We start from the raw sequence: 115,343 nt of genomic DNA, 5'->3' as shown, positions 1-115,343 counted from the left end.
AGCCTCAACGGCTCGTGCCGCCACAACCCAGAGGTCGGGCGCGGCACCGCGCACGAGCAAGGCACTTGCCAGTGCTTCCAGACGGTGAAAAGGCTCACCGCCATTCTGCTCCTGGTGGTCGGCATCCTGCTGCTTTTAGGGACACTGGCCCTCTACAGCTCGACGACCTGGCAACCACGGCTCACTCGCTTGTACCTGCACTTGTGCTGGCTGGCCGTCGGTGCTGTCTGTTGCACGGTCGCTGCGCTGGTCCCTTACCCGCTGCTCCGGCGATTTCATGCGCCGAAATGGCTGCTGGGTCTGGCCTGCATTCTACTGGCCGCCACGCTCGTGCCAGGCATCGGCGTGGCCAGGAACGGCGCCTTCCGCTGGTTGCCTTTTGGCCAGCCATCCGAGTTTGCCAAGCTCGCTCTGATTATCTTCCTGGCCGATCACTGCGCCACCCACCAGGCTCGGATGCACGAGCGAACCGCCGGCTTCCTCTTTCCCGGGCTTATGGCGAGCATTGTTGGGCTGTTGGTCTTTTTCGAGCCGGACTGGGGCACAACGGCTTTGCTGGCAGCGGTGGCTCTTGCCATGCTTGCCGTTGGCGGCAGCCATTGGGGCTATCTCTTGTCCACGGCGATCATCGGAGGCGAGCTGTCTGTCTGGCTCCTGCTGCGGAACCAACTCCGGATGGATCGGCTCCTGGCCTTCCTCGACCCGGAGAAATACAGGGACGGCGTTGGCTGGCAAGGCTGGCACTCCCTGCTGGCGCTCGGCAGCGGCGGCTGGTGCGGCACCTTCCTTGGCGCGGGGAGCCACAAGAACGGCTTCGTGCCCGAGCAGCAGACAGACTTTGTGCTGTCATTGATCGGCGAGGAGTTGGGGTTTCTTGGCACGGCCCTGGTACTGCTGCTGTTTGTGATTCTGTTGCTCTACGGCACCCGCATCGCCTGGAAGGTCGCGGACCCGTTTGGTCAACTGCTGGCCTTCGGCATCACCATTCTCATTGGCCTCCAGGCCTTTATCAACTTCGGGGTCGTGACCAGCAGCCTCCCCAACAAAGGCATCGCCCTGCCCTTCGTCAGCTATGGGGGTTCGAACCTGGTCTGCATGCTGACCGCGCTAGGTCTGCTGATCAGTGTTGCCAGACACGGACCGATGCGTGCGAATGAGAAGGTCGCGGGCTTGGTTGCCGCTTGCACCAGGGCAAAGGTGGGGGGCCCAGTCGGCAGCCTCCTGGACCGCTCTGCCGGGCAATGCCGCGGTGGCCTCCGCCAGAGGATTGCACGCTGGATAAGGTCTCACCGCAGGTCCGATTTTCCCGCGCTTCCGTTGCACGCCTATCAAAAAGCTCCTCGTCGTTCCTATAGTTGATAATACTGTCGAATGCTCTATTTCTTCGCCCCATTGCTTACCGAGTGCTGGGGGCCCATTCGGCTGCTGGGCTCGCACCTGGTCTTGATCGGGATTGGCGCGATTCTGGCCGCGTGGCTTTCGTGGCTGGCGCTTTGGCGATGGCGCGGCAGCTTGCCGTTGGATCGCGGTCGCGCGTTCACGCCAAACAGCACTGTGGCCGTCGGCAAACCTACCGGCGCCGGCTTTATCATGGTGCTCTCACTTATCCCGGTGCTGTTCCTGGTGGTGCCTCTTTCGGGGAAAATGCTACAGGTGAACGACTGCCTGGCGCTCGCGATGCTAACAGGATTCCTCGATGACCGCAGCGCATTGCCGTGGGGTGAAGTCCGCAAAGGCCTGCTGGATCTGGGTGTCGCGGCCCTGGCCTCCTTTGTTCTTTGCCAGGGACAACCTATGACCATCTGGCTGCCGTTTGTTAAGGGCAGCTACATCCTGACACCCGTTGGCTTTGTGCTTCTTGGCACTGCGCTGCTTTGGATCACAATGAACGCCACCAATTGCTCTGACGGCGTGGATGGATTGGCCGGCTCTCTGACCTTGTTGTCGCTCTTTTCTTTGGGCGCTCTATTGTACGGCGTCATTGGCCACAAGAAGATATCCGCCTACCTGCTTCTGCCGCATAACCCCGAAGGCGCCGCCTGGGCGGTGCTAATCTTCTCGGCCGCCGGCGCGTTGGCAGGGTATCTCTGGCACAACGCTGAGCCCAGCCGAATGCTCATGGGCGATGCCGGTTCGCGATACCTCGGATTGCTGCTGGGCATCGCTGTGCTCGCTTCGGGCAATCCCTTTCTGGTTCTGGTCGTAGCGCCAGTCGTCCTGTTGAATGGCGGCACGGGCCTCGCCAAACTGGCCCTGTTGCGGACTTTTCGGCGCCTCGGGTTCGATACCTCACCTGGCCCGGCAGACAGCGCGGCTGGCGCAAAGGGCAAACGACTGGTCGGGGTGGCACCTTTGCTCCACAAAGTCCGCTTCCCCCTTCACGACCATTGCCGCAAGAACCTTGGCTGGTCCAATGCCCAGGTGCTCATGCGTTTCCTCCTGTTGCAGGCATTTCTCACTCCGTTGCTCATCGTCCTCCTGTTCAAAGTCCGATAGACGCATCCGCCGCGCTGGCTTCAGACGCAAGTGCGATAGATGCAACCATGCCTCCAGTGTCCACACCGGCATGCACACGCGACTGCCCGTAGCGCCCCTTTGCCGCTTGTCCCTCCGCCTACCCCGCCAACTCTCGCCGCACCGGATCTAACTCCTTCCGTATTGGCCCTTTCAATAACTTCTTCCGACGCATCGGCACCATCACGCTATGAAACTTGGATTCCCGCGTCGTGTGTTTCAGTGCTTCTTAACCTGTATTGGCTGTTCCTTGCGTCCCAACGCCTATCGATCCATAGACCTTGAGCATAGAATCACCCTGAATTCGAAGGAGGAAGCGGTAGGAAGAGCATCAGGCTTAGTAGGAATGGGGCTGGAGCAAACCCGGACAGCCCCGTCAATTCTCCCGAATCAATTGCCGAAAAAGCCTTACGGCTTGGCGTAATTGCGCCCGCCTTCCGGAACCTCTCCCGAAGTGCCCGACGTCACATTGGTCGGCGCCACGGTCAGGGGCATATAGGGCGGACCAACCCCCGGCCCGCGGCCCAGCAGCGGACTACGAGCCAAAGTCGTCGTCTCGGGCTGGATCACTCCCACAGACCCGCTCTGGGACTGGGCAATTAGCGCCGCCTGCGAGAGCGTATCTCCCACTGACACCACTTTCCCTCCATATCCAGCCACCGCCCGCTCAAGTGATGGCTTCAAATCCGGCCGCACTGTCTGAACCGCCTCCACAATTTCCTTGCCCGCTCCAGGCACCATTTGCGACACCGCCACCGCGATGCCCTGAAAATCCTTCGGCACCGCCCGGCATACCGCTACCACGATCTCGCCTGCCTGCGATGGCGCAGCGGCTGCCGCAGCCTTCGCGATGGCGCGCGCCTGCTTCGGCTGCTCCGCCGCCGCCGCTCCCGCGGCCACAGGCGCCATTGGCGGCACCGCCCGGGCCACCGCGCCCACGATGGCCGGCGCCGCCGCCGGGTTCATGCCCACGGCGCTCTTCACTACCGTGATGGTCGTGGCTTCGCGGTTGGCCGACTTGGCTTGCCGGACCAGGTCTGCCGCCTTCGCGGGTAACTCCGCAGCCGGCGTTACGGAGAGAACTTTGGCATAGGGATTGGCATTGGGCGCATCCTTCCCGATGACATAGCCCGCAGCCAAAAAGACTACACTGAGCGTAATGCTGGCGATACGTTTCATAAAAATGTCCCGACCGGCACACGCTGAACCGGTCCTCACAGGTTTAATCTGGCCGTTTTTACCACAGCCGCACTAATCCCGTCAACCCTATTGTTTCAGGTTCTTCGCTCGATTTCCGAGGACCCCCGCTGGCGAATCGTTAGTTACTCGGCCGTACCGAGCGCGCCTTCCAAACTGTGTGCTCCAACAAACCCTCGCTCACTACGCTCAGGGTGTAGATCGGGCTGGTGCTGAGCTTGGTAGTTGGCGGCAGCGCCTGCTTTCTCGGGCTTGCGTCAGGGACAACGCACCCGCGCCGCAAACAAGTGTCACGCCCCCATCGGCCTAACCTCTACTTCGCCTTCTTCGCGCTCGGCCGCTTATCAAGGCTGTCCTTGATCCGCTTGATGTGTCCGCGGCCCATGCCCTTGACCTCACAGCCCAATTCCAGATAGCGGCGTATCTTCTCGTCGTCGAGCACACAGAAGCAGTCCACAACGGCGAAGGGCCGGCCCGCGCTTTTCACCACTCGATCGGGGTCGAGTCTCAGATATGGATCATGCCGCACGCATAGGACCAGAGCGTCAATCCCCTTCATCGCTGCCCACAGGTCCTTTTCAATGCGCAGATGCTTCAACTGGGCCTGCCGATGGAAAAAGCGCGCCCAGCTATAGTTGGGAAGCGGGTAGGTGTCCTGCGCTTCCAATTCCCACCAATGGTCCAGGTACGGATCATGCACTTTGACGTCGGCTCCCATCTCGGTGAGTTTGCGCACAATGATCTCCGAGCCGCTGTAACGTGTATCGCCCACATCCTCGCGGTAGGCCGCGCCCAATAGCAGCACTTCGGCCGAAGCGATTGGCTTGCCCATGTTGCGCAGGGCATCCCGGACCAACTGTGGGGCGTGCAGCGAGCGGGTGTCGTTGATGTCAATAGCCAGGGGCGTGATTTTGAAGATGTCGTCCTCAAACCCAAAGATATGCCGGTAGGCCCAGACTCCGAGCCCGCCGTCTTTGGGCAGGCAGTAGCCGCCTATGCCCGGTCCCGGGAAGATGATGTTGGAGTGGGTAGGCCGGACCTTGATTGCTTCAATCACCTTCTTCAAATCCACGCCGTTGCGCTCGGCGAAGATTGACCATTCATCGAGGAACGCCAGGATGGTGGCGCGGTAGCTGTTCTCCACAATCTTGGCCGTTTCCGATTCGATCGGACGGTCCAGCACGGTCAGCGGGTACTTGTCGGTGTGCAGCACTTCGTTGAGGAACCGGGTGACGCGTTGGCGCGCGGTCTGGTTGACTCCGCTGCAAACGCGCCAGAAATCGCGGATGGACGCGACGTAGTTCTTGCCCGGCATGACGCGCTCGTAGCTGTGGGCCAGCAATGGTTCGGAACGAATCCCCCGCTTCTTGAAGATCTTCTTCATGATCGGGTAGGCAATCTGCTCGGTAGTCCCCGGGGCGACAGTGGTTTCGATCAGGACCAGCGCAGTGGGCGGAATGTTCTCCGCGATTGTCGCAATCGAGGCTTCCAATGCGGCCATTTCAGCCGATCCGGTACGGACATTGCCAAGGGATTCCTTAAGGTAATCGCATTGGACATCCACCACGACCACGTCGGCCAGCTTAAGCGCCTCTTCGGTGTACGTGGCCACCAGCGTTTGCTTCTCGTTGACGCAGCGGGCGATGAGTTGTTCGACTTCCGGGTCCTCAGCCTTGACAGGTGAAACGCCGCGGTTGAGCAGCCGGATTTTCCAGAAACTGCGCGTACTGGGGCGCTGCATTCCAATGACGAACTTGGTTGGGCGGCCCTTCTTGTCCGTGGCGTCGGCCACCACTGCCGCCATAACGGCCCCGACGAATCCCAGGCCGACGACCACGACGATTTCCTTGCCGGCTTTGCGTTGCCTGGCAGCCAACTCCTTCAGGCGGGCAAACTCGGCCGCGTAATCACCCGGCGTCGGCAGCGGAAACTCTTCCCCTGAAGGACTGATTGATATTGCGTTCATTTCCATATGCGATGATTTCCTGTGACAACTTCTCTGAGTGAATTTCTGTCAGGAACCGCGGCGGATTACAAGCCCTTAGTCGCCGAGGCTGATCCCCAAGGCGCGGGCGGTCTCGACCATCTCGCCGTTGGGCGGGACGGCGCGGAGGCGGCCAATGGCCTCGGTGAGCGGCACCGCCACGGTATCGGGCGGGCGCAAAGCAACCATGTGGCCGTAAGTCTCCGCGGCGATGAGTTGCACCGCCCGCGCCCCGAAGCGCGTGCACAGGAGCCGGTCGAAGGAGGTCGGCGCTCCACCGCGTTGCAGGTGGCCCAGCACACACACCCGCGTCTCCTTGCCGGTGCGCTTCTGAATCTCGGCAGCCACGACCGCGCCCGCGCCGCCCAGCCGCGCTTCCCGGTTGGATTCGGCCTGGCCCGATGTCACATAGTCCTGGCCCCGGGCGCGCGCCCCTTCGGCGACGACCACCAGGGTGAATTGCTTGCCCTCGCGCTCGCGCTCGGCAACCTTCGCGCAGACGCTTTCGTAATTAAAGGGAATCTCGGGAATAAGGATCACATCGCCACCGCCCGAAATGCCAGCGGCCATGGCAATCCAGCCTGCGTAACGGCCCATCACTTCCAGCACCATGACCCGGTCGTGGCTCTGTGCAGTCGTGCGCAGGCGGTCCAGGGCGTCGGTGGCGCAAGCCACGGCTGAGTCAAAGCCGAACGTCAGGGCGGTGGCTTCGAGGTCATTGTCAATGGTCTTGGGCACGCCGACAACCGGGACACCATGTTCAAAGAGCTGCTGGGCGCTTGTAAGCGAGCCGTCGCCGCCCACGACCACCAGGGCACGCAGGCCGAGCTTCTGGAAGTTGGCCTTCGCCTGATCGAGGATCTCGCGCGGAATGCGGTTGGTTTCCCCGTGGCCGGTCTTGCCCGCAAAGCGGCCTTTGTTGGAGGTGCCCAGAATCGTGCCGCCGACAAACAGCAACGCATCCATTTCCTTGTAATCGAGCCGCCGGTAGCGCAGCGGCTCCAGCAGGCCCTCGAAGCCGTCCAGGAAGCCAACGGCTTCCCAGCCGCGTTTGCTGGCGCACTTCACGACGGCCCGAATAACAGTGTTTAGCCCCGGACAATCGCCGCCGCCAGTTAGGATGCCGATTCGTTCATGCATGGGTTCACTCTACGAGGCACCGTCCAAGGGCTAAAGCCTAAACTCCATGGGGCACCCCCTCACGCAACAGCGCGATCCGAGTCAACTCTGAAAATCCAGCCCTTCCGCTACGGAGATTGGGCCATGAACGGAAAGCACCTCCACTTCTTGTTCAAACATATCTCTGTTTCAGGCACGTTCATCGGCATGACGCTGCTCGCTTTCGCCGGCATGAGGCGGCCCTCGGCACATTCGCAATCGTTACGGCAGGCGCAACGACGGCCCGGAATCGCACAATGTTCTTGCCGCCGTCGTCCCAGTGGGGTAGGACCGTCATTGTATTCCATGAAAAATGCAGTGTGAAGCTCCCCACTTTATGCAAACACCCCATCAATGCTCCGGCTGCCTTTCCCGGCGGCGCTGTCTCCAAGTCGTCACCACGGCCGCAGCCGGCCTGGTCTTCAGCGGCGAGTTCTTTCCGGCCATAGCCAAGGCGCGCAAAGCGGACCCGGATTTTGTTGACCCCGCCAAGCTGCGGCCCCGGCCCAGTATCCGAGTGGACGCGGCGGTCCTGCAGCAGCCCCGGCCCTACTGGCTTGGCTGGCCCGGCACAACTTACGACCTCGACAAACGCCAGAAGGAGTATCGCAGCCAGCTCGCCGGTTCGTGTGCGCGACTCGCCATCAAGTTGCACGAGGAAGAAAAGCCCATTGAGGACGAAGCGGGGATGACGGTTTTGCTAAAGGGGGTCCGCGAGCGCAAGCCCGACGGCCTGCTGGTCATTCTCCAGCACATGCAATGCTGGAACTGGGTCCATCGTCTGGCCAATGAGGCCGGCGTACCGCTCATCGTTTTCTCCCCCATCGGCACCTCCTTTACCGGCCATGTCAACGGCATCTCGCGACAGCAAGGCGTTTACGTGGTCTCCTCGCTTGGATGGTCTGCAGTCGAGGACGGCCTGCGCATGATCCGCGCCAAGCGCATGTTCGAGGAAACCCGCATGCTCTGGATTCATGGCAACCGGCGCAACGAAACAGTCCTGGATCACCTCGGCACCAAGGTGCGCGCCATTCCGCGCGACGCCTTTAACCAGTTATTTGACAAGATGCCGGCGAACGAGGAGGTGAAGGACGTAGCCTCGAGTTTCCGCAAGCGCGCCAAGCGCGTGGTCGAACCCACCTGGCAGGACAGCGTCAATTCCGCCCGCGTTTACACGGCCGCCAAGCGCATGCTGGCCGACGAGCAGGCCAACGCCCTCTCCATGGACTGCCTTGGCATGGTCGGCGCCAAACTTGTCCCCACCCCGCCGTGTGGCGCCTGGACCCTGCTGGAGGACCTGGGCATTACCTGCGGCTGCGAGGCTGACCTCCACGGCGCGACCTCGCTGATGCTGACCAGTTACCTGCTCGACCGCCCCGGCTACATGAATGATCCGGTCGCGGAGACCGCCAAGAACCTCCTCATTGCTTCCCATTGTGTTGCCGGCACCCGCCTGAACGGCTTTGATCAGAAGCCCGCCCCCTACATCCTCCGCAGCCACTCCGAATCAGCGCTGGGGGTCTCGGTGCAGGTCTTGTGGCCGGTAGGCGAGCCCGTGTCCCTGATCCGCTTCAAGGACACCGACCAGCTCATTATTGATACGGGCACGGTCGTCAGCAACGTGGACACCCCGCCCGCCGGCGGCTGCCGCACTTCGGTGGAGATCAAGATGGACAATGTCGAAGACTGCCGCGATGTGCTCGGTTTCCATCAGGTCGTCACGCTCGGCAACCATCGGCGTGTGGTGGAGGCATTCTGCCAGCTATATGGAATCAAGGTGATCCACTCCCCAAGAAATGCCACGCACGGGAAGGCAGGATAAAACGTGAAACGTGAGGAACCGAAGGTTGATATGAAGAACTCGGGCTCGCAATCCGGGACCAAAGTCTCACGATCAAGGCAGGTTGAGGCTGGCTGGCGCTTGCGTTGGGCTTGCTTGACGGTGCTCTGCTTCGCCGGGCACTTGTGTGCGGATGTTACGTTCACCTCCCCGGGGCTCGCTCCCACGCACATGGACGGACAAGGCCGATTGGTTGAGGACTGGGGAACGATCGCGGTGAATGTGGCCGGTGCCGGGCTCCCTGCAACCGCGCCTGTTACTCTCCAAAGCCTCAAACTGGACGGCCTTATCCCCGCCGCCCAGGCGCAATCGCATCACGGCACAGTCACGCTGACGCTGACCGCATTTCGCGCACCTGTGTGGCCGGCAGGGCTTGATGTCCTGACCGTGCGCCTGGCAGAAACTGGCGGCCAGGAGACCCCGGTGCAACTCTCGCTGGCGCTGCCGGAAACCGTCCGCCTTGGCCTGAAGACCGTCACGCTCGGCGGCCGGGCCGTGCTCAGCCTGCCCGCGGGCAACAAGGTGTCCCAGGCAATGCGCGACTGGGGTTGGGCTGACGATGCAGTAACGTTGCCCGGATGGGCCCGACCTGCGGTGGATTGCGACCCCGCCTTCAAGAACATTCGCGCCGGCATGGGCGGCGTGCCGATCCGCTATCAGTTCAAGGTGGACCCCGGGGCCAAAGTCAGAGTCGTGCTCGGCTTCTGCGAGAGCCATTGGGCCCAGGCCGGCCAGCGCCCGCTCATCTGCCAGGTCGAGGGCGCCCCTACGCAGGAAGTGGATCCGTTGGCCCGTTGGGGACAGCACCGCCCTGGGGCTCTGCCATTTGCGGCGTCCGACGCGAATGGCGACGGCACTTTGGACGTCTCCGTTCTGCCCAAACCCGGCGCCCCTGATCAGAATCCCATTCTTAACGCCATCTGGCTTTTCCCGGCCGACGCCAGCGTGAACCTGGAGCAGGTCATCGCCGGAAATCTGAACGGCGCAGCCTCGCGTTATGTCGCGGTGGGTGGCCGGGGCGATCAATCCCTCTTCGCCGGGGGCAACGTGGAATACGCCCTAAAGCTGCCTGCCAATGGAACTCAGGAGCTGACCTTCCTCGTGGCTTGCCCCGGCGGCTCTGTACCTCCGCCCGACCAGATGGCCTGGACCCCCGAAAGGCTGCGCCAATCGGCCGCCACGGTCTGGCGGGATTGGCGGTAAAGCTCCATATCCCCCACCGCGGCATGGCCAGGCGGGTTCTTCTGCCTTGCCAACGATTGGTGGCTCTTTCAATGTTGCCGCCATGCAGTCACACGAACTCTTGCGAGAAGTCTTCCAAAAGTGCAGTCCCAAGCAGGCAGCCTCCGAGCTGGGGCTTTCGCTCTCGATGATCTACAAGTGGGCCGAGCCGGGCGACTCGAGCGCCGGTAGCGGCAGCACCAACCCGCTGGACCGCATTGACGGCCTGATCAAGTGCACCAACGACACTCGCCTCGTTCAGTGGATCTGTCAGCGTGCCGGGGGATTCTTCATCCGGAATCCCAAGACTACCAACCCGCACCCGTCTTACCTGATCCCCGCCACCAATGAGATTGTGCAGGAATTTGCGGACCTGCTTGCCGTAGTGGCGGCCGCCGCCGCCGACAACCAGGTTACCCAGAAGGAGTCGCATCAGATCCGCGCGCGGTGGGAGGAACTCAAGTCGGTGACGGAGACCTTCGTCGCCTGTTGCGAGGAGGGGAACTTCAGGGCGTTGAGAGAGAAGCAGATGGCCAGTTTAAAGCCCGAGGCCCGAGGCAACGATGCAAAGAGCGAATACGGGAAAGGGTTGCCCAATGATTAGTCGTTCCGTTCTCTTGGGCTTGGCCTCGCTGCTCTTTCTGTCCCCGCAATTGGCGATCCAGGCGGGCGAAGTCATTAAGGCCGACGTATGCATCTACGGGGGCACGGCCAGCGGGGTGGCCGCAGCGGTGCAGGCGGCGCGCATGGGCAGGACCGCTGTCATCGCCGAATTCGGCAATCATATCGGCGGGTTGACTTCGGGTGGATTGGGCGCGACTGACATCGGCAACAAGGCGGCCATCGGAGGCATTGCGCGCGAGTTCTACCACCGCATCGCGCGACATTATGCGCAAAGCAACTCGTGGCGCTTCGAGACGTGCGAGGGTTACTTTGCCAGCCGGGGCGGGCGCTCGACTCTCGACGAGCTGAAGGCCGCGGACGCCACCATGTGGACCTTTGAGCCGCACGTGGCGGAGGACATTTTCCGCCAGATGCTCAGCGAGGACAGGGTGCCAGTCCATTTTCGGCAGCGGCTGGCTTCGGTGGTGAAACGGCGCGGGCGGATTGCGGAGATCGCGATGGAGAATGGCAGGGTTTATCGCGCTCGCATGTTCATTGACGCCACTTACGAGGGAGATTTGATGGCTAAAGCGGGGGTGAGTTACACGGTGGGGCGGGAGGCGAACGCCAAGTACCAGGAGACGATCAACGGCGTTCGCGCCGAAACGCCCCAGCACCAGTTTACGGTCCCGGTTGATCCCTATGTGAAGGCCGGCGATCCTTCCAGTGGGTTGCTGCCGTTCATCCAGCCGGGCGATGGTGGGAAGCCGGGTGAAGGCGACCGTTGCGTCCAGGCCTATAATTTCCGTCTGTGCTACACGCAGAATCCTGCCAATCGCCTGCCGCACCGTCCACCGCCGAAGTATGATCCGGCTCAATACGAACTCCTGGCGCGCTACCTCGAAGCCCTCGTTGCGGCGGGGAAGCAGCCCCAGCTCAAGGCGTTCTGGAACCCGGTCTGGATGCCCAACAGCAAGACGGACATCAATAACAACGGCGGCTTTTCCACGGACTTCATCGGTGCCAACTACGCCTACCCGGACGCGGACCACGCCACGCGCGCCGCGATTTGGCAGGCTCACGAGGACTATGTGCGCGGCTTTGTCTACTTCCTGGCCACCAGCCCGCGCGTGCCCGAGGACATGCGAAACGAGATGCAATCCTGGGGGCCGGCAAAAGACGAGTTCCTAGACACCGGGCATTGGCCGCATCAGCTCTACGTGCGCGAAGCGCGCCGAATGGTGTCGGATTATGTCATGACCGAGCACAATTGCCGGGGGCACCAGAAGGCGGCAGACGCCGTAGGGATGGGAGCCTACGGGATGGACTCGCACAACTGCCAGCGCATCGTCAAGAATGGCCGCGCTGAGAACGAAGGCGATGTGCAGGTCCACGGCTTTCTTCCTTATCCAATTTCCTATCGTTCGATTGTGCCGAGAGCATCCGAGTGCGAAAACCTCCTGGTGCCGGTCTGCCTGTCCGCAACGCACATTGCCTACGGATCCATTCGGATGGAGCCGGTATTCATGATTCTTGGCCAATCCGCGGCCACCGCGGCGGTGCTGGCCCTCAACAGCAAGTCACCCGTGCAGAAGCTTCGCTATGAGCAGCTCCGCGCCCGTTTGCTCGCCGATAAACAGGTGCTCGAATGGAAGAAGCGGTAAGCGGCACGTCCCAACCCGCCGTATGCCTATTGACGCGGCTTCGCCACAGTCAAACAATGCGTTCCGTTAATATTATGCGCTCAGTGGTTATTCTTCTGCTTGGGCTCGGGGCCTGCCCCCTTGGCGTGGGGCAGGTCTCCGGGCAAGAACCCCACCACGCCCTGGCGCTTCAATTCACGCCGGCCAAAGCGCCTCAACCGCTGGGCCCGGTTTTGCGTTACGGGGATCGCCTGGCAATTTGCGGCGACTCCATCACCGAACAAAAGATGTACTCTCGGCTGATCGAGGATTACCTGACCGTCTGTGAGCCAGAGCTGAACATCACGGTGCGGCAGTACGGATGGGGGGGCGAGCGGGCCCCGGGATTCCTGGCGCGGATGACCAACGATTGTCTCCGCTTCAAACCCACCATCGCCACAACCTGCTACGGCATGAACGACCATGAATACCGCGCTTATGAAGACCTCATCGGGGAGACATATCGCCAGAGCTCCCTTGCCATCGTCAAGGCTTTCAAGACGAATGGCGTGCGGGTGGTTCAGGGTTCGCCCGGTTGCATTGGCAAAGTGCCCGGCTGGACGAAGCGCACAAATGACACGCTGGTGGACTTGAACCAGAACCTCTGCCGACTGCGCAATATCGGCATCGAGATTTCCGAGCGCGAGAGTGTCGGATTTGCCGACGTCTTCTGGCCTATGCTGACCGCGGGGGCAACCGCGCAGAAGCGTTACGGCGCCGGTTATGCGATTGCCGGCGCCGACGGGGTGCATCCCGGCTGGGCGGGCCATACGGTGATGGCTTACGCCTTCTTGAAAGCCTTGGGCATGAAGGGAGACATCGGTCTTCTGATCGCTGACGTGAAGAAGAGCAAGATGATGACTTCGCCCGGGCACAAGCTGATTTCCGCCCGGGATGGCCGGTTCGTGATCAACAGTGCGCGATATCCGTTCTGCGCCTGCGTGCTCGCCGGGAAAGGCGGACCGTCCTATCCGGTTTGCGGACAAGATAATCCCGAGCATGACAACAACATCCGTTCGGCCTTGACGCTCATTCCGTTTAACCAGGAGCTGAATCGGCTGATGCTCAAAGCCCGCAATGTCAAGGCTGGGCGGAGCTACAAAGTCACTTGGGGCAGCGAGAGCCGGACGTTCACCGCAGATCAACTGGAGCGCGGGATTAACCTGGCAGAGGTGTTTCCCTGCAATCCCTTCTGCGAGGCCTTTGCCAAAGTAGATGCCGCCGTTGCCGCCAAACAGGCTTACGAGACCAGGCAGATCAAGCAGATCTTCCGCAGCGCCGAGGCGAAGACCAACATGGAAGGAATCGCCGCCCAGACCGAGAAGGAACGCGCGACATTGGCCGCCGCCATTAAAGCTGCCTTTGTGCCCGTCACGCACACGATTCTGATCGAATCCACGGAGTAGGGCTGGCATCTCCCCCAACGCCTCCAGGATCTGGCGAGGCTGAAGTCGGAGGTGCCCGCACATCGGCAGGATCCTCCAATACCCAAGGGGGTGGCTACTCAATCGGCAACCTATCCACGCAAACAAATCCAGCCAATCGGTCACCCATTGGCCAGGTGCAGGCTGTCCTGATAAACAGGAGACCCTCCGGCTATTCCGGGGAGGCTCCCATTCGATGAGGTCTGTGTTGACACGCCGCCGTCACGGCAAGGCCAGCCGGAAGAACACGTTTCCGTTGGCCGGGTCAAGGGGAACGACGACGTGATTGGTCATCGTTGAGCCGGGGTAGGTAACCCAGTTCGTGCTTATGCCCGCCCCGGGGCTGTTGGTCTGCGTTTGCAGACGCCCGCCCGCGACCGGCCAGGAGATGTCCAGCAGTTGGCCCAATAATTGGAACGTCAGACGCTGGGAGACGAATTTGTAAACGATGCCGCCCGTCCCGTTCGCGGGGGTGTTTGTCACCAGCGCGTACAGTTCGCCGTCAGCGTCCTCGCCGAAGCCGTGCACCGTAAGGCCGTTGGGCAGAATGCCCTCGGCAAACTGGGGCAGCAGGAACTCGTTGATCACGCCAGCCTGAAGATCGGCATAAAACAAACGGCCGTCCACTCGCGAAGGCGAGCTCCTGATCGCCAGGTCGCCAAAGACATATTTCCCGATCAGCTCAGGGATCGCGGCGCCGCGATAGACGAAGCCACCAGTGACAGAGATGCCATCGCCGTGGTCGTATTCCAACGTACCCATGGGGCCGGAAATCGGGTCAATCATGCCGGCCGGAATTCCCGGGCTGCGATTTCCCGGGGGCGCCCCAATGCTGCCGTCCGCTCGATTGAACAGGAAATCACCCTCCTTGACAGCCCAACCATAGTTGCCGCCCAGCACGATGCGGTCAATCTCCTCGATGTTGCGCTGCCCGACGTCGGCCAGAATCAAGTCACCATTGACGCGGTCAAAAGAAAAGCGGTAGGGATTGCGCAGCCCGTAGGCGTATATCTCGGGCACCTGGCCCGGCCCCTGGAACGGGTTGGAGGTCGGGATGCGGTACTGGCCGTTGGCGCTGGCCGGGTCCGGACTGCCGGGAGTCAGGGAGGGGTGAAGGGGGTCGAACCGCAACATCTTGCCCAGCGGTGTGCTTAGGTTCTGGGCATTGCCGCCCGGCTCGATGTGGCTCGCTCCGACATCATTGGCGTTGCCGCCGTCGCCCGGAGCGAGATACGCATAGCCATCAGGCCCGAAAGTAATCGTGCCGCCGTTATGGTTGTTGGCGTTCTTGCCAAACGAGACGACCTCGCGGCGAGAGGCGGGATCAACAACGTTGGTGTCCGTGTTGGACATCTTCCACTCGTTGACCGCGTTCTTGAAGCCTTGCACGGCACCGTTGGGAGCAGGATAGGTCGGTCCAGTTCCCAGCAGCTGGCTGTTATAAGTGTAGAGCGTACGAAAGCCAGGGCTGGCCGGATTGTTGAAACCGGGATGGAATGCCAGGCCGAGGAAGCCGCGCTCGTCAAAGGCGTTGGCCGGGTTGAAGGAGGTCGACATGAGACCCGAAATATCGAGAGCCGCCCCGGGCAGCAAGGTCCCGTTCTGGACGATTCGCAGCAACCCATTCTGCTCCACCACAAACAGCCGCGTGGTATCGCCCGGCGGGCTGATGGCGTAGGCGGGAGCGGCCATCCCGGTGGCGATGGGTTTCAGCAGGACGGCGATGTTCCCTTTGGCAACCGTCGGCAGATAAGGCTCCCCGCGGGCGCTGCCGCCGACAATGAAAACCAACACAATCCCCAGGGTGCGTAATGCGAAATTCATAATGCCTTCTCCATGCTAATTTCCACTATTAGGTACTTGCCTCTGTTACGCTAGTCCCGGATACCGACAATTTCAACTGCCACCCCCAAATGCGGGAGGAATGGAGGGATGAACTTGTCCCCGACGGTTTCCAGCAATTGGCGCAACTTATGGGAGGTATGGAGCCCTACATGATGCCACGAGCATATAGTCTGAAGCGCGGTAACCGGGTTGATCTCGTCAAGCCCACCAATTGCCGCACCAACTGGTGGCTCCCCGTCTCTCCCTCAAGCCTGAGGCACTCCCCGCCCAAGCCCGCTACGGCGATTGGACGGGGATAATCCTGCGGGGTCCCTGTGTGTATCCCATGGGGAGCGCTCCCCATGGGATACACACAGGGATATCACGGGGGTCACATCGTTGTCACACCGGCATTTCCGGCGTTCCGGGGCTATAACGAGGGATGTGCTCGGAATCTACCACTGTCTCAAAAATGGACACGACGCCGATTTCCACTGGGATGGGTATTCAGTCCAGGAATGCGGGACCGAGTTGATGGATCGAGGTACTAAGCACGCGGATGTGCCGCGTCGTAAGCCCGCTTGAGCCGTTCGGTCGTCAGGTGGGTGTAGAGCTGCGTCGTGACGAGGTGCTCGTGACCGAGGAGTTCCTGGACACTGCGCAAGTCTGCCCCTGCGTCAAGGAGGTGGGTGGCGTAGCTGTGGCGCAGCTTGTGCGGTGTCAGGTGGGGATCCAGACCGACGATGATGAGGTATTTCTTGAGGCGCAGTTGGAGGGACCGCGGAGTTACCGGAACGCGCTTCTTTGGTCCCGCGAGAAAGACCGGGGATTCGCCAGCCGGCCCCTGGGGCAGCAGCGTCCAGTAACTCCGAATCGCGTCAAGCGCCGGCTCGCCGATGGGAATGAGGCGCTCCTTCTTCCCTTTGCCGCGCACGCGCACCACGCTCTCATTCCAGTCGATGTCCTGCGCCAACAATCCGCACAGCTCGCTGATGCGCAGTCCGCACGAGTAGATGGTCTCCAGCACAGCCACGTCGCGCCGGCAGGCAAGCGCCGCGGCGAGGCGCTCGGCCTCGGTTTTGCCCTGCGCCGGCAGAAGCTTGAACGGCGCACCCAACAAGTCCGCCATCTGTTCCGGCGTCAGGAACTTGGGCAGCCGCTTGCCGACCTTGGGCAACGCGATGTTTTTGATCGGCGAGGCTGCCACGGCTCCATGGCGCACGAGAAAGCGGTAAAACGTTCGCAAGGCGCTGAAGCGGAGCTGGATGGCCGCACGGCTGAGATTCTGCCGCCCGAGAAAGCGCAGGAAGGCGCGGAAGTCATCCCGCTGCATCGTCCCCCACACGGGAGGTCGCTGTCGCTCGGCCTGGTGCCAGCGGTGAAGTTCCCACACCGCCTGGCGGTAGTTACGTTGGGTGTAAGCCGAAGCGCCGCGGTCCGACGCCAAATGCTGCAGGAACTTCCTGATCCACTTGTCGTTGGCCGCTGACTCGTTATCCGCCAGGCTCACTTTGCCAGGGGCTTCTGGGGCTCCGCTTCGCGCGGTGGGAATTCAAAGCTGACTTTGCCCGCCTCGCCCAGCACCAGGTAGGCCGGAAACGGACGGCCGGTCTTGGAGGAGATGAACTCCTGGAATAAATCCGTCTTGCCTTTCGACAGCAGCCGGGCCGCTTGGTCCCGGTCAATGGCCTGCTGCAGGATCGTTTTGTTGATCTTGAACTTGCACGGCCGCTTATCCGCCTGCAAACGTTCGCACACGTAAGCCGAGCCGCCTTCGAACACCCGCTTGCCGCACACGGGGCATTTGCCAAGCGGCTCCTGGCCTGTGAAGTCCAGTTTCGGCTCAGGCTCCGCGCGCGACGCAGCCTTAGCGCCCGGATTCCGCGACTTCGGCTCGCGCGGCTCGAACTCAAACGCCACGTTTCCATCCTTGACCACGAGAAACGCTTTGAACGGCCTGCCTTTCCTCGAGATGAACTTGTCCAGCAGGTCAGTCTTGCCGGTTTCCAGCAGCTTCTGCATCTGTGCCCGCTCGATGGCTCGTTGCAGGATGACCTTGCCCGACCGGAAGTCACACGTGCGCATGGTTCCAATCGCTTTCTCGCACAAGTAGCTCATCGGCGTGTCAAACACCCGGTGCCCGCACTTCGGACACTTGCCCAGCGGCTCCTGACCCGCCAGGTCGGCTTCCGTCACGCCGCCGTTGCCTTCCGCCCGGTCCTGGCCAAAGTCGAACTCCGGCTTCAGCTCCGGGGTCAGCCGGATCATCGCCGCGAACGGCTTGCCCTGCCGACTGCGAAATCCCTGCAAGGGCCCGAGCTGACGCTTGGTCAGGAGTTCCTCAATCTCCGGGATTTCAAACTGGCGCCCAGCCACGATCTTCCAAAGGCTGAACTCGCACTTCTGGCACTGGAATTTCTTGTAGTTCTCGTGGATCTCTCCGCCGCACTTGGGACACGGCACCTTCAGCGTTCCGAAGTCACCGGGCACCGTGTCGCTCTCATGCCGCTTGGCCTTGGCCACGATCTCGCGCGTCATGTCCGCGATCTCCTTCATGAACTCGGCCCGCTGCATTTGGCCGCGCGCCATGCGGAGCAGCTTGAATTCCCAGTCGCCGGTCAACTCCGGGGACGACAGCTCCGGTATTCCCAGCCCATGCAGCAACTCCATCAGCGAAAACGCCTTCGCCGTCGGTTGCAGCTCGCGCCCCTGCCTCAGAATGTACTTCTCGTAGATCAACCCTTCGATGATCTGGGCGCGTGTGGCAGGCGTGCCCAGTCCCTTTTCACTCATTGCCTCGCGCAACTCCTCGTCCTCGACCAACTTGCCCGCTCCTTCCATGGCAGTGAGCAGGGTCGCCTCGTTAAAGCGCGCCGGCGGCTTGGTCTGCGCGGCCACGACCTCCACATTGGCGGTCTGCACTGTCTCGTTCGGCTGCACGGGCGCCAGCGTGGGCGCCTCGTCGGTTTGCGCTTCCTTGCCATAGACCGCCATCCAGCCCGGATTGGTCATCACCTTGCCCTCGCTCTTAAAGGGCTCGCCCTCCACCCGGGTGATGCGCGTGGTGACCAGGAATTCCGCTGCCGGGTAAAACACCGCCAGGAAGCGCTTGGTCACCATGTCGTACAGCTTCGCCTCCATCTCGTTAAGATGCTTGGGCGCCAGCGAGGTCGGGATGATGGCAAAGTGGTCGGACACCTTGGCGTTGTTGAAGATCCGCTTGTTCGGCCTCACCCACTCGCTCTTGAGAATCTGGTCTGCGAACGCGCCGTAACTTGTCTGCTCCAGCATGCCCAGCGTCTTCTTGACCGTTCCGATGTAATCCTCCGGCAAGGCGCGCGAGTCGGTCCGCGGGTAAGTTAGCACCTTGTGCCGTTCATACAGCGCCTGCGCCAGCCCCAAGGTCGTCTTGGCCGAGAATCCGAACCGCCCGTTCGCCTCGCGCTGCAGGCTCGTCAGATCATACAACAACGGCGACAATTGCGTCGTCGGCTTGCATTCCTCGGTCACCACTCCCGGCTTGCCCAGGCACTTGGCGCGGATGGCCTCCGCCTGTTTGGCATCCCAGAGCCGCTCCGGCTTCAGATCGCTGTCGCCCTCTTTCTTGGCGAATTTCTCATCGAACCACCGCCCGGGATATTCCCCCGCCTTGGCCGCGAACGTGCCGTGGACCTCCCAATAGTCCCTGGGCACGAACTTCTTGATGCGCTCCTCGCGCTCGACCAGGATGGCCAGCGTGGGTGTCTGCACCCGCCCCACTGTGGTCAAGTGGAACCCGCCGGTCTTGGAGTTGAACGCCGTCATGGCGCGGGTGCCATTGATGCCCACCAGCCAATCCGATTCCGAGCGGCACACCGCGGCGTCCGCCAGGGGGCGCATCGTCGCGTCGTCGCGCAATTGCGCGAACCCCTCGCGGATGGCTGCCGGCGTCATGGATTGCAGCCAGAGCCGCTTGATGGTCTTCTTGACCTTCGCGAATTGGACGATATAGCGGAAGATCAGCTCTCCCTCACGCCCGGCGTCGCAAGCGTTGATCAACGCATCCACCTCTGGCCGCTTGATCAGCCTCACCAGCAACTTGAGCCGTCCCTCGTTTTTGTCAATGGGCCGCAGATCGAAATGGGGTGGTATCACCGGCAGATGGGCAAAGCTCCACTTCCCGCGCTTGACCTCGAACTGGTCTGGCACGCACAACTCCAGCAGATGGCCCACCGCCGACGAGAGCACGTACTGGTCGCTCTCGTAGTAGTCGCCCTGCTTCTGGAAGCCGCCCAGCGCCTTGGCGATGTCGTTGGCAACCGACGGCTTCTCTGCGATGATTAACGCCTTGCCCATATATTACGTTGACACTTACACCCGGTCCGCAATTGTGGCAAATCCGTGCAAGTTGCCGGAAAGTGGCTTAATCCCTCCTCCCTGTCAAAGCTTTCGTGCCTGCGCGCCCTCGGCCGATTGCATCCTGGCACCGCCAGCCGCTGCGTGGTAACGATCAACTGTCCCTCCGGCAAATCCCTTTCCGCGCAAGCTTGATCGTCCCTGACCTATGCGCCATAATCCGGCTCACACGATGCGCTCAGCCCAGCCAACTCCGGTGCAATTGCACCGATCCGTTCAAACGCCAGGAATAGGCGGCGAGGCCAAGCCCGGGAATTGATTCTATCCCCTTGCCTATGATAACTCTCCGTGCATCCGTAGTTCTCGGCCTGTCACTGGTGATTGGCTTGGCCATCTTCGGCTCACAGATCGGCCGCGCCGTGAAGAAAGGCCGCGAGTTCGACCGTTACCTGGCCGTCAAAGGCCTGTCCGAACGCGAGGTTAAGGCCACGCTCGTCATCTGGCCGATCCGCTTCTCCGTCGCCGCCGAGACCTTGGGCGCGCTCAAGAACGCCATGGAAACGAACCGCGCCCTGGTCCTCTCCTACCTGGAATCCAACGGCATAGACCCAACGGAGATCACGCTGGGCCTGCCCGTGGTTACCGACCGGGAGGATGAACGTATCCACGCCAATCGGCCCAATCTTGCCCGCTACCGCGCGCTGGTCACGATGTCCGTGCGAAGCGCGAACGTGGACGTCGTCAAAAAGGCAATTCAGGACTCGGACAAGCTCCTTGCTGCCGGCGTAACTCTTGCCGGCCACGAATCCGGAGACCGGATTGAGTTCATCTTCAACGCGGTGAACGACATCAAGCCCGACATGATCCGGGAGGCCACCGCCAATGCCCGGGCCGCGGCGGAGAAATTCGCCCAGGACTCCAGGAGCAAGGTCGGGCGCATCCGCCGCGCTACCCAGGGCGCCCTGCAGATCGAAGACCGGGACGCGGCCACTCCCGAGAAGAAGATCCTCCGCGTGGTCACTACCGTGGACTTCTTCCTGGAATAAGGCGGCAAGGCAAACTTCGCGTTCAACTTCCCACCCGCCACAGGCGCGAACCGCATGGTCGTGAGCAACACGGCACTGAGCGCTCCTCCCTGGTAACCGGATTCAACCGGGCCGTGACGAGTTCCTGCTGTTGCGGGTGTCGGCTTCCGGCCCAAGGCGGGGACTTTCCGCCTCCAATTGGACCGGTGCCATTTAGGCGATTTCTAGGCGCCAATGCGCCTTCAACGGGGCATGACTTTAGCCGAGAACCGAGCGATTCATTCTGATGCATCCTGGAACCACGCCCCGGCCCCAAGGGAGCCTCACCGTATCCTCGCAGTATCCTCACCGTCTCCACACCGTGGATACACACTTGACACTTTCCGCAGATTCCAGCGCAACGCGCTGCCATTACTCGATTTATACTCATTTGCACCCACAATTGGCATTTTCCCCGCTCCGATGGATGCAACTCACTGTAACGATTGTACTTACACTGATTTTCGGGCGAATCAACCTCTTCCATAAACGGAAGCCTTGACGAACAAAAACAGACACCCACAACAACCGGGATGAACGCTACTGCAGCACTTGATGGTGGTGGTGCCAAGCTGCGCCAACGCACTGCTGAAGGGCCGCAAGTAGCTTGACGCGTCTTGGTATTGGCGGTCATAGTCCGGTGAATGTGCAAAAGCGCGATGTCGTTGTGCCGGGATGCGCAGCCAAGGGGACAAGTATGACACGCATGCGGCCCCTCTTCCCGTATGGCATGGCGATACTGCTGGTATCGCTGGCGGTGGCACTGCCTCGCCACGTTTGCGCCCAGTCGGCCCCCGTCATTTCGGCCCAACCGCAGGGCCAATCCGTTGTGCAAGGGTCGATCGCCCTCTTCAGCGTGCTTGCCGCAGGACAGGCGCCGCTCGCGTATGCCTGGTATCACAATGGCTTCCCCGTGGCCGATGATGGCATTCACACCCAAGGGGCAGCCGCTCCACAGCTAATCATCTCAAACACCCTGGCCGCCGACGCCGGCTCTTACTGGGTCACAGTCTCCAACCGGCACGGCATGGTCACCAGCGAGGTGGCCACGCTGACCGTCGTGCTGCCGCCTGTCATTTTGCAGCAGCCTCAGACTCAGGACGGGGTCGCGGCACTATCTGCGTCCTTTGAGGTAACCGCCATGGGCACGCCGCCATTGGGCTACCAGTGGAAGAAGGATGGCGTGGATATTCCGGCGGCCACCAGCACGACGCTGGTGCTGTCGGGCCTGCAAACTAGCGATGCCGGTTTGTATTCCGTGTTGGTGTCCAACGCCTATGGCGCGACCCTTAGCTCCAATGCCCTGCTCAACGTGTTGCTGCCGGTGTGCGTCGAAGCCCCGGAGGGCATCGTAAGTTGGTGGAAAGGGGCGAACACCACCGATTACGTGGATGGAAACTACGTCGGGGCACCCACCCGCTTTGGCCCCGGCCCGGGAATGGTGGGGGAGGCTTCCAACTTCCAGGGCGGAGTTGACATGATCAGTCTCAGCGACGCCGACAATCTCAAGTTCACCAACTCGTTCAGCATCGAGGGCTGGATCAATATCACCGCCTATCCGGCGGCAAACGCCGGCGCGCCGGGCGCAGTGATCCTGATTCGTTCGGACGACCGTTCCTGTTACGACCCCTACTACCTTGCTGTCACACCGGCTGGCAGTCTCCAGTTCCACATTGAAGACGCCGCGCAGACCCCGCCGTGCGGCCAGAGCCTTGACTCCGTGCCGCTGGCCATGGGGAAGTGGTATCATGTCGGCGCGGTGTTCGAGGCGGACGCCGGCAGCCTGATGATATTTACCAACGGCGCGCTGGCGGCCCAGGCCGCGACCAGCCTCCGCCCGTTCCGGGATTTGGATGCCCAGCTCCACCCGGGCGTGGGCATTGGCAACTACGCCAACTGGTCGGGCTCGGCGCCATTTAACGGATTGATTGACGAGCTGGCCGTTTACAGCCGCGCGCTCTCGGAAAGCGATATGCGGTCCATCTATCGCGCCAGCTACGCCGGCAAGTGCGCTGTGCGTCCGGAAATCACCCAGCAGCCGAGCGGCGGCGAAGTGCTCGTCGGGCAGCCGGTTTCATTCCAAGTGACTGCCGTCGGCAAGTTGCCGCTGATCTACCAGTGGCAGAAGGACGGAACGAACCTGGTGAACACTACCCGCGTAACCGGGGCGGACACCGCCCAGCTCACCATTTCCGGCCTTCAGACGAATGACTCCGGCGACTACCGGGTGGTGGTGACCAACAGTTACGGAACCGTGACCAGCGTCGCAGCCACGCTGAGCGTAATCACCGACCCTCGCATCACGACCCAGCCCACGGACCAGCGCGTCTTGTTGACCCATGCCGCCACCTTCGCGGCGGCCGGCGCGGGAACCGGGCCCCTGTATTACCAATGGCATCTCGGCGGCGTCCCGCTGTCCGATGACGGGCGGATCACCGGCGCGACCACGCCAACGTTAGTGATCCAGAACGTGCAGTCCAACGACGTGGGCGGCTACACGCTCGTGGTCAGCAACACGCTCGGCACCGCCAGCAGCGCGGTCGCAAACCTGACGCTTGCGACGGTGCGCTATGTGAATGCCGCCAATCCCACGCCCGCGCCGCCTTACACCACCTGGGCGACCGCCGCGACCGCCATTCAGGATGCGATCGATGCCGGCATTCCTCATGACTGGGTGGTCGTCACCAATGGCGTTTACCAGACCGGCGGACGCGTCGTCGGCGGCACGAAGTGGAATCGCGTGGTGATGACCAACCAGGTGACGGTCGTGGCGCTCAACGGCCCGCGCGTGACCACGATCCTCGGGGATGTCCCGCCCAACCACCACTACTATGGCACCCGCTGCGCGTGGCTGGGGAGCGGCTCGACGCTGTCGGGCTTTACCCTTTCCGGTGGTGGTAACTATCTCGGCCATTACCAAAGCAGCTTGTATGACAGTAGCGGCGGAGGCATCCGCTGCGAATCGTCCAGTGCGCTGGTGTCCGGCTGCATTGTCAGTGGAAATACCGGCTGCGCCTATGGGGGCGGCGTTTACAACGGCGCGCTCGTCAACTGCGTCCTGAGCGGCAACTCCGCCTGGGAGGCCTCTTCGGGCGGCCAGGGCGGCGGGGCTTATGTCAGCACCCTGCTCAACTGCACCATTGTTCGCAATTCGGCCTTGATCGGCGGCGGCACCGCCCACTGCAATGCGACCAACTGCGTTATCTATTACAACACGAACGATTTCGGCGCCATCCACAACAACTATCTCTCCGGGTATGGAACCTTCACCAGTTGCTGCACAGAACCGCTCCCTGCGGGCAGCGGGAATATTACCAACGGGCCGGCTTTCATAAGCCTGGGCGGTGGAGATTACCATCTGGAGACGAATTCTCCGTGCATTGACACCGGGGACAATGCGTTTGTAACGGGCAGCCGGGATGTGGAAGGTGCGCCGCGCGTGGTGGGCGGGGCTGTGGACCTGGGCGCTTACGAACGGCAGCACGCGCCCTGGATTGTCGTGCCGCCGTTTAGCCAAAGCGCCATAGTGTTCAGCAACGCCGTGTTCACGGCGGCTGCGGTGGGAGACGAGCCGTTGGCCTACCGGTGGCAGAAGAACGGAGTGGATCTGGCCGACGAGGGGCGAATCGCCGGCGTCTCCACTCCTACAGTGGCGATCTCAGGAATCGGTGTTCAGGATGTCGGCGACTATCGCGTCGTGGTCACGAACCTGCTCGGCGCGGCGACCAGCTCGGTCGCTACCCTCACTGTCATCGGCCCGCCGATCATCTCCGTCCAGCCAGGGAGCCGGACTCTGCAGGCGGGGACCAACGTCAGCTTCAGTGTAAGTGCATCCGGTCTGGCGGCGCTCTCCTATCAGTGGCGCTTCAACCAGGGCGAACTGCTCGGGAAAACAGGCTCCTCCATCTCTCTGACCAATGTCCAATCTACCAGTGCCGGCGATTACGACGTGGTCATCACCAACATCTACGGCGCAATCACCAGTTCCGTCGCCACGCTCACTGTTTTGCCCGCTGTCCCGACGATCACAACGCAGGCCGTCTCGCAAGTCGCGTCCGTCGGGCAAACCGTTTCTTTCACGGTGGCTGCCAAGGGCTCGGAACCAATGTCGTGCCAGTGGCAACGGAACGGCACCAACCTGGCTGGGGCGACCGCCTTCTCGCTCACTTTGACCAACGTAAACGCCGGTTTGAGCGGGAGCTACTGCGCCGCCGTCAGCAACGCGGTCGGGGGTGTCTTCAGCACTAACGTCACGCTGGTGGTTTCTCCCGTCCTCCTCTGGGGCGTGAACAACCGGGGCCCGGGCCAGGGGATTTCGGTGGCGATTCCACCATCGGCGACCAACGTGATTGCCATCGCGGCGGGACTTTGCACCGTCCCTTATCCTTGCCTGGCCTTGCGGGCGGACGGCGCCCTGGTGGGCTGGGGCGGCGTCGGCGCGGTCCCCTCCAATGCCGTGGACATCGTCGCCATTTCGAGCGGCGGGCCGGGGCCACTAAAGGCGGATAACAATCTGGCGTTGCGATTGGACGGCAATGTTGTGCATTGGTATGGCACCACCACGCCGTCGTTGCCGCCGGCTCTCACCAATAGCAACATCGTGGCAATCGCCGCCGGAGGAACCCATCAGCTTGCCCTGCGCGACGACGGCACGGTCATTGCCTGGGGCGGCAACTCTTACGGCCAAACGAACGTGCCGCCCGCCGCCACTAATGTCATCGCCATCGCCGCAGGTGATAGCCACAGCCTCGCGCTGCGTGCCGATGGCATAGTGGTAGGGTGGGGACGGAACAACAACGGCCAGGCTGCTGCCCTGAGCAACGCGGCAAACGTTGTGGCCATTGCCGCCGGCGGGAGCCAGTCGCTCGCCCTGCGGGCCGATGGCTCCGCCGCTGGCATCATCATCACCAACGACCAAGCCCGCGCGCCGTACTACGGCCCGCCGCCCGCCGACGCCACCAATCTGCTGGCCATCTCCGCTGGCTCCACGCACAGCCTGGCCATTCGGGCAGATCGAACCCTCGTGGGTTGGGGGTTGACCAACTATGCCCAACTGCCGGTTCCACCGTATGCAACCAACGTGCTGGCGCTGGACGCGGGCGGCACCCTCAGCCTTGGCCTGGTGCCCGACCCCACCGCGCCGCCGATCCCGCCGCGTATTGCCCGGCCGCCGCTGGGCCGCACAATCGTGGCCGGACAAAGCGCCGTATTCAACGCACTGGCCGTTGGTGGGCTGCCTTTGCGCTATCAGTGGTATCGCACCAGCGCGCCTTTGGCGGGGCAAACCAACGCCTGGCTCGCACTGACCAACGTGCTGCCTGCGGACGCCGGCAACTACCAGTTCGTGGCGCTGAATGACTTCGGCGCCGCCACCAGCGCCGTAGCCGTGGTGACGGTGGCAGTTCCGCAGCCGCAGTTGGAGTCGCTCGATGTGGCGGGCGGCGGATTCCACTTCAGCTTCCAGAGCATCGCTGGGGTCCTTTACATCGTCGAATACAGGGACAGCGTGATCACTGGCGCGTGGATTGATTTGGAGCGGCGCTTCGGCGCCGGCGGATTGGAGGTCGTTACGGACAGCAGCGCAGCTGGCATGCGAAGGTTCTACCGGGTGCGAGCCCTGTACGCGCCACCGCCCAGACTGACTGCCACGGCCGGAACGACCAGCGCGGTGGGCTTCAGCTTTCCGACGGTGGACGGCGCTATCTACGTCGTGGAATACAAAACCAATCTCACTGACTCGGCCTGGCTCGAGTTATCCCGGCAGGCAGGGGTGGGCGCACCCATCCTGATAGAGGACACCAGCCCGCCCGGCCGAAGCCGGTTCTATCGCATCAGGGTTGAATGAGGGCTTATTCCTTAAGAAGTGCCTCGATGTGTTGGCTCATCCTGCCGGCGCCGCCGGCACCCTTGTATTCGAGTTCACCCTCCCAACCGTAACGGGCGCGGCCCTGCTTATCCACGAGGCAGATGGCAGGCCAGACGCGCTGGCCCCAGCGGTTCCAGTTCTGACGCTCTGAATCCACCAGCACCGGGTAGGTGATGCCGAACTCCTTCACCTTCCTGGTCACGTTTTCCAGCTTGGCTTCACCAGTAGTCTCGGGGCTGTGGATGCCGATCACCAGCACGCCCCTGGCAGCATAACGCTTCTGCCAGGTGGCATAGAACGGAAGGTTGCGGCGGCAGTTGATGCAGCCGTAGGTCCAGAAGTGGACGATGGTCACTTTGCCCCTGCGGGCAGCCAGCGTGAGCTTGGTGCCTGGAGGAAGGTTAAGCCACGAGCCGCCGACCAGCTCGGGCGCCAGCACGGCCGGCGGTTCCTTGGGCTGCTGCCCGGCTGGGGGCGGTGCCGCGGTCAGGGCGACGGTTCCCAGCGCGACCAGAAACGCCAGAATCAATGCGTGCCTGTTGCATGCCGAAGAAACGTTCATGCGACGCAAGATAAACCACAACGAGCTGCCGTCAAACGGGGGCACGGAAACGCGGCGCGCGCTTCCGCTCCACTACGGACCGTCCGGCGAGAGGTCCTTACCTGACTGGAAGTGACTCGGGGAACTGGCGCGAGGCGAAGTGGCTGGTTTGGCTGTCCTCCTTGACCACAATCAACGCCGAAGTGCGCGGCCAGGATTCTATCAGCTTGAGGCCGCGCTCCACGCCCAGGAGGCTCACGGCGGTGTCGAGGCAATCGGTCGTGGTGGCGTCGGGGCCGATCACGGTTGCTTGAATGCGATGCGTCAGGCCCAGGCCCGTCGCCGGGTCCACGATGTGCGAGTAGCGCGTGCCATTGATCACGATGAACTGCTCGGTGTCGCCCGAGGTCGAGATACCGGCATTGCGCAGCAGCAGGGTGCGCGGGAGGCTATTGGTGGCTCCCTCAAATGGAGCAATGGCGATCCTCCAGCCGCGCTGACCCGGGGGCGGTTTGCCGATGGCGATGTCACCGCTGGCCGCGACCAGAGCCCGGTCTATGCCCCCGTCCTTCAGCAGTCGCAGCGCCTGGTCGGCGGCGTAGCCCTTGCCGATGCTGCCCAGGTCCAACCGCATGTTTGGCGCGAGCAGCGTGACCGTCCGCGCGCGCGGGTCCAACCGCAACTTCTGCCACCCCACCGCCGCGCGGGCCACGGTGATTTCCTCCGGCGCAGGCAGCACGTGCCGCTTGCGGGCGAACCGCCACAATCGGACGTAAGGGCCGATGGTGGGGTCAACCGCGCCGCCCGAAAGCCTGGCGATCTTCAGGCCGCGCTGGAGCACATCGAACAACTCCGCGCTGACCGGCACCGGCCTGCCATACGGCTGGTCCCGGAGGCGGTTCAGTTCGCTGTCGGCCTGGTAATCGCTCATGATGTCTTCGAGCACATCAACGCGCTTGAAAGCCGCGTGCGCACCGGCTTCGGCGCTGGCCGCGTCCGGGGCATAGAGCGTGATGGTGAAGAGCGTGCCCATCGCCGGGTGGCGGAATTCAAATCGGTGCAGAGCTGCCTCTGGTGGCGCGGTGCGGCAGCCTCCCAGAAGCAACAAGGCGACGAGAAGGGACAAGACCCTTAACCCAAAGGCCAAGATAACTGAATTTGGAGGCTTCATTCCCGCTCGGAAAAAGGAAGGGCCGGCCCATTCGGCCGGCCCTGAAACCAATTCATCCCGTGGGGCCAATCACGCCTTGGCCACCGGGACCACTGGTGGATTTTTGAAGACATTGTGGCTGTTGGGCATGGGTGGTTGGAGCACGCGGAAGCCTCCCCATTGCATGCCCGCGCAATCGCTGTAGAGAAGTTCGGGACCATAGGAGAACGTCGAGTTGAGCACGGTGTCCCAATCCGCGCCAGCGCCGCTATAAGCCGCCTCGCGGCCCATGATGGCGGTAAGCGTGCTGTCGGTAACCTGCTTGGCCTCGTTCAGCTCGGTGTCCTTGACGATGGCATTGATGAGGTCAATGTGCTCCTGCACGTAGGGGCTGACCTCGCCGTCCTGCTTGCGGTAGCGCCACATCGGGCCGTCCTTGGGCTGGATGTGGCCGCCGGGATTGGCAGTGCCCTTGGTGCCCTGCACGCCTTCGCTGACGGAGGACCACTCGCGCTTGATCTGGCCGCAGTAGCTGTACATGCGGGCGCCGTTGGGGTATTCGTACTCGACGGCGAAGTTGTCCCAGATTTCGCCGGACTGACCAATCAACTGCTGCCGGGCGCCCATGCCCCAGCACTTCACCGGGTGGTCGCCTACGATCCAGTTGCAGACGTCAATGTTGTGCACGTGCTGCTCGCAGATATGGTCTCCGCATAGCCAGATATAGTGGTACCAGTTGCGAATCTGGCGCTCGAGTTCCGTCGCGCCGTGCTCGCCACGGTGCCAGATGGGACCGCCGTTGACCCAGTAGGCGCGCAGCGTGACCACGTCCCCAATCGCGCCGTCCTTGATGCGCTTGACGGTTTCAAGATAGGGAGCCTGGTGGCGGCGCTGCGTTCCGGCGACGACCTTGAGTCCCTTCTGCTTCGAAAGTTCGGCCGCGGCGTACATCATCCGGCAGCTGGGCCCGTCCACCGCCACGGGCTTCTCCATAAAGACATGCTTGCCGGCCTCGATGGCCGCCTTGAAGTGCGCCGCGCGGAAGCCCGGCGGCGTGGCGAGGATGGCGTAGTTGACGCCGGGCAAGGCCAGCGCCTTCTGAAAGGCGTCAAAGCCGCTGAAGCACTTGGCCTCAGGCAGGCCGAAATTATCCATGCCCTTCTTGGCCGACTCGGGGAAGATGTCGGCCACGCCGACAATCTTGCCGTCCACCCCGGCGGCTTTGGCCGCTTCCATAAAGTCGCGGCCGGCACCACTGCCGCGCCCGCCCAAGCCAATGATCACCGCATTGATGGACTGTTTGTTCTGAGCGCGCAGCACCGTGGGGAAACTCACCGCCGCCGCGGAGGCGGCAATAATTGTTGAGTGCATGAGGAACTGGCGGCGCGAAACCGCACTGGATGGATTGGTGGTATGATCTTGCATAGGACGTTTTAGGTTATGGTTATCAACTGTAAGCTTGCGAGCGAAAGCCATTGTTCATAATGACGCAGCGTCGGCACGGGTAATTCAGTCCCGTTCCACACCACTTGTCCAGTACTTCTGCATCACCTCGGGCGGCGGCACTTTGAGCGGGCGCACAATGCGGAAGCCCACCCACTGCGCGTCCGAGAAATACCAGACACTCTTGGGCAACTGCGGGTCCTGCATCTTCCAGGAACGGTCCGAACCGCGCCGCGCCGCGCTGCGGCACATGGTCGCCTCATCGTCCCACGAACCGCCGCGCACCGAGTGCGGATAGGGCTTGGTGGCCTTATTCCACGGCTCGACCGCATTGCCGTTGGCGCCGCCTTGTTTGTAATACTCCGGATCATACTGATCGAGCACCCACTCGACGACATTCCCGCACATGTCATACAGGCCCCAGGGATTGGGCTTCTTCTTGCCGACCTTCTGGTACTTGAAGTCACTGTTCATCTCATACCAGCCGTATTCGGGAAGCTTGGCAACATCGTCCCCGAAGAAATAGGCGCTCGTCGTGCCGGCGCGGCACGCGTATTCCCACTCGGCCTCGGTCGGCAGGCGATAGAACTGGCCCGTTTTGGCGCTGAGCCACTGGCAATACTTGTTCGCGGCGTGCTGCGTCATGGCGATGGCCGGAAAGCCGTCCTTCCCCATGCCGAAACTCATCTCGACGTAAGGCTTGGAAGGATGGGTGACCGCGTCGGCCAGCTTGTCTCCGGCCGCATCCGTCGGGATGGTGGCGCGGGTGCGTCTCTCCTCATCCGGATACATGAATAGCTCATATTCGTTCCAGGTCACTTCACACTGGCCCATCCAGAACGGAGCGAGCTTCACCTTGTGCTGAGGGCTTTCATCCGGCTTGCGGCCCTTCTCAGTTTCGGGGCTGCCCATGACAAACTCTCCACCGCGAATCGGCACCATGGCAAAACTCACCTGCGTGCCTGGAATTGTGTTGGTGTAAGGCTTCATCTCGCTCTCACTCACCACCGTCTGCTTGGCGACAATCCGCGAGTGGATGTCAGGGATTGTAATGTTGTCGTTGTCAGCCAGGGAGGCCAACGCGCCAAAGGGGCCAGGCGTGTAGGTTTCGCCGCTGGCCTTGAAAGCCTGGTAGCGCGTGGAGAACTTGCCCGCCGCCGGACGGGTGAAAACCATGAAGCCCTCCGCCGTGCCCAGAGCGCAGGTGAACGCCTCGTTCGTGGCCGCGAGGCTCTGCACCAGCACCGGAGCTTTGCTCCCATCAAAGTTGAATACGCCAGCCTTCTCGCCCTCCCCAAAGATGACAAAGAGACGCTTTGCTCCGCCTTCATTCAGCGCAATGACCCGCCGCACCGGCTGACCAAGATCGAAGCTCTGACCGGCACCGAACTGAAACTTCCTGGGGGTGGGTTCTTCCAGGGGCCGGACCGCCACGCTCTTGTCGCCCGGCTTATAGACAATGAACACCGGCAAGGGGGAGCTGCCAAATCTGCCTGCGGCGTAATCGGAGCCTCCGGGCAGGTCGGCGGCGGTAGCCAGCGCTTCCGGTTTGCCGCCGCTGAAATCCGCTACCCGCAGCGTGTCACCTTTATCACCCTGCACGAGCCCGCAGACAACTTCCGGTTGGCCCGCTTTGAGCGAAAGCCGGTTGCCCCGGACGGCTGGTCCAGGCAATGGCATCTCGGTCAGCTTGGGAAACTCGGCGCGATCATTGCGCAGGAGGACGCCCAGGCTGGGATCGGGGGAATTGTAAATGGACCCAACGGCCAGGTCGTCGAGGCTCGTGTTGCCCTCGCCGCCGATGTCCACCGCCACGACCGTATTCGGCCCGAGCGCGGCAGTGAATGGCACAGCTACCGGTTTGCCTGGGGCAGTGGGGCTGGAGATGTCCACCAAAGTAATCTCGTTGGCGTCGGGCGACGTGAAAGTTGCGGCGTCCTGGTCTTTGACCAGTACGCGGCCGATGCTAAAGCCGGCGATACCTTTGATGCCGCTCGGCCGGCAATCCACCCAGGAAAAGAGCCCCGGCGTCAACTGGTAGGCAAGCCGGTACTTGCCGCTGTCCTTGTCAACGATCACCAAGTCGGACCGCCCGTCGCGGTCGAAGTCGCCGCTCGCAAAGAACTCCTGCGTGGTTTCGTAAATCAATGAGGGGTTGGGCTGGTCAGCCCGAACCGGCACCGGCGCAGCCGTCAAAACTGCCGCCGCCACTGCCGCCAGAGATAAGTAGTATTTCATGCTTCTAAAACTTGGGGCACAGTGTTGTGAGTGCCGGTTGGATTGTCAAACCCGGAACACTAACCGCCCTGTTGGCGCAGCGCGTATGCATGAAGACGCGCGGGATTGGATTGGGTTGCCGGCGTGTTGTCCCGGTGTTGCTAGCATCATTGGAGCATGATTGGAGCATGATTACTCCATGATTGGGCCTTGATTGCCCTGTCCCGGACCTCCTCAGCCCAGGGGCGCTTCCCGACCGCGCCTGGCTGATATTTATAGTCCAACTCCGTCCAATTGTCGAATGAAATGTCCTATGGAAGCGTCACGTCCGGCGCGTCTGCCTGAAGGCGCGCGGGCATCTGGCCCGCTGGTCTGGCCCGCCATCCGCAAAGCGGGCTAGACGTCCGCGCTCCTCCGGCAGCTTCATGCATACGCGCTGCTGTTGGCGGGCGCATTCAAGTCAGTGCCACCAGTCGGATGCCTCTACGACGGCAGGGTACTCAGGGGACTGCGCGCCCTATCAATCCCCCGCTGGCAGGTCTGGTGGTGCTAACCAGATGCGCCTCCTGGTGGTTTGATTTATGCCTTGTGCGACGTAGTTTACATCTAGGCGAGCGTACGGCTCGCCAGAATTACTGTTCGGGCCGGGGCCATGCCCAAGCTATACTATATAATCGAGTCCGCGCTGATGTGGGGAACGGTGGTCTTTATCATAGGCCTTGTCATCTATCTGGCCTATCTCCAATACCGCAAGGCGAAGCATCGGCGCGCGCGCCGCCGACACAGGGCGCACCGGGCATCGAGAAGGCCAGGCTCCCCCGCGACGCAAAGCCAGCCACGGCATGAGACACACCCCCCGGTTCACCAGCCCACCCGGTCGTAACCTTCGAACGGCAGCCCGAAACGCGACTCGCTAATGCCGCAGCTTCAGTGCGCGCTGGAGCGTTGGCTCGAGTGCGTCGGCCATTCGCATAAAGCCAAGATCCGTCGGATGCGTCCCATCCACAGTCCCTTCAGTATCCGTGCCGAGCAACCCAGCCGCTGGAACGTAAAGCAGCCTTTGGTCACCCGCCCGCACCAAGCGCCGATGCAGTTCGCGCAGCCGTCCGTTGGCCTTCATGTACCGCTCGCCCCGCGGCCCCACATAATCGCCGTCGGGATAAGCGATATTCTCCACCAGCACGATCGGCGTCTTTGGATGGGCGCCGCGCAGGATCGCCACGAACCGCTCCAACCGCGGCACCACCCACTCTTCTTTCATGTTCGGGAGCGGGTCGAGAACATACACCGCAGGGTCCAGTTCCGCCAGGAGTTGCGCCATTTCCGGCTCACTCCACGCATTGCCTGAGAATCCCAGATTGATGTGCGCCCGGTCCAAGCGCCGGCCCAGTATCGCCGGGTGTGCCATGCCCGGGCGCGAGGCGCAACCACCCTGCACGATGGACGTGCCATAGAACAGTATGGGCCCTTGCCCTTCGGGCCGGCGCGCCGCCGGCTCAAGTTTCGCGTCGAGTGGCACGCCAACCATCACTGATTCGACTCCGTTGTAAAGCGGCAAATTAAGCAGGTATTCCCGCCGCGCCGGCTTCATGCTCTTCACCAGTTCCTTTTCCTCCGTGGGAAACCTCTCCGCCCGACCGCCGCCCAGCCAACGCCACTTACCCCTCTCTTTGACATAGAGGTCCACGCCGCTTACGCCGCTGGCGGGCATGTGCGCCATGGCCAATCGCTCCCGGCGCAACGTCCATCGAGCCGAAATCGCAGCGGCGTCCGTGACGAAGCGGACAGCGATGCCCGCCGAATCCTGGCTCAACCCCCAAACCGCCCCGCGCACTATACCTTCCGCGCGGGCCGGCAGGCGGTCGTAAAATTGCTTTGTATCGCTCCAGCCTTTGCCCTCTACGGTCAACGTGCGCGCGTCATGCCACCGCAAACCGCCGGCCTGATCCGCCGCCTGTCCCTGCGCGTTTGCCTGCACCAACAGGCATCCCAAGGCCATCACCGCGGCGTTCTTCTGGCATCTAATCCTCATGTTGCTTCTCATACTGGATAAACTCCGACTTATCTTTCAACTTGTACCACTTTGCATCGAATCGCCTAAGGCGCTTTTCCGTGGCCGGGTGGCTGCTCAACGCCTGCGGCGCCAGGTGTATGAGCCTCATTCGCTTCTCCTCCGCCTCGAGTTTTCTCAACATGTCAGGCAGGCCGCGCGGGTCTATACGTGCCGCCAACAGGTACTGCCAACCCACGTCATCGGCTTCGATCTCGTATTCCTGGGAGAAGCTCTGGAACACCATCACCTGCGAGCCACCGGCCAGCATTCCCAGCAATCCACTGTTCCCCTGCATGAACATTCGGCACAGCAGGTAGGGCCCGGCGGAAGAGATGATCTTCCGCAGGCCGTGTTTCCGGGTCACATGTGCCAGTTCATGCGCCACCACGCCGGCGATTTCTTCCGGGCGCTCCGCCAGGTCCATCAAACCTGTGGACACGACCACATGCCCGCCTGGCAGTGCAAACGCATTGGGCAGCGGGCTTTGCAGCAGGTAGAACTTGAACCCCAGCGCGTTCGTAGGCACCGCGCGCATGAGCGGGGCCACGCTCCAGGCCAGGTTCGTCTGCATCTTCGCGTCGGTGATGAACGTCTCTTTCTCCTTTAACTCAGCCAGCACCTTGTCGCCCAACTCCTGCTCCCATCCCACTGGAATCCGGGTTACGAGCGAGCGCACCATGAAACCCATCAATAGGGATACCAGCAGTGCGACCAAGGCAAAACCGGCCAGGAAACCGCCGACCATCTTGAGCCGCCGCTTCAACTCCTGGCCGCTTTGCAGCGCGCGAATCTGGTTCCGGGTATGCGGCTGTTGCAGGAGCGAGCCGTGCGTTAGTATCTCCTCTCCCGGCGTATGAACCACCCATTCCGGCTGGCCGTCGTCGTAGAAGGCAACCCCTCGAGCCGCTGATTCCTCCCGTTCAATCCGCAGGTTCACCAGCGGGATTTCGAGCTGGATCCCCTCTGACTCGAACCGCAGCCGCCATCCCTCGAAGACAATCCGGCCCCAAACCACTTCCTCGCCACGGCTTGTGTGGGTCACGTATGCTTCAAATGCAGAAGGGACTTCTGTCACTGCGCCACCTTGATACCACCATTGCTGAATTCAAGCATCTGAAAAAGCGGGCGCACTGCGATCCCAGATCCACGCGGTCGGCGGCTCTCTTTCCTTGTCGCCTTAAGGCCTAACCGCCATCCCCCCTTCCTCAGAGAACTGCTCCAAGCCGTCCAATGCTTCGTTCCCGATCTGGCGATTCCTAAATTCCGCCAACCGGCCGAGTAATGCAGGCAGAACCGATGGCTCACCTTGAACTGCGGCATTTCCGTACCAGCCTCCAGCCCTGCACCGGTTGGAAGCATCGAATGTGCCAGCGGCAGTCACGCAAATCGCCAGAGGACAGCCGCTATTGCTCGCAGGGGCGCCCGCAATCTTGAGGAACAGCTTTCAGAGACGTCACGCGCGCTGGCACGTTATTCATCCTTCTCCGCTGGGTTTATGGGTTTGCCTTCCCAAAGCCAGACACCATTCTTTTTGACCAGCACCCGGTGCGCGCTGCCCGGCGCAGGAGGAGCCGGGGCCTTTGGCAGCCACCGGGCCAACTCCTTCCGCGTCGCGGAAAACTTCGCGTCGGCAACAAGGTTAGTCCACTCATTCGGGTCGCTGCGGTAGTCGTATAGCTCCTCGGAACCGTCGCCATAGCGGATGTAGCGCCAATGCTCGGTGCGCACAGTGTCGTTGCCCTGGTTGTGGCTGGTGATGGCGGGCCAGGAACGAAAAGCCGTTGGGTCTTTCAACTGCGGCACAAGACTGTGCCCTTCGAGTTCAGCCTTGGCCGGCAGGCCGCAGAGTTCAACCAGCGTGGGATAGATGTCGAGCAACTCGGCAGGCTGCGAGCACTGCGCCCCCTGCCCCGTCCCCGGACCGGCGAAGATGAGCGGCACATGGGTGGAGCGGTCCCAGAGGGAGTTTTTGCCGGTGATGGCCTTCTCGCCCAGGTGCCAGGCGTTGTCGGACCAGAGGACGACGACGGTGTGATCGCCGCGACCGGTGGCCTGGAGGGCGTCGAGGACGCGGCCGAGCTGGCTGTCCATGAAGGTCGTGCTGGCAAGATAGGCGCGCACGAGCGCGCGCCATTGACCGGACTGCTTCAGCCAGGAAAGGCGGGGCTCGGGCAGTTTCCAATGGAGATACCACGAGAACTCAGGGGTGTCGTCGCGGTCGCGCTGCTTGACGGGCGGGAGGAGGATCTGCTCTTCGGGCGGGAAGCGGTCGAACCACTGCTGCGAGGCGAAGCAGGGCACGTGCGGCAGGCGAAAGCCGACGGCGAGGAAGAAGGGCTTGTCGGGCGGCAAGGACTTGATCTGCGCGATGGCGGCGTCGGCGATGCGCCAATCCGCCTGGGTTCGGTCGTCCTTGGGGAAGACGCCCCAGTCCATGAGACGCATTGGTAAAGGGGTATTGACGAACTTCACCGGCGGCATGGTCATGCCAGGAGCCGGACCCCAGACATTAAACTCGTTGGTGCGCAACGGTGCAGGGATGGAACCATCGTGGAATATCTTGCCGAAGGTAGCAGTAAAGTAGCCGTGCTGGGCGAAATACTGCGGCAGCGTGACGCAACCGCGGGTGCGAGCCACGTCGCGAATCCCCGGCGCCAATCCGTATATGCCGGTGGAGCTGGGTCGCAGCCCAGTCAGCAGACTGGCGCGCGAGGGATTGCACAGGGGGGACTGGCAGTGCGCGTTCCGGAACAGGGTGCCCCGCGCCGCCAACCGGTCCATGTTCGGCGTTTGCGCCTGCGGATGCCCGCCAAGGCAGGCGACCCAGTCGTTAAGGTCGTCTATGGCAATGAGGAGGACGTTGTGTGGCCTTGCCGGCGGCGCGCTGATCGCGTCGCCCCCGCAGGCGAGCGTTAGCAGGACGAGGACGGCCAACTGGCCGAGTTGTTTGGTCATAATCTGTTGTTGGCTACGGCCGGCCCTGCTTTGGGCTGTCGCAAGCGCGAGGGCTGGCTTGCTTAAGCCTGCCCTCTGCGCTACTCAATCTCCATCTGCTGAAGCCGGGGCAGAAGCCAGTGAATGACAGCCAGCGCGATCAGGTAGGCAAACCCGGCCATGAGGAAGGGGATGAGGTAGTTTTTGCCGGTGGCGTCCAGGACCCAGCCCACAACCTTCGCAACGCACATGCCCCCCACCGCCCCTGCCATGCCGCCAATGCCCGTGACGGAGCTTACGGCCTTGCGGGGAACAGTGTCGGAGACCAGCGTAAAGATATTGGCCGAGAAACCCTGATGGGCGGCGGCGGCAAGGCCGATCAAAAACACGGCAGACCACATGCTGGTAACTCTCGACGCGAAGATGATAGGCACCACTGCCAGCGCGCACACCAGCATCGCCGTCTTGCGGCTGGCGTTCACGCTCCAACCCCGCTTGATCAGGTGGCCGGAGAGCCAGCCGCCGAGTATGCTGCCAATGTCGGCCATGAGGTAGATGGTCACCATTGGCGGGCCGATCTTTCCGGCTTCAACGGCGATGCCAAACTGCGTGTTTAGGAAGGTCGGCACCCAAAACAGATAGAACCACCACCAGGGATCGGTGAGGAATTTGCCCAGGGCAAAGGCCCATGTCTGGCGATGCACGAACATCTTCAACCAAGGATACTTCTGGGGCGGGTCGGGCGGGTCGGAGCGGATGAAGGCCAGCTCGGAAGGCGATACAAAACGGTGATGTTCAGGCGAGCGATAGAGCGGCCACCAAAGGAGCACCACCAGCGCGCCGATGGCGCCTGTTGCATAGAAAGCGGCCGGCCAGCCCCAGTGGGTGTAGATCCAAGGCACTAACAAGGGGGTCAACAGTGCGCCAGTGTTCGTGCCCGAGTTGAATAGCCCGGTGGCGAGCGCGCGCTGTCGCTTGGGAAACCACTCGCCCACAGCCTTGATCGCAGCAGGGAAGTTGGCCGCCTCAGCCACGCCCAGGCCGAAGCGCGCCGCGCAGAACCCGGTCACTGTGCGCATGAACCCGTGCGATATGGCCGCGATGCTCCAGACCAGAATAGCCAGGGTGTATCCCAGCCTCACCCCGATCCGGTCGAGGATGCCCCCCACCAGCAGCAGGCCAATGGCGTAGGCCAACTGGAAGCTGGTCACGATGTTGGCATAGTCGCTCTCGGTCCACTTGAACTCCTGCTCCAGAATGGGTTTCAGCAGGCCGATCACCTGGCGGTCAACGTAGTTCACCGTGGTGGCAAGGAAGAGCAAGGCGCAGATCACCCACCGGAAGCCGCCTGCCGGACGGGGCTGGGGGGTCGCGGTTGCGGGGTCGGGCGAGGACGGTTGTGGTGTTGCTGCTGGCATTAGGCGAACAGCCTTTACACTACCGGTGCCCAGGTCAAGCCTCTGAGTGTCACACTGGCTGTTGGTGGTCGGCGATTCTGAAGGCGGGGGCGTGCTCGCACTGGCTAACGCCGGGGTTTGTTACTTGGTCTCCTGCAGGTCCACCAGCCCCACATCAATGTACTGACCACCCCCGGTCTGCCTGCAATGCACGGCCAGCATATGCCTGCCCGGTTTGAGCGATTCCTTGGCCTTGGTCTTGATGCGGACGGGTTCGTAGTCCGTCACATAGCCCGGCACCTGGCTCGCCAGGATGCCGTCCACATACACCTCGGCGTCCTCGTCGTGATGCATGCGGAACTTGAGGTCTTCCCAATTTCCCTCCGGCATCACAAACTCGCGCCGCAGCCAGATTTCAGGCGTGCTCCACTCCGTCCGGACCACGGCGCCCGGGGTGCCCTTAGTCCCAAAACCACCTGGCCCCTCTTTCCAGGACGACGCATCGAACCCGGGTTTGAACCAGTTATTGGCCGGCGCCTGCGTGGTGTAGCGCCAGGTGATCGGTTCCCGCTCCGAGGTTGGTACTACTGTGACGGACTTGGTCGGCTTCGGGATCGGCGCCGAGAAGGGCGCCCAATTCGCCGCCTTCGTCATGTCCCGGCTCGCCCACTTCTTCCATTCAGCGCGGTCGTAGAGCATCTGCAGAAATACACCCCCCACCACCGGTCGCGCCTGGAATACAACTTTCTTTGCCGTCTTCGTGTCATACCAATCCGTCATCGGTACCCGGTCAGGGGTCTCGTTCAGGAAGCGATAGACCGGGTCCAGCAGCGCATCGAAGTCCGCCCGGTCCTGCGTGAGGGTGGCGGTCCAAAGCGTCCAGTCCAGCTTCGTGTAGTCCTTCCGGCTGTCGAGCGGCAAGCCGTATTGGTTTAGTTGCCGCAGGTAGAAATCCACTTCGCTGCGCCAATCTTCAGCGGACCCCATGTTGAATCCTAGAATGCGGTCCCAGACGGCGTTGTATTTTTGACTCCAGGTGCCGGGCTTATCAAACGCCAGCCGGGAATGGTCTCCATCCAGTGCCACCTCGCGCAGACGCCGGGCGAAATCTTTCGCCATGGCTTGGAACTCGGCCGCTCTTGCTGTCTGGCCGCGGTATTGGCAAAGCCGGGCAAACGAGCCCAGCCCACAGATCGCCTTTATGGATAGATTGACATTGTGCGCCAGGTGGCCGGCAAAGTCATCCGTGCAGAGCTGATTCTCAGGATCGAAGCCCTTGGCCTTAAGGTAATCAGCCCACTTCTCGAGCACCGGCCAATACTTGGCGCAGAAGTCCCCGTTGCCTTCCACCTGTGCCAAGGCGGCCAGCAGAATGAGCATGTTGCCGGTCTCCTCCACGGGCATCTGATTTTCCTCTGTGCGCTCGCCGCCGCCATAGACTTGGCCGTTGGCCAACGGGTAAGTGCCCAAGTCGTGCGGCGCAAACGGCCAGCGCCAGCGCGGCGAGGCGGAGTAGTCCAGTATCGGCACTAGCATAGCCTTGGTCAGTGACGGACTGAACAGCAGAAACTGCGGCGCCATCGGGTAGATCACATCCACCGTGCCGATGCACCCGTTGCTGAAGTTCTCTTTCGGGAACATGAGTGGCTGGCCGTTGGCATCGGCCACAACCTTGTTCGCCGCGCAGCATTGCCGATAAGCTAGCGCGCAAAGCCGCGCATACTTCTCCCCGCCGGCCTTCGTGAGCGCCGCCATCAACTCCGCATCAAACTCCTCGCACCGGCGCTTGAGCGATTCGTATTCCGCCGCCGCCTTCTTCAGCAACGCCGCCGCGTCATCCCCGTTCCGCCGCCAGTAGGGCCGCAGGTTCCTCTTGAAATACTGAATCGAATATTCGTCGTCGTAGGCCAGCATGAGCCAGCGGGAGACGGGTTTGGCGAAGACCTTCCCCACATGGAACACTAACGCCGCCGCAGGCACGTCGGCACTGGCGGGGGGCGGGGACATGCCAAGGCTGGTGATGAGGGCGTTTTGTGCGAATTCCCGCTGCAGCACCCCGCGCCCCGCGACCCACCGTGAGGTGGTCTCGGAATACGGCGCGGCCGCATAGAGATAGCCCCAGTCAATTCGCAGATTGTCGCCCTTCCTTTCCAGAACGGGTTGATCTACCGAGCCCATTCTCACCGTAGCCAGGGTGCCGATATCTGGTTGAGACCACTGGACTTGTTGGTTGCGTGGATCGTCCACAGCAAGTTCTGCGGAAGCATCAAAGTAGAGCTGAATATCGTGGGTTTGGTCGTCCGTGGCTCGAAGGTCGTATGTGACATAGGTCACGGGGCGCGAATACACCATCAGGTCCTCCGGCAGTGTGGCTGTCATGAAGGTGAGCGTGATTCGCACACCTTGTCCCTCGTAGGTACAGATGGTTCGGGTCGGCAGCACTTCGACGCCAGCCTGAGGCAGCGCGGGCAAGTTGGCTGGGTCCTTCCCCATGAGTCGGAACGCTTTGCCGTCAATCCGCACCAAACTGGCGAGGCGATGCGGCTTGCCCGTCCAGTGAACGGTATCCGCGTCGGTCAGCCTGTCCGCCGGTGACCAGATGCTGAAGTAGGGATCGCAGGCAACCAGCGGCACAGAAGGAGGCCGGAACGCGCTAACTTCCTGGGCGGCGACAGCGATTCGTGGACCCGCGATCACCAACAGCGCACCGAATAGTGCGCAGACTTTCCCGCATGTTGCTCTGTTTGTCATAGTTCACTCATTTATTGCGTCCTCACAATGCCCTACCTCCGCGGCGTAACGCGAGTAGTTTCGGTTCCGCATGCGCCCAAAGTCAGGGCGGATTCAAGCAGTTATAGCTGCCAACGTCCGTCGGCGCTGATCTTCCCGACGGCGCCACGGTGGGCGGCCGGTTCAGCGCTCGTAGGGCACCGTGCCGTTGGCATCTACCTTGTAGCCCCACTGCTTAATGTAGGCCTCCCCGGACAGGAACTCGTCGTGCCGCTCCTTGAGCTTGCGGCTGAGAAGCCCCTCCAGCCTGGCCTGCAACCTGGCCTGCTTGGGCATGTTCACGAGGTTGTTCGTTTGGCAGGGGTCGGTCTGGTTGTCGTAGAGCAGCCAGGGGCCGTTCAGGTCGCGCACGTAAGTATAGCGCGTGGTCCGCACACCACGGTATTCCTTGCCCCCTTGTCGCCGCGTCCACTGCCCGAATGGTGAGACACAGGCGAAGACCGTTGCCCCGTCGCCCGGATTCCGTTTGCCGCGAACATACCCGCTGTAGTCGAGACCCTCCACTGTCTTGGGGACCGGCAGGCCGCACAATCCTAACAGGGTGGGCATCAGGTCCTCCGAGTTGATCGGCGCATCCAGGTGGCGCGCCTTCGTCCCCAGGCCCTTTGGCCAGCGCACCAGCAGCGGCACACGGATCGCCTCATCCCACGGCCGTTGCTTGTGGGTGGCGCCCTGCGAGCCCAGCATATCCCCATGGTCGGAGGTGAACACCAGCAGCGTGTTTTCCGCCAGCCCGGTTTCCTGTAACGTGCGTCGCAGTTCGCCGAAGCAATCATCCAGGGCCGTGCAGTGAGCATAGTAGCCGGCGAGGACTTTGCGCGCGTTCGCGCTCCCGGCCTCAGGCACATTGGGCCGCAGCGTCAACTTCGCGGGGTCATACATAGCCCGGTATTTCTCGGGCGCCGTGAAGTAGGGGTCATGCGGCGGTCCCCAGGCCAGGTAGAGAAAGAAGGGCTTCTGCGACTGCGCGTGGTCCCTCAGGTATTGCTGCGCGTCGCGCGTCTGGGCGATGGCGTCGTAGCCGTCCCAATACAGCTTCTCCGGGCCATCCGCGTAATACGCCGAGTGATTGTAGTCGTGCGTGCACTCAAGCACCTTCCAATACTCAAAACCCTGCCGCCGCTCACGCGGGATGAAGTTCGAGCGGCCATGGCCGTCCACATGCCACTTGCCGATGTATCCCGTGTCGTAGCCTGCCGCGCGCAGCACCTTGCCGATTGTCACCGCCTCTGGATCAAGTGGCACGTCGTTCAGGAAGACGCCGTGCGTGAGCGGCCGCTGCCCGGTCAGCAGCGAAGCGCGCGTCGGGCAACAAACCGGCAGCCCGGAGACAGCGTTGACCAGGTGAACCCCCTCCCGCTGCAACTGGTCCAGGTGGGGCGTCTTGACGTCAGGGTTCCCCGCATACCCAAACGCCTCCGCCCGCCACTGGTCGGCGAGCACAAACAGCACGTTCGGCGGGCGCGCGGTGGAGGGAGGCACGGCGGCCTGCGACGGGGTCACGCCGGCGAAGCAAGTCAGCACCAGCAGGATTGGCGGCAATGCAGGCAGTCTCATGAAACTGTCGGCGGCTCCTCTCCCCGCTCGGCGAACCAATGCCGCAGGAAGACCAAGTCCCCGGCATCCTTCTCACGATGCGTCACCGCCTTCATGCGCCAAAGCAACCGCGGCGAGGCAAATGGAATGGGCACCCCCTCCACCTCGCGCACCACCACGTCCTTGGCCGCGGCTTCGTAATCAATGCCCCCAGCTGAACACATGAGGTCCACCAGCACTTCATCAGCCACGCGGATGACGTTGTATTGCTGGAGCTCCCCTGGCTGCAGCTCTCGGACGGCTTTGTCGGGCAAGGTGGCGAGAGCGGAGAAGACACGCGATTCATTCTCCCGGTCGCTCGCGACAATGAGATCCACATCCATGGTGCGGCGATTGTAACCCGCAGCCCGAATCGCGAACCCGCCCACGACAACATATTGCGCCTGCCGCTGATTCAACTCGCGGCACAGATCGCGCAAGTCCTCAACCGTGGGCTCCCGCGGCTCTAGCTCGGACGTGGACGGGCGATCATCCGCCATAACCACTCGTCGGCCTCCTCATGTGTGCGAAAGCGATGGACGCCCTTGGGGACGTGCACCCCGCCGAAGGACTTGCGCCAGGCAATGGCGTCAGCCTTGTTGCTCGTCTTAACCGACAAGGCGTCAGGCGTCTTTGTCCTGCGTCCAACAAACCTGTCTGGCTTCTCCTCGACGTTGATGAACGGCTGTTTCACGGTGAAGCAAGCGTAGACCCTCGCGTGGTTGGATGCAAGCACCAGGCGAAGCCGTCGGTCCAGGCAGAGCGGACACAAACTACCTGTTGACGCCCGTGCGCGGCTCCGGATAAGCTCGTCGCATGCTCGGTGAGCCGAAAAGCCACTTCTCCCTCCGCCGTGACTATTCAAAAGAGCCACCACGGATTGCATGGATGCGGCTCAGGCGTGCAGCGCTGAGGGCCGGCGGGCGGCGCTGGTGAACCTGCTCAAGGGCAACGTGGTGGCGCGGGTGGCGGCGCACCTGCCCGAGTCCATGCATCTGATCGTGATCGGGTGATCCGCGGGAGGAGAACGCCAGGGGAGCGGGAGCGGTGCCGCACCGCCACCGTAGTTCCCTGCATGTTGCAAGCATGTTCCTGGCTTTTTCAGCCCCTCCTCTCCGCCGCGCCGGGGGGAAGTCCGAGGCCGGACCGCCTTCCGGCCGCCGGGGCACCAGCGGCAGGCGCCGAGGACTCGCCACCAACGGGTCATAGGATATCGACGAACGCGGCGTTGTCAAGGTTACAGGGAATTTGCAGGAGGGCTCGGGCGCATCTCATCAGTGCCACCGCCAGCCCCCTCACCCCGGCCCTCTCCCCCTCGGCGGGGGAGAGGGCCGGGGTGAGGGGGAAAATGGTGGCGGTGTCCAGATGCGCCCGGAGGGCTCTACTCCTGGACCAGCGTGATGTCCACCAGCCATTGGTGGGCGTCGGTGGCGCGGCCATGCCGGGCGGAGCGGGCGAGGGCCACGGCGATGGCGGGGCCGGCCTCGAGCCGTTCGCAGCCGTGGACGGCGGCTTCGATCTCCCACTGGTTGGTAGCGCCGGTGCCGCTGAACACGGCGTAGCCCTCGGCCACCGCGCCGGTGGTCCGCTGGGTCACCGTCACGCGCATGAGCGCCCGCTCGCCGGCGGTGATCGCGATCGGCCCGGTCAGCGTGACGTGGCGGCCGTTGTGGGCCACGATGCCGACGGGGTCAATGGTGTTTCTCGCGACCCTCGCGAAGGCGGTGCGGGCGACGAAGACGCCGGCCAGGGCCAGCACCAGGGCCGCCGCGACGAGGGTAGGGGTGTTTCGCTGAAACGTCCGCCGGACGCCTCGGCGAGGCGTCTCGACGACGGACGGTTTGATGGATTGAATGGTCATAATAACTGCTCCTTTCGGTTGTTGTTCTTGTTTTCTGGTCATTGGCTTGGGTCTATGGTTTGCTGAGGCGGTAGAACCGGCGGGCGTCGTTGGTGTGTTGCGCGTCGGTGAATTGGTACTGGCCGGGGGAAGGCTCTGCGGGCGGGCCGAGCGCGGTCCAGTTGCTCAAGGGCAAGGCAGGATTGGTGGCGGTCAGCACCGTGAAGGATGCGCCGGCGGGGTTGGTGAAGCCGAATTGGAAACTGCCGTTGCCCAGCACCAGCGGATTGAGCAGTTGCGGCGGAACTTCCTGCGCGACCACAGCAATAGAACCGTCGGCGGCCAGGCGATTGGTCCAGGTCAGGCCAGCGGGCAGGGCGGGCAGGCTGGCGCCGGCGAAGGCGCCAAGGCGGCTGGGGGTGTTGATGAGCTGGAAGACCTGGCCCGCCGAGGGCGTGAACCCATTGATAAGTTGCACGGTGACCGTGCCCCCATAGGTGACCGCATTGCTGACGTTGAGCTGGTCGTATTGCGAGCCCGCCTCCGGGCCGCCGAGCTCGAGGCGCAACCGGGAGCCTGGAAGCAGAACGAGGCTGCCCGCGATGTTGAAGCTGCCGGGCGAGGACCCGGGCTCGATCGTGCCGCTATTGGTCACGCTGCCATCCAGCGTGGCGGAGCCGGTGAGCGTGCCGTTCGTGCAGAGGGTCAACCCGTTGGTCACCTGGACGGTGCCGCCGTCCAAGGTCATCGTCACCTCGTTGGTGCCGCAGCCGTAGTCGGTGAGACTGGTCATGTCTACGACCGTATCGGGAGCGTTGGGCCCAAGAGTGAGGTTGCCGCCGACGGTGGTCAGCGACCCCATATTCACGGAAGCCAGGTTGGTGTTGTTCGCAACGGTGAGACCACCGGCCAGCGCGCTGACCCAGGGCAGGTGGAAGGCGGTTTGGCCGCTATCGTTGGTCAGGCTGATGGAGTCCGGCACGACGTAGCGGATTCGCGCGTTGCCCGAGTCCGCAATGAGCAATCCTCCCCCGGGCGGAACGGCCAGGGCAGTGATACCGCCGAACACGGCGTTTGTGGCGGGCCCGCCGTCACCGCCGTAGCCCCCGCTGGGGCCGCCGGCGTAAGGCGCCATCAGGCCGCTGGCCAGGTCGAGTTGGAATACCCGGTAGTTGCCGGAGAAGAAGAGCTCCCCGGCATAGCCGACGGCCATGCCCGCGAGGTCGGTGAAAGCCATGTTCGTGGCCAGGCCGGCACCGGGAGCGCCGGCTCCACCCCCGGCGATCGTGGTGATGATGCCCGTGAGGGCATCGGTGCGGCGAATGAGCCGGTGGTCGTCGGTGGCGAACACATTGCCGAGGTGATCGGCTGCGACGAATGCCATGTCGGTGAACGAGGCGTTGGTTGCCGGCCCGCCATCGCCGGTCGAGAGGCCATTGAATCCGCTGCCGGCGATGGTTGTAATGATCCCGCTGACGGGGACGACCTGCCGGATGCGAAAGTTGACCGTGTCGCAGATGAAGAGCGTGCCTGCCGCATCCAAGGCGAGGCGTTCGGGCAGATTCAACTGCGCAAGCGTGGCCGGGCCGCCGTTGCCGGTGTCGCCGATGCCCCCGTTGCCGGCGACGGTGCGAACGATGCCGCTGGCCGGGTCAAGCGCGCGAACCCGAAAGTTGCCTGTGTCAGCGAAATAAAGGGTGCCATCCGGCCCCACCGCCAGACCGTTGACCCCGTGAATCATGGCATTGGTGGCCGGCCCGCCGTCGCCCGAGAACCCCGGCGAGCCGTTGCCGGCGATGGTGAGGACGGTGCCGGAGGGAGCGGGTGACTGGGCGTGGAGGGCGGGCGGCGCGATGAGCAACAGGGCGGCCAGGGCGGCCGACCCGATGGACTGAGGCAGGGTTTTCGTTTTCATATTCCGGGCTGTCTGCGTCGGTGCCTTGGGTTCACGGTTTGGCCAACCGGAAGAGCTTTGTCGGACGGTGGCCGGGATCGTGGCGGGGTTGGTCGCGCCATCCGCGACGATTGGGCGTTCAGAGTGCTGCTGACGAGCAGCACTACGGCAAAGCCGAATCGTGGAGGCCTCATTGTGGGGGTCCGTCGGATATCACGGCCGGCGCAGGCGGTAGTGGCGCTGCGGAACGGCAGGGGCGTTGGTGTCGGTGAAGAGATACCGCGGCGTGGCGGGCCCGAGGAAATGCCAGTCCGCGAAGTTGGTGGTGTATTCCACGCCGAACGCGCCGGCAACCGGATCGTCGGTGAGGGCAAAGGTCACGTTGGTGCCGCCGAGTCCGGCGACGTTGGTCAGCTGGAGGAATGGGCTGTTCGGGGAATAGTACGACAGAACCAGGTCAAGGTCGGCTTCAGTAAGAATGCCATCACCGTTGAGGTTCTCCAGCACTGCGGCAAGTTCGGACTGGCTCACGATGCCGTCGCTATTTTGATCGCCCGGCACGCGAAGAGGGCCGACGGGTTCGCCATTGACCGAAGCTAGAAGCAGAGCATTGGTCACACTGAAGCTCTGCTCGAATGCGAACCGGCCTCCGGCAAAGGCGGTATCGACAGCTTGAACGCTCCAGTAATAAGGCTGGCTCGATGCGGTGTTGAATAGCGCAAACAAACGTCCATTCGCATTGCCCATCTGCGGAAGACGGCGGAATCCAGTTTCGCCTGCCATCGGCCCCATTATGTCAGAGGCGCCGGGCGTCGAACCGATGCGCACGTTATAGGAGAGGCCGCTGGCGGGAGTTTGCCCATCGCTTGCCGCATCCCAGCTCAGCATCACCTGACTGCCCAGGACGGTGGCGGTGAGGCCTACCGGTGCCGAAGGAGGGGCGTTCTGTGTCGGCGTCTGATTGCGCCAAATCTTCGAGATTCTTCCCAAGATTGCGTTCGTTCCGGTAATCAGGATATCCAACCGTCCATCATTGTCGTAGTCTCCCCAGGCGACGGAACTGCATGAAACCCCCGGCAAGCCTGCGTTGATGTTCGTGAAACCAGCGCCCGTATTCCGCCAGATCTGGGCGATGCTTCCGCTGGCGTCGGCATTCGTTGTCCCGGTGAGAACGAAGTCCAGCCGGCCGTCGTTGTCATAATCGCCCCACGCTGCCGCGCTTCTGAAGACCGCCGGAAGGTCGGCATTAATGTTGGTGAAGTCGTGGCCGGTATTGCGCCAGATCTGTGATATGGCCCCGATGCCGTCTGCCAATTGGGCCCCAGTCAGCAACATGTCCAGGTGCCCGTCGTTGTCATAATCGCCCCAGGCCACGGAGCCGCGCCGGATCGCCGGCGGCCCGACACCGCTGTTGGTAAACGCACCTCCCACGTTGCGCCAGACCGGGGGCAGTCCTCCATTCAAGAGAACATCGAGCCGGCCGTCGTTGTCGTAATCGCCCCACGTTGCGCAACTGTTGTCCGGTGCCGGCAAACCTGAATTGATATTTGACCACCCGTTCCCAACATTGCGCCACAATGCATCGGTGGCAATCCCAATGCCAGTCAACAGGATTTCCAGAAGCCCATCATTGTCAAAGTCGCCCCAGGCTGCGGCTCCGGCGTAAGTTCCCAACAACAGCGCGTCGACATTGGTGTTACCGTCAATGAATCCACTTTCTGTATTGTGAAAGACCTTGGTAACGCCCACGGTAGGTAACCCGCCGGTTCCGCCCGCCGCCAAGAAATCCAGCCGCCCGTCGTTGTCGTAGTCTCCCCACGCGACTGAGCAGGCGCTAAGGGATAACGTAAAATTGGTACTGAGCGTCAAGCCGGCGCCGGAGTTTCGCCAAATCTGGCAAATCTCATTGCCAGCCAGCAGGACGTCCAGCCGCCCGTCGTTGTCGTAATCTCCCCAGGCGGCGGAGCCGGATGTCCCAACTAGAATCGTTGTGTGAGCCGAGTCAATACCCGGCAACCCCGCGCCGATATCAACGAATGCGGGCGGCATGAAACTCTGGTCGCTACCAAAGCTCAACCCAAAACTGTTGGAGGCGACGGCGCGGAAATGGTACGCGACACCGCCAGCCAAACCGGCGAGGAACTGGCTGAAGTTCGTCGGGTTGAGGCCGCTGCCCAGCGCCTGCGGTGCGGTGAAGTTGCCGTAGTTTGTCGTTGTGCCCCACTCGAACCACGCCGTGGCGTTATTGCCGCCGGGATTCACCACGCCGTTGAGCGTGGCGGTGTTGGAGGCGATGGCGGCCGGCAGCGTCTGCACGATGAGGCCGACCACTTCAATCGAACCGTCCACGAGCAGCTTGTTGGTCCAAGCCAGGCCCGGGTTGAGCGGTGGCAGCGCAAGGCTGCCGAAGCCCCCGGCGTAAGTTCCCGCCGCGAACAGCGGGAAGCGATCGCCCGGTGCCAAAGCCGTCGGGCCGATGTTCGTGACGACGAGCGAGCCGTTGTATGTGATCGTGCCCGTTACGGTCACCCGGTCGTTAGTCAACACCGTGCCGGTCCTGCTGATTTCCATCAGCGTCGTCCCCGACAACTGGGGCGAACTGCTGAAAGCCAGGGTTCCGATGGACGCGCCGGGGCTCAGCGTGCTGTCGAGAAACAGCAGCGTGTTGCCGCTGACCGAGCCATTACCGGTGAGCAGGGCATTGCCAAAGATGTGCAGGCCGCCCGGGGCGAAGGAGTGCGAACCGCTGCCCGCCAAAACCAGGGTGGCCCGGTCGACGCCGTTGCCGACGTGGAAGGACTGCCCGTTGTTGATGGTGGTGCTGCGGGCAGATAGCGTTCCGCCGTTGAACACAAAGCCGCCTTGCGAGTTGGTCACCAGCAACCGGTCGGCTTCCACCAACCCGGCGTTCAAAACATTGGTGCCGCGCCGGACGTCCAGCGTTCCGGTCACCGACACGTTTGTCACGCGCAGCGTGCCGCCGTCCACGGTGAGGCGGTTGCCGGCCGAAGCGGTGTTGGCCCCGATGACCAGGTTGGTCGCCAACACGGTGGCGCCATCACTCGCGATCAACGCATTGCGGGCCCCGGAGCTGCCGATAGTCAAAGTGCCCGGAATGGTCCAAGCCGAGCCCGGGCCGGTCACGATCGCCCGATTGTCCGCCGCGAAGTTGTTGCCCACCACGCCGCCGGCGCTCCAGAGTGCTCCGCCGGCACTGACCACCAGTTCGTTAAGGCCGGCCTGGTTTCCCACAATGAACGCGAAGGCATTGGTCCACAGCGAGGATGGGCCTGTGACCACCACCTGGTTATTGCTGCCGCTGCTGAAATCCCCGATCGTGCCGCTGCCGGCATGCACGCGCCCGCCGGCTTCCACCACCAGGCGGTTGCTTGATCCCTGAACCCCCACCCGCAAATTCATCGAGTTGCTCCAAATCGACCCGTTTCCCGTAACCAGCACAAGATTGTTGCTGGCTCCCCCATTCTCGCCCACGCTCCCGGTCAGGCTTACCACCCGGCCGCCGTCGCTCACAACCATCCGGTTATCCCGCCCGGATTGGCCCACATCCAGATCGTTGCGGTTGCTCCACACCGAACCGGCGCCGGTGATGAGCGCGAAGTTGTTGCTGCTCACAGTCTGATTGCCGACGGCTCCGGCGAAGCTGAGCCGGGCGCTGACATTTTCGACCCACCCGCCGTTGCTGATGATCAGCCGGCTCAGCGACCCGTTGCTGCCGATGAAGAGCGAGCCGCCCATCCGCCAGCGGGCGGTGGGGCTGGTGAGTTGCACTTCGTTGGATTTGGCCGTGGCGTTGCGGCCGATGATGCCGTTGACGGAGTTGGTCAGCAGCGCGTTGTCGGAGAGCGCGAGCAGGGTGAAGGAGCCATTGGTGCTCACGGTCACGTCGCCGGTGAACGTGTTGGTGACGTTGGCGAGCGTATTGGTCGCGCCGTCGGCCACGACTTGGGCGTGGAGAGCAGTGGTCGCGAACAGTGTCGCGGCAAGGATGAACCGCATGGTATTCATAATTGGGATACGGTTTGGCATCACGGCCAGCGCAGGCGGTAGTGGCGCTGCGGAACGGCAGGGGCGTTGGTGTCGGTGAAGAGATACCGCGGCGTGGCGGGCCCGAGGAAATGCCAGTCCGCGAAGTTGGTGGTGTATTCCACGCCGAACGCGCCGGCAACCGGATCGTCGGTGAGGGCAAAGGTCACGTTGGTGCCGCCGAGTCCGGCGACGTTGGTCAGGTGAAGCCACGGGCTGGTCGCGAAATAATTCGAAAGGACGACGTTCAATTCCAGTTGATCCACGATTCCATCGCCGCTCGTATCGCCGAAAGGGAGGCTGGTGTTTGTGACTGCCGTCAACAGCGGTGGCGCCTGAACCAATCTGAAACCGGCCTCGGGCGCAAAGGGTGATCCGGCGAACGCGGAGTCGACCGCCTGCACGCTCCAGTAAAGCGGCACGCCCACGGGCAGCGCGGCAGTGGACCAGCACCGGGCCAGTTGCCGATTGCCCATTTCCGGGAGAAGCCGCAGCCCGCTGCCGGCGGCCATTGGCCCGATGAGATCGGAGCCGCCCGGAGCGGTGCCCATGCGCAGGTTGTAGGTCAATCCGCTGGAGGGCGTTTCCGTGTCGCTGGCGGCATTCCAGGTGAGCGTCACAATTCCATTGGCCGCGCTTGCGCTCAGCCCTCCCGGTGGCGAGGGCGCGTGGTTTGGACCCCCGGTATTGTTGCGCCAGATCTGCGTGAGGTTCCCGCCCACCCCGCCTCCGATAAGGTTCGTGGCCCCCATCAGGCCGAAGTCCAGTTTTCCGTCATTGTCGTAATCGCCCCACGCGACCGCGCTGTAGGCGACGCCGGGAAGATCCAGGCCGCTGTTGACAAACCCGCCGGCGGTGTTTCGCCACAGTTGGGATACACTTCCGCTGGGTTGGCCGGCGGCATTGGTGGTGGTCGCTCCCGTAAGCAGGAGGTCGGGGCGGCCGTCGTTGTCGCAGTCGCCCCAGGCCACCGCGCCGTGGTAGACCCCCGGCAGTCCTGGTGTCGGAACATGGCTGAAACCGCTGCCCGTATTGCGCCATAGTTCTGAGTGCCAGTTGTTGGCGTAATCCAAACCGGTGAGAAAGAAATCCAACCGGCCGTCGTTGTCATAGTCAGCCCAGGCAATCGAAGCATCCCTCACGAGGGGCAGTTGGATGGAGCTGTTGATGAAACCGTTGGTGGTGTTCCGCCACAATTTGGCGCCGCCCAGACCTGCCGCCAGAATGTCCAGCCGTCCGTCGTTGTCGTAGTCACCCCACCGCGCCGCTCCGTCATAGACATAATCGATCCCCGCATACGCAACCGCAAACCCGAAAGGGGAATTGTTCCAAATCGCGCATCCCACGGGATATCCCGCCATCAGAAGGTCCGAGCGCCCGTCATTATTATAATCTCCCCATGCCAAGGATCCGCTGACGGCACCCGAGATGCCGGCCTGAATGTTCGAAAAGCCCAACCCGTAGTTGCGCCAGACCTGGCCGACCAAGCTGAGTACGCTCGGATGCGTGGAGCCGCTTAACGCGACGTCCAATCGCCCGTCGTTGTCGAAGTCGCCCCAGGCGGCAGCGCCGTTTCGGGTATCGCCCGTGACGCCGGGGAACGGTGTAAGCACCGGGGCGAAGTTGGTCCCCGTGTATCGAAAAAGAACTGTGTACGGGCTGTCGTCCAGGCCCGTTATCAGGAGATCGAGAAACCCGTCGTTGTCATGGTCGCCCCAGGCCAACGATCCGCGATGCAGTTGGGCGAAATTGAAGTTGACCGGGGTGAAGAGTGGAACGCTGAAACTTTGATCAACGCCCAACGCCACGCCCAGGGCGTTGGAGGCCGCGGCTCGGAAATGGCACACCACACCGCCCGAGAGCCCGCCCAGGACCTGATTGAAGTTCACGTTTCCCATCCCGCTGCCGACCGGCTGCGGGGCCGTGGTGCTGCCATAATTGGTCGTCGCGCCCCACTCGAACCACGCGCTGGTGTTCGTGCCCGCCGGGTTGGCCACGCCGTTCAACGTCGCGTTGTCCGCACTGACGGCGGTCGCAGGGAGCGTCTCCACAAAGGGCGTAAACGGGAAAACTTGCGACTGCCCGAACAGCACGGTGAACGGCGTGAACGAGCCGTGGTTCAACCCACCCGCCGGCGCGCTGTCACCCAGGGTGCTGGAGCCGTTGGTTTCATCGCAGCGATAATAGGCCACCAACCCCGGTTCGTTCCCGGCCAGGCTGCGATTTTTATTCGACTGAATCTGGGCCTGGCTCAACGCCGTATTCCACAAGCTTACCTCATCCAGCCGAAGGTTGCCTATTACGGGCAGATCGGAGCCGCACAGAATCAGGTTGTGGCTCGTGGTTGCCGCAGCCGGCGTGCCCGACCACGCGCCGGACGCCGTGAGGACACCGTCCAGATACACCTTCCCGCCGTTGGCATCCACCGTGAAGGCGAAGTGATGCCAGTCAGGATCGCCCACGAATCCGCCGTCGAGGCCGAAGGCGCCTTCCGAGACGAAGTTTGTGCTGCTGGCAAAATACGAAGCGTAAAGCCGCTCGTTGACGATTCGAATCCGCCAGCCGTTGAAAGCACCGTCGTATTTTCGGACCAACAGCGTGTCCTCAGGGATCTCCCACTGAAACCAGGCCGTGACCGTAAACGGATACGCGTTAAGCGCAATGGCGTGCGGCACGGAAACGGAGTGAACCGTATGAGCGAAGAGCAGCGCGTTGCCGGGTCCCCCATCCGCACGGGCGAACTTGACCTTTAACAACAACAACAGGCATAGCTTTTTCATAGCCCTGCCTCCTCTCCTGCCGTCAGGTCATAGCTTTTGCTCGATGGTCCACTGTTGGTGGGGATTGGTGGTGAGTTCATGATACGGGGACTGATTCGGTTTATGGATTGATGAGGCGGTAAGACTTATGCTCGCCAACGACATTGGTAAGCGCGTGGTTCGTGCCCAGACTCGGAGCCGGGGGCGTGAGGGTCGTCCAGGTTGGACCCGCCCAGGCCCTGGAACTGGATCTGCCCGCCGCCCAGCCGCGTGACGGAGTGGATGCTGGCGGGCGGCGCGTTGGTGCGGAGCAGCACCACGTCGTTGTGGCCAGCGCCGCCGGCGTAGGTGATGCGGAGGCTCGCGCCGCCGATCGGCAGATAATCGCCCTCCGGCAGCCCGGCGAAGGCGCCCGCGACCGCGTCGGCGCCATCGTTGTTGATGATGACGAACTCGGCGCCGACGGAGGGCGTGAATCCGAGCGAGGCGTTGAGCGTGGCGGAGGCCAGATCCACCGCGCCGGTGACATTGAGTTGGTCGTGGCCGCTGCCAAAGTTCACTGTGAACGACTGGTTGGAGTTCAGCGTGACTGAGTTCATCAGCCAGGTGTTCGCGCCGTTCGTGGCGAGGATCCCGGCGTTGAGGGCGATGGCATTGCCATCCAGCATATAGGCCCCGTCCGAGGAGATGATCGCGTTGAATGTCGTGCCGGCGGGGGAACTGTTGTAGGGGGAAAGCCGTGCCGCCCCGGGGGCGAACACCAGGTCATCGCCCGGGGCGGGGGCTACGTCGCCGACCCAATTGGTGGCGGTGGTCCAGTTGTTATTGGTGCCGCCGCCATCCCAAGTGCCCGCAACAGCCCGCTCCGCGGCTAAGATGAGGAACCCGACGATGGGGCCCAGCACCCTCAACTTGCGGGCGTGACCGAACGCGGGCGCGCCGCGCCGGCAACCTGTCCCTCGGCAAGGGGCGCAAGGCTGAACAGGTTCGGCGCCCCGGCGCCCGTTGCGGCTGTCACGGCGAGCGCACATGGTAAAAGCGCCGCGGTTGGTTCGTGGCGTTGGGATCGGTGAACTGGTATTGGCCGGGGGAGGGCTCCGTCGGCGGGCCGAGGGCGGTCCAGTTGCTCAAGGGCAACGCGACGTTGGTGGTAGTGAACACCGTGAATGCTGCGCCGGCGGCGTTGGTGAAGGCGAACTGGAAGCTGCCATTGGCCAGCACCTGCGGGTTGCGCAGTTGCGGCGCGGCGATCTGTCCCAGAACCGCGACCGAGCCGTCCGTGGCCAGGCGATTGGTCCAACTCAGGCCTGCCGGCAAGGCGGGCAGGTTGACGCCGGCGAAGGCCCCTGCGCGGCTGGGGGCCTGGATAAGCTGGAAGACCTGCCCCCCCGACGGGGTGAACCCATTGATCAATTGCACGTTGACCGCGCCCGCATACGTGATCGTGTTGCTGAGGTTGATCTGGTCGTATTGGGAGCCCGGGGTCGTGCCGCCCAGCTCGAAATGCAGGGTGGAGCTGTTGGACAGGAGCAGCGGCCCGGTGATGGTTATGCTTCCGGCGGAGGCGCCGGGGGCGATCATCCCCGCGTTGGTGACGCCGGCGATGACGGTGCCTGTTCCGGCCAGGACGGCGTTGCTGGCAACGACCAGGTTGTTGGAGAAGACATGCGCGCCACCCCGCAACCGCAGAGTAGCCGCGTTCGTGCCGTTGCCCACCGTGAAGACGCGCCCGTTGCCGTTCGTGGTGCCTCCGGTAAGGAGCGTGCCGCCTTTGAACTCGAAGAAGCCGAGCGCATTGGTTAGGAGCAACCGGTCCGCCTCAGTCATTCCCGCCATGAGGACGTTGGTTCCGCGGCGGATGTCGAACACGCTTATACCCTGGGAATTCGTCGTGCGCAGTGTCCCACCGTTCACGACGATGCGGTTGTTTGTTGAACTGCCGGCGAAGCCGAGATACATGCCGTTGCCTGAGAACGCCACTCCGCCGTTGCTGACGACCAACTGGTTGCCCGCGCCGGACTGGCCGAGGGAAAGGTTGAAGGTGGTGCTCCAGGCCGACCCCGAATCCGTCACCAGCACCACGTTGTTGCTGCTGCTGGCGTTGAGGCCAACGTGGCCACTGTTGTTCCGCACTACGGCCCCATTGCTCACGACCAGGCGGTTGCCGGAGCCGGAGGCGCCAATCACGAAGGTGAAGGCATTGCTCCAAAACGATCCTGCGCCCGTCACCACCGCTGCGTTGTTGCTGCAATAGTCGGAGACGCCCAGGTAGCCGACAAGGTTCCGCACCGTGCCGCCGTTGCTCACCACCAACTGGTTACCCGCGCCGGAGCGGCCCACGTTCAGATCGGCGGTATTGCTCCACACGGAGCCCGGCCCCGTCACGAGCGCCACGTTGCCGGTGCTGGACGCGTTGTTACCGAGGGCGCCCAGGCTGCAGGCTGCCGCTGCGCCGTTGCTGATCACCAGCCGGTTCAACGCGCCGTTACTCCCCACGTAGAGGTTGGAACTGAGCACCCAGCGCGAGCCGGGATCGGCTACCATCGCGAAGTTGGCGTTTGCGCCAGGGTTCGCTCCCAGAAAGCCGTGACCCGCGGCAAGAACCGCCGCGCCTTTTCCGACCACCAGCCGGTTGGAGGCGCCGCCGCTCCCGACGTAAAGGTTGGAACTCAGCAGCCAGTGCGTGCCGGGCCCGCTCACCGCGGCCGAATTGCTGTTCGCGCCGGCGCCGAGACCGAGAAAGCTGTGCCCGCCCGTCAAGACGGTTGCCGCATTGCTCGCGATCAACTGATTCTGAGAGCTGGCGCCGCCGATGAACAGGCCTTCGGAGGCCAACGTGCCAGCCGCCACCGACACCACGCCGGTGCCGCCGCCCTGGCCGCCGACGTGAATGTTCAGCGCGTAGGTGGCTCCGTTGGAGATGGCCATCCGCCCGATCGCCGGGGAGAACAGGCCGCCGATGTTGAGGTCGGTATCAGGGAGGTTGATCTCACCACCGGTCTGCCAGAGGGTGCCGGTGCCGCCGTTGACGCCAACATTAAACCCGTTGAAAGAGCCGGGCAACGCCACCAATCCTCCCGCCACAGTGAAGGTGCCCGCCTTCTGGTTGCCCAGGAACACATCGCGCGCCAGGAAGGTCCCGTTGCTGACGGTAACGCTGGTGAGGTGCGCGGTGTTGTTGGTCGCCGCGAACAAGCCGCCGTTGACGGTGATTGAGTTGCCCGGCGCCTCGCTTTCAAGCTGGCCGAGCACGCTGAAGCTGCCCCCCGAAACAGTCACCGCCCCGCGATTATCCAGGGGTCCATTGACCCGCACCTGGGCGTCGCCGGTGACGAGCACGCTGCCGGCAGCGAGGGGAGACTCCCTGATGAGCATGCCGCCGAATGTGCTGGCGCCTCCCGCGGCAATGAAGCTGCCTTGCGCGCCGACCTGCGATCCGATCAGAACCGTGCCCGCGCCCTCGACAACGCCATTGGACACCACCAGGCGTCCGTTGCCGAACAGTCCGACATAGGCGTTCGGCACTTCCAGCCGGCCGCCGGTTACGACAACGGTCCCGGTGGCGGTAAGGCTGTCGGCGATGTCAAACGCGCCGCCGGCGACGATGTTGGTTCCGCCGGCGACTCGCCACGTTCCGTCAGACCCCGAGTTGGCGCCCACGATCGTGTAGTTGGCCCGCACCGTGCCCTCCGAAACGGAGAAGGCGCCGCGGCCGTTGTTGCCGACGATCAACTGAGTCCCGTTATTGGTCACCGAGATCGCCCCGCCCGCGAGCGTAGCGCTGCCATCTATCCTCAAGGCGGTGCCAACCGGTCCCTCCAGGCGCAGAGCGGCGTTCTGGATTGCCAACGCGCCGCCGCTGTTGAGCGTGAAATTGCTGCGGATGGTCAGGGGCGTGGCCGTGCCCCCGTGCGCCAGCAGCAGGGTGTTGGTCGCCCCGGCGGGCGCGCTGATCAGGAGGTTGCTCAAGGTCAAGGTGGTCGGGAACGCGCTGGCGGTGGTGGCGTCGCTGGTGACGGTCTTGGTGGCGGCGTTGGTGATCAGGACCAGCGGGTGGCCGATGTACGGCGCGACGTTCAGCGACCAGTTGGGCCCGCTCTCCCACTTGCCGCTGAGGCTGTTGGTCCAACGATTCGTGCCGCCGGCGGCGACCACCATCCGCGCCTGAGAAAACTCGGTGGCGCCGCTGGCGGTGGCGGTGAGGTAAACGCCGGGGGCAAGCGAGGCGGGCCAGTTGAGGTTGAATACGCCGCTGCCGTCGGTGGTGATGTTGGTGGAAGCCAACAGGGTGCGGCCCTCGCCGTAGCCAGACGGATCGGGGGCGGCATTGGAGAACAGCTCGAGGCGGAAGGCGGTGCTGGGCGTGTGCGTGCCCCGGATGACCGTGCCGGCGCCGCTGTTGCTGGCCAGCGTGAGCACAGGATAGCCCGCCGTAACCAGGCCATTGGCGTTGACATCAATGCCCAGGCCGGCGTTATCGAAGATGGAATTGCCCAGGATCGAGTAGCCGGTCGCGCCCGGGGCCACATCCACGCCATTGGTGGTGAAGCCGCCGCCATCAACACCGTTGAAGGCAATCACATTACCCGCGCCGTTGTTCGTGCCCCCGACGGTGTTGCCCGGCCCGCTGATCTCGATGCCGCTCCGGGCGTTGCCCAGCGGTTGCAGGCCGGTGACGTCGGTGCCGATGAAGTTGCCCCGGACGACGTTGTTGAAGCCATCGAGCGTGATCCCGCGATTGAGGTTGCCGGAGATCAGGTTGCCTGCGCCCGGCACAGCGCCGCCGATGGTGTTCCCGAAGGCGTTCATGTTCACCACCAGCGCCCGGTCGGTGTTGGGGATGGCCTTCGCGCCCGTGCGGTCGGAACCGATGTAGTTGCCCTGGACGAGGTTGCCCGAGGCAAAGGCCTCGAAGATTTCCATGCCAGTCGTGCCGTGGCCGGAGATGAGGTTGCGGGCGCCGGGCGTGACGCCACCGATCCGGTTGGTGGGCGTTTGCACAAAGACGCCGGAGCCCGCGGAAGCCAGTGAGTTGGTGCCGGTGGCATCCAGGCCGATGAAGTTGCCTTCGATGACGTTGTTGCCTTTCGGCCCGGGCGCGGTGCCCAACTGGATCTGCCGCACCGCCAACCCGCGCACCGTGCTGTTCGTGGTATCAACCACCAACTGGTCGAGCACGACGATCTTCAAGACCGCGTTGTCGCCCTGCGCCAGCGTGTTCGCGCTCGCGCCGGATTGCGAGTAGCCGTCAATGGTCACCGGATCGGTGATCGTCGGCAGCGGCGTCAGCGGGTTGATCGTGTGCGGTCCAGCGCCGGCAATGTTGAACTGGACGATGTCCGGCACATTGACGGTGGAGTTGGCGCTCAGAAGCGCCTGCCGCAATGAACCGGCGCCGCTGTCGTTGACGGTGGTAACGGTATGGGTGGCTGCGTGGGTGGTGGCGACTGCGAGCGCTGCGATCAGCAGGCAGGGCCACCAGTTTCGGGGGGTGTCGGTGTTCATGTATTAGTCCTTAACTTCCTCTTTCCGGGCAAGCGCGCTGGAATGACCACCAGGGTTCCTGGCGTCACTCATGGTTCCAGCCGCACCCGGTAATAGCCCGCGGGATTGGTTGCGCCGCCCGTGTGTAGATAGTTCGTGGCAGCCTCGTTCGTGCCGCCGGCGACAATAACCGGGCTGAGGTCCACGAAAGCCGCCGTCAGGCCGGCGGTGTCGTTGGTGGCGCGTTGGACGACGTAGCTGCGCCCACCCACCGTCGCCCAGGTCAGCAGGATGTCGTTGTTGGCCGGCTCGGCGCTCAACATCCGCAAAGCGGAGGCGGCGTTAGTGGGATTCGTCCCGGCCAGGGATTCGTGCAACGCGGACACGCCATCCCCGTCCAAGTCATCTTCCGGCTGAGCGGCGAGGTTGCCGAAGTACACGATTTCCCAGGCATCGGCGAGGCCGTCCTGGTCGTAATCAGGCACCGCGGTTTCCACGCGAAGGTTGTCGAACACGGCGAAGTTGTCCGCGCCGCCGATCGAGGTGAAGGCGTCATTGTAGCCGATGAGAATGTTGCCGTTGGTGAAGGCAGAGGTGTTGGTGTATTGCGCGACGATGACGTCGTTGAGCACCCAAGTGAGGAGGTTGGTTTGCTGGCGCACCTCGACGCTGACCCAGCGGTTGCCGGCGGCGCCCGCAGGCGTCGTGAAACTGGGAAGCGCCTTTGGCGGAAACAGCGCACCGAACCCGGCATCTGCGCTGTCGAAGTTCACGCCCAGCAGGGGCTCGGGGCCGAAGTCGGTGTTATCGGTGGTGAGCAGCACCGGGATTGTCCCGTCCTCGCCGCCGCGAAATACCGCGTAGTCGCGCAGCGTCGCCGAGCCTGACGACACCTGGCCGTCGCTGCTGACGGCGAAGAACAGCCCATCGCTGGTCGCCTGGCCCACGCGGTTGGTGACTTCGGCAGAGTGGTTGATGCCGAACAGCGCGTGTTCGGTCGCCGTTGAGGTGTTGGGGAAGTTGATCCACAGGTCGAACTTGAGCGCGACGCTGCCGGTGAACGTCTGGCTAAGGGGATAGAGATTGAGCGCCGCCGCCGCGCCGGACGCGTCCTTGTTGACCGTCAGGGACAGCCCTCTGGTGGTGCCGTTGGTCGAGTACGGCGCTGCGGGAATGGTCGCGGGCGATACGACGGTCGAGTAGTCGAAGCCGAATTGGGCGGTGAAATCGGACGGGCCGGAGGCCGCGCCGTAGAACACCTTGAAACCGTTGGTGGTGCCGGCGGCGGTGACGACGCTCGGGCTGACATAGCCGTCGAAGTTCTCCTCGTAGAGCGCGATGCCCTGGAACGGCGGTTGGGGCGGTGTGACGGTCAGCAGGGCCACCGCGCTGGTGACGCTGTCGGCGGCGTTGGTGATCACGACGGTATACTCGCCCGCGTCGCTGAACTGGGCGTTGGTGACCGTCAGCGAGCGCGCGGTGGCACCGGCCAGGTTCGTGCCGCCAAGGCGCCACTGGTAGTACAACGGCGTCGAACTGCTGACGGCCACGGTGACGGTAAAGCTGGCGTTGTTGCTGACCGTCACGGTCCGGCTCTGCGGCTCGCCGGTGATCACCGGCGGCACGGGGTTCGCGACGGCGGGAATCAGGAATGAATTTAAAGGTTTGAACTCGCTGTGACAGATGTTCAGGTCCAGCGGGCTGATGCCGCCGGAGCTGCCGGTGTCGCTGTATTGCCAGAAGGACCAGTTGTTGAACACGCCGGTGGGGTCGGCAAAGCTCACGATCGGCGGTTCATTGGTGGCAGGATCCAGCGCCGTGATGGTGCGCAGCCACAGGTCATAATTCGCCAGACGGCTGTCCAGCTCGATGTTCGCGTAGAATTGCGAGCAGTAAATGACTGGGGCCGCGCCCGGGCCCCGGTGCGCGACGATTTCCTCGGCGAAGGCAATCACCCAGTCCGTAAGCTCCGTCGTGGTGAGGATCGAACCGGCCTCCAGGTCGAGCACGGGCCGCAGATAACCGGGGCCGACGTAGTTGCCGGCGTAGGCGAGCAGGTAGTCGGCCTCCTGCACCGCGCCATTGGTGGTGGGCCGGAGTTCCGGGTGCGCGAAGTGATAAACGCCGGCGCGCAATCCCGCCGCCGTCGCGCGGTCGGCGTTGTTGGCCATCGCCGCGTCCAGCACGCTCAACCCTTCGGTAGCCTTGATGAAGGCAAAGCGCTTGCCCTCGGCAAACATCTGGTTCCAACCGGCCTGCGAGACCCCGGTTTCGCCCTGGTAGTGCGAGACATCCACGCCCGGCTCGCGCGCCGGCACGGCGTACACCTCGACCGAGCCATCCGCCAGCAGTTTGTTAGTCCAAAGCAGGCCAGGTCCCAGCACAGGCAGTTCGAGGCCACTAAAGGCGCCGGCATAACTCACGGCGCTGAAGAGCTTGAAGCTGTCGCCAGCGGCCAGCGCCGTCGGCCCAAGGTTGCTCACGACCAGCGAACCGCCGTATGTCAGCGCGGCGTGCACCTCAATTTGATCATTGGTCAGCGCCACGCCGTCTTTGCTGATTTCCATGCGAACCACGCCTTGCAGCGTGGGCGTGTTGCTCACGATCATCTTGCCGATGGAGGAACCGGGCGCGAGCTGGGCGCCGCTGGCCACCACCAGCAAACCGCCAATCGCGCCGTTGCCGGTGAGCGTGGCATTGGGAGAGACGATGGCGGCCAATGTCCCAGTGAAGTCGTGGACGCCGTTGCCGGCGAGAATCATGGTGGCGGGGTGGGTGCCATCGCCGATCCGGAAGAGCGTGCCGTGGCTGACCCGGCTCGCGTCCACGGACAATGTGCCGCCGTTGAAGATCAAGCGGCTGGCGAGGTTGGTCAGCAGCAGCCGGTCGGCCTGGATCCATCCAGACTGGAGAACGTTCGACCCGCGGCGCACGTCCAGCACGGCGTTGTGGGCTAGGTTGGTCACAATCAGGCTGCCGCCCTCGATCCACAGCATGTTGTTGGAAGAGCCCGGGTTGGAGCCGACGTATACCGCTGGTGCCCGGACGAGGCCGCCGTTGGTGATGAGCACCTGGTTGCCCGAGCCGGATCGCCCGACGTAAAACGCGAGGTCGTTGTCCCATTGGGAGCCGGCGTCAGCGATCACCGCGACATTGTTGCTACTCGGGCCATTGTACCCGAGCGAACCGATGTCGCCTTCCACTACGCCGCCGGCGTTGACCAGCAGTTCATTGAAGGAGCCGCCCTGTCCGACTATCACCCCGGCGGTGGTGCCGCGATTGGAGAACAACGAACCGGGACCGGTCACCGTAAGCGCGTTGTTGCTGCCCGAGAGCTGCCAGCCCAGCACCAGGTCCGCGAAGGCCGCCGTGTTCCGCATCACTCCGCCATTGGTGAGGATCAGACGGTTGTGGTCGCCGAAGTTCCCGACGGAGGACGTGCTCGTGTTGGTCCATGTCGAGCCTGCGCCGGCGATGACGACCGTATTGCTCCGGCCGGACCCGCTCTGCATGAAGTTGCCCCCCACGTAAGCCCCACCCGACAGCACGCCGCCTCCGTCGGAGACCACCAATTGGTTGAAGCTGGTCGCGTCTCCCACGAACAGGCCGCTGGCGGTGGTCCAGGATGAACCGCTGCCCGTGACGAGCGCGAGGTTCCCCGCGCTGGCGTTGCCGAGACGGCCGAGGAGGGCGTTTACGCGGCCACCGTTGGTGACGAGCAGAAGGTTGTGCGGCGCGGAGTTGCCCACGTTCACCGTCTCGCTGCAGGACCAGAGGGAACCGGCGCCGGTCACCACCACGCGATTGCTCGATCCGGCGCTGTTGGCACCGAGGTTGCCAAAGGTGTTCCGAACCAAACCGCCGTTGGTCACGAGCAGCTCGTTAAACTGCCCGTTGCGGCCAATGGCCAGCGTGGTGCCGTTGGCCCAGACGGAATTGGTGCCGGTCACGATCACCCGGTTGGTCCTCGCGAGAGAGGTCTCGCCGATGCTCCCGGTGCCGGTGTTGGTCACCGCGCCGGCGTTGGTGATGACCAACGTCGTGAACGAGCCGTTGTTTCCCACTATCAGCGCGCCAATAAGATTGGTGCCGACACCATTGATGACGGAGGTCGCACCGTCCGCCACAAGCTGCCCGCCGGCGGTGAGTGGCGCGACCGACAGGACGGCCGCAATTTTGAGTGTCAGCTTGGTTCTCATGTGTTCTTTGTGCCTGCGTGCGCCATTCCCCTTCCCGGGCAGTGCCTGAGGTGGGTTGTGTTCACTAATACATGGAATTCAGTGTTCTGCTATGGGGTGTTCACCCCAGACGGCTGATCGCTTCCGCCGGCAGGATCCCCACTTGGTTTTGTGAGGTCTTGGCCCCTACGGCTCCTTTGCTTCACATCGTCACGCTACACAAGCCCTCCAACCACAGTCGTTTACGACAACATGGGGTGGAAAAAGGCCGGTTTTAGCGCTTCATCGGCTTAAGTAACGCAATGATAGCGAGTTAGCACCGCAATCCACTAATGCAGTCCCCTGTTCCTGGGCTGCATAGCCGCCCCGGTGCGACAACGGTGTGACACCCGTTATACCCCGGTGTGGTTCCCATGGGGCCCGACCCCCATGGGAACCACACCGGGGTCCCACCGGATTGGCACCGTCCCAACGCCATGGTTGGCCCGGGCGTAAGGTGCCTCAGGCTTGCGGGAGAAACGGCAGATGCTGGACGTGAATGGTTCTGTGCCGCAAAGCAGAGAGATAAGGGGGCTTCACTCGTGGGCAGCGGGTCCCACGGTGTGCGCAGCCGTTACGCCCGGCTGACGCGCCCCAGCCAGAAATGGGCCATGGCGGCGGCGCCATAAGGTGTGGGGTGCACGCCATCTTGGGCCCAATACTGGGGCGGGGCGTAGGCGAGCAGATCATCGAACATGGCCTGGAAGGGAACAAATGTCGCGTCGAAGGCGGCGGCGACGTTCCTGGCGCTGGCCCGGTACGCATCGAACTGCGGGAACCACTTCTCGGTCACGGCGCCGCAGCGCAGCACGAACGGTTCGCAGACCACCAGCCGGACTTTGGGCAGCGCCCGACGAGTCCGTTCCAGCAGGGCGCGGTAATCCCGCTCGTAGATTTCCACCGTGCCCTGGTAGGCGCCATTGAGCGTGTGCCAGAGGTCGTTCACGCCGATGAGAATGCTGAGCAAGTCGGGCTTCAGGTTGACACAATCCGGGTCCCAGCGCCGCGCCAATTCGAACACCTTGTTGCCACTGATGCCCCGATTGTAGACTTGAAGATTCTGCCTGGGATGATCGAGCAAAAGGCCGGTGGCGGCGATCGAAGCATAGCCATTGCCCATGGCGGACTGGGAATTGGGCTTGTCTTGCTGCGGGCGCTCTCGGCCCGCATCCGTGATGGAGTCCCCTTGAAACAAGATGACCGCGTCCTTGGTCAACGGCTTCTGCCTCGGTTGGGGCGAATCGGCCGCCGCGCCTTGCGGATGGGCGCAGCCGGCCAACCCGGCAACGCCGGCAACCCCGGCGAGCGCGCCTGAGGCCATCAAGAAACTGCGTCGTGAGAGATTCAAATCAGCAGATGCGTCCAAGTTGGTAGTCATGATTCCACTAGATAGTGGCTCCGAGAGGTGTTGGCGAGCAGATGTTGCAGAATGGACAACAAATCCTGACGCGCGGGCCATTTGTTGCGGATTGTAATCCCTCAGTCTGGCAGGGCGCTTTTGCCGAAAGCGCCACCGTTTGGCCGCCTTGGCGAGGCGGCCCCACCCAGGACTAAGGCCTTACTGCGGACCATTTTTTGCTTTTCCTTGCCCCCGTCCGGGTAATACATAATTGCGCGCGCGCGTTCCAGCCGTCGCTGGGTCGCGCGGGAAATCTGCAACAATCTATGAAAATGTTCACAGTGTTGGTTGTCGTCGCTGCCATGCTCGGTTCATCCGGTGCGGCACTCGGCGCCTTGGCAAAACCATTCAACGGCAAGGACCTGACCGGCTGGAAGCCGCGCCCAGAAGGATCGACCGCCAGTCAATGGAAAGTCGGGAGTGCGAAACCCTCCTCGACAAATCCGAAGGTGCTGAGCGTCAGCCCCCGTGGCCGCGAACTGATTAACGATACCACAGGGCATGGGAAGAGCCTGGACCTATACAGCACGGACGTGTTCGGCGATGCGGTTATCACGCTGGAGGTGATGGTGCCGAAGAACTCAAACAGCGGAATCTACGTGATGGGCGAATACGAGGTACAAGTGCTGGACAGCTTCGGCAAGGACGCCAATCCCGGCCCCGGCGACATGGGCGCGATCTACGGCGCGCAGCCGCCGAAGAATCCGAAGTACCGCAAGCCCGGAGAGTGGAGCAAGTACGAGATCTGCTGGCAGGCGCCACGGTTTGACGCGGCAGGCAGGAAGACAGCCAACGCGAAATTCCTCAAGGTCACACTGAACGGCAATGTCATCCATCAGAATGTGGAGATGCCAAACCCCACCCCGGGCGGCGTTGACGGGAAGGAAAAGGCCCGGGGCCCGCTCATGTTCCAGGGCAATCACGGGCCGGTTGCTTACCGCAATATTCGTGTTCGCCCGCTGAACTAAGCGGATATCGCCTGACGGCGGACGCCGTCCGCTGATAGGGCCAGGTCGCGCCTGGCATCGTCTTACCAGGGCCCGTTGCCGATCCTTACCGGCTTGCAGTAATACAACCCCACGCCACTTTGTGCGGCTGGGGCAATGCTGTTGGTGTTGCCGTTGAATTTGATCCACTCCACGCGGCCATCTTCAAAAAGGAAGCTGCCGCCGGTCGGGATCCCGCCGGGGCCTGGATGACTGGAGGCCGGCCCGGCGTAGTTGATCGAAGGCAAACTGATATTCCAATACGGCTGCCCGGCAACTCCGCCGTGCTCGATCGCGTCCACCATCACGGGAGCACTGCGATACGACCCGCCCAGCTTCCTCCGGTAGAACCACTCCTTAACGCCGAAGCTCTCGTACGTGGAGGCGACCGCCCGTGCCGGCAGCCAGTGGTAGCCAATCAGCGTCTTGGCGCTGACACCGGCTTCATATGCCCGTCGCCAGACGTCAGTCGGGCAATAAAGGAGATCGTTCCTGGAGCGTTGACCGCTGCCGGCGGTGCCTTGGACGTTCTTGTAGAGGTAAGCGGGGTAAAAGTTGGTATTCATGGACGCGCTCAACCAGGCCAGGTCAGGGGCGTCGGTATTATCGGGAAAGCGCTCATTGTTGTCACCGGCGTACATGACAACTGCCACGCCCCATTGCTTGAGATTGTTGATACACTGCGCTTGCTGAGCCTTGGACCTGGCCTTTGCGAGCGCCGGCAACAGCAGCGCCGCCAGGATTGCGATGATGGCGATGACCACCAGCAGTTCAATAAGGGTAAACGCACCACCACCGCGCAACCCGCGAGCAAGGCGCCACGATGACCGTGCCGTCAGGCGCACTTCAGAGTCCTCTCTGGGCATTGGATTTCGCAAGCCGAATCAGTTGTAGCGCGAGACTAGCGTTTCCCCCGGGAACAGGCCAGTCGGCAAAAATGCCGATGCCGGCTGATGTCTCACGGGTGTTAACAGCCCTGGACATTCTAACCGACATCGGCCTGGAGATTGAAGTTTTCCGGTCCGGACGACGGCATTTCTCATTAGCGAGCCTTGAAGAACCTGACCCACGAGCGGTGGCCAGGAATGGTGCGGCTCATGCCAAATTGGCAGCAGGTGAAAGCATTCGTCATCCCAGGCATGTTTGGGTAGCCTGGCGGGGATGAGCACGGCGCGGAACTTCATAATTGGCATTATGGCGGCGGTTGGGGTAATCGTGGCCGGCTCCGTCGCCAGCGGCCAGGCCGCCGAGGTTAAGCCGCCTAACATCGTTTTCATCCTGATTGACGACCTGGGCTGGGCGGATGTCGGGTGCTTTGGCAGCCAGTATTATCGGACTCCACACATTGACCGGTTGGCCAGGGAGGGCATGCGATTCACGGACGCCTACGCGGCGTGCGCGGTCTGCTCGCCGACGCGGGCGAGCATTATGACCGGCAAATACCCGGCGCGGCTCCACCTGACCGATTGGATCCCGGGGCATGGTGATGCTCCGAAACGCGCCTTGCGGGTGCCGAAGTGGCGAATGTTCCTGCCCCTGGAGGAGGTCACCATTGCGGAGGCGCTCAAGCCGGCGGGTTACGTTTGCGCCAGCATTGGCAAATGGCATCTCGGCGGGCCCCGGTTCTTCCCCCAGCACCAAGGCTTCGATCTCAACGTCGCTGGCGGTGACATCGGCCATCCAGCCTCGTACTTCTGGCCGTATGAGGGCAAGACCCACACCGTGCCGGGCCTCAAGCCAGGCGGGAACCCGGGCGATTACTTAACGGACCGCTTGACGGATGCCGCCGAGCATTTCATCGAGCAGCATAAGAAGGGGCCGTTCTTTCTCTACTTCCCCCATTACGCCGTGCACCGGCCGCTGGAGGCCAAGGCCGAGGCCGTCACCAACTACAAGAACCGGGCTGCGCCAGGCGAGCAGACCAATGCGGTCTATGCCGCGATGATCGAAAGCGTGGATGACAGCGTTGGCCGCATCCTGCGCAGGCTCGATGCGCTGGGTATCGCCAACAACACGGTAGTGGTGTTCATGTCCGACAACGGCGGACTCTGGCCCCAATCCACTTCGAACGCGCCGTTGCGCGCCGGCAAGGGATATCCATACGAAGGTGGCATCCGGGAGCCGCTGATTATCAAGTGGCCGGGTGCCACCCAGCCGGCCACAACATGCGGCGTGCCAGTTAGCAGCATTGACTTCCTCCCCACCCTGCTGGAGATGGCCGGCGCCAAACTGCCTGGCCCCGTAGATGGACACAGCCTGGTGCCGTTACTGAAGCAAAGCGGTTCCCTCAAGCGCGAAGCCCTTTTCTGGCACTATCCGCATTACTGGAGCAACGACCGCGTGCGGCCTTATGGCGTCGTGCGCAAGAGCGACTGGAAGCTGATCGAGCATTACGAGGACATGCGCGTGGAGCTTTACAACCTGAAGGACGACCCCGGCGAGGCGCTTGACCTCGCCAGAGAAAGGCCCGAAAAGTCGGCGGAGCTGCGCAAGCTGCTGCAGAACTGGCGCCGATCCGTGGACGCGCAAATGCCCACACCCAATCCCGACTTCAAGCCGACGGCGAGCTCCGGCCAGGCCGAAGGTCCCTGACGACAGCCCTCCGCCGACAAGGGATCAAAGTCCGGTCGCTGGCTTTCGGATTTGGTTCTTGTAGCCGGCCAGCTTGGCCTCGAAGTCCGTACCGCCTTCTTGCAGGAACCGGACCTTCTCGCGCCGTGCGATGCGTTCAAACTCGGCCACCACCTGCGCATAGCTGTCTCCCACGAATCCCGGGCCGCGCACACACTTTACATAGAGGATCGGCAACTCCGCGCGCTCGACGCGGCGCAGCAGCTCCGCTTCACCTCCGGCCAAGGTCTTGGCGCGGGCAAATATGTCCGTCGCCTGCGTCACAAAGTCCTTGTCAAAGAACGGCGCGTCCATCGGGTATCGAATGCCCCCCGCAGGCGAGGCTAGATCTCTGGCGTGGTCGGTCTTCGTCTTCTCCAGCAACGCCTCATAATCCAATATCGCGGAAGCGGCCTTGCCGTAATGGCCCTGGACAAAGTCCCGCGCCAGCGCCTGCTCGTCCCACGACGGGTTCCAGAGCAGCTTGGCGGTCACCCAGCACTTCATCTGATCCCGCTCGGCTGGCCCTTGGTAGCCCCCTTGCAGCATAACACCTTCGGCGTTGTGCTGAATCCAAAAGCGGATATTGGCAGCCATCACGTCCAGGTTCGGCATCGGAGCCAGGTAATGGCTGAAGTTCACGTTGTAGTCCCAGATGTAGATGCGGTTGTGAACGGCGCCCCAGGCGCTGGCGAGCTTCGCCACGTCGCACTTCTCGGCCGGAGTGAACGGACGCGACCAGGCCCCAACTGAGTCGTTGCAGAGCCGAATGGCGACGTTCTTGCGGGGACGCACGGTCTTCGGCACCTGGATCGTCTCCAGGTAGGCCAGCGTGTCTATGATGACATCAGGGTGCTCCTGCTCGATGGCCGCGGCCACCTGGTTGACGAGGAATAACTGGTTGGCCATGTCGGACCCCTCTGCCGCACGCAGCTCCTTGCAGCGCTCGCAGAGGCAGCTTACCTGACAGTCATTCTTGGAAACGCTGAGGATTTCGGTGTCGGGATTCTCCTTGAGCACCTTGCGCACGTAGTCAATCGCGATCCGCACCACCTCGGGGTGAGTCGCGCAAAGCTGGGCGGGGGTGCGGTTGCCGTCGGCTTGCTGCGCGAAGTAGTCCGGGTGTTCCTTGAGATACTTGTCCGGAGGCAGGATCTGTCCATGAGTGTGGACAAACATGCCGTCATAGTCCACGCGGCCGCCCAATTCCTCGGGAACCGCAGCGCTGGGAGCGTTCGCCCGGTTGCGCAGAGACCAGACCGGGTCGAAAGCGCAGGCGTAGAACGGATCGCGAATCTTCAGTCTTGGCACGTAACGGCGCGCAACCGGAGCGATGACCAGCGTTCCGGCCCGGGGCAGCCGAACGGAATCGTCAGCGTAGAAACGGCAGCCAAGGTCTTCCTCCAGCAGCGCATAAACCGCATTCATAACGCCGCGGGTCTTGCCGCCCGAGAGGATGATCTGGCCGCGGTTGACACCAATGCCGTAGCCCTCATCCCCGAGCGAGGCATCGGTGCGGATGGCGATGAGGCTGCCGCGCGCCTTGCCGGGATTGATGGCGAGCGTCGCGCCCGTAATCTCCTTAATCCAGAACTGGAGCTGGGCGGCAGCATTGGTTTCCTGCGGCGTGGGGCGATCCGGGAGCTGGATGACCCCTTGGGGCCTGCCGGATTTCGCCACTGTGATCCTGCCAGCGGGCTTCCCCGGCGGTTTGAGCGTGTTGACCCATTCAGCTTGCGCGCTTGCGCAAGCCAAATTGGCGACGACGAGGGTCTGGAACGTAAGGCGCAGTTTCATAGTCCTAGACACGCAGGTATTTGGCTACCGCTTGCGCCCGCGATTGAACGTGCAGCTTGTGATAGATATGCTCGATATGCGTGTGCACCGTGCTGTAGCTGATACCCATCTGTTCTGCAACTTCCTTGTAGCTATAGCCTTTCACCAAATAGTCGAGCACGTCGCGTTCGCGGGGAGAGAGTTGCTTGCCGCTGTCCGGGCCGGCGCCTGCGCGCTTGAATGACTGCACCACTTTGCGGGCAATGTTACTGGTCATCGGCGCGCCGCCGGCATAAACATCCTTCACGGCTGCCAGCAGCTCGGCGGCCCTAACCGGCTTGAGGAGGTAACCCGCCGCACCGGCGGACAGCGACTCGAAAATGGTGTCTGTGTCCTCGTGAACGGTCAGCATAAGGATCTGCGCCTTTGGGACGAGCTCAGCCAACCGCCGGACACATTGGACCCCGTCCATGCCCGGCAGGTTGATATCCATGAGAACGACCTGCGGGGACAGGGCGGGCATTTCGGAGAGCGCCTCCTCCGCGCTGGCAAACACGCCGACACAACGGCAATCCGGTGCGCGCTCCAGGATGCCCGAAAGGCTGGCCCGCAGCGGCCCGTCGTCCTCTACTATCGCCACCGATATAGGCATGGGTTCAATAGGTGCCATCAGGTTTGAGCGTAACGCAACCCTGAATATTTCAGCCATCGGCAATTGTGCTGATAGGCCGGAGGAAAGCGCGGACATCCTTGTCCGCTTTGCGGATTGAAGGCCAGACAAGCGGGCAAGCTGCCCGCGCTTCCTCATGCATACGCGCTGAACTCCAGCGGCGCGACAAGCCGGGTGCCGGTTCCTTGTCCAGGCTCACTGTGTTGCTCAAAGCGTCCGCCGATGTCGCTCATCCGCTGGCGCAGGTTGGCCAGTCCGTCTTCTCCGGGCGCGCCTCCCGTGCCCGGAGTAAACCCTCGTCCGTTGTCTTCGATAACCAGGGAGAGTTCCCGTGGGCCCAATTGGAGCCGCAACCAGACCTCGGTCGCCCCGGCATGCTTGGCCACGTTGTTGAGCGCTTCCTTGAACGCCAGGTAACAGTGGTGGCGCACGTTGGCCGGCAGCACGATGGCTGGCAGATCCATCGGCACATCCAGCCGGCAGCTTATGCCAGCCGCCCGCAGGAACTCCGGAGCGAAGGTGCAGATATGCGCCGCGAAACGATCCAGGCTGTCGTTGCGCGGATTGACCGCCCAGACAATCTCGTCCAACGCGCGTGTGACCGACCGTGCGGTGCGAAAGATCAGATCAATATGTCCGTGGGCCTGCTCCGGCTTATGAAGGTCGCTTTGCGCCAACTCACTCAGCATGGCGATCTGGCTCAGGTGCGCTCCCAGATCATCGTGCAGGTCCTTGGCAATCCGGGCGCGCTCTCTCTGCACCGCGGCTTCTTGCTCCAGCCGGTGCAGGCGCAGACGCAGCCGGCGGAAGGAAATGTAGCGGACCGTGGCAACGAGGCTCGCCGCCAAAACCCCGAGCAAGCCCAAACGGAACCACCAAGTCTGCCAGAAGAAAGGTTCGACCTCAAAGGCCATACTCGCCCCCTGGTCATTCCAGATTCCGGGGTTGTCGCAGGCGGTCACGTGGAACCGGTAGCGTCCGGCAGGTAGCAGCGAGTAGGAGACCGAGCGCTCCTTGCCTGCTTCGAACCAACGGTCATCGAGTCCATCGAGCCGGTAGCGGAAACGGATATTCTCCGGCGCGCCAAGGCTAAGGCCGGTGTAGATAAACTCCAACCGCCTCTTTCCAGGTGGGAGCTTCAGGTTCTCCCTTGGCGCCAACTCACCCGCCTTGCCTGCCGGTGCCGTGGGAACACTCCCGGGCTGGATTCTCGCATGATAAACCGCGCCGTCCACGAGCACTTTCTCCAGCCAGACTGCGGGCGCGGACGAATTAGTCCTGGGTTGGGTTGGGTTGACAACCACAATGCCGCGGCTGGTGGAAAAGTGGAGCAAGCCGCCGCGCGTTCTGAGGCCGGCATTAAAGCCCAACATGCATTGCTCCGAGGGGAGGCCATCCGACTGGCTGAGAAGGAGCGGATGTACGAAAGCGGTCTTGCCTTCCGCAAACTCGGCCAACTCCAGCTTGCTGAGCCGCAGGATTCCCCGGTAGGAGCCTAGCCAGAGGAATCCGACGCCGTCCTCCAGGATCTGCACGATGGTATCACTGATCAGCCCGTTCCGGATCGTAAGAGTGGTGATTCGGCCTCCCTCGCACCGCATCAACCCGCCTCCCTCAGTGCCAATCCAAAGCACTCCACTCGAATCCTGGTGCAAGGCCAGGATGAAAAGGCTTCGCGGCCCATTATGGTTTATTGCCGGTGAACATTCCCCGCCCTGAAGCCGCAAGAGCCCTTTGCCATACGTGCCGATCAGCAGGGTCCCATCGGCCTGCTGCAACAGATCCGTAATCGGAGCGGCCGGTTGCGCATTAGTGAAGGACAGGAATTCTCCCGCGCGCAGCAGCCGAAGCTGGCCGTTCTGCGTTCCGACCCAGATTCCACCCTGCCGGTCTTCGCATAAAGCCCGGATGCGGTCCTCTCGCAGCCACGACCTGTATTCCGAACTGTAGTCGGAAAGCAGCCGCCCGTCCTTCCATTGGAATAGAGCCGGGCCGGCGCCCCACCACACGCTGTCATCTCCGGCGGCCAACACCGCGCTGACATAGGGGAACCCCCGGACGGGCGGCCCGCGCAGGAAGGGATCGAGCTTGCCATCCTGAATGCGAAACAGACCGCCGCTGCTGGTGCCGACCCACAAACAGCCATCCGGCGTTTCGGCCAGCGTTCTTGGCATGGCTTCGCCTTCCCCCTTCAGGATGGGGATGACCGATATTCGCTTGGGCTTCAGCCGCGCCAAGCCCCGGGCGCGGAAGCCTACCCACAGGTTCTGCTCGCGATCCTCACACAGGGATATGGCTCCTTCGCCTGGGCCAGTAACCCGCTGCCAGCGAGCGGCGGAGCTGCCGCCACCCAGTCCATAAAGGCCGCCGTTGCCTGCGGCCGCCCATATGATTCCATCCGCCGCTTCAACCAGGCGCAGAATGTTGTTCGGAGGCAAACCTTGCTCTCGACCGTATTGACGCCATTTTCCCTCGGTGCGACAGAGCACAATTCCCCTAGCCAGACCCGCCCAGATACTGCCCTTTCGATCCTGCAAGAGGCAGCCGGGCGGCGCACTTGAAACGTCCGTTTGTTTTGGCAATTGCACGAACCTGTTTCCGTCCCATTGAAACAGGCCTTCATAGAACATCGAAACCAGAACGCCCCCTTCTTGCAGCGCCGTCAGCGCCCGGACCCGTTTGTCATTGAGGCCTTCGACCTTGCCAAACGTGCGCAACTGGCCGTCCAGCCAGCGGCTCAAGCCAGTGGGGGTGCCGATCCAGATTGCCCCGGCGGAGTCTTGGGCCAGCGAAGTGACTTCGTTGCCCGCCAAACCGTTCTGGGCCGTCCAGGCCTCGAACCGTCCGTTCTGCAATCGGCAGACTCCCTGGCCGGTGCCGATCCACAGCGCCCCGCGCCGATCCTCCAGCAGCGCCAAAGCCCGCAGGCTGGGCAGCCCCTCTTGGAGGCCGAACACGGTAAAATGAACCCCATCAAACCGGGCCAGTCCGTCATTGGTGGCCAGCCACAAGTAACCGTCGCGGGTTTGCAGGATCGCGTTGACAGAATTGTGAGGCAGGCCGTCCTCGACTCTCCAGTTCCGCACCACAAACGGCGAAGTGTCAGGTACAGGATTTCCCGGATTGGCCGTGTCGGCCGCCAATGCGCCGGGAAGTGGATATGCGCAGGTGCTGAATGCCAGCACAGCCACGCAGAGCCAGCGGCGGCGGCTGAAGGGTCCGGACATGACCCCGATGGTTACTAGGTCGGGGTCACCGGTGCAATGACCGACTCAAGATGGCTACGGCAGAACCAGCCGGAAGAAGACGCTGCCGTTGGCCGCGTCAATTGGGATAGTCATCGTGCTGACCTGATCGGAGCCGGGCACATAGTGCCAATCGGTGGTGATGCCAGTGCCGGCCGCGTTGGTCTGGCCTTGGAGCGCCCAGCCCGTGTAGCCGACCGGCCAGTCCAGCTTCAGGCTGGTTCCTCCACCTACGACAGTTGGGGTAACGGTCGTTGGCGTCGTGGGCAGGGTGGAGGTGATACGCAGCTTGCCGTCCGTTGTCAGCGTGCTGGTGTCCCAAGTGCGTCCAGGGCCGGGTGTAGCCGGGACGATCGCACTGAAGGCGCTGCCGGGGGCGTAGCTGTCCGCGGTGAAGAGCTTGATCTCGTCTGAGCCGCCCAACGGGTCACCGCTCAGCTCAAGCACGAGCGTGCCGCCATAAGTGAGGGAGTAACCGGGATCCACCGTGAGGTTATCGGCGGTGACCGTGCCGCCGCTCTTGCTGACCTTGAGCGAGATCGTGCCTTGATTAATGAAGTTTCCGTTGATATGGGCCGTCCCGTTGGCCTTGAGGGTCTGGGCGGCGCCGAGGGTGAAGGTGTTATCAGCCTTTGTGGACAGATCAAGCGAGCTCCCGTTGCCCATTTCAATCGGCGTGCTGTTGGGCAGGCCCGAATCGCCCAGCGCAATCGCGGTCGCGATGTCGAGGATCGTCGGACCGTGATAATCGCAGTTGCCAATCAACTGCTGTGCGGTCGGCAACCCGGGGTTGAGAAGCTTGATTCCGATCTTAGCGGTGCCGCTGTCCAGGATTGAACCCGTGAATGCACCGCCGTTGGTCAGCGTCAGCAACACGTCTTGGGTGGCGCTGCTGTTGATAATTGAACCGGCACCCCAAAGAGGTCCTGAAGTCTGATCCCAGCCCGCAAGATCCAATTCCGCACCGACTGTGAGCGTCGCCATTGGCAACGCGTTAACAGCCCCCATTACCAAGCGCCCCGCGGACACAGCCGTCTCGAATACCCTGTTGCCGCTGGCGTAAAGGGTCCACCTGGAAGCATCCGTCTTCACGAGTTGGGCCCAAGGCAAATCAATGCTCCCGTACATTCTGCCGTTGGCGCCGCTGCCGCGCAGCCAACAAATGCCCTTGAACGGATTGCCCACCGGAGCACTCTCGGAGACGGAGCCGTAAACATTGAGTTCGGTGCCGGTATTCTGCGCGTATAGGCCGAAAATGGGCCTGTTAACCCCGTCGGAATCACCTGCCAATGCAATTGGGCCGCTGATTGAATTGACGCCCGCCATGCTCATCAGGATAAAACGTGTGTTAGATCCCCCATTGGGGGCCAAGGTAGCTGAAATTGGACAGCTCGCGGGGAAGTTCAGCCCTCCGCCTAGCTGGATCCGGACGTTGATGTTCTGGGCCGCATCGGTCTGAACGCTGGATGGAGTGCCAAGGCTGCCGGCTGTCCTGAAGTACAGCGGCATGTTGCCGTTGTGAACAATCGAGTAGCCGGACATCGTGTTGTTGCCGTAAAGATTCCACGTCCCGGTGGCGGTGGCCGCTACCGATAGTGTGCCCGAACCGCTGATGTTATTGGAAAAACTCAGGGCGCTCGTGCGGTTAAAGGCCAGACTGCCGTTGTTGATGACAGCCGCGGTGTAACCGGGGTAACCCGTGCCAAGGGTGCCGCGGCTGCTAGCGTCGCCCAATTGAAGCGTGCCTTCTTCAATCGTAACCGTATTCGTGATCACCGCATCGTTATCCAGGATCAGCGTGCCCATGCCTCGCTTCGTCAGCAGGTTGACATTCTCCAACTTCCCGCCTGCGGTCGAGAAAACAGAGTACTGCCACACTGTGTCTACGACAACCGCACTCGGGGACAACACGTTGAGGCCCAGGTCTACATTCGCGTACCCGAGCCCGGTATCGTCGAAAAGGACATTATCGCGCTGCGCAAACACAACAGCTCCGCTCGTGTCAATGTCCTTCCAATTCAGGGTGTTCAGATCCCAATTTGCATCCGTGGGAGTCCACACCAGGTTCGCGGTTTGGCCGTTTTGAGCCAGTCCGATGGCTATCAGCGTTGCGAGGATTGTTCTTTTCATAATGATTACGGTTGTCGTGGTTTTGAACTTTGGCGGCCACTTTAGCAAACCTCCAACAGCCGGCGTAATCGGCAAAACTGCCGATACCGGTTGACTCCGCCGCAGCGCCTCCGACCTTCCAAGGGTCTAACGCCAATCCCAGAATAACGCGGTGGACGGGAACTCCTTGCGAATCCTCTCGCAACGGCTGAACCCCGCCGAATGTCGGCCGCTAGGAAAGCGCCTGTATCCTCGGAAAGTAGAGCCAAAGATGGCCAAGGTCGTCGTCCTCGCCAAAGAAGATCTGGCCGTCGCGCCCCGTGACTGCGTCGCCAAAGACGTAGCCGTAGCGGCGGCGCTCCAGGATAGAGACCGCCACGCCAAGGTTGCTGACCGAGCGGGTCGCCGGATTGTAGCAGAACATTTTGGCCATCTCAGGCCCGCAGAAACCGAAGACCCGGCCATCAAAGGTCACCGCCATCGGACCAACCGGCGCGAGCAGCGTGCGGCCCAGCGGCGCACTGAAGCCATGCTGTTCATCCAGCGAGAACAGGTTGCCCTCGCCATCAGCGGTGTAGAGCAGCCCATTGCGAGCGTCTCTGGCCCAGGTAAGCGGCGCGCTTTCCCAAGCGCCCGCGGGCAGCTTCACCGCTTGCCGTTCGAGCTTCCGCACCCCCGAATCATAGCGCCACAGAAAGTTCCCCGTGTCCTTACCGAAGATGCCCCCCTTCGAGCCGAGGGCAACACGGCCCTTGCCGGGCACTTCTCCAATCACCGCTGTCTTGCCTTTCTCCGCATCCGCCGCAAACAGGCTGTGCGTGGTGATGCCGACCACCGACGTCCTGGCACTGTCCGCAACCGCGTGCACGATGCGTTCGCCGTTCATCTTGCCCCAATCATCAATTGAAGGACGGCCGAAACCCCATTCCTGGATCAAGTCGAACGGCAATCCCTGGTAGGACGTGGCAACAATGCGCCCGCCGTCCGGGCCATTGACACAGCTCACGACCTTGGACCTGGCGCAGCACACCGCGGCGCAATGGTCCGCCCCAGCCGGCATCCCCAGGTCAAACACAATGCCCGTCACGCCGTGAAACATCCCGACGAACAGGTGGGTCGCCCGGCCGCTCGTGCCGCCGTAGATCATTCCGTCGCCGGAGGCGTCCAACGCGGTGATATGGCTCTCATCCGCAGGGATGGGAATACTCGCCCCGGGAAAGCACGTGGGAAAGGCCGCCATCATGCCTTCCTTCATGAAAGTGCCGTGCACGATCTCGTCCGTGAGCGCCTTCGCCTCCGGCGAGTTCATATCATACTTGGCCTTCTTCTTGTCACTCATAGTTCACCTCATCCCCACATCCGGATTGGCAGGTGGGCGTTCTTTCTGCGGCGCGAAGCCGGCAGATGGACCTTGAAAACGCCCACGGGCTTGGTGCCCACATTACCGAAGAACAGGTTGCCGTTGTGATCCACCGCGCCGCGGGAGACATACTGCGCAGGCTGAGTCGGATGGCGCAGCACCGCAACCTCCTCCCGCTGCAAGCTGGCCGGGTTCAGGCGCCACACCACACCCTCACGCTCCGGCCCATCGGCGGGCATGGGATTGTAGAGCGGGTCGCGCCAGCGCGAAGCAACGTAGTACAACTGCCCATCCCCGGCGAAAACCAATCCACCGCAGTGGTCTACAAAGGTATCTTTGGGCAGCGTCGGATCACGGTCTTGCGTGGCCGGGCCGAGGTCTTCGACTTTCGGCCAATCGCCCTTGCCCGGCCACATGCGCATGAGACGCGGCTGGGCGATCCACGTCACCGCATAGACGCACTCTCCGTCCGGCGCGGCGGCGACATCGTAGAAGACGCTGTGCCAGCCCGTCTGGAATAGAGGATTGTGCGGCAGCACGAAAGGCGAGCGCTCCAGGCGATCCCGCTGCGGGTCGTAGCGGACCAGATGCCCGTAATCGTCCGTCGTCCACACCCGATGCCGGCGGTCGAGGAACAGCGTCTGGGCGTTGATGGAGCCAATGCGCCCCACGTCGCGCCGGGTGCGGCTTTTCGTGTCGTAGATGATGAAATGGTCCCGGGGATAGCTCAGCGCGTAGAGCAGGTGCCGCTCTTCATCGTGCAATAGACAACGGCAGCCTTCCTTGGGAATCAAGGTATCCCACCACAGCACCTGGTCCTTCTTCGTGTCAAAGGCCAGCAGCGCGCTCCCCCGAAAGCAGCGCTTCGGATCATGCCACGACAGCCAGGGTGAGTAGGCCGGCTGATCAATCGGCGGTCCCGAAAGATGCGTCGCCATGTAGAGGACCCCATCCGTCATGGAGGGCGCAAAACTGTAGTGAATCTTGCATTGGGTGGCGCGGCCGGAGTCGCCCGGGTCATCCACCATTTCATCAAGGGCAAAAAGGTAATCCAGCGCATCGTTCTGCTCGTTGTAGCGGACGACCTTCACCACGCCCCCGGGAACGCTCTCGGCGCAGGCAGCGGCGTAGATGCGCCCATCGGGGCCGACCGACACCGACCAGCAAGTGTCGGCATCGGGATGTCCCGTGAAAGGATACCAGCTTGTCCGGTAGCCGCCTTCGGCAGAATCCTTGCGGTTCTTCGCGCCTGCCAGCACCGGCAGCGTCAACCACGCGGCGGCCGCGCCGGCGCCCGTTTTGAGGAATTCGCGTCGTTTCATTCTCATATGCTTGGCACAGACCAAACCCAACCCGTAAGAGCTAGCGGTTCGGCTCCAGGCTGACGAGTCCAAACTGCTGCGCCCGGATGCCACCCGCACAGCCTATCCCAGGCATCACTGCACGGTAAGGATTCAGCGAAGCCAGACGCGGAAGAAAGTAATTTGCCTGCCATAGCCCGATCCTCGCACTGAAAACCGGGTGGCTTAGTCTGATGTTGCCTGGAACCGGGACACATTCACGACGGGAGTCTCACCGTATCCACACCGTATCCTCACCACATCCACACCGTGGATACAGCCTTGACATCTCTGGACGATTCTCATGTAACCCACTGTCATAAAAGCAGTTACACAAATTTCGGCCCAAAAATGGCCTTTTTCCCTGCCCCAATAGCAGCAAACCACTGTAATTAATGAACTTACGCCAATCTCCTGGCCAACCGGCCCTTCCGGTCCACTTCGGCTTGCAGCGGCAATCGGCAAAAACCGCCAATCAAGGCAGAAGGGTTCCGCCAGGAACCCCGCCTTTGTCGGGAAGCAGCCGCCTCGGCGAAATGGCCCTGCCCTGGATTGCTTTCTGCGCCAAACAAGGATAGGCTGGCATCATGAAGCCGCGTCGCTGTTTCGCTGTCTGGTGCGTTCTTGCACTCTTCGTCGCGGTTTCCGCGCGGGCACAGAGCAGCGAGTTTCGCGGGGTGTGGGTAGACGCTTGGGGTCAGGGCTTCCTGAACGCCAGCCAGGTCACGAAACTCATATCCGATTGCCGGGCCTACAACTTCAACGCCATCGTGGTGCAGATGCGGCGGCGGGGTGACGCGTTCTACACCCCGGGCATTGCCGGCAACGACCCCAAAACCACCGCCATCGCCTCAAACTTCGACGCCCTGCAGGACATCATCAACAAGGCGCACTCCGGTTCGCCGCGCATTCAGGTGCATTGCTGGGTCACGACCCACGTGATCTGGAGCAGCCTGACGCCGCCGCCTCAAGCCGGCCATGTCGTCAACCTGCATCCGGAGTATTTGATGAGAAACTCGACCGGCACGAACTGGAACGGAGAAGGCTACTACCTCGACCCCGGGCATCCCGATGCCACAATGTGGAATTACGTCATGGCCACCAACATCGTCCGCCGTTACGACGTGGACGGGTTCCATTGGGATTACGTCCGCTACCCCACCGCTGACTCCGGCTACAATCCCACGGCGATTGCGCGCTACAACGCCGAATTCGGTCTCACGGGCCAACCTTCCCCGACGAGCCCCCAGTTCTCGGACTGGCGGCGGCGGCAGGTCACGGATTTTCTCCGCTGGGTCAATTCCGATCTGCTCGCGATTCGCCCAAATCTCATTATTTCGTGCGCCGTGTTCGGCAGCCGCTCCGATGCCTACGCCGCCCGTTATCAGGATTGGGCCGGTTGGAACGCCGAGGGCATCCTGGATATCTGCATGCCGATGGGCTACACGGATAACAACTCGGTCTACTTCGTGCCGCGCGTGGACGATGCCTACACGCACCAGGGCGTGCGCCGCGTCTATAATGGCCAGGGCGCCTACCTGAACACCCCCGCCAACACAGTCTGGCAGCTCGATTACATCCGCAACAAACCCCTCCTCGGCTCTGTCCTGTACAGCTACCGCACGCCCAACAGCGGCGCCGTGGACATCCCCGGCACCCTCGCCTATATCCGCGACCATCATCAGCCAACCTGGGTGGATGTGCCGACAATCCCGTGGAAGACCGCGCCGACAAAAGGCATCGTGCGCGGCACCGTAACGCGGCAGGTCGGCGGCACTGCGGTTTACAATGCCAGCCTCTCCATCAACACCACCCCTGTCCGCGCTCAGAAGACCGAACCCCACGGCAAGTTCGCCTTCTTCGAAACCACGCCCGGCACCTACACCATCACGGCAACCGGGCCTGACCTGGGGGTAACGACCACCAACGTCACTGTCACCGCCGGAACGAACCTCGCGGTGAACCTGGCACTGCCCCCCGAATCCACGCCGCCCATCATCACCAGCGTGAGCGCGACGATTCTCTCCGAATCCTCCCTCATGATCAATTGGATGACAGACGAGAATGCGAACAGTGCGGTTGACTATGGGCTGACGGCTTCCTACGGCTCTACGCTCAGCAATGCAACGTTGACGGTCAACCACGCGGTCACTCTGACTGACCTCATCCCGAACACCACGTATCATTACCGCGTTCGTTCCCGCAACATAACCGGGCTGCAAACCAATTCCACTGATCTCACCGCCATGAGCAGTTCCGATGTTATCATCGAAGCTCGCCTGAGCGATGGCAGCTTGAACTCGAACCCGCCCTACTGGGATAACAGCAACTTCGGCGACTCCAGCGTCAAGAGCGCCGCGCCCGGTTTGACGGGCACGGGCTCGCGCTTCGCGGTATCCGGCACCCCTTCCTTCAAGGTCTATCCGACGCTCCCGGTAGCCGGCGGCACTTACGATGTCTACGTCACCCAGGATAACGCCTCGAGCATCTCCGACGACATCATTGTCGCCGTCGGCCAATCCGGCTGCACCGGGTTGCCGGCCACCACCACCGTCTTTCAGCAGCCGGGGGGAGAGACATGGGAATACCTCGGCCGGATGAAGTTAAACGCGGGCGTCACGGTGCCCACGCTCACCTTCACGTATTCGAGCGGCACGCTCAACACCGGCGGCAATGGCCGCATGTATAGCGACGCCACCAAGTACGTTCTGGTTCCGGCACCGGCGATCACCAACCAACCGCAAAGCCAGACCGTCAGCCTGGGTGGCAGCGCGACCTTCACGGTCGGCGCGACCGGCGCCGCGCCGCTCAGTTACCAATGGCGATTCGAAGGCGCCAATCTCCCCGGCGTGACCGCCAGCAGCTACACCCGGACCAGCGTCCAGCCAATCCACGAAGGGGATTATTCCGTCGTCATCACCAACGTTGCCGGCGCCGTCACCAGCCAGATCGCGGTTCTCGTGGTGAACATCCCGCCCTCCATCGGCGTCCCGCCGCAGAGCCAGAACTTGAAGCGGGGGCAGGACGCGACCTTCTTTGTGGCTGCGGGAGGCACCGAGCCGCTGGCCTACCAGTGGCGCTTCGGGGGCGCCGCCATCCCCGGCGCCGACGAGAGCATCTACACCATCGCCAACGCTCAGACCAACGATTCCGGCGCTTACTCGGTCGTCGTCACCAATGTCGCGGGAGCGGTCACCAGCGCCGACGCCATGCTCACGGTGACGCTGCCTCTGCCTTCGCACTTTCAATCCATCACCCTCCTGCCCGACGGCAGCGCCCGGCTGATCCTGACCGGCGAGGCAAGCCTCCCCTGCGCGATTGAAGGTTCGAGCAACCTGTTCGATTGGGTCGAACTGATGAGCCTGATGAACACCAATGGCACGCTTGACGTGTTGGACGAATCGGCCTCAAACTCCAGCCCGCGCTTCTATCGCGCCCGGCAATGAGCCGGCTGGCGCCGGAGCGCGATCCGGCCCGGATCGTCGCATGAGACTGTACCATGACAAGTGTGCTTTCGTTCATCCCGCTGGTGATTGGTCTGCTGGGGGCCTTCGTCGGCCTCGCAGGCGCGGTGCTGGCAGCCATCGGCCTGCGTAGAGCCCGCGCGGCCCGGTCCGGCGCGGAAGCTCAGACCGCAAAGCCTCCGGTATTGTCTGACGCAGTCCCGCCCACTGCCGGATCAAACCGCGTTTGGACTCTCTTCCTGAGATGCCTCCTCGCGCTCGGCTTGGGAGTGCTGGCAGCGGGATTGCTCGGCGCATGGAGCACGAAACCTTCCCTCGGCTACCAGAGAGGGCCTGTGGCAGAATGGAGCGACGGGCACGCGCCAGAGCTGGAGCCGCTGATCCGGAAACATTGTGCTTCGTTTATAAGCAGGGGCAAGAGCATCGGCTTGGCCGCTGCGGTTGTCACACCCAGCGGCGCGACGATAATGACATTTGGCCGCCCGTCCTTGTCCGCTGACGCGAGAACCAGTGCCGATACCTTGTTCGAACTCGGCTCCATCACCAAGACCTTCACTGGCCTCACCCTGGCCAGGCAGATTGAACATGGGAACGTGCGGCTGGACCAGCCGATCCGGGAGCTGTTGCCTCCGGGAGCGGACCTCCCCGAAGAGGCGCGCGAGGTCACGCTGCGACACCTCACTTCGCACTCGTCGGGATTCCCCCGCATGCCCGACGACTGGTCGCCGGTGAGCAGCCTTGGGATGCTCGTCTTTGGCAGCGACCCCTACGCCGGCTACCGCGCGGCGGATCTGTTGGCCGACGTGCGCTCCGTCAGGCTGCAATCGGCGCCGGGCACCAAGGCCTGTTACTCCAACTTCGGAATGGCCCTGCTGGGCTACTTGCTTGCCACAAACGCAAGCTCCAGGTACGAGACGCTGGTCAAACGCGAAGTCTGCCTGCCGCTCGGCCTGGGTGACACGACGGTGACCCTCAACAGCGTCCAGGCGCAGCGCTCCGCCCAGGGCTACCGGGCCGTGTTGCGCCTCGGACCGATCATCCTGGCCCTCCGTTCGGCGCCCTGGTTTGCGGGAAATGACCTGGGCGGTGCCGGCGCGCTGCGCTCCACCGCCACGGACATGCTGAAGTACCTCCAGGCCAACATGCACCCGGAAGGCCAGCCACTGGAACATGCCATTCAGGAATCTCACCGCGTCCTGTTCGAGGAGGATGCGCGCACCGCCTTCGGGATGAACTGGATTCACCTCCAAAGCCAGCGGCTGGGGCGAACCATCATCTGGCACAACGGCGGCACCGGCGGTTTCCGCAGCTTCATCGGCTTCACGGCAGACCGCCGCCTGGGAGTGGTGCTGCTCTCCAATAGCGGCGAAGACGTGGACGATCTGGCGGTGAACCTCCTGCGCGATCTGGACAAGCCACCTGGCCGTCAAGATCGTCCCGCCAAACAAACGCCCGCGCCCTTGCGGGCCGGCCTGACGGCACGGGATCAGAGTTGACGCCGCGGCGCCGGGGAATTACACCCGAGCCATGGAATGCCGAAAATCGAGTAATGCGCGGTTCTGCAACTGCACGTATCCGGGTTGCGAGAAGCACGGTGTCTGCTGCGAATGCCTGCAATACCACCTGGGCATGCGGCAACTCCCCGCTTGCTGCTTCCCCGCGGAGGTCGAGCGCACTTACGATCGCAGCTTCGAGCGCTTCGCCGCCATGGTGACCGCTGGCCAGGTCTAGGCGCAGCCGCCTCACGCTTCCGATTCAGCCAGCACAACCGGTACAGGTTTGACCCGGGCGCGTTCTTCCCGCAAGTTAGACCTATGGCAAACACGTTCGGGCATCTGTTCCGCATCACAACCTGGGGGGAGTCGCACGGCGGCGGGGTCGGCGTGGTGGTAGATGGCTGCCCGCCCCGGCTGCCGTTGACGGTGGACGACATCCAGCCTGATCTCGACCGCCGCCGGCCCGGCCAATCGCCCATTGTCTCGCAGCGCAAGGAATCCGACACCATCCAGATCCTCTCGGGCATCTTTGAAGGCAAGACGCTGGGCACACCGATTTGCCTCTGGGTCAAGAACCAGGATTCCCGGCCCGAAGCCTACACAGAGATGGCCACCAAATACCGCCCGTCGCACGCCGATTACACTTACCAGGCGAAATACGGCATCCGGGCCTGGCCCGGCGGCGGGCGCACCAGCGCGCGCGAGACCGTCGGGCGCGTGGCGGCCGGAGCCATTGCCAGGAAGATCTTGCTCCAGCGCTACGGCGTGAAAGTCCTGGCCTACGTGAAGCAAGTTCAGCGCGTCATCGCCGAGGTGGACCCGGAAAAGGTCAGGGTGAAAGACATTGAATCGAACTTGGTTCGCTGCCCGGACAAGGTGGCAGCGGGACGCATGCTCCAGCTGATTGAGAAGATGCGCCATGCCGGCGACAGCGTTGGAGGCGTCGTCGAGGGCGTGGCGCGCGGGGTTCCGCCCGGCTGGGGCGAGCCGGTATTTGATCGGCTGGAGGCGGATCTGGCCAAGGCCATGCTGAGCCTGCCGGCGTCCAAGGGATTCGACTTCGGCTCCGGCTTCGACGGCGTTCTGCTCACGGGCACGCAGCACAACGATCCGTTTCGCGCGAAGGGGGGCAAGGTCTATACCACTTCCAACCGCTCCGGCGGCATTCAGGGCGGCATCTCGAACGGCCAGACCATCTACTTCCGCGTCGCGTTCAAACCCGTCGCCACCGTGATGCGCGAGCAAGAGACGGTGGACCTCCAGCACCATAACACCACCCTCAAAGCCCGGGGCCGGCACGACCCTTGCGTGCTGCCGCGCGCGGTGCCGATCATCGAGGCGATGACGGCTCTGGTGCTTGTGGACCACGCGCTGCGGCACACGGCCCAGTGCAAGTAGGCGTCACATCCCGAACCACCACTGGACCAGGCGTTTGCCGCCGAAAATCCAAAGCGCGGCGGCCAGCGCAATGTAGGGGCCGTAAGGCAAGCGCGAGGACCATTCACGCCGGCGCAGCAGAATCAGGGTCACGCCGACCACGGAACCGATCATCGAGCTGAGCATCAGGGAGAAGAGCACCGCCTTCCAGCCGAGGAACGCGCCAATGGCAGCCATAAATTTCACGTCGCCCAGCCCCATGGCCTCGCGGGGCAGGACGATCTCCGTGCAAACCGCCTCCAGGTGCGGCACATCTTCCGGGTTCAAATCCTCCTCCCCAACACGCAATTTGTCGGGAGTCAGCCGGACTTGCACATCCCGATAGCCGCGGTCCACAAGCTCCAGCGTACGCGCGTGGAAAGCGATTACGTCCGACCGGCGATAGAAGAGCTCGTCGTAAGGAATATCCCTGTCCGGCAGGTGGACCGCGGTTTCGCTGAATATGATCTTAGTGTTGGCCGGCAGCTCCACTTTCTGGCGGCCGAACAGGAGCTTTCCCGCGCGCAGGATCAGATAAATGATCCCCGCCCCGACCGCGATGCCCAGCAGGCTTTGCCGCAGGCCGCCGGACGGTGACGGCTGCCCGTGCAGGGACGGAAGAAAAAATGAACACGCAAAACCGGCCACCATACCGCCGATGGTGATCTCGTCAGGGATGATGAAGTGCTCGAAGTCAATGAACGTGGCGGCGATAAGGCCGGCCAGAAAAAGCGCATACACCAATGCCAGCCACGCGGACTGGCCCCCGAACGCCAGCCAGCAGTTTAGAAAGACCAGCGCCGTCAGCAGTTCCACCAGAAAATAGCGAATGGATATTGGCGCGCCGCAGTTCCGGCATTTCCCGCGCAGATACAGCCAGGTCACCAGCGGGATGTTGAGATACCATGGGATGGAGTACTTGCAGTGCGGACAATGGGACGGCGGCGTAATAATGCTCTGCTCCAGGGGCAGCCGATAGATGCACACATTGAGGAAACTGCCGACCATTGAGCCGAACACGAAGAACACCCCCGACCAGAAATGGAAGGGCACAGCGGCCCAATTCTGCGGATCAAACGGTGCGTAAAGCATGCGAGATCGCTCAGCCGTAAACGTTCTTCTTCAGTGCCCCGCGCATAATCTCCAGGGGTGCCGCCCGGCCAGTCCAAAGCTCCAACGCCGCGGCGCCTTGATACAACAACATGCCCAGGCCGTTGGCGACACGGCAGCCCGCCGCTTTGGCCGCCCGGAGCAAGGCGCTCTCAGCCGGCCGGTAAACCATGTCATAGACCGCACCCGCCTGCTGGAGGGAGAACTGCCCTTCATCGAACGGCACCGGATCGGCCGGCCTCAGCCCGAGTGACGTGGCGTTCAACACCAGATCCACCGGCCCGCGCGGGTAGCCCAGCGTCACCATTACCCCTGAATGCCTTCCGCCGATCTCCCCGGCGACTGCCTCTGCCTTACTCGCGGTGCGGTTGACCAAATAGAGCTCCGCGACTCGTTCGGCGGCGAGCTTCAGTGCCGCGGTCCGCCCTGCCCCGCCGGCGCCCAACAACAGGACCTTGGCCCCAGGCAGCTCCAACCCCAGGTCTTCACGCAGCGCGCGGGCAATTGCATCGGCATCGGTGTTGAATCCATGCGACCGGGTTATCCGGGGGAGGCCCCCGAACTCACCCAGCGGCCGCCATGCGCCGCGTTCATCACGACCCTCGAAACGAATGGTGTTCACCGCGCCCCAGCGCCGGGCCGAGTCATCCAGCAAATCCACCATGTCCACCGCCAGCAGTTTGTGCGGCACCGTGAGATTGAGCCCGATGAAGTTCATCCTCTGCGCGCCCTGGATGGCGGCGTGCAAATCATCCGAATGCACTTCAAACGCGAGGTAACGCCAGTTGAGCCCGAGCGCCGCCAGGCCGGCATTGTGCATTGCCGGTGACGCGGAATGCTTAACGGGCAGGCCGTACACCGCGCAATAGCGCGTGCTGGCATCAATCGGTTGTGTGAACGGCCCGGACATCCGCTGGTTATAGGCAAGCTCGGACCAAGTTCAAAGGCCAAAGTTCGCATGACACCCACGTTCTGAATCCTGACTAACCCCGATGGATACAGCTAAGAGTCGTTTACGAACGGCGGCTTGCCCGTTCCTGTGCGGAGCCTTACGTTGTCGCTCAGGCGCTTTAAACATGTCCAGTGAACTGCAAACCATCGTGAATTCCCTCGGCCTGGAAAAGTGCCGGCGCCACATCTTCCTGTGTGCCGACCAGACCGAGCCAAAGTGCGCATCCAGGGACGACGGACTGGAATCCTGGGAATACTTGAAGCAACGACTGAAGGAACTGCACCTCGCGGGAGCGGAGCCGCTGGTGTACAGGAGCAAAGTCAACTGCCTGCGCGTCTGCACACGCGGGCCCATCGCCGTCGTTTATCCCGAGGGAGTCTGGTACCACTCGTGCACGCCTGCGGTGCTGGAGCGGATCATCCAGGAGCACCTGGTGAACGGGAAAGTCGTGGAGGAATATTGCTTCGCGAGAAACCCGCCGCCATCAGCCCATTAGCTTGTCGGCTTTGGCCGCCAGCACAAAGTCACTTTCGGTCAGGCCGTTGATCTTGTGCGTCCAAATCGTGATCTTCACCTTGCCCCAGGCAAGGTAGATGTCGGGATGGTGTCCCTGGGCTTCCGCCAGCTCGCCAACCTTGTTGGTGAAAGCAAGGGCCTCAACGAAGTTCTTGAACTGGTATTCCTTTTCGAGGTGATGTTCCCCCACTACCTGCCAGCCGCCACCCAGTTCCCGGGAGAGCCGAGCCAGCGGGTCACCCTTTAACGGCGGGACTCCCCCCTGGCAGGGCTGGCATTGTTTCTCAGCTAAGGCGCTCATGGGCTACTGTGCATTTCCCGCTATCCATCACACCGAGTATTCTAGCACACCACTTCCCTGTCTGCGCACCAATTCACCGGCCACGAATTCAGCCCGCTTGTAAGGGAATGCCTTACAGAACAAATCGCGTTTTGCCTGACTTGTCGCCAACCGGGGTGCCGGCCTATAAAAAATCCGGCTCAGGTAGTGTGGAGCCGCCAAGTATGATTCACGATATTTTGCCGGCGGATGTAGAGTTCGCCAGAGGCCTAATGAAGGCGAGTCAATCCGATGCGGAGATTGTGGCCGCCCTGGCTTCGCGCGGGATCGAGCCAGGCAGAGCCGCAACTCTGGTGGATGACCTGCGTCATGGCCACACGCCGACCTTTCAACTGCCTTTCGGCCCGGATACGGCTCCCCACCACGGAACGAGCCAGCCCCGCGCCTCCGCCGGCCCTGTGCCACAACCTCTGCGTGCGCCCCAAGTCCGGTCTCACCGGAGAACACACAAGCACCCTCCCGTGCAATGGGAACTTGTGCTGGTGGTGCTCATTTTCATTGCAGCGCTCGGCTATGCACTGTTTGGATCAGGAGAGGACGCTTCTCAGGAGACGATTGATCAGACTAAGCCTGATATATCGTTCCCGGCCCGCAGATAAGCGCAACCGCCCCAGCGGCGCACCTGGCTAATGCGCCTTGGCCTCGATGAAGGCCAATTGCCGCAAGAGGCTTTCCCGCACAGCGCGCTCAATGCCGATGGCGAATGGCGCCGGCGTGCTCTCCCGCCCCAGGTTGGAATCGAGGACCTCGTAGCCGCCTTCCGGCAACATTGACTCCGTGGGCAAATATGTTCTCGCTTCCTGGGTGTACCCCCAGGTCACGAGGTTCCGCGGCGCGAGCCACTGAGACATCTTCGCCCGCCACTCGATGCACGGCTCCCCACCGGAATGCACGATCCACTGATTGTCGCCCAGCCGAATCAGGCCCAATGGCCACGCGTCACCGCGCGCAAAGCCTTCGTCCGAGTCGTAGCGTTTGAGCCAGTAATCGGCTACCGCCAGGCGGTACGCGTTGGTTGCGACAAGCGCATCGGCCCGCATTTTCTCGTAACGCTCGCGTGGTGGCGGCTTGTCCCGCCGCAGGAACGGCCGGTCGCCGGCCCCCGCAAGGTCCAGGGAAAGACCTTCGCCGGGCGACTTGAGAACCGTCAGCACCGCACCGGACAACGCCCGCCCGGCCCGCTCCAGGTCGTCTGGCTTCGCTTTGCGAAACCGGCGCTGGTCCAGGTCCGCCAGGATGCGCGGACGGATGTCACCGGCAAAGCCCTGCACGAATTGCGCGTGCGCCTTAGGCCCCAGCGCCTCGCGCAGAAACCTGCGGGCCGCGCCCGGAAAGTCAGCCGATATGGCCGCATAGTCAAAGCCGTACGCGATCACCGCATGGCATGCGCAGGAAAACACCACCGCCGGCGCCCCGCCACGTTCGGGCGTGAGCTTCATCACCCAGACCCGGTCGTCAAACGGGCCTTTGGAATTAGGGTGCATCCCGCGTTGACCCTGCCGGTTCTGGCCGCGGCGGTTGATGCCAATGTCAGTGTGCCCATGGTACACCTCCACCCGCACCGGTTGCATGGTTTGGCCTGCCGCGTGCGCCGCAGCGATCAACTTCTCTTCGAGCGCCTTGAAGTAATCCGTCTCCACCTTTGGCGCCGGTCCGACCCCGGCCATCAGGCTGCGCAGCATATGGGGCCCGCTATGCGTGTGCGATGCATTCAGGACCACAAGGTTCCAGTCCACTCCCAGCTCCTGCACCATGCGCGTGCGGATGCGATCGCTCAAGTCATGCGGCAGCCCGATCAGGTCCAGCGAGGCCAGCACAAATCCGTCTCCGTTGCCGTCCCGCAAGCACAGCACCTGTGCGAACAGCGGATCGAGCACCTTGTTGGCTGTGGTCTCTGCTCCTCCTCGTCCGCCCAGGGCGATGCCCAGCGGCGGCGTGATTTCGACCTCGGCCCAACCGGCGACAGCCTGGGCTTTGCCCGGTTCGAACGGCTGGGACAGGCAGAGCCCCTGGAACCAGACCGTGATTGCCAGCACGAACAGAGTTCTCCGACCGGCCGATCCAAGTTTCATGACGGCCAGTTTTCCAAACTCCCGGCCTCATAGGCAATTAGATTCGGGAGCGGCACATTGCGATAGACATCGCTCGTTGCGGGCGGTATCTATTCGCGCGCTGGAAGGAGCCGAATGGCTAGCCTGTTAATAGACGTTGCCGATTTTTGTGACCGGGTGATAGAGCTCAACCTGGGCGTCAATCGCTTTGGGCGCGGCCCCGAGAGTGCATTCCAAATTGAGCACCCCACAATTTCCGCCACGCATTGCACGCTCGTCTTGGCCGATCACGGGTTGACCAAGCCGGCCAACCGGTGGGCCTAGTTCGGCAGCCCCGTGATTGCCCCGATGTCAGCCCGAGTATGGTGCCTTTTCGCACTCGGAACACATTTGCTCTGCCCGGCACAGGACACTCTGCCGGGAACCCGGCCGCTCATGCTGCAGGGCGACCTCTCCGCCCAAATGGTCGCCGGCATTGACCGGTACTTCCTGCGCGAGACCGAACAGTCACCTGCCGGACGGCAGCAGTTTTGGCAGCGCGACTTCTCCTCCAGTCAGGCCTACGACACCTCCGTCCAGCCCAACCGCGAGCGATTGCGCAAGATGATCGGCGCCGTTGACGCGCGCCTGCCGGTGAAGGCGCTCGACACCCTCCGAAACACCCGAAATCCGTCCATGGTTGGTGAGTCATACTCCTTCACTGTCGAGGCGGTGCGCTGGCCTGTCTTTGAAGGGGTGTTTGGCGAAGGCCTCTTCCTCTATCCCACCAACCAACCGCGCATCAGCGTCGTGGCGATTCCGGACGCCGATCAGACGCCGGAAATGCTGGTCGGGCTTGCCCCCGGGCTCGCGCCTGAACATCAGTTCGCGCGCCGGCTGGCAGAGCATGGGTGCCAGGTCCTGGTGCCGGTGCTGGTAGATCGGCAGGACACTTGGTCTGGCAACCCCGAAATCAATCGCCAGACCAACCTGCCCCACCGCGAGTGGATTTATCGCCAGGCCTACCCGCTGGGCCGGCATATTGTTGGCTATGAAGTGCAGAAGGTTCTGGCCGCTGTGGAGTATTTTGCAGGCAAAGGCCAGCAAGGTGAAGGCAATGCCCGGAAGATTGGCGTCGCCGGTTATGGGGAGGGCGGCCTGATTGCCTTCTATGCCGCTGCGCTGGATCCGCGAATTGAGGCCGCCCTGGTAAGCGGCTTCTTCGACTCCCGCCAAAGGCTTTGGGAGGAGCCGATTTACCGGAACCTGTTTGGGCTGCTCCGAGAGTTCGGCGATGCGGAAGTCGCCAGCCTCATCGCGCCGCGCGCCCTGGTGGTCGAACACAGCGAGGCGCCCAAAGTCAAAGGCCCTCCCAAGCCACGCGCGGGCCGGACGGGGGCCGCGCCCGGGAAGATCACGACGCCGGATTATGCGACAGTGGAGGCCGAGTTTGAGCGGGCGCGAACACTGCTCAAAGGCGGCGATCCGAAGGTTCTCGACCGCTTTAGCCTTATCACCGGCACCGAAGGCATGACCACCGGGCCGGGCTCTGACCGCGCCCTCCTCGCCCTCCTCAACGCATTGGGTGATTCAGCGAAACGACTCACGCGCGCCAGTAAATCACCAACGCATCTGCGCGCGCCCGTGGACCTCGCGACGCGGCAGCAGCGGCAAGTTAAGCAACTGCAGGAACACACTCAGAAACTGCTGCGCGAGTCGGAGCGCGTGCGTGCGGCGTTCTTTTGGAACCGCCTGGAGGCGGCCACAGCGCGCGACTGGGAGGCCGCGTGCGCGCCATTAAAGCAGATCCTTTGGGATGACATCACTGGCCGCTTGCCACCCCCTGCTCTCCCGGCCAACCCGCGTACCCGCCGTTTTGAACCGGCCACTGCCGATTCTGGCGGTATCACACCCAGGGGGTGGGCGGCCTACGATGTAGTCCTCGACGTCTATCCGGACGTTTTTGCCTGGGGCATCCTGCTCCTGCCCGGGAACCTCTGGCCGGGCGAACGCCGACCCGTGGTCGTATGCCAACACGGCTTGGAGGGACTGCCCGCAGACGTGATCACCGAAGATTCAAAGAACCCCGCGTTCGGCTGCTACAAAGGCTTCGCGGCGCGGCTGGCCGACCGTGGCTTCATCGTCTTTGCGCCCCACAATCCCTACCGGGGCGGAGACACGTTCCGCCAGCTGCAGCGCAAAGCCAACCCGCTCAAAGCATCCCTCTTCTCTGTTATCATCGCCCAGCACAATCGTATCCTTGACTGGCTGGGCATGCTGCCGTTCGTGGACGCCAAGCGCATTGCCTTCTACGGCCTCTCGTACGGCGGCAACTCGTCCATGCGCGTGCCGTCGGTACTGGACGGCTACGCCCTTTCTATCTCCTCGGGCAGCTTTAACGATTGGACCCGCAAGAATGTATCGCTGGAGGTCTCGACCAGTTACATGTTCCACGGCGAATACGAAATGCCCGACTTCAACCTCGGTGGAACCTTCGGCCATGCGGAGATGGCCGCCTTGATCGTTCCCCGGCCGTTTATGGTTGAGCGCGGGCACAACGACCCGGTCGGCCTGGACAAGTGGGTCGCGGACGAGTATGCCAAGGTGCGCCGGCTTTATGACCGCTTGGACGTCGGCAACCACACTGCGATCGAGTTCTTCGACGGCGGCCACACCATCAACGGCGTGGGCACCTTTGACTTCCTCCACCAGCAACTGAAATGGCCGGAGCCTTAAGGCCGCGGCTCATCCTTCGCGATCGGCACGCTGGACCCTCTCCGTATACTAACCCTATCCTCACCGGCTCCACACCGTGGATACAGCCTTGACATCTTCTCAGCGGCTTAATGGATTGCAGGGGTGCAAGGATGTCTTTGAGCTTTGCATCCGAGCGGCTTTGGCGTAGATATTCCTTCCCGCAGTTGCGGGCATGGTTATGAAACCCGAAGTCGAAATATACGATACAACCCTGCGCGATGGCAGTCAGGGTGAAGGCATCAACTTTTCGGTGATGGACAAGCTGCGCATCGCCGAGAAGCTCGATGCGTTCGGTGTTCATTACATCGAGGGTGGCTGGCCGGGGTCCAACCCCAAGGACATCGAGTTTTTTGCCGAGGCCCGGCGCCGGAAGTTCAAGCACACCCGCCTGGCCGCTTTCGGCTCCACCCGCCGCAAGGGCGTTGCCGTTGAGAGCGATGACCAGGTGCGGTTGCTCCTGGAAGCGGAGACACCTGTAGTCACGATCTTCGGCAAGACCTGGCTGCTCCACGTTAAGGAAGTCCTGCGCACCACGCCCGAAGAAAACCTGGCGATGATCGCCGACACGGTGCGCTTCCTGAAGGACCATGGCAAATTTGTCGTTTACGACGCTGAACACGCCTTGGACGGCTACAAGGACGATCCCGAATACGCCCTGGCAACCTGGCAGTCGGCCGAAAAGGCGGGAGCGGACATTGTCGTTCTGTGCGACACCAATGGCGGGTCTTTGTCACGCGAGGCGGCAGCCATCGCGGCCGCGGCGCGGGGCAAATTGACAACGCGCCTGGGCATCCACACCCACGACGATATTGGTCTCGGGGTGGCCAACGCGCTGGCGGCAATCGAGGCGGGCGCGACTCATGTGCAAGGCACGATAAACGGCTATGGCGAGCGCACCGGCAACTGCAATCTTACCAGCGTCATCCCCAATATCGCCTTCAAGATGAAGAAGCTCTGTGTGCCGGAAGCCTCCCTGGCGCAGTTGCGCGAGGTTTCCCAATTTGTGGATGAGATCGCCAATTTCCGCCACAACCCGCGCCAGCCGTGGGTGGGCCAGACTGCTTTCGCCCACAAAGGAGGCATGCACGTCAACGCGGTGCAAAAGGTGGTGCGGAGCTTCGAACACATTGACCCGGCGCTGGTGGGCAACCTGCGGCGCGTGCTGGTAAGCGACCTGGCCGGCAAAAGTAACATCGTCATGAAGGCGCAAGAGCTGGGCTTCCGCGTGACCAACGAGACGCCGGAACTCAAGCCCATCCTGGCGCGCATCAAGGATCTGGAGCACGAGGGCTATGAATTCGAGGCCGCCGAAGCCTCGCTGGCACTGCTGATTAGCCGGGAATTGGAAAAGCGAAAACTCCCCTTCGCCGTGGACGGCTACCATGTCTCCATGCGGCGCGACGGGCCGAATTCGATCTGCGAGGCCACCGTTAAAGTGCGGGTCGGTGCGGAGGCTGGCCACACGGTGGCCGAAGGGGATGGCCCGGTTAACGCGCTGGACAGGGCGTTACGCGCCGCGCTGGTTAAATTCTACCCGCGCCTGCAACAAGTGGTGCTGACCGACTACAAGGTGCGCATCCTGGAATCCTCCACCGGCACCGGCGCCCGAACGCGCGTGCTCATCCAATCCACCGACGGCAAGAACGAATGGGGCACCGTCGGGGTCAACGACAACATCATCGAGGCCAGCCTTCAAGCGCTCGTGGACAGCCTGGAATACGCGTTGATGCGCAAGTGATTCTGCCATGCCTGAAATCCCCAAGGCCTACGAACCGCAAGCAGTTGAGGAGAAGTGGTATGAATTCTGGCTGAACCACAACTGGTTCGCCGCCAACCCGGCGTCGGCCAAGCCGGCGTATTCGATCGTCATCCCGCCGCCAAATGTCACCGGCATGCTCCACATGGGGCATGTGCTCAACAACACCATCCAGGACATCCTCGCCCGCAAGGCCCGCATGGACGGCAAGGAAGTGCTGTGGCTGCCCGGCACCGACCACGCCGGCATTGCCACACAGGCGGTGGTGGAGAAAACCCTCCGCAAGCAGGGCGTGATGAAGCACCGCGATGACTTGGGTCGCGACAAGTTCCTGGAGCATGTCTGGGCGTGGAAGGAGAAGCACGGCGGCATCATCATTCAGCAACTCAAGAAGCTGGGTTGCTCGTGCGATTGGTCCCGCGAACGCTTCACCATGGACTCGGCTTACTCGCGCTGCGTGCAGAAAGTCTTCGTTGAGCTTTATAAGAAAGGACTCATCTATCGCGGCACCCGCATGGTCAATTGGGACCCTGCCGCCCGCACGGCTCTCTCCGACGAAGAAGTGGAGATGATCGAGGAGAAAGGCCACCTTTGGCACTTGAAATACCCGCTCCTCGACGACCAGGGCCAGCCCGAGGCCCGCGAATTCCTCGTCGTCGCCACCACCCGCCCCGAGACGATGCTTGGCGACGAAGCGGTGGCCGTTAACCCGAATGACCCGCGCTACCAGAAGATCGTCGGCCGCAAGTGCCTGCTTCCCTTACAGAACAAGCCCATCCCCGTTATTGCGGATGAGTTGGTAGACCCCAAATTCGGTACCGGCTGCGTTAAGGTGACGCCCGCCCATGACAAAGCGGACTACGAGATCGGCCTGCGGCACAAACTGCCATTTACGATCGTTATCGGCCCGGATGGCAAGATGACCAAGACGGCTGGCAAAGACTTCGACGACATGGACCGCACGAAAGCGCGCCAGATCGTTGTCGAGAAACTGACCGAGCAGGGCCTGCTGCTGAAGGTCGAGGATTACGTCCACAATGTTGGCTACAGCCAGCGCAGCGAGGTCCCCATCGAGCCTTACCTGAGCGAGCAGTGGTTCCTGAAGTATCCCAGCGTGGAGCCGGCGACCGCTTGCGTGGAATCCGCTGACGAGGCAGGGCGTGGTGTCCCCACCGCGCCGACGGGTAGTGCCGAGGCGCGGCGGCCCGCTGAGGAGAGCGGGAGCCACCCACGGATGCGCTTTCATCCCGACCGCTGGGTAAAAACCTACTCTTACTGGATGCAGAACCTCCGTGACTGGTGCATCAGCCGGCAGCTTTGGTGGGGACACCGCGTGCCGGTATGGTACAGGAAATCCGAAGGCCGAGGGTCGAGTATCGAAGGCGCGGAGAACATTCACTGCGCGTTAGAGGCACCAGTTGATACCGAGAACTGGGAGCAAGATCCTGACGTCCTCGACACCTGGTTCAGCTCCTGGCTCTGGCCCTTCGCCACGATGGGCTGGCCGGAGCAGACCGACACGTTGAAGAAGTTCTACCCCACCACCGACCTGGTCACGGGGCCGGACATCATCTTTTTCTGGGTGGCGCGGATGATCATGGCCGGTTACGAGTTCATGGGGGACCTACCCTTCCGCAACGTCTATTTCACCGGCATCATCCGTGACAAGCTGGGCCGCAAGATGAGCAAGAGCCTGGGCAACTCGCCCGACCCGCTGAAACTCATCGCCAAGTACGGTGCCGACGCGCTGCGCTTCGGCACCATGCGCAGCGCGCCGCTTGGCCAGGATGTGCTCTTCGACGAGAAGGACGTCGAGCTGGGCCGCAACTTCTGCAATAAGCTTTGGAACGCCTGCCGCTTCCGCCAAATGCAGGGCGGCGAGCCGCAAGGCGAAATTGACCCCCGCCTGCTGACCAGTGACGACAAGTGGATCCTGCTCAAGCTCGACCAGGCCATCCGGGAGATCACCACCGCCTTCGCGGAATACCGCTTTAATGAGGCAACGCAGACCCTCTACCGCTTCTTCTGGAGCGAATACTGCGACTGGTATGTGGAGGCCAGCAAAGCCGTCCTCTCCACGCAAAACGCGGCCCGCACCACGGACCAGGACCCCCACCGCGCCAACACCCTCGCAGTCATTGACTTCATCCTCTCCCACACCCTGCGCCTGTTCCATCCCTTCCTGCCGTTCATCACCGAAGAGCTGTGGCAGGGGATGGCTTACCACGAGGACATGCCGGAGGACCAGGGCGGCCAGACCATAATGTTCGCCCCGTGGCCCAAGCCGCTGGAAGAGGATTTCCGCAGCCACTACGGCTTGGACAGCGCCACCCTCGACTTCGTCAACCAAAAGTACGACCTGGTCACTCAGGGCCGCAACTTGCGCCGTGAAGGCAACATTCCCGCGAGCAAGAAGGTTAAGTTTGTATTCAAGCCCGCCAACCAGCTCTCGCCGCGCGACGCGGAAGTGCTGAAGCTGCTGCTCAATGCCGAGGCGTTGGAGCTCGACGCCCATCATCAGCCGAAGCAAGGCACGCCGACCGTCCACTCCGACCTTGGCGAGCTTTACCTGCCGCTCGAAGGGCTAATTGACGTGGTTGCCGAGAAGACCCGCTTGGCCAAGGAGCTGGAAAAGAGCGAGAGCGAAATGGCCAAGGTCAGCCAGAAACTCAGCAATCCGAACTTCACCTCCAAAGCGCCGCCCAAGGTGCTGCAGGAACACCAGCAGCGCCTGACGGAGTGGCAGACCAAGCGTGACCGAGTCCGGAAGGCGCTGGAGTCGTTGTAGAGTTCCTTATCCTGACCCAATGAACCTGCAACAAGCACAGAGCACAGCCATTCGGGCAGCCAAAGCCGTCGGCGCGACCCTGCGTCGCGAATTGAACTCGATAAAACGTACCCAGGCGGTCACGCAACACGACATCAAGCTGGAACTGGACGTGCAGAGCCAGAAGCTGATCGAGAAGACCCTTAGCCGGGCCTTTCCTCAGGTCGCGCTGCTTGGCGAGGAGGGCGATACCGGGCGGGCTGACGCCAAGTACCGCTGGGTAGTCGACCCGATTGATGGCACGGTCAATTTCACCTACGGGATCCCGCACGCATGCGTGTCCATAGCGCTCCAACAGCGCGCCACGTCCCCCGGAGCCGCCTCCTACGAGGACGGCTACCAAACCCTGCTCGGGGTGGTTTACGAACCCTTTTGCGATGAGCTGTGGACCGCGATACGCAGCCAGGCCGCGCGGCTCAACGGCAGGACCATCCAAGTCAGCCGACGCCCGAAGCTGGCCGAGGCGGTTGTGTCCCTCGGATTCACCAAGTCGCGTGAAAGCCTCGACGCCATGTTGCCGTATTTCAACAGACTGGTCCACCGAGTGCGGAAGATTCGCATGATGGGTTCCGCGGCGCTGGGACTGACTTACGTGGCGTGCGGCCGGTTCGACGCCTACCTCGAATGCGAGATCAGCCTGTGGGACATCGCGGCGGGCGGGCTCATCATCGAGTCGGCCGGCGGCGAGTTTTGGCACCGGCCCATTCCCGGCAGGCACAAGTATTACGTAATTGCCAGCAACGGGCTGCTACGCCGAAGCCTGCGGGTCCCGCGCTGATTCACCCCCGCCAGCGCCCCGCGCGAATTCCTGCCGCTCGAGTTCCTTCATTCGTTCGACCTTGGGCGCAGAACGGCCACCCTCGAACCGAGAATGGATCCAGGCGGAGATAATCGTCTTGGCCAACTCCGGCCCGACAACGCGGGCGCCAAGGGTGAGCACCTGGGCGGCATTGCTCTTGCAGAGACGTTCGGCGGAGTAGACATCGTGGCAGGTTCCTGCAAAGACCCCTTCAACCTTGTTAGCGACCATCGCCATACCTAAACCGGTCCCGCAAACCAGAATGCCGCGGTCAAACTCCTTTGCCGCGACGCGCTTGGCCAGGTTGTAGCCGATATCGGGATAATCGGCCTTGCGCCGCACCACCAGATTCAGATCCACCGCGTCAATCCCCAGGTCCAGCAAGTGCTGCAGGATCGCCTGCTTTAGCGGCAAGCCCGCGTCATCACAATCAAACGCTACTCGCATATAGTCTCATCCTCTACAGCGCGAATGTATCTTTCCGCGCCTGGTTCGTGCCTTCCAGGTTCAGCCCGCCGGTGCTCAGGACAGCCGGTGCGGCTCGCTTGCTTCAGCCGCGTAGCCGTGAGCTTTGGCCGGCCATGCCATGGCAAACAGCACTGTCCCCACTACCGCAACACCAATCAACCCCGTGAACCCCGCATCCCAACCATGCCGGTCGACCAGCCAGCCCAAGCCCCAGCCCGACAAGACCGTACTGGCATAACCGAAAAGGCCCGTCAAGCCCACAGCCGAGGCCGAGGCGTGTTTGGTGGCGAGCTTGGCGGCAGCGATGCCGATAAGGCATTGCGGCCCATAGATGAAGAACCCCGCGGTACATAGCAGCGCGGTGTTCCAGAACAGGGATTGGCCGGCGAGCTTCCAGAAGCCCAGCACGGAGACAACGGTCAATACCATAAAGATGAGACCAACCCGCATTGCGCGCCCACCGAAGAAGCGGTCGGTCAACCAGCCGCTGACCATCGCGCCAACCACCCCGGCGGCTTCGAAGGCGGCGACCATCCAGCCGGCGCTGCCGATGCTGAGGTGCTTGGCTTGCGTGAGCAGCGTTGGCCCCCAGTCGAGCATGCCATAGCGGAGGGTATAGACAAAGAAGTTCGCGATCGAGACGAGCCAAATGTACTTGTTGCGAAAGACGGAGCGGAACAGGAAAGCCCTGAAGTCGGCCCCGGTGTTCCGTTCCGACAATTCGGTGCGGGTCCCTTCCACCTCCGGCAGTCCAACAGACGCAGGCGTGTCGGGGAGGGTCAGCCACAGATAAAGGGCGCAAACTAGAGCAATGCCCGCCGGGACGAGGAAGCAAGCTCGCCAGGAAATCGGGGCCAGCAAGGAGCCGCACAACACCAGAATCAGCCCGGCACCGATGGAGTGGGAGGTGTTCCAAATGGAGAACTTGGTGGCGAAGTCCCTTGGCGGGAACCAATGAGTCATCAACCGCGCGCAGGGCGGGAAGCCCATGCCCTGGAACAAGCCGTTGAGCATCCAGAGGATTCCAAAGGTCACCACGGCAGAACTGAGGCCGAAGCAGATGTTCACCAGCGCCGAAACAGCCAGCCCGACGACCATGAAGGCGCGCGCGTTGCAGCGGTCGCCGAAGAAGCCGTTAGCGAACTTGGAAACGCCATAGAGAACCCCGTGCAGGGTGAGAAACAGGCCAAGGCCGGACTTCGAGATGCCGAGGTCGCGCTCCAGCAGCGGCATGGCGATGCTGAGATTCTTCCGGACGAAGTAGAAGACCGCGTAGCCGATGATGGTCGAGACCAGCACGCGCCGCTGCCAAAGACGGTAGCTGGCGCGAATGGCCGTCGGATCAGCAAGAGGGACGGTGGCTGGCGCCGGCTCGAAAAACCGTAACCACTTGGGGAAACGCGGGCGGAGGGATGAGGCCAGGCCTCTTTCGTCCGCGCCCACGCCAGCCGGGGGGGCGGGAGGTGGCAGACCGGGCGCTTGCCGCGGCGGGATTATGACTCGCCTTTGGTTGAGGTGCGCGCAGAAGCCGAAGTCGGCCACAGACCTGCCGGGCCGAAAATCTCATCCAGGCAGGTGTCCAGGAGCCTCGTACGGACGGCCAGGTCGAGAACTGTATAGCGGCGCCGAATGCAGGACGCCTGCCAGTAGGTCTGCCGCAAGCGTTCCCGAGTGATGCCGATCTGTTCAGGTTCAGTTGGAGCCCCGACGTCCTGCAGCATTTGGCGCAGGGTAGCAAGCGGCAGCAGTTGGGCTCCAAGTCGCTCACGCAGCTTGTGCCAGGCTGCCTTCAGCAGCCGCAACTGCTCGCCCAGTTGCGCTGCACTGCAATACTTGGCGCGCATCTCGCGCTCGCCCAACTCGGCCACGGCACCTCCGCCCAGCAGATCTCGGGCGCGTGCAACCCACGCTTCCTCATCCGGCCACGCCGCACAGCACTGCGCTACGTCCAGTTTCTCCAACTCCTTCACCAGCAGGCGTTCATACAGCGCCGTCGTGGCAAGTGTGCCTATCCCGACCTTAAACCCGTGGGAGGGGACATGGCCATCGTGGGTGTGGTGCTGCATGTCCCACATGTGGCTGAACATATGTTCCGCGCCCGAGGCAACCCGGCTTGACCTGGCCGCCTGCATGGCGAAACCACCCATCATCAAGCCCTCGACCAACCTGCCGATTGCTCCCGGATGGCGGCGGCGCACACCCACCGGGTCCGCCACCAGTTCCCGCAGCCGCCCTTGCACAATCGCCCAGGGCTGCGGCAGAATCGGATCAATGCCCAACGCATCGGCCAGAATCCAATCCGCACCCGCGGGAACCTTGGCCAGGAGATCCGCATATCCCCACGAGTTCATATCACCCGGCGCGGCGCAAATCACTTCCAGGTCCGCCAACACTGCCGCCGGCGCCGGGCACTCAAACGTCTGCTTCGAACCCTGGTAAGTAATCGAAGCCCCGTATGCGGTATAGCCGTCCATCGAGGCGGCTGTGCCAACGCACATATAGAGGCGCCCCGTGCGATGGGATGCAAGCTTGGTCAGATCGTTGATCGTGCCAGACCCCACCGCAACCGGAATCGCCGTGTGGCCGCGCAGCGCTTGCTCCAGGTCCGTCACAAACTGGTGTTCGGCATGGAGATCGGGAGCGCGAAAGATGAAAGGGTCCCGAACCGCATGCCCTGCCGCACGGAAGGCCTCATCCACCGCCCGCCCCGCCGCGCGATACGTATTCACGTCCGCCACCACCACCGCCGGCCGTTTGCCAAACTGCTGATTGAAAACGCGCGCCGCAGCGCTCTTGACCCCCGCGCCAATCTCCAGGCAGCGCGTATCACGCGCGGCATTCAGCGCCTCGGCCAGGGAGAGAGTCTTATTTGCTTCTTTCATATACGATAGATGATTAGCGGCGTGCTCACGGCTGCGCTGCGATGGCACTGCCTACGATATACGGAACGCAACTCCCGAAAGGAAGCCTCATAATCAGGATCGAAGGTCGGGACGAGAGGGAGCCGCGGCTCGACGCGCCCCACAGAGATATTGGGCGGCCTGCTCGTCAATAATGAGGGCCTTCAGCAACCCCCCGCGGATGGCAGCGGCGATGGCGGCGGAGCGGTCGCCTCCTGCCACCACGCCAATGACCTGGGGAGTTCTGCGAAGCTGCTCCAATTCAATGCTCAGAACCCGGTCACGCCATCGTGAAACACACTCCTTGCCATGCTTGTCATAGAATCGCCCGCAGATCTCCCCCACCGCGCCCTCACCAGCAAGTTCCTTCAGATCGTGCGGGCTAAGGACGTTGCGAGCCACAAAGACTGAATCCGTCAGCGTGCCGACTCCGACAATGGCGACGTTGGCCCGGGTCAGCTGCTGGTGAACATAACGGATTTGGGGGAGGATCCGAAATGTATCCCGGGTTTTCTGGTCGGGGACAAATGCCGGAGTGTTGAGAGCCTCGAAACGGCCTCCGCTGCGCCGGGCCAAGATCCGCGCCAACTCGAGGGCGTCTTCCGGCCCGATGGAGGAATCAATGCTGCCCATAGCCTGAACAACGGTCAATTGGCGTTCCTTGTCCTCCGGCAGGAGCTGAATCAGTTCGCGGATAGTGCGTCCACCGGCGATGGCAACCACAGACTTTGGTGGCAAGAGAGCAGCGACAACTGGGGCGGCAAAGTGGCCGACGACACGCCGGGCGTCCGCGCTAGTGGCCCCGACGGAGGTCTTGATGACCACTACGGTCCCAAGCCCGAATTGTTTGCGGAGAGCGCGCTCGATCACTTGGTTGCGGGGCTCATATTCCGCCACCGAAATGCGCACGATGCCGCGCTCCCGAGCCGCCGCGAGCAAGCGTGATACTTTGGCCTGGGAAATCTTTACGAACCGCGCCACTTCGCTCTGTGCCAGCCCGTCGAGATAATAGAGACGGGCGGCAAGGCGCAACTGTTCGTCTGAGTAGCTATTCAGCATTACAATTCACAAATATTCGTCGCCAAGCCTACCGTCAATAAGTCTTTGCCGGATTGCGGCATCACTCCGCATGATCAAGACCGTCACCGCACATGGTCGCGGATTTCCGCCAACTGCAAGATTCCGACGCCCGGAATCAAACTCAGGCAAACGGCGGTCTTCATAGGAATTAAGCTGCGCTGGATCAGGGAAAGATCCTTATGCGGTAATAGCGAGCGCCGTTGGTAGGCGGCCCGCCAGTCAGGGTGAAATCGTCAGTGAACGACTGCGTCGAGGCTGTCCCCCAGGGGCTGGCATCTATTTCATTGGTGAAAGCGCGCGTAATGTCGGTGAATGCAGCCGGCAAGGCCCCGTAAGCATCGCTATTGGCAAATTGCACCCGGTAGCGCGTGCCGCCCACGGTGGACCACGAACAGGAAGACTGACCACCGGGCAGTTCGGAAAAGCTGAGGATGCGGAGGGCCGAGGTGGCATTTGTGGGGTTGGTGTTGGCCCGGTATTCCTGCAGGTTGTTTTGGCCGTCGCCGTCGTCGTCTGCAGCCGCGTCGCTGACGCCATAGTAGGCTTCCCAGGCGTCGGGCAAGCCGTTGGCATCAGTGTCGGCGGGGGATGCGACATTTATGCTCATGGTAGCAGCCTTGCTGTTCAGTTCGCCATCACTTACATGGTAGTTGAATCGCTCTAACCCGCGGAAACCGCGCGCCGGCAGGTAAGTCAGCAGGCGGTTAGTAGGGTTGAAACCCAGGACCACCCCATTGACCGGCTGCGTATCCATTATCAATGTGAGAAGATCGTCGTTGGGATCGCTGGTGTAGAGGCTCCAACTGGCGGGAGCATCGCCCGGCACGGTTACGAGCTGGTTGTTGGCCACCGGCGCGCTGTTGGGGCCGGTGGTGAAGTGCCAGGCTGGTCCCTTGGTGGTGTTGCCCGAGGCATCAGTGACTACGACGTACCATTCGTAGCTCGTATTATGCCGCAGGCCGGACCAAGTGATGCTCGTAACACTGCCCGGGCCGACCCCTGTGTTGGTGGCCAAGGCGACGCAAGGGGTTCCGTCCGAGCCTCCGCCACCGGTCTGCATGTTGTAGGTGAAGAAGAACTCGCTGTCCTCATCCGTCTCGTATTCATCGGTCCAGGGCGAGTAGGTCTGCACGGTCACCACGTTGTTGCTGGGCGAAAACTCCATAATCCGCATGATGCCGTTGCCACCATTGGTGCGGCACTGGTAATCCGAGATGAGCGTGCGGATGGTATTGCCATTGTAGGTGTCCGTGCGCGAGCCTTCGCCTTCGCCGGTGCTGCCGCAGACGTGGCCGCCGAGCAGCAGGAACAGGTTGGCATTAGTCTTGAGGGCATTGTAGATGGCCTTGCCCTGGGTGCTGAAACTGCTGGGCGTAGCAGCGGTGCCCATGTAATGCGTCACCGCGATGGCTCTCCGGTGGGCGTTGGTGCGCAGCACGTCGTTGGCCCACGCCAGGACTTCCGCCGGCGGCGACGTGTCGTACTCGAAATACAGCACCACAAAATCCAGCCCGCTGACGCTGAAGAAATCAAAGTGATTATTGTTGTTTGTCCCGTAATGGCCCGCGTAATACCCGTATCCCGTGAAATGCGACACCCCGAAGTATCGGTTGTAGTTGCTGGTCGTCCCGCTGGTGGCATCCCCATTCGGGCTCTGTTCGTGGTTGCCTACCGCCACCCCATAGGCCACGCCATCCTTAAGCTGGGTCCGCACAGGATTCTCCAGGCGGTACATTGCGTTGGTCGCGTTATACCATTGTGAGATGTAAGACGGACTGTCCCCGTTGTTTGAAATGTCCCCGAGCTGGGTCACATAGGCGACATTCCGCGACAGCCGGTTGGAAACAGCCCATTCGGTCTGGGCAATCATCATGGCCTTGGTCCCGCCGTTATTCTGCGCCGTATAATTCTGGGTATCCGGCATCACCACCATGCAAAAGTCCGGGCCGGGATAGGGCGTGGGGGCTTCGTGTCCGTAGAAGGTCAGGGAGAGATCGCCCGGCGCGACATTGGAAACGGCGACACTCAAGGTGACGCTGCCTCCCATATCCTGCGCGTTTTCCGGGGGAGCGATCAGGGCGGCGCTGCCCGTGGCGGGGATGAAGACGAAGGAGGCCACGGGTTGGGTAGTGGGGGTCTGGAGGCTGGGGGGACTCCCAGGCAAGTCACGTGACTGGATTATCCAGCCGTCGCCGTCGGGCTGGTAACTGACTATGTTGTCCTGGTTTTGGCTGAGGCCGCCTTCGGCCGAGAGGATCAGCACACCGCCGGCGGGGGAATGGCCGGGTATGGTCAAACGCCAGGTGCCTGTGCTGGTGTTGGTGACGGTGAAGAGAGGGGTCGCGCCGCCGGGCATCAGGATGGTTCCGTCCCCTTGGAACCTCCCGGAAATAACGGTCAAATTGGTCTCGGGAATAAACACAAATGCCACGGGGTCTTGTTCGTTGACAGAACCGTTGGCCCCGCTGTCTTTCACATACACCGTCCAGGTGCCGTCGTTGTTCACCTGCGACGTCGCATAGTTGTCTTCGTTGTCCCCGTAAGTGACCAGCAGCACCCCGTTTGTCCGGGAATCAATGCCCAGACTAGTAAGGTCCACCGTGGAGACGCCGCTACCATTATCCACGAAATGAGTGCCAAGAACCAAGCCGGGCGAGCCTGTGAAAAGATTGTTGGCGCCGCCATTCGTATCACCTGAGTTGCGAGCGAACCCCCCGAGCCAATTGCTGTAAGAAAAGAACGCGGCCGACACGTTGATGTTGTACTCGGCCCCGGTCGGCGCATTGAACGAGGGAATCCAGTACGCGCCCGCATTGGCGCCGCTGCGCGAGTAAGCCATCGCACTCGTGCAGAAATTAGTCCCCGGGTAGTTCCAATGCAGGTTATCCCGGCCGTTCTCGGCCACCGACGTCAACAGCACACCGGTGTCAACGTCGTCGCTGCTGCCGGAACCGATCTGCACATTGTAATCGCCGAGGCTGGAACCGTCCCGCACGTTGAAACCGTTTAGCGAGAGCGTAGTGGTTACTGTCACGGAATTGGTGGTGTTCTCCAGATCGTGCTGTACGACTGAGATATTGGCCGCCGCCACTCCATTATCGGCCTGGGCCGAGGACAATCTTGCGCAAACGAGACCGCTTAGCGCCACCAGAACCAGCGCCCGCCCATGTGCGGCCAGACAGGCACGCCGGCTTCCAGCCGGCTTAGCCTGCTCGCAGGCACAAGAGAAAGCCTTGGGCCTCCGGCTAGTTAAAGCCGACTGGAAGTCGGCGCTCCGGCCGTGCCGGGCAGCAGCATCCCCGGGATTATGGCCTTGGATTCCAGCTTTGCTGTTTGTTGTCGTAGTGTTCATACTTCCTCATTCCGATTGTCCGGCAGGCGGCGCGTTAGCCATTTCAGCCAGGGCGGTATTGACGTGCGCCTGCAGTTTTACCATGGAGGGGCTTTGCTGTAGCCGCCCCGGCAAGCGCTTCACCGCCACCAGCGCCGCCTCGTAGGATTTCCGGGCTTCCGCCATCCTCCCGGCCTCGAGCAAAATGTCACCCCGCCGCGCAAACCAGCTTTCCTTGCGCATGGCTCGCGCGAGGATGGTCTCAAGCCGGACCAGCGCCGATTCGTGGTTCTTTCTCCCGAGTTCGAGGTCCAGGGCATACCCTTGGAGTGGCAAGACCGGCCCGTGTTTCCTGATCCCTTCGTCCAGTGCCCGGAGGGCTTCCACGACGTCTCCTTCGGCAGCAAGCGCCTGGGCCAGCTCCACCACGTATTCCGGTTGCGGCTCGCGTAGTCGTTCCAGTCCGCGCCAATAGTCCGCAATGGCGGCTTTGCGCTGGCCGAGCTTAATCATGAGGCGGGCGCGGCCAACAAAGCACTCGCCATCGTCGGGACTGCGTTGCACCGCCTGGTCAAACACTGCCCGCGCCGCCTCAAATTGGCCGCGGTCAGCCAGGAGTTTGGCACGGCAACGATCCACGCCGGGAAGGCCTGGGTCAAGCTGCGCCGCACGGTCAAAATCCGCTCCGGCCTCTTCCCACAGGCCGTGCTCGCGTTTTAGTTCGCCGCGCTCGAGGTATAGCGCCGCCGGGTTGTTCGTTGCCGCCTCGATTTGTTGGGTGTACTCCAGGATACGCAAATGAATCTCCCCGTGGGCCCGGGCGGCCTGAGGCTGGGCCAGCGCCACGGCGAGCACCCCAGCCACGACCAGCCAGCAGAATGCGCCGGATAGCGGGAGGGCCTCGGAGCTTCGGTCCATTCCAGCACCCGGGTGGAAGTCACCAAACGTCATCGCACGACTCTGATGCGGTAGTAGCGGGAGTGGTTAGTGGGCGCTCCGCCGGTGAGAGTGAGGTCGTCAACGAACGATTGCGTGGAGCCGGCGCCATAGGGGCTGAGATCCATCTCGTTAGTCAGCGACCGCACAACATCAGCGAGCGCGGTTGGCAAACTCCCATAGGCTTCGCCATTGCCGAACTGCACGCGGTAGCGTGTGCCGCCGATCGAAGGCCACGTGAGGCTGTAATGTCCGTTTGCCTGCTGGGACACCTCGGTAATCTGGAGCACCGACAAGGCGTTCGTAGGATTGGTGTGTGCCAGACACTCCTGCAAGTTGCTCTGGCCATCCCCATCCGCGTCGTCGTCCGGATCGCTGACGCCGTAGGCGGCCTCCCATGCATCGGGCATCCCGTTTGCATTCCAATCGGGCGGAAGCAGAACATTAAGGTGGATGCTGGCAGGGCTGCTAGTAGCCTGGCCATCGCTGGCTATGAAAATGAACTGGTCCGTGCCGCGGAAACCGTAGGCTGGCCAGTAGGTCAAAGCGCCTGTAGCCGGATTGAAATCCTGGATCACCCCGTATGCCGGCGGAGTTTGGATCTCGAAGGTAATCGCGTCCCCATTCACATCGGTGGCAAGCAGCGCGAGGCTGGCTGGTGCGTCGCCGGCAAATGTGCTGAGCAGGTTCACCGCCGCTGGCGGAGTGTTCGACTGGGCGGTGGTAAACCGCCAGACAGGACTGGCGACTGTCATCCCTGCCTCGTCCGTAACGGCCACATACCATTCATACGCCTTGTTGGTCTCCAGCCCGTACCAGACCCATTCGCTCACGCTGCCGGGCGCCACCGCCTGGTTGGTAGTCAGCGCGGCAAACGGCATGGGGGCGCCGGGACCAGCCGGTTGCATGTTGTACTGCCAGAAGAACTCGCTGTCCTCATCGGTAAGGTATTCCCCTGTCCAGGGCGAAAAGCACTGGGCGATCACCACGTTGTTGCTGGGAGAGAAATTGAGCAGGCGCATGAAACCGTTGCCGCCTTTGGTCCAGCCCTGGAAATCCTGCACCAGGGTTCGGATGGTATTGCCATTGTAGGTATCCTCGCGCCGGCCCTGCCCAGTCACATGGCCGCCGAGGAACAGAAACAGGTTGGTGTTCCCCTTGAGCGCATCGTAGATGGCGTGCGCCTGAGCGCTCCACACCACGGGCGTCTGGGTATTCCCGAAGTTGTGCGTCACCACGATGGCCCGCCGGTGGACGTTGGTGGCCAGCACCGCGTTGGCCCACACAAACAAATCTGCGGGCGGATCGGTATTGTATTCGAAATAAAGCACCAGGAAATCAAGCCCGCTCGCACTGAAGAAATCGAAGTGGTTGTTGTTGTTCGTCCCGTAGTGACCCCCGTAGTACTCCCGCCCCGCAAAGTGCGACACCCCGAAATACCGGTTGTAATTGGAGGTGGTGCCCACGGCGGCATCCCCAATCGGCGAAAACTCGTGGTTGCCCACCGCCACCCCGTAGGCCATGCCGTCCGGAAGCTGGGTCCGCACGGGATCTTCCAGGCGGTACATCGCGTTGGTCGCGTTATACCATTGGAAAACGTAGTTGGGGTTGTCCCCGTTGTTCGAGATGTCGCCGAGCTGGGTCACATACGCGACATTTCCCGCCACCCGGTTGCTGATCGCCCACTCGGTCTGCGCAATGAACATATTCGATGACCCCCCGCCCAGCAGCCCGGTGTACATTTGCGTGTCCGGCAGCACCGCGATGGTAAAATCGGGTCCCGGAAACACCGTGGGGGCCTCGCGCCCGTAAAACGTCACCGTCAGGTTCCCCGGGCCGCTGTTAGTCACGGACGCCTGCAACGTGGGCGATGCCTTGACCTGGGCAGCGTTGTTCGGCGGCCAGACTACCTCCGCCCGGGCGGCCAGTGAACTCACCGGCACGTCGTCCGGATCCAAGCCCTGGTAACCCGGATCGGTGCTGTCGGCCGGCGAAAGCACGACGCTGTAGTTGCCATCGGTGGCACCGTTCTGCCCCGTCACCGTCACTGTTTGCGGCTCGTGCCAGTCAGTTGCATCGAAGATCAGCATGCCCGGCGCCACGATGCCCTTGGCCGGATCGCTCGAACTCAGGCTCAAGGTGACAACGGCGGTCGGAGCTGCTTGCAGTGCCACCGTGAAGCTCGCCTTGCCCCCGCTGGCTGTCGTCAGCAACCCGTTCGTCTGCGCCACGGTGAATCCCGGAGGCGGCGTGGGGATAAACACGAACGAAGCGACGGGCTCGCCCGTCGGCGTCTGCAAGCCGTTGTTTGGCGTGTCTCGCGACTGGATCTCCCACCCCAAGCCGTTTGTATAGGCTTGATAGCTCACGATGTTGTCCCCATTCAGGCTTGCGCCGCCTTCAGGCGAAATGACCAGGATTCCGTTGGTTGGCGAATGGCCGGGGATTCTCAGGTCCCACTGGCCCGTGCCCAGATTCGTCACGGTGAACTGCGGGCCGACGCCGCTGAACATCTCGATGCTGCCATTGGCCCTGAACCGCCCCGAGATCAGGGTCGTGTTGGTCCTGGGAATGAACACGAAAGCCACCGGGTCCTGCTCGTAGTCGGTAAAAGTGCCTTCGCCAATATCGCGGACGAACACATTCCAGGTGCCGTCTTCCGTGTTCACCTGCGACAGCGCGTAGTTGTCCTCGTCTTTGGCGTGGTTGACCAGCAGGATCCCATCCGTGCGGGAGTCAACGCCCAGGCTGCGCAGATCAACGATGGATTTCCCGGTCGTCACCCCCTTGAAATGGGTCCCCAGCACCAGGCCCGGCGAACCGGTGAACGTGTCATTGGTGGCGTTGTTCTCAGCCACCGCGTTGCGCGCCAGGCCGCCGAGGTATCGATCGTAAGGAAACCACGCACCAGCCACGTTGACGTTGTACTCGTTGCCGGGACTCAAGTAGCTCACGATCCGGTAACCGCCGCTGCCCGTCCGCTCGATTGCGCTGGCGGGATAACCGTTGGTGCCAAAATTGTCCCGCCCATTCTCAGTCACCGAACTTATCAGCACCCCCAGGTATTCGTCCTGCGAGGCGGCAAAGCCGGCCCCAATTCGCACATTGTAGTCTCCGCGGTTCCCGCCCGTGCCAAGCCGAAAGGCGCCGATCTGTTGCGACAGCGTTACCAGCGCGACATTCGAGTCCACCTCGGAGATCTGCTCCACATTAAGCATGCCCGCCGCCACTCCGTGGTTCGCCGCCGCTTGGGCCGACACCAGCCCGCCGGCCATGATCCCCGCCCCAATCGCCAGCAATGCCACCGCGCTCCATCGTCGCCCCCCCCCCCGCCCGGCAGGACAGACAGCGCGCGCAACTCCCTGCGTCCCGCGAATACCCGGCAGCGCGCGCCCTGCCTTGAAGGCCCGGCAAAATGCGCTTCTCCAATCACTCATTGCATCTTTCATAGTCTCATGCCTTCTGCCAGGCGCGACCCGGCCTGCTCGTTGCCCATCACAAAATGATGATGGGCCGTTACGAAAAGCGGGACGGCGTCCCCGCCGTCCCGCCCTGATTCATGTTATTCCCAGCCTTCGCTGGGTATTATGGCTCGCGGACTCGGTAGAACGCATTCGCATTGCCCGGCAACAGCGAATTATCCGTAAATACCCCTGTTCCCCCGCTGCCAATGGTTACCGTCCCGCTCAGCACCGTCCAACTGGCCGTCGGGACCGTCAGATCGCCCGTTCGCACCACGTGGTAGGTCTTGCCAACAGTGCCGCTGACGGTCAGGTCAACGCTGGTGCCGTTGTGGACTGCCCCGACGATCGCCGGAGCCGGATCATAATAGACCCGGAGCAGCGGGCGCGTGTTCACCGTGGCGTTGTTGGCCGAGTTGAAGGCCCAACCGTTGCTGCCTTCGTCCCACGGCATGATCGCCCAGCCGTTGTTGGCCAGTGTGCCGCTGGCCCAAGCCTGCACATCCGCTGTTATTTCGATGTGGTGCCTCGTGGGCTGAACGGAAACCCCGAATCCCTCCACCGGGATCGTGACTGTCGGCGACACTGCCGCCTCCACCCCGTCGGTCTGAACACCGTTTACCCAGGTGTTCCACGTATCAGCGTCATTCCACGGCTTCAGAACGTGGTGGAACTGCCCGCCCGCGCCCTGTGCGTCGGCATTGATGCTTGTAAGCTCAAGCACTGCCACGTGTACCTTCGAACCCGGGGTCACCTTGCCGGCGCCGGTGCCGAAGATGTTATCGAACCGGAGCAGGACGTGGTTCGGGTTAGGAACCGGCGCGGCATTCACCAGCGGGTCCGGAGAGAGCGTCGCATTCCCCGCGTAGCTCGTATCCGGAGCAACCAGTCGGACCTGCGTGTCCACCGTCCCGGTGTAGCCGTCGGTGCCTTCCTGGAAGGACGCGGCCGCCACCGAGGCCGGCACCCAGCCGACGCGCAGACGCGGGCGCAGAAGGATGTTCGCATGCTCGCACGGGCTATACGCCGTGCCGTTCGATCCGTTTGTCCGCGGGCTCATGACCCAACCGTAGTTGTTGGCCCCGTTCTGCCAGGCCTGGATATCGGTTGTAACGCCAATCGTCCTCAGGCCCGTCCCGCTCGTCGTGTTGTTCGCCGAATCCATCAGGAAGGCAGTGACTTGTGAGACGGCGTTGGTGTCGTCCAGTTGGATACCGCCCGGGTCGCCTGGATATGATAAGTCCTTGAAGTAGTTCCACGTGGCGCCGTCCGAATCCCAATCCACCAGCATCCGGTTGAACAGAGCGCCATGCCCGCTATCTTCCACGTTCAGCGTCAGCTCCGCGAAGACAATCTTCGCGCCGGGCGGAATCTGGCCCAGTCCGGCCCCAAAGATGTTCGTGAACCTCAACAAACACTGGCTCTGGTCTTCTGGAAGCAGGGCGGCGGTATTCCAGTCAATCCACAACCGGGTGCCACCATTGTTTTGGCCCATCGGATACGGAGTGTCCGGATCGTCAAAGACGGTCTGGCAGTCCGCCGCCCCGTAATAGGGGCCAAAGCCGCCGTCCGCGTCCTGCTGGAAGCTGTAAATGCGCATCAGCCGGACGATGATTGTCTTGGATGCCGTGCTGACCCCCGAAGCTCCATCCGCCAGCACGAACGAGAGCGTTCGCGTGCCCGGCGCGGCGCCGGCGTCCACGTTCTGATACGTAACCGCCCGAACCAGCGCCTGCACAGCGGCGGGAGTCGCCGCGGCCGAGTTGAAGGTCACGCTCAGCGGGGTAGTGCCCGTCCCGCCGCTCCAGGTGCCGATGGTGGCGCCCTCATAGGTGACGTTGTTGCCCGACACGCCGATCTGGCCTACGCCCATCCCATCATTGCGCACAGCCAGCCGGTCATTGCTGTTGCCCCCGGCGGTGATCGTCACTGTCAGCCCGCCGCCGTTGTAATCGGCGGAATCCACGTCGCTCAGCGTGGCGTACCCGTCAATGCCCGTCGCCGGCTCGCCGATGCCGTAAATGAAATTGCCCGAAGGCAGGGCAACCTGTATTTCGTTATCAATCGTCTCCGCTGCCACATCATCCGGATCAATCGCCGCATAGACCGGATCGGCGCTGGTTACCGTCGTGGCAATCGAGTACGCGATTGTGCCGTCATTGACGAGGTCGTCGGCGGCCGTCAGCACAATGTTCTGCGGCGTGTTCCAGTTAAGGGGCGTGAAAGTCACCCCTGCGGCCGTGCCCTCGGTCGTGTCGGTCGAGACGCAGTTGATCGTCACATCGGCCGTCGGCTCGCTGTTGAGCACAACGGAGATATTGGCGGTTGTGTTCGGTTCGGTCACCGTGAACTTGCTGGCGGGAACGATCACCTTGGCCAGGTCATTGTCCAGGTTCACCCCCGCCACATCCAGCGCGTCGAAGTTGTTGTAGGCCGGGTCGGCGCTGCTGGCCGCGCCGGTCACGATGCTGTAGGCGATGTTGCCGTCCTGCACCCAATCATCCACGCCCGTCACCGTCACCACCTGCGGCGTGCCGTAATCGAGCGGTGTAAACGTCAGGCTCGCGGGCGACACCGTCGCCTCCGTTGTGTCGCTGGAGCTGAGGCTCAAGGTCACATCCGCCGTCGGTGCCACCGTCAGCCAGACCGTGAACGTGTCGGTGCCATTGGGCTCGGCAGTCGTAACGCCGGTCTTGTCCAGCGCCACCCCAGCTTCGTTGTCAATGTTGATGACCTGGACATTTCCCGGCACCAGCCCGTTGTAGTTGGGATCCGTGCTGCTCGTGGCGGTGAGGTTGATCGTGTAGGCCTGCGAGCCGTCCACCGCGCCATCATCCACGCCGGTCACCGTTACCGTCTTCGCCACATCCCATTCCGCCGGGGTGAAGGTGAGCGTCGCCAGGTCCACCGTGCCTTCGCTCGTGTCGCTCGAGGCGAGATTGATCGTCACGTCGGCAGTGGGCTTGGGATAACCGTTGACCCTGACCGTAAACTGGGCCGTTCCGCCGGCCTCAGTCGTCAGAAGGTTCTTGTTGGGCGTGACCGTCACGCCCGGCTTCTCCGCGGGGATGAAGGCGAACGAGCAAACCACGTCCGTGTCGTCCATCTGTTGCCCGTTGTTGCAGGCCGGAAGATCCCGGGTTTGAATGATCCAGCCATCCCTCGCCGCATTGGGTTCATAAGTGACCACATTGTCGCCATTAAAGCCACCACCGCAGGCGCCCGATATAATGAGCACACCATCGTCCGGCGACCGGCCGGGAACCTTCAGCAGATATTGGCCGTCGGTGAAGTTCGTGACCGTAAAGGCCGGAGTGGCGCCGCTGTGCATGGTGATCGAAGCATCAGCCGTGAACATCCCCGAAACCACATTGGTGTTGCTCTTGGGAACAAACACAAAGACGATAGGATCCTGCTCCAGGTTGTCCGAACGGTTGTCGCGGACTTGGATCGTCCAGGTGCCGTCCCACTCATCATCCGCATTGTTAACTTGAGAGACCGCGTAGTTTGCCTCATTCTTGGCATGATTCACCAGCAGCACGCCATCACGCCGCGAGTCTATCCCGAACGGTCTTAGGTCAACATAGGCTCTCCCGTTAAGCGCGTAGGCCGTCTTCCAATCAATGAAATGCGTCCCCAGCACCAAGCTGGATGAGCCGGTAAAAGTATCATTGACGCCGCCGTTCGCCCCCGTCGAATTGCGCGCATACCCGCCCAGCCAGGTGTTGTAAGGAAACCAGGCGGCCCCAAAATTCACGTTTTGCTCGCCCGACGCGACACCGGCAGCCGAACCGATGCGGATGGCAGCGGGGGCAATCTCATACGCTTGCCCGGACTTCAAGGTCGGATTCACGCACATCGTATGTGTGCAATTGGTAGTGTAATCCTGCCGTTCATTCTGCGCCACAGCGCCTATCAGAACGCCGCCGGCTACATCGTTGTCTTCGCTATACGGAGGGGTCAAGAACTGGTTTGTTGGTCCGATCGCAATCTTGTGGTCCGCTATGTTACCGTTGTTCGTTATCCCAAATTGGTTCACTCCCACCAGGACGGTCATGAACGTGCTTGCGTTGGCCAAGCCAGTAACTTGGACCTGTCCCGCCGCCACGTCGTGACCGACGCGATCGGCCAGCGCGCTGGTTGTTATCCCCAACGCCGCGAGGATCGCGACCGTCAGGAGGATGGTAAACGCCCGCCCGCAGGCGAGCCCGATGGTGGCGCCCGTTGCGGGGCGCGCATTTAAGGCTTGTGTTCTTATGTTCATGTTTGGGTTTGTTGCTTGTTGTTGGTTAATAGCTGGAACGTTGACTGTCGGCACGGCATGGAAAAGTCTAATCGCATCTTCGGCTGGTTAGTAGGAGCCTTCCGCGGGTTCGGTATTATTGGAATCGTGCGCGAGATTCCAGACATGCATGAACTTCTTCCGGGTCACCCAGGCGGCATGGCCGTCCAGGAACGTGAATATCTGGCCGTCCTTGCCGTGGTTGTCCATCCGGTCGGGCCAGTTGTTGTAATCGCCCGCGCCCGCGTCATCGTCCCCGTCGGTGATCATGAACACGTTGGCCGGGCCCGGCTTGGTGCCGAGGCCGCCGGGCTTGTAGTTCTTCAACACAAAGCCTTCCAGCCCGCGCTCGGACTTCTTGCCGCGAGACGTCGTGCTCCCACCCCAGTTGCCGAAACACTCGTAGCTGGTGCCGTTGGCGGTGCGGGTCCGGCCGTTGTTGGACAGGTCAACCACCACCGTCCGGCCGTTCCATTTCGGATCGGCAATCACCATCATGTTGGTCCGGATCTTGTTCTGCGTGCTCGCGCATGTATAACTCCCGAAGCTCTTGACGTAATTCGGCCAGAGCCAGTTCAAGTCGTCATCCGAGCCGCTGCGGGTTGTGTAAGACGGCACATTGCCTATCTCCGCCGGAAGCCACGTGTCCCCGCAGAAATGCCCGCTGCTGTCGTCCGCGTAGAGCGTGCTCCCCAGCCCGAGCTGCTTGAGGTTGTTCAGGCACTGAACCCTGTGCGCCTTGTCTTTGGCCTTGGCCAGCGCCGGCAGCAGCAGCGCGGCCAGGATGGCAATGATCGCAATGACGACCAGAAGCTCGATCAGTGTAAATGCGCGCGCGGTTTCAGAAGGTTTTGAAATGGTTTCAGATGGTCTAGCC

At 62.5% G+C, this 115,343-nt stretch carries 68 protein-coding genes (1 of these 68 running past the window's edge); 22 read left to right on the top strand and 46 right to left on the bottom strand.

Going from position 1 to position 115,343, the window contains the following annotated elements; all coding sequences use genetic code 11:
- The 3 genes in view from P5205_11630 to P5205_11620 are tightly spaced (at most 12 nt apart) and all read left to right on the top strand, a layout consistent with a single transcriptional unit that may run on beyond the window.
- Positions 1-88: the final stretch of a penicillin-binding protein 2 gene (locus P5205_11630; GenBank protein HSA11009.1), read on the top strand. 1,877 nt of this gene lie to the left of the window's left edge; the window shows 88 of its 1,965 coding nt (coding positions 1,878-1,965); the start codon falls outside the window, past its left edge; the stop codon is at positions 86-88.
- Positions 85-1,359 carry a putative peptidoglycan glycosyltransferase FtsW gene (locus P5205_11625; protein HSA11008.1) on the top strand — a complete coding sequence of 425 codons (1,275 nt, stop codon included), beginning with the start codon at positions 85-87 and terminating at the stop codon, positions 1,357-1,359. The genes P5205_11630 and P5205_11625 overlap by 4 nt, the downstream gene beginning before the upstream one ends.
- Positions 1,360-1,371: 12 nt before the next feature.
- Positions 1,372-2,496: a phospho-N-acetylmuramoyl-pentapeptide-transferase gene (locus P5205_11620; protein ID HSA11007.1), complete on the top strand. Its 1,125-nt coding sequence runs from the start codon at positions 1,372-1,374 to the stop codon at positions 2,494-2,496.
- Positions 2,497-2,922: 426 nt separating this feature from the next.
- On the opposite strand, the gene P5205_11615 is transcribed toward P5205_11620, so the two are convergent.
- The 3 genes from P5205_11615 to P5205_11605 all read right to left on the bottom strand — a co-directional run bounded on the left by P5205_11615 (position 2,923) and on the right by P5205_11605 (position 6,835).
- A complete protein-coding gene (locus tag P5205_11615; protein ID HSA11006.1) occupies positions 2,923-3,693 on the bottom strand; it encodes a hypothetical protein in 771 nt (256 codons plus the stop codon).
- 331 nt (positions 3,694-4,024) lie between these two features.
- Positions 4,025-5,677, bottom strand: coding sequence for a nucleotide sugar dehydrogenase (locus P5205_11610; protein HSA11005.1), 1,653 nt, complete (start codon positions 5,675-5,677; stop codon positions 4,025-4,027).
- Between the two features lie 75 nt (positions 5,678-5,752).
- Positions 5,753-6,835 carry an ATP-dependent 6-phosphofructokinase gene (locus P5205_11605; protein HSA11004.1) on the bottom strand — a complete coding sequence of 361 codons (1,083 nt, stop codon included), beginning with the start codon at positions 6,833-6,835 and terminating at the stop codon, positions 5,753-5,755.
- Between the two features lie 355 nt (positions 6,836-7,190).
- Between P5205_11605 and P5205_11600 the strand changes: the two genes are divergently transcribed.
- From P5205_11600 to P5205_11580, 5 genes are all read left to right on the top strand, one after another.
- Positions 7,191-8,675, top strand: coding sequence for a hypothetical protein (locus P5205_11600; GenBank protein HSA11003.1), 1,485 nt, complete (start codon positions 7,191-7,193; stop codon positions 8,673-8,675).
- Positions 8,676-8,678: 3 nt separating this feature from the next.
- Positions 8,679-9,896 carry a hypothetical protein gene (locus tag P5205_11595; GenBank protein ID HSA11002.1) on the top strand — a complete coding sequence of 406 codons (1,218 nt, stop codon included), beginning with the start codon at positions 8,679-8,681 and terminating at the stop codon, positions 9,894-9,896.
- 82 nt (positions 9,897-9,978) lie between these two features.
- Positions 9,979-10,518: a hypothetical protein gene (locus P5205_11590; GenBank protein HSA11001.1), complete on the top strand. Its 540-nt coding sequence runs from the start codon at positions 9,979-9,981 to the stop codon at positions 10,516-10,518.
- Positions 10,511-12,181: an FAD-dependent oxidoreductase gene (locus tag P5205_11585; GenBank protein ID HSA11000.1), complete on the top strand. Its 1,671-nt coding sequence runs from the start codon at positions 10,511-10,513 to the stop codon at positions 12,179-12,181. Before P5205_11590 ends, P5205_11585 begins: the two co-directional genes overlap by 8 nt.
- Positions 12,182-12,255: 74 nt before the next feature.
- Positions 12,256-13,605, top strand: coding sequence for an SGNH/GDSL hydrolase family protein (locus tag P5205_11580; protein ID HSA10999.1), 1,350 nt, complete (start codon positions 12,256-12,258; stop codon positions 13,603-13,605).
- A gap of 240 nt (positions 13,606-13,845) precedes the next feature.
- On the opposite strand, the gene P5205_11575 is transcribed toward P5205_11580, so the two are convergent.
- The 3 genes from P5205_11575 to P5205_11565 all read right to left on the bottom strand — a co-directional run bounded on the left by P5205_11575 (position 13,846) and on the right by P5205_11565 (position 19,782).
- Positions 13,846-15,447: a PQQ-dependent sugar dehydrogenase gene (locus P5205_11575; protein ID HSA10998.1), complete on the bottom strand. Its 1,602-nt coding sequence runs from the start codon at positions 15,445-15,447 to the stop codon at positions 13,846-13,848.
- A 547-nt stretch (positions 15,448-15,994) separates the two neighbouring features.
- Positions 15,995-16,957 carry a tyrosine recombinase XerC gene (locus P5205_11570; GenBank protein ID HSA10997.1) on the bottom strand — a complete coding sequence of 321 codons (963 nt, stop codon included), beginning with the start codon at positions 16,955-16,957 and terminating at the stop codon, positions 15,995-15,997.
- On the bottom strand, positions 16,954-19,782 hold the full coding sequence (locus P5205_11565; protein ID HSA10996.1) for a DNA topoisomerase III: 2,829 nt from the start codon (positions 19,780-19,782) through the stop codon (positions 16,954-16,956). The genes P5205_11570 and P5205_11565 overlap by 4 nt, the downstream gene beginning before the upstream one ends.
- A gap of 335 nt (positions 19,783-20,117) precedes the next feature.
- Here P5205_11565 and P5205_11560 point away from each other — a divergent pair, with 335 nt between their 5' ends.
- Together P5205_11560 and P5205_11555 are read left to right on the top strand one after the other, a co-directional pair.
- Entirely contained in the window at positions 20,118-20,828 is a 711-nt protein-coding gene (locus P5205_11560; protein ID HSA10995.1) for an SIMPL domain-containing protein, read from the top strand.
- Between the two features lie 715 nt (positions 20,829-21,543).
- Positions 21,544-26,691 (top strand): immunoglobulin domain-containing protein, encoded by a 5,148-nt coding sequence (locus tag P5205_11555; protein HSA10994.1) that lies wholly within the window; start codon positions 21,544-21,546, stop codon positions 26,689-26,691.
- A 4-nt stretch (positions 26,692-26,695) separates the two neighbouring features.
- Here P5205_11555 and P5205_11550 read toward each other — a convergent pair whose 3' ends face one another.
- From P5205_11550 to P5205_11495, 12 genes are all read right to left on the bottom strand, one after another.
- Entirely contained in the window at positions 26,696-27,274 is a 579-nt protein-coding gene (locus tag P5205_11550; protein HSA10993.1) for a redoxin domain-containing protein, read from the bottom strand.
- Between the two features lie 97 nt (positions 27,275-27,371).
- Positions 27,372-28,286: an FAD:protein FMN transferase gene (locus P5205_11545; GenBank protein HSA10992.1), complete on the bottom strand. Its 915-nt coding sequence runs from the start codon at positions 28,284-28,286 to the stop codon at positions 27,372-27,374.
- Positions 28,287-28,493: 207 nt separating this feature from the next.
- A complete protein-coding gene (locus P5205_11540) occupies positions 28,494-29,828 on the bottom strand; it encodes a Gfo/Idh/MocA family oxidoreductase (protein ID HSA10991.1) in 1,335 nt (444 codons plus the stop codon).
- Positions 29,829-29,912: 84 nt separating this feature from the next.
- Positions 29,913-32,084, bottom strand: a complete 2,172-nt coding sequence (locus P5205_11535) for a formylglycine-generating enzyme family protein (GenBank protein ID HSA10990.1) — start codon at positions 32,082-32,084, stop codon at positions 29,913-29,915.
- 892 nt (positions 32,085-32,976) lie between these two features.
- A complete protein-coding gene (locus P5205_11530; protein ID HSA10989.1) occupies positions 32,977-34,095 on the bottom strand; it encodes an SGNH/GDSL hydrolase family protein in 1,119 nt (372 codons plus the stop codon).
- On the bottom strand, positions 34,085-35,158 hold the full coding sequence (locus tag P5205_11525; GenBank protein ID HSA10988.1) for a M48 family metallopeptidase: 1,074 nt from the start codon (positions 35,156-35,158) through the stop codon (positions 34,085-34,087). The genes P5205_11530 and P5205_11525 overlap by 11 nt, the downstream gene beginning before the upstream one ends.
- A 428-nt stretch (positions 35,159-35,586) precedes the next feature.
- Positions 35,587-37,071, bottom strand: a complete 1,485-nt coding sequence (locus tag P5205_11520) for a sulfatase (protein HSA10987.1) — start codon at positions 37,069-37,071, stop codon at positions 35,587-35,589.
- Between the two features lie 80 nt (positions 37,072-37,151).
- Positions 37,152-38,468, bottom strand: a complete 1,317-nt coding sequence (locus P5205_11515; protein HSA10986.1) for an MFS transporter — start codon at positions 38,466-38,468, stop codon at positions 37,152-37,154.
- Positions 38,469-38,588: 120 nt separating this feature from the next.
- Positions 38,589-41,198 (bottom strand): DUF4965 domain-containing protein, encoded by a 2,610-nt coding sequence (locus P5205_11510; protein ID HSA10985.1) that lies wholly within the window; start codon positions 41,196-41,198, stop codon positions 38,589-38,591.
- Between the two features lie 162 nt (positions 41,199-41,360).
- Complete coding sequence (locus tag P5205_11505; protein HSA10984.1) at positions 41,361-42,794, bottom strand: sulfatase; 1,434 nt, start codon at positions 42,792-42,794, stop codon at positions 41,361-41,363.
- Entirely contained in the window at positions 42,791-43,312 is a 522-nt protein-coding gene (locus P5205_11500; GenBank protein HSA10983.1) for a hypothetical protein, read from the bottom strand. The genes P5205_11505 and P5205_11500 overlap by 4 nt, the downstream gene beginning before the upstream one ends.
- Positions 43,279-43,506: a hypothetical protein gene (locus P5205_11495; protein ID HSA10982.1), complete on the bottom strand. Its 228-nt coding sequence runs from the start codon at positions 43,504-43,506 to the stop codon at positions 43,279-43,281. Before P5205_11495 ends, P5205_11500 begins: the two co-directional genes overlap by 34 nt.
- Positions 43,507-43,696: 190 nt before the next feature.
- On the opposite strand from P5205_11495, the gene P5205_11490 reads away from it, so the two are divergent.
- Entirely contained in the window at positions 43,697-43,825 is a 129-nt protein-coding gene (locus P5205_11490) for a hypothetical protein (GenBank protein ID HSA10981.1), read from the top strand.
- A gap of 368 nt (positions 43,826-44,193) precedes the next feature.
- On the opposite strand, the gene P5205_11485 is transcribed toward P5205_11490, so the two are convergent.
- The 8 genes from P5205_11485 to P5205_11450 form a co-directional block, all read right to left on the bottom strand.
- Positions 44,194-44,715 (bottom strand): hypothetical protein, encoded by a 522-nt coding sequence (locus tag P5205_11485; protein ID HSA10980.1) that lies wholly within the window; start codon positions 44,713-44,715, stop codon positions 44,194-44,196.
- Positions 44,716-44,725: 10 nt separating this feature from the next.
- Positions 44,726-46,567: a hypothetical protein gene (locus tag P5205_11480; GenBank protein ID HSA10979.1), complete on the bottom strand. Its 1,842-nt coding sequence runs from the start codon at positions 46,565-46,567 to the stop codon at positions 44,726-44,728.
- A gap of 192 nt (positions 46,568-46,759) precedes the next feature.
- Complete coding sequence (locus P5205_11475) at positions 46,760-50,572, bottom strand: FG-GAP-like repeat-containing protein (protein HSA10978.1); 3,813 nt, start codon at positions 50,570-50,572, stop codon at positions 46,760-46,762.
- 20 nt (positions 50,573-50,592) lie between these two features.
- Positions 50,593-53,370, bottom strand: coding sequence for an FG-GAP-like repeat-containing protein (locus P5205_11470; protein HSA10977.1), 2,778 nt, complete (start codon positions 53,368-53,370; stop codon positions 50,593-50,595).
- Positions 53,371-53,495: 125 nt separating this feature from the next.
- Entirely contained in the window at positions 53,496-54,260 is a 765-nt protein-coding gene (locus P5205_11465) for a hypothetical protein (GenBank protein HSA10976.1), read from the bottom strand.
- 103 nt (positions 54,261-54,363) lie between these two features.
- Positions 54,364-58,854, bottom strand: a complete 4,491-nt coding sequence (locus P5205_11460) for a hypothetical protein (protein HSA10975.1) — start codon at positions 58,852-58,854, stop codon at positions 54,364-54,366.
- Positions 58,855-58,922: 68 nt separating this feature from the next.
- The gene (locus P5205_11455) at positions 58,923-63,032 is read right to left on the bottom strand and encodes a GH25 family lysozyme (protein ID HSA10974.1); all 4,110 of its coding nucleotides are present in this window, start codon (positions 63,030-63,032) and stop codon (positions 58,923-58,925) included.
- 592 nt (positions 63,033-63,624) lie between these two features.
- Positions 63,625-64,428, bottom strand: a complete 804-nt coding sequence (locus tag P5205_11450) for a GDSL-type esterase/lipase family protein (GenBank protein HSA10973.1) — start codon at positions 64,426-64,428, stop codon at positions 63,625-63,627.
- A gap of 287 nt (positions 64,429-64,715) precedes the next feature.
- Between P5205_11450 and P5205_11445 the strand changes: the two genes are divergently transcribed.
- Positions 64,716-65,417: a DUF1080 domain-containing protein gene (locus P5205_11445; GenBank protein ID HSA10972.1), complete on the top strand. Its 702-nt coding sequence runs from the start codon at positions 64,716-64,718 to the stop codon at positions 65,415-65,417.
- 62 nt (positions 65,418-65,479) lie between these two features.
- On the opposite strand, the gene P5205_11440 is transcribed toward P5205_11445, so the two are convergent.
- A complete protein-coding gene (locus P5205_11440; protein HSA10971.1) occupies positions 65,480-66,301 on the bottom strand; it encodes a prepilin-type N-terminal cleavage/methylation domain-containing protein in 822 nt (273 codons plus the stop codon).
- Positions 66,302-66,596: 295 nt separating this feature from the next.
- Between P5205_11440 and P5205_11435 the strand changes: the two genes are divergently transcribed.
- On the top strand, positions 66,597-68,027 hold the full coding sequence (locus tag P5205_11435) for a sulfatase (GenBank protein HSA10970.1): 1,431 nt from the start codon (positions 66,597-66,599) through the stop codon (positions 68,025-68,027).
- Between the two features lie 24 nt (positions 68,028-68,051).
- Here the strand turns inward: P5205_11435 and P5205_11430 are convergent, their stop codons facing one another.
- From P5205_11430 to P5205_11405, 6 genes are all read right to left on the bottom strand, one after another.
- Positions 68,052-69,842: a DUF4838 domain-containing protein gene (locus P5205_11430; GenBank protein HSA10969.1), complete on the bottom strand. Its 1,791-nt coding sequence runs from the start codon at positions 69,840-69,842 to the stop codon at positions 68,052-68,054.
- 4 nt (positions 69,843-69,846) lie between these two features.
- Positions 69,847-70,491, bottom strand: coding sequence for a response regulator transcription factor (locus P5205_11425; GenBank protein ID HSA10968.1), 645 nt, complete (start codon positions 70,489-70,491; stop codon positions 69,847-69,849).
- A 134-nt stretch (positions 70,492-70,625) separates the two neighbouring features.
- Positions 70,626-73,718 carry a two-component regulator propeller domain-containing protein gene (locus P5205_11420; GenBank protein HSA10967.1) on the bottom strand — a complete coding sequence of 1,031 codons (3,093 nt, stop codon included), beginning with the start codon at positions 73,716-73,718 and terminating at the stop codon, positions 70,626-70,628.
- Positions 73,719-73,772: 54 nt separating this feature from the next.
- Positions 73,773-75,866: a hypothetical protein gene (locus P5205_11415; GenBank protein ID HSA10966.1), complete on the bottom strand. Its 2,094-nt coding sequence runs from the start codon at positions 75,864-75,866 to the stop codon at positions 73,773-73,775.
- 211 nt (positions 75,867-76,077) lie between these two features.
- The gene (locus P5205_11410) at positions 76,078-77,184 is read right to left on the bottom strand and encodes a hypothetical protein (GenBank protein HSA10965.1); all 1,107 of its coding nucleotides are present in this window, start codon (positions 77,182-77,184) and stop codon (positions 76,078-76,080) included.
- Positions 77,185-77,192: 8 nt separating this feature from the next.
- Positions 77,193-78,527, bottom strand: coding sequence for a twin-arginine translocation signal domain-containing protein (locus tag P5205_11405; protein ID HSA10964.1), 1,335 nt, complete (start codon positions 78,525-78,527; stop codon positions 77,193-77,195).
- 605 nt (positions 78,528-79,132) lie between these two features.
- Here P5205_11405 and P5205_11400 point away from each other — a divergent pair.
- The 4 genes from P5205_11400 to aroC all read left to right on the top strand — a co-directional run bounded on the left by P5205_11400 (position 79,133) and on the right by aroC (position 84,903).
- Positions 79,133-81,991 (top strand): family 10 glycosylhydrolase, encoded by a 2,859-nt coding sequence (locus P5205_11400; protein ID HSA10963.1) that lies wholly within the window; start codon positions 79,133-79,135, stop codon positions 81,989-81,991.
- A gap of 53 nt (positions 81,992-82,044) precedes the next feature.
- On the top strand, positions 82,045-83,505 hold the full coding sequence (locus P5205_11395) for a serine hydrolase domain-containing protein (GenBank protein ID HSA10962.1): 1,461 nt from the start codon (positions 82,045-82,047) through the stop codon (positions 83,503-83,505).
- Between the two features lie 31 nt (positions 83,506-83,536).
- On the top strand, positions 83,537-83,740 hold the full coding sequence (locus P5205_11390) for a DUF6485 family protein (protein ID HSA10961.1): 204 nt from the start codon (positions 83,537-83,539) through the stop codon (positions 83,738-83,740).
- Positions 83,741-83,823: 83 nt separating this feature from the next.
- Positions 83,824-84,903 (top strand): chorismate synthase, encoded by a 1,080-nt coding sequence (gene aroC / locus P5205_11385; protein ID HSA10960.1) that lies wholly within the window; start codon positions 83,824-83,826, stop codon positions 84,901-84,903.
- 3 nt (positions 84,904-84,906) lie between these two features.
- Here the strand turns inward: aroC and P5205_11380 are convergent, their stop codons facing one another.
- Positions 84,907-86,013, bottom strand: a complete 1,107-nt coding sequence (locus P5205_11380; GenBank protein ID HSA10959.1) for a prepilin peptidase — start codon at positions 86,011-86,013, stop codon at positions 84,907-84,909.
- Positions 86,014-86,023: 10 nt separating this feature from the next.
- A complete protein-coding gene (locus P5205_11375) occupies positions 86,024-86,941 on the bottom strand; it encodes a shikimate dehydrogenase (GenBank protein HSA10958.1) in 918 nt (305 codons plus the stop codon).
- Between the two features lie 166 nt (positions 86,942-87,107).
- Here P5205_11375 and P5205_11370 point away from each other — a divergent pair, with 166 nt between their 5' ends.
- Positions 87,108-87,479, top strand: a complete 372-nt coding sequence (locus P5205_11370) for a (2Fe-2S) ferredoxin domain-containing protein (protein HSA10957.1) — start codon at positions 87,108-87,110, stop codon at positions 87,477-87,479.
- On the opposite strand, the gene P5205_11365 is transcribed toward P5205_11370, so the two are convergent.
- Positions 87,468-87,800 carry a 4a-hydroxytetrahydrobiopterin dehydratase gene (locus P5205_11365; GenBank protein ID HSA10956.1) on the bottom strand — a complete coding sequence of 111 codons (333 nt, stop codon included), beginning with the start codon at positions 87,798-87,800 and terminating at the stop codon, positions 87,468-87,470. The genes P5205_11370 and P5205_11365 overlap by 12 nt on opposite strands.
- Before the next feature lie 665 nt (positions 87,801-88,465).
- Complete coding sequence (locus tag P5205_11360) at positions 88,466-89,911, bottom strand: hypothetical protein (GenBank protein HSA10955.1); 1,446 nt, start codon at positions 89,909-89,911, stop codon at positions 88,466-88,468.
- A gap of 327 nt (positions 89,912-90,238) precedes the next feature.
- On the opposite strand from P5205_11360, the gene P5205_11355 reads away from it, so the two are divergent.
- From P5205_11355 to P5205_11340, 4 genes are all read left to right on the top strand, one after another.
- The gene (locus tag P5205_11355) at positions 90,239-92,605 is read left to right on the top strand and encodes a dienelactone hydrolase family protein (GenBank protein ID HSA10954.1); all 2,367 of its coding nucleotides are present in this window, start codon (positions 90,239-90,241) and stop codon (positions 92,603-92,605) included.
- A gap of 193 nt (positions 92,606-92,798) precedes the next feature.
- Entirely contained in the window at positions 92,799-94,364 is a 1,566-nt protein-coding gene (cimA, locus tag P5205_11350; protein ID HSA10953.1) for a citramalate synthase, read from the top strand.
- 7 nt (positions 94,365-94,371) lie between these two features.
- A complete protein-coding gene (locus tag P5205_11345) occupies positions 94,372-97,170 on the top strand; it encodes a valine--tRNA ligase (GenBank protein ID HSA10952.1) in 2,799 nt (932 codons plus the stop codon).
- A 19-nt stretch (positions 97,171-97,189) separates the two neighbouring features.
- Entirely contained in the window at positions 97,190-97,987 is a 798-nt protein-coding gene (locus P5205_11340; protein ID HSA10951.1) for an inositol monophosphatase family protein, read from the top strand.
- Here P5205_11340 and P5205_11335 read toward each other — a convergent pair.
- The 9 genes from P5205_11335 to P5205_11295 form a co-directional block, all read right to left on the bottom strand.
- The gene (locus tag P5205_11335; GenBank protein ID HSA10950.1) at positions 97,958-98,455 is read right to left on the bottom strand and encodes an RpiB/LacA/LacB family sugar-phosphate isomerase; all 498 of its coding nucleotides are present in this window, start codon (positions 98,453-98,455) and stop codon (positions 97,958-97,960) included. The two genes, P5205_11340 and P5205_11335, sit on opposite strands and share 30 nt — an antisense overlap.
- 75 nt (positions 98,456-98,530) lie before the next feature.
- Complete coding sequence (locus P5205_11330; GenBank protein ID HSA10949.1) at positions 98,531-100,018, bottom strand: MFS transporter; 1,488 nt, start codon at positions 100,016-100,018, stop codon at positions 98,531-98,533.
- On the bottom strand, positions 99,970-101,358 hold the full coding sequence (locus tag P5205_11325; GenBank protein HSA10948.1) for a sn-glycerol-1-phosphate dehydrogenase: 1,389 nt from the start codon (positions 101,356-101,358) through the stop codon (positions 99,970-99,972). The genes P5205_11330 and P5205_11325 overlap by 49 nt, the downstream gene beginning before the upstream one ends.
- A 93-nt stretch (positions 101,359-101,451) precedes the next feature.
- Positions 101,452-102,435 (bottom strand): sugar-binding domain-containing protein, encoded by a 984-nt coding sequence (locus tag P5205_11320; protein ID HSA10947.1) that lies wholly within the window; start codon positions 102,433-102,435, stop codon positions 101,452-101,454.
- A 184-nt stretch (positions 102,436-102,619) separates the two neighbouring features.
- Positions 102,620-105,808: an Ig-like domain-containing protein gene (locus P5205_11315; GenBank protein HSA10946.1), complete on the bottom strand. Its 3,189-nt coding sequence runs from the start codon at positions 105,806-105,808 to the stop codon at positions 102,620-102,622.
- A 6-nt stretch (positions 105,809-105,814) separates the two neighbouring features.
- Positions 105,815-106,705 (bottom strand): tetratricopeptide repeat protein, encoded by an 891-nt coding sequence (locus P5205_11310; GenBank protein ID HSA10945.1) that lies wholly within the window; start codon positions 106,703-106,705, stop codon positions 105,815-105,817.
- Positions 106,706-106,734: 29 nt separating this feature from the next.
- Entirely contained in the window at positions 106,735-110,172 is a 3,438-nt protein-coding gene (locus P5205_11305) for an Ig-like domain-containing protein (protein HSA10944.1), read from the bottom strand.
- Between the two features lie 136 nt (positions 110,173-110,308).
- Positions 110,309-114,448: a DNRLRE domain-containing protein gene (locus P5205_11300; GenBank protein HSA10943.1), complete on the bottom strand. Its 4,140-nt coding sequence runs from the start codon at positions 114,446-114,448 to the stop codon at positions 110,309-110,311.
- Positions 114,449-114,535: 87 nt separating this feature from the next.
- Positions 114,536-115,324 carry a prepilin-type N-terminal cleavage/methylation domain-containing protein gene (locus P5205_11295; protein ID HSA10942.1) on the bottom strand — a complete coding sequence of 263 codons (789 nt, stop codon included), beginning with the start codon at positions 115,322-115,324 and terminating at the stop codon, positions 114,536-114,538.
- Positions 115,325-115,343: the final 19 nt, after the last annotated feature.

This window comes from Candidatus Paceibacterota bacterium, from assembly GCA_035452965.1.
In the GTDB taxonomy this organism is placed as follows: Bacteria; Verrucomicrobiota; Verrucomicrobiia; order Limisphaerales; family UBA8199; genus UBA8199.
This window is presented reverse-complemented; position numbering and strand designations above follow the sequence as displayed.

Bases quoted from the DNA above. Each gene is read 5' to 3' on its own strand.
- P5205_11620 (HSA11007.1), top strand. From the start codon at position 1,372: ATGCTCTATTTCTTCGCCCCATTGCTTACCGAGTGCTGGGGGCCCATT.
- P5205_11615 (HSA11006.1), bottom strand. From the start codon at position 3,693: ATGAAACGTATCGCCAGCATTACGCTCAGTGTAGTCTTTTTGGCTGCG.
- P5205_11610 (HSA11005.1), bottom strand. From the start codon at position 5,677: ATGAACGCAATATCAATCAGTCCTTCAGGGGAAGAGTTTCCGCTGCCG.
- P5205_11605 (HSA11004.1), bottom strand. From the start codon at position 6,835: ATGCATGAACGAATCGGCATCCTAACTGGCGGCGGCGATTGTCCGGGG.
- P5205_11600 (HSA11003.1), top strand. From the start codon at position 7,191: ATGCAAACACCCCATCAATGCTCCGGCTGCCTTTCCCGGCGGCGCTGT.
- P5205_11590 (HSA11001.1), top strand. From the start codon at position 9,979: ATGCAGTCACACGAACTCTTGCGAGAAGTCTTCCAAAAGTGCAGTCCC.
- P5205_11585 (HSA11000.1), top strand. From the start codon at position 10,511: ATGATTAGTCGTTCCGTTCTCTTGGGCTTGGCCTCGCTGCTCTTTCTG.
- P5205_11580 (HSA10999.1), top strand. From the start codon at position 12,256: ATGCGCTCAGTGGTTATTCTTCTGCTTGGGCTCGGGGCCTGCCCCCTT.
- P5205_11575 (HSA10998.1), bottom strand. From the start codon at position 15,447: ATGAATTTCGCATTACGCACCCTGGGGATTGTGTTGGTTTTCATTGTC.
- P5205_11565 (HSA10996.1), bottom strand. From the start codon at position 19,782: ATGGGCAAGGCGTTAATCATCGCAGAGAAGCCGTCGGTTGCCAACGAC.
- P5205_11560 (HSA10995.1), top strand. From the start codon at position 20,118: ATGATAACTCTCCGTGCATCCGTAGTTCTCGGCCTGTCACTGGTGATT.
- P5205_11555 (HSA10994.1), top strand. From the start codon at position 21,544: ATGACACGCATGCGGCCCCTCTTCCCGTATGGCATGGCGATACTGCTG.
- P5205_11550 (HSA10993.1), bottom strand. From the start codon at position 27,274: ATGAACGTTTCTTCGGCATGCAACAGGCACGCATTGATTCTGGCGTTT.
- P5205_11545 (HSA10992.1), bottom strand. From the start codon at position 28,286: ATGGGCACGCTCTTCACCATCACGCTCTATGCCCCGGACGCGGCCAGC.
- P5205_11540 (HSA10991.1), bottom strand. From the start codon at position 29,828: ATGCAAGATCATACCACCAATCCATCCAGTGCGGTTTCGCGCCGCCAG.
- P5205_11535 (HSA10990.1), bottom strand. From the start codon at position 32,084: ATGAAATACTACTTATCTCTGGCGGCAGTGGCGGCGGCAGTTTTGACG.
- P5205_11530 (HSA10989.1), bottom strand. From the start codon at position 34,095: ATGAGGATTAGATGCCAGAAGAACGCCGCGGTGATGGCCTTGGGATGC.
- P5205_11520 (HSA10987.1), bottom strand. From the start codon at position 37,071: ATGACCAAACAACTCGGCCAGTTGGCCGTCCTCGTCCTGCTAACGCTC.
- P5205_11515 (HSA10986.1), bottom strand. From the start codon at position 38,468: ATGCCAGCAGCAACACCACAACCGTCCTCGCCCGACCCCGCAACCGCG.
- P5205_11510 (HSA10985.1), bottom strand. From the start codon at position 41,198: ATGACAAACAGAGCAACATGCGGGAAAGTCTGCGCACTATTCGGTGCG.
- P5205_11505 (HSA10984.1), bottom strand. From the start codon at position 42,794: ATGAGACTGCCTGCATTGCCGCCAATCCTGCTGGTGCTGACTTGCTTC.
- P5205_11500 (HSA10983.1), bottom strand. From the start codon at position 43,312: ATGGCGGATGATCGCCCGTCCACGTCCGAGCTAGAGCCGCGGGAGCCC.
- P5205_11490 (HSA10981.1), top strand. From the start codon at position 43,697: ATGGATGCGGCTCAGGCGTGCAGCGCTGAGGGCCGGCGGGCGGCGCTG.
- P5205_11485 (HSA10980.1), bottom strand. From the start codon at position 44,715: ATGACCAGAAAACAAGAACAACAACCGAAAGGAGCAGTTATTATGACC.
- P5205_11480 (HSA10979.1), bottom strand. From the start codon at position 46,567: ATGAAAACGAAAACCCTGCCTCAGTCCATCGGGTCGGCCGCCCTGGCC.
- P5205_11475 (HSA10978.1), bottom strand. From the start codon at position 50,572: ATGAATACCATGCGGTTCATCCTTGCCGCGACACTGTTCGCGACCACT.
- P5205_11470 (HSA10977.1), bottom strand. From the start codon at position 53,370: ATGAAAAAGCTATGCCTGTTGTTGTTGTTAAAGGTCAAGTTCGCCCGT.
- P5205_11460 (HSA10975.1), bottom strand. From the start codon at position 58,854: ATGAACACCGACACCCCCCGAAACTGGTGGCCCTGCCTGCTGATCGCA.
- P5205_11455 (HSA10974.1), bottom strand. From the start codon at position 63,032: ATGAGAACCAAGCTGACACTCAAAATTGCGGCCGTCCTGTCGGTCGCG.
- P5205_11450 (HSA10973.1), bottom strand. From the start codon at position 64,428: ATGACTACCAACTTGGACGCATCTGCTGATTTGAATCTCTCACGACGC.
- P5205_11445 (HSA10972.1), top strand. From the start codon at position 64,716: ATGAAAATGTTCACAGTGTTGGTTGTCGTCGCTGCCATGCTCGGTTCA.
- P5205_11440 (HSA10971.1), bottom strand. From the start codon at position 66,301: ATGCCCAGAGAGGACTCTGAAGTGCGCCTGACGGCACGGTCATCGTGG.
- P5205_11435 (HSA10970.1), top strand. From the start codon at position 66,597: ATGAGCACGGCGCGGAACTTCATAATTGGCATTATGGCGGCGGTTGGG.
- P5205_11430 (HSA10969.1), bottom strand. From the start codon at position 69,842: ATGAAACTGCGCCTTACGTTCCAGACCCTCGTCGTCGCCAATTTGGCT.
- P5205_11425 (HSA10968.1), bottom strand. From the start codon at position 70,491: ATGGCACCTATTGAACCCATGCCTATATCGGTGGCGATAGTAGAGGAC.
- P5205_11420 (HSA10967.1), bottom strand. From the start codon at position 73,718: ATGTCCGGACCCTTCAGCCGCCGCCGCTGGCTCTGCGTGGCTGTGCTG.
- P5205_11415 (HSA10966.1), bottom strand. From the start codon at position 75,866: ATGAAAAGAACAATCCTCGCAACGCTGATAGCCATCGGACTGGCTCAA.
- P5205_11410 (HSA10965.1), bottom strand. From the start codon at position 77,184: ATGAGTGACAAGAAGAAGGCCAAGTATGATATGAACTCGCCGGAGGCG.
- P5205_11405 (HSA10964.1), bottom strand. From the start codon at position 78,527: ATGAAACGACGCGAATTCCTCAAAACGGGCGCCGGCGCGGCCGCCGCG.
- P5205_11400 (HSA10963.1), top strand. From the start codon at position 79,133: ATGAAGCCGCGTCGCTGTTTCGCTGTCTGGTGCGTTCTTGCACTCTTC.
- P5205_11395 (HSA10962.1), top strand. From the start codon at position 82,045: ATGACAAGTGTGCTTTCGTTCATCCCGCTGGTGATTGGTCTGCTGGGG.
- P5205_11390 (HSA10961.1), top strand. From the start codon at position 83,537: ATGGAATGCCGAAAATCGAGTAATGCGCGGTTCTGCAACTGCACGTAT.
- aroC (HSA10960.1), top strand. From the start codon at position 83,824: ATGGCAAACACGTTCGGGCATCTGTTCCGCATCACAACCTGGGGGGAG.
- P5205_11380 (HSA10959.1), bottom strand. From the start codon at position 86,013: ATGCTTTACGCACCGTTTGATCCGCAGAATTGGGCCGCTGTGCCCTTC.
- P5205_11375 (HSA10958.1), bottom strand. From the start codon at position 86,941: ATGTCCGGGCCGTTCACACAACCGATTGATGCCAGCACGCGCTATTGC.
- P5205_11370 (HSA10957.1), top strand. From the start codon at position 87,108: ATGTCCAGTGAACTGCAAACCATCGTGAATTCCCTCGGCCTGGAAAAG.
- P5205_11365 (HSA10956.1), bottom strand. From the start codon at position 87,800: ATGAGCGCCTTAGCTGAGAAACAATGCCAGCCCTGCCAGGGGGGAGTC.
- P5205_11360 (HSA10955.1), bottom strand. From the start codon at position 89,911: ATGAAACTTGGATCGGCCGGTCGGAGAACTCTGTTCGTGCTGGCAATC.
- P5205_11355 (HSA10954.1), top strand. From the start codon at position 90,239: ATGTCAGCCCGAGTATGGTGCCTTTTCGCACTCGGAACACATTTGCTC.
- cimA (HSA10953.1), top strand. From the start codon at position 92,799: ATGGTTATGAAACCCGAAGTCGAAATATACGATACAACCCTGCGCGAT.
- P5205_11345 (HSA10952.1), top strand. From the start codon at position 94,372: ATGCCTGAAATCCCCAAGGCCTACGAACCGCAAGCAGTTGAGGAGAAG.
- P5205_11340 (HSA10951.1), top strand. From the start codon at position 97,190: ATGAACCTGCAACAAGCACAGAGCACAGCCATTCGGGCAGCCAAAGCC.
- P5205_11335 (HSA10950.1), bottom strand. From the start codon at position 98,455: ATGCGAGTAGCGTTTGATTGTGATGACGCGGGCTTGCCGCTAAAGCAG.
- P5205_11325 (HSA10948.1), bottom strand. From the start codon at position 101,358: ATGAAAGAAGCAAATAAGACTCTCTCCCTGGCCGAGGCGCTGAATGCC.
- P5205_11320 (HSA10947.1), bottom strand. From the start codon at position 102,435: ATGCTGAATAGCTACTCAGACGAACAGTTGCGCCTTGCCGCCCGTCTC.
- P5205_11315 (HSA10946.1), bottom strand. From the start codon at position 105,808: ATGAACACTACGACAACAAACAGCAAAGCTGGAATCCAAGGCCATAAT.
- P5205_11310 (HSA10945.1), bottom strand. From the start codon at position 106,705: ATGGACCGAAGCTCCGAGGCCCTCCCGCTATCCGGCGCATTCTGCTGG.
- P5205_11305 (HSA10944.1), bottom strand. From the start codon at position 110,172: ATGAAAGATGCAATGAGTGATTGGAGAAGCGCATTTTGCCGGGCCTTC.
- P5205_11300 (HSA10943.1), bottom strand. From the start codon at position 114,448: ATGAACATAAGAACACAAGCCTTAAATGCGCGCCCCGCAACGGGCGCC.